Raw genomic sequence first — 114006 nt, 5'->3', positions numbered from 1 at the left:
TGCCCCAACTCGCGGCTGATGGTCTGCCGAGCCTGCGCATCCAGGGCACGCTGCCCGGGTGTCAGCGATCGTGCCGCGGGCCCGCCAGCGGCCGGTGCCTTCCAGCCAGTCAGCGCTTCACAACGCCAGCTGGTGCCCGTGCTCGAGCACGCGCCGCTGCTCGGCCCTGGTGATCGGAACGGTGCGCTCGCGCTCGGCCTTGGTTCAGCTGCCCTTGAGCGCAATATGGTCGCCCCCGTCCGCGTAGCCAGGCTGGCACTCGATGCCGAAGGTCCTTCCCTTCTTATCCACAGACGACGTGACTGCCCGCACTCCGGGCGGTCCGTCGCTGCCTGTCCGCACGAAAAATCCCCTTCCTGAACCCTGTTGATAAGTAAGCTATAACCCAGTCCATAACCCTGGTGAAAACCCAAGGGATAAATCCCCTGTGCATAACCCATCATTGCGTGCACAGCTTTCTGACGGCATACACAACGGCTACTGGCAGGAATGTAACAGGCTTATCATTCCCTACAACCACCGTCGTTGATGGTCTGGAATGACTTATCCACAGAAAAGGTCTTCCCTAAGGAATAAACATAAGAACAAGCTTTTTAAAAAATTCTTCTCTTTTGTTTTCTTTTACCCACAGGGACATTTCCACAGATGGATAACTTTCCTGGAAAAGCTCGAACCGGACACGTTGGCTATTTTTTGGCCAGACGGCTTCAAGCGAATGGGGAAATTCCCCTATACTGTGCGGCTTTCTCTATTTCCCAGCCTTGAACAGGCACGAGGTGCGCGGTGGATTTTCCTTCCCGTTTTGACGTGATCGTGATCGGTGGCGGCCATGCCGGCACTGAGGCCGCCTTGGCAGCCGCACGCATGGGCGTGAAGACCCTTCTGCTTACCCACAATGTCGAAACCCTCGGCCAGATGAGCTGCAACCCGGCCATTGGCGGTATCGGCAAGAGTCATCTGGTCAAGGAGATCGATGCCTTGGGCGGGGCCATGGCGACGGCCACCGATCTGGGCGGCATCCAGTTCCGAGTGCTGAACAGCCGCAAAGGCCCAGCGGTACGTGCTACCCGTGCCCAGGCGGATCGCGTCCTCTACAAGGCAGCCATTCGCGAAATCCTCGAGAATCAGCCGAACCTGTGGATATTCCAGCAGGCCTGCGATGACCTGATCGTCGAGAACGATCAGGTGAAAGGTGTAGTGACCCAGATGGGTCTGCGTTTCATGGCAGAGTCCGTGGTGTTGACCACCGGAACCTTCCTCGGTGGACTTATCCACATCGGTCTACAGAACTATTCCGGCGGCCGTGCCGGTGATCCGCCATCCATTGCCTTGGCCAAGCGCCTTCGCGAGCTGCCGTTGCGCGTCGGTCGCCTGAAGACCGGCACCCCGCCACGGATCGATGGCCGCTCTGTGGATTTCTCGGTGATGACCGAGCAACCAGGCGACACGCCGATCCCGGTGATGTCTTTCCTTGGCTCCAAGGAACAGCACCCACGCCAGGTGAGCTGCTGGATCACGCACACCAACGCGCGCACCCACGAGATCATCGCCAGCAATCTCGACCGTTCGCCGATGTACTCCGGGGTGATCGAGGGCATCGGCCCGCGCTACTGCCCGTCCATCGAAGACAAGATCCATCGCTTCGCCGACAAGGACAGCCACCAGGTATTCCTCGAACCGGAAGGGCTGACTACCCACGAGCTGTACCCCAACGGCATCTCCACGTCGTTGCCGTTCGATGTGCAACTGGAGATCGTGCGCTCCATCCGTGGCATGGAGAACGCCCATATCGTGCGCCCGGGTTATGCGATCGAATACGACTACTTCGATCCCCGCGACCTGAAGTACAGCCTGGAAACCAAGGTCATCGCTGGCCTGTTCTTCGCTGGCCAGATCAACGGCACCACCGGCTACGAAGAAGCCGGCGCCCAGGGCTTGCTCGCAGGCGCCAACGCCGCATTGCGTGCCCAGGGTAAGGACGCCTGGTGCCCGCGCCGTGACGAGGCCTACATCGGCGTGCTGGTGGACGACCTGATTACCCTGGGTACCCAGGAGCCTTACCGCATGTTCACGTCGCGCGCCGAGTACCGGCTGATCCTGCGTGAAGACAACGCGGACCTGCGCCTGACCGAAAAGGGCCGAGAGCTCGGACTGATCGACGACAAGCGCTGGGCGGCCTTTGAAGCCAAGCGCGAAGGCATCACCGTTGAAGAACAGCGTCTGAAGTCCACCTGGGTACGCCCCGGTACACCGGAAGGTGATGCCATCGCCCAGCGCTTCGGCACACCCCTGGCCCATGAATACAATCTGCTCAACCTGCTGAGCCGCCCGGAAATCGATTACGCCGGCCTGATCGAAGTCACCGGAGGTGGCGCCGAGGACCCGCAAGTGGCCGAGCAGGTCGAGATCAAGACCAAGTACGCCGGTTATATCGATCGCCAGCAGGACGAAATCGCCCGCTTGCGCGCAAGCGAAGACATCCGTCTGCCCGATGACCTGGACTACGCGAGCATTTCCGGTCTGTCCAAGGAGATCCAGCACAAGCTCGGTAACTCCCGGCCGGAAACCCTCGGCCAGGCAGGTCGCATACCCGGCGTCACCCCGGCAGCCATTTCCCTGTTGCTGATTCACCTCAAGAAACGCGGCGCTGGCCGTCAGTTGGAGCAAAGCGCCTGATGTCCCTGGTTACCCAACGCCATGCCGACGAACTGTCCCATGGCGCCGAGCAGCTTGCTGTCGAACTGTCCCCGGAGAAGCAGGAAAAGCTCCTTGCCTACCTGGCCTTGCTGATCAAGTGGAACAAGGCCTACAACCTGACCGCTGTGCGCGATCCTAATGAAATGGTCTCGCGTCACCTGCTCGACAGCCTCAGTGTGGTCTCCCATGTGGCCGCGCTTGGGGATAACTGGCTGGATGTCGGCAGTGGCGGTGGTATGCCCGGCATCCCGCTGGCCATCCTGTTCCCCGAACGGCGCTTCACGTTGCTCGATTCCAACGGCAAGAAGACCCGCTTCCTCACCCAGGTGAAGCTGGAGCTGAAACTCGCCAACCTCGAAGTTGTCCACAGCCGAGTCGAGGCCTTCACACCGGAGCAGCCGTTCGACGGTATCGTTTCTCGTGCCTTCAGCTCCCTGGAGGATTTCAGCAACTGGACCCGACACCTGGGCGACGGCGAAACCCGCTGGTTGGCCATGAAGGGATTGCACCCGGATGACGAGCTCCAGGCACTGCCGGCCGACTTCCACGTCGAGACCGCGCATCAGCTGGATGTTCCCGGTTGCCAAGGTCAGCGCCATCTGCTGATACTGCGCCGCACGCTATGAGGGGGAAGGTGGCCATGGCCAAGGTATTCGCAATCGCCAATCAGAAAGGCGGGGTCGGCAAGACCACCACCTGTGTCAACCTCGCAGCCTCGCTGGTCGCCACCAAGCGGCGCGTCCTGCTGATCGACCTCGATCCCCAGGGCAACGCCACCATGGGTAGCGGCATCGACAAGCTCGCCCTGGAGCATTCCGTCTATGACGTGCTGACAGGCGAGTGCGATCTGGCGACCGCCATGCAGTACTCCGAGCATGGTGGGTATCAGCTGCTGCCCGCCAACCGCGACCTGACCGCGGCGGAAGTGGCCCTGCTGGACATGCCGAGCAAGGAGCATCGCCTGCGCGAAGCCCTGGCGCCGATTCGCGAGAACTACGACTACATCCTCATCGACTGCCCACCTTCGCTGTCGATGCTGACGATCAACGCCCTTGTCGCCTCCGACGGTGTGATCATTCCCATGCAGTGCGAGTACTACGCACTCGAAGGCTTGTCGGACCTGGTGAACAGCATCCAGCGTATCGCCCAGTTGCTGAATCCGAATCTGAAGATCGAGGGGCTGCTGCGCACCATGTACGACCCGCGCATCAGCCTGACCAACGACGTCTCGGCACAACTCAAGGCGCATTTCGGCGACAAGCTCTACGATGCTGTCATCCCGCGCAACGTGCGTCTTGCTGAAGCGCCCAGTTTCGGCATGCCGGCCCTGGTCTACGACAAGCAATCCCGTGGCGCCATCGCCTATCTCGCGTTGGCTGGCGAACTGGTCCGCCGCCAGCGTGCCAAAGCCAAAACCGCTACCGCATAAGGAATCCGCATGGCCGCGAAAAAACGAGGTCTGGGCCGTGGCTTGGACGCCCTGCTAGGCGGCAGTACCGTCACCAAACTCGAAGAAGAAGCCGTCCAGGTCGATACCCGCGAGCTGCAGCACCTGCCCCTGGACCTGATCCAGCGTGGCAAGTACCAGCCTCGCCGTGACATGGACCCCACCGCGCTGGAAGAACTGGCCCAGTCGATCAGGGCTCAAGGCGTCATGCAGCCCATCGTGGTGCGCCCGATCGGTTCCGGTCGCTACGAGATCATTGCGGGTGAGCGCCGCTGGCGCGCCAGCCAGCAGGCCGGACTGGACAAGATTCCGGCCATGGTCCGCGAAGTTCCGGACGAAGCGGCCATCGCGATGGCGCTGATCGAGAACATCCAGCGCGAAGACCTCAATCCCATCGAGGAAGCCATTGCCCTTCAGCGCCTGCAGCAGGAGTTCCAGCTCACCCAGCAGCAGGTCGCCGAAGCCGTTGGCAAGTCCCGCGTGACCATCACCAACCTGCTGCGCCTGATTGGCCTGCCGGAAGAGATCAAGACCCTGCTTTCCCATGGCGATCTGGAAATGGGTCATGCCCGCGCATTGCTCGGCCTACCCCTGGAACGTCAGGTGGAAGGGGCGCGACATGTTGTCGCACGAGGCCTCACCGTGCGCCAAACCGAGGCACTGGTTCGGCAGTGGATGCACAGCAAGGAAAAAGCTGTCGAGGTGGTCAAGGCCGACCCGGACATCAGTCGGCTCGAACAGCGCCTGGCTGAGCGGTTGGGCGCTCCCGTGCAGATCAAGCACGGTCAGAAAGGCAAAGGCCAACTCGTCATCCGTTACAACTCCCTCGATGAACTGCAGGGTGTCCTCGCCCACATCCGCTGATACATATGGCGCTGTAGCGACGGTCGGATTTCACTACCCGGCAGTTGAACGGGGGGGGTTCCCCCCCTATACTCTGCGCGCAATTTTGTCGGCACAAAGTATGCCAAGTCGTTGATTCCAGCGGCCGACTCCAGAGGACTTGCTGCGATGGATACCCGCACGCCAAACCGCCTGCCCATCCATCGTCTACCGGTCTTTCCGGTGCTGTTGGTCCAACTGGTCGTCCTGCTGTTCGCTGCTGTCGTTCTCTGGCAGTGGCGCGGAACGGTAGCTGGATACTCTGGCTTGTGCGGCGGCTTGATCGCCTGGGTGCCGAACCTGTATTTCGCCCGCAAGGCGTTCCGTTACAGCGGAGCCCGTGCAGCCCAGGCGATAGTCCGCTCTTTCTATGCGGGCGAAATGGGCAAGCTGATTCTGACGGCAGTGCTGTTTGCATTGACGTTTGCAGGTGTGAAACCCCTGGATGCGCCGGCAGTTTTCGGCGTCTTCCTGCTGACCCAGTCGGTCAGCTGGTTCGCGCCCCTGCTGATGAGAACAAGACTTTCGAAACCTTAGGGCGTTTGAGGCAAACATGGCAGAGCAAACCGCTTCGGGCTATATCCAGCACCACCTGCAGAACCTGACCTTCGGTCGTCTGCCCAATGGCGATTGGGGCTTTGCCCACACCGCCGAGCAAGCCAAGGAAATGGGCTTCTGGGCTTTCCACGTGGACACCCTGGGCTGGTCCATCGGCCTCGGTCTGCTGTTCGTACTCCTCTTCCGCATGGCGGCCAAGAAAGCCACTTCCGGCATTCCCGGCGGCCTGCAGAACCTGGTCGAAGTGATGGTCGACTTCGTCGACAGCAACGTGAAAGACACCTTCCACGGCCGCAACCCGCTGATCGCTCCGCTGGCGCTGACCATCTTCGTCTGGATTTTCCTGATGAACGCCATCGACCTGATCCCGGTCGACTGGATCCCGATGGTGGCTGCCAAGATCACTGGCAATGAACACCTGTTCTTCCGCGCCGTTCCGACCACCGACCCGAATGCCACCCTCGGCATGGCCTTCTCGGTCTTCGGCCTGATCATCTTCTACAGCATCAAGGTCAAGGGCATCGGCGGCTTCCTCGGCGAACTGACCCTGCACCCCTTCAGCAGCAAGAACATCTTCGTTCAGATCCTGCTGATTCCGGTCAACTTCCTGCTCGAATTCGTCACCCTGATCGCCAAACCGATCTCTCTGGCTCTGCGTCTGTTCGGCAACATGTACGCCGGTGAGCTCGTGTTCATCCTGATCGCCGTAATGTTCGGCGCAGGCATCCTGCTGCTGAGCGGCCTGGGTGTTGCACTGCAGTGGGCGTGGGCTGTGTTCCACATCCTGATCATCACCCTGCAGGCCTTCATCTTCATGATGCTGACCATCGTCTATCTGTCGATGGCGCATGAGGACAACCATTAATAACGCGCAGCGCATCAACTGATGCCCGACGGGCCAGGGGATGCGCTGACTGTTTGCGATGGTTCCGGCTTCAGGCCGGAAAGCCCGCAAGGGCAGTGGGAAAAAACGATTTCGCTTTACCGCTTCACTTAAACCTTAACCAACACGACATAAAGTCGGGAGGAAAAATGGAAACTGTAGTAGGTCTGACCGCGATCGCCGTAGCTCTGCTGATTGGTCTGGGTGCCCTGGGTACCGCCATTGGCTTCGGTCTGCTGGGTGGCAAGTTCCTGGAAGGCGCTGCTCGCCAGCCGGAAATGGTTCCGATGCTGCAAGTTAAAATGTTCATCGTGGCCGGTCTGCTCGACGCCGTAACCATGATCGGCGTTGGTATCGCTCTGTTCTTCACCTTCGCTAACCCGTTCATTGCTCAGGTAGCCCAGTAATCCTCGATTTTCGAGGATTCGACTGACAACGAACGAGCGAGGTGTTGGCGTGAACATTAATGCAACCCTGATCGGCCAGTCCGTTGCGTTCTTCATCTTCGTACTGTTCTGCATGAAGTTCGTGTGGCCCCCGGTCATCACTGCTCTGCGTGAACGTCAGAAGAAGATCGCTGATGGCCTGGACGCTGCCAACCGTGCGGCTCGTGACCTGGAGCTGGCCCATGAAAAAGTGGGTCAGCAACTGCGCGAAGCCAAGGCTCAGGCAGCTGAAATCATCGAGCAAGCCAAAAAGCGCGCTACCCAGATCGTCGACGAATCTCGCGATCAGGCACGTGCTGAAGGCGAGCGCCTGAAGGCGCAAGCTCAGGCTGAGATCGAACAGGAACTGAACAGCGTCAAAGACGCCCTGCGTGCCCAACTGGGCAGCCTGGCCGTCAATGGTGCCGAGAAGATCCTGGGTGCCACTATCGATCAAAACGCGCACGCGGAGCTGGTTAACAAACTGGCTGCCGAAATCTAAGCGAGGGCGATCATGGCAGAACTGACCACGCTGGCCCGACCTTACGCCAAGGCTGCTTTCGAGTACGCCCAGGCCCATCAGCAGCTGGCCGCCTGGTCGGCCATGCTAGGCCTGGCCGCTGCGGTGTCGCAGGACGACACCATGCAGCGCGTGCTCAAAGCCCCGCGTCTGACGAGCGCAGAGAAAGCCAACACCTTCAATGAGGTGGTTGGCGACAAGTTCGATGCTTTGGCACAGAACTTCATCCACGTAGTTTCCGAGAACGGCCGCCTCGTGCTGCTGCCGGAAATCGCCGAACAGTTCGAGCTGTACAAGGCCGAGCAAGAAAAGTCGGTGGACGTAGAAGTTACCAGTGCCTTCGCATTGAACGATGAACAGCAAGACAAACTCGCCAAGGTTCTCAGCGCACGGCTCAGCCGAGAAGTGCGTCTGCACGCCGTGGAAGACTCCAGCCTCATTGGTGGTGTAGTCATCCGCGCCGGCGACCTGGTTATCGATGGCTCGGTTCGCGGCAAAATCGCGAAACTGGCCGAAGCGTTGAAATCTTGAGTTTGAAGGGGCAGCAGAGCAATGCAGCAACTCAATCCTTCCGAAATTAGTGAAATCATCAAGGGACGTATCGAGAAACTCGACGTCTCTTCCCAAGCCCGTAACGAGGGCACCATCGTTTCCGTTTCCGACGGCATCGTGCGCATCTACGGCCTGGCCGACGTGATGTACGGTGAAATGATCGAGTTCCCGGGCGGCGTCTACGGTATGGCGCTGAACCTGGAGCAAGACTCCGTTGGTGCCGTAATCCTGGGCAAATACGTCGGCCTGGCCGAAGGTATGAGCGCCAAGTGCACCGGCCGCATCCTGGAAGTCCCGGTTGGTCCGGAACTGCTGGGTCGCGTCGTTGACGCCCTGGGCAACCCGATCGATGGCAAAGGTCCGATCAACGCTGCTGCCACCGATGCGGTGGAAAAAGTAGCGCCGGGCGTGATCTGGCGTAAGTCGGTAGACCAGCCGGTACAGACTGGTTACAAGGCCGTTGACGCCATGATCCCGATCGGCCGTGGCCAGCGCGAGCTGATCATCGGTGACCGTCAGATTGGTAAGACTGCCCTGGCCGTCGACGCCATCATCAACCAGAAAGACAGCGGCATCCGCTGCGTCTACGTGGCCATCGGTCAGAAGCAATCGACCATCGCCAACGTAGTTCGCAAGCTGGAAGAAAACGGCGCCCTGGCCAACACCATCATCGTGGCCGCCAGTGCTTCCGAATCGCCTGCCCTGCAGTACATCGCTCCGTACTCCGGTTGCACCATGGGTGAGTACTTCCGCGACCGCGGCGAAGACGCCCTGATCATCTATGACGACCTGTCCAAGCAGGCCGTAGCCTACCGCCAGATCTCCCTGCTGCTGCGCCGCCCGCCGGGCCGCGAAGCCTACCCGGGCGACGTGTTCTATCTCCACAGCCGTCTGCTGGAGCGCGCTTCCCGCGTTTCCGAAGAGTACGTAGAGAAGTTCACCAACGGCGCTGTGAAAGGCAAGACCGGTTCCCTGACCGCCCTGCCAATCATCGAAACCCAGGCTGGTGACGTTTCTGCGTTCGTTCCGACCAACGTGATCTCCATCACCGACGGTCAGATCTTCCTGGAATCCGCTCTGTTCAACTCGGGTATCCGTCCGGCCGTTAACGCCGGTATCTCGGTATCCCGTGTGGGTGGCGCGGCCCAGACCAAGATCATCAAGAAGCTGTCCGGTGGTATTCGTACCGCCCTGGCCCAGTACCGTGAACTGGCTGCGTTCGCGCAGTTCGCTTCCGACCTGGACGAGGCTACCCGTAAGCAGCTGGAACACGGTCAGCGCGTTACCGAGCTGATGAAGCAGAAGCAGTACGCGCCCATGTCCATCGCCGACATGTCGCTGAGCCTGTACGCCGCTGAGCGTGGCTTCCTGCAGGACGTCGAGCTCACCAAGATCGGCGCCTTCGAACAAGCCTTGATCGCCTACTTCAACCGTGATCACGCCGCACTGCTGGCGAAGATCAACGAGAAGGGTGACTTCAACGACGAAATCGACGCCGGCATCAAGGCTGGTATCGAGAAGTTCAAGGCCACCCAAACCTGGTAAGCCGCAGCGGGGGGTCGTAAGGCCCCCCGCCTGCTAACCCGAAAGGTGTTACATGGCAGGCGCAAAAGAGATTCGCAGCAAGATTGCGAGCATCAAAAGCACGCAGAAGATCACCAGCGCCATGGAAAAGGTGGCGGTCAGCAAGATGCGCAGGGCTCAACTGCGTATGGCTGCCAGCCGCCCCTACGCGGAGCGCATCCGCCAGGTGATCGGTCATTTGGCCAACGCGAACCCGGAATACCGTCATCCCTTCATGATCGAGCGTGAAGTAAAGCGCGTCGGTTACGTCGTGGTGAGTACCGACCGTGGTCTGTGTGGCGGCTTGAACATCAACCTGTTCAAGGGCCTGGTCAAGGACATGGCGGGTTACCGTGAACAAGGCGTGGAGATCGACCTCTGCGTGATTGGTAGCAAGGGTGCGGCCTTCTTCCGCAACTACGGCGGCAACGTCGTGGCAGCTATCAGCCACATCGGCGAGGAGCCTTCGATCAACGACCTGATCGGCAGCGTCAAGGTCATGCTCGATGCATACCTGGATGGCCGTATCGATCGCCTGTTCGTGGTTTCCAACAAGTTCGTCAACACCATGACGCAGAAGCCGACCGTGGACCAACTGGTTCCGCTGGTGGCCGACGCCGATCAAGAGTTGAAGCACCACTGGGACTACCTCTACGAGCCCGACGCCAAGGAGATCCTCGAGGGTCTGCTGGTGCGCTACGTGGAATCCCAGGTGTATCAGTCCGTGGTTGAAAACAACGCCTGCGAGCAGGCGGCACGGATGATCGCGATGAAGAACGCCACCGACAACGCCGGTGACCTGATCAGCAGTCTTCAGCTGGTCTACAACAAGGCGCGTCAGGCAGCGATCACTCAAGAGATTTCGGAAATCGTCGGCGGCGCTGCCGCGGTTTAAGACCGGTTCATATATTTAGAGGAACCAGATATGAGTAGCGGACGTATCGTTCAAATCATCGGCGCCGTTATCGACGTGGAATTCCCGCGTGATCAGGTGCCGAACGTCTACGACGCGCTGAAAGTCAGCGGCGTCGAAACCACCCTGGAAGTTCAGCAGCAGCTGGGCGACGGCGTGGTTCGTTCCATCGCCATGGGTTCGACCGAAGGCCTCAAGCGTGGCCTGGACGTATCCAACACCGGCGCAGCCATCTCCGTCCCGGTTGGCACTGCCACCCTGGGCCGCATCATGGACGTGCTGGGCAACCCCATCGACGAAGCCGGTCCCATCGGCGAAGAAGAGCGCTGGGTTATCCACCGCGACGCTCCGTCCTACGCTGAACAAGCGGGTGGCAACGAGCTGCTGGAAACCGGCATCAAGGTAATCGACCTGGTCTGCCCCTTCGCCAAAGGCGGTAAGGTCGGCCTGTTCGGTGGCGCCGGTGTAGGCAAGACCGTAAACATGATGGAACTGATCCGTAACATCGCGATCGAGCACAGCGGTTACTCTGTGTTCGCCGGCGTGGGTGAGCGTACTCGTGAGGGTAACGACTTCTACCACGAGATGAAGGATTCCAACGTTCTGGACAAAGTGGCCCTGGTATACGGCCAGATGAACGAGCCGCCGGGCAACCGTCTGCGCGTTGCACTGACCGGCCTGACCATGGCCGAGAAGTTCCGTGACGAAGGCCGCGACGTTCTGCTGTTCGTCGACAACATCTACCGTTACACCCTGGCCGGTACCGAAGTATCCGCGCTGCTGGGTCGTATGCCGTCCGCTGTGGGTTACCAGCCGACCCTGGCCGAGGAAATGGGCGTTCTGCAAGAGCGCATCACCTCCACCAAGACCGGTTCCATTACCTCCATCCAGGCCGTATACGTTCCTGCGGACGACCTGACCGACCCGTCCCCGGCGACCACCTTCGCCCACCTGGACGCCACCGTCGTACTGTCCCGTGACATCGCGTCCCTGGGTATCTACCCGGCCGTTGACCCGCTGGACTCGACCTCTCGCCAGCTGGATCCGCTGGTGATCGGTCAGGACCACTACGACACCGCTCGCGGCGTCCAGTACGTTCTGCAGCGTTACAAGGAACTGAAGGACATCATCGCGATCCTCGGTATGGACGAACTGTCCGAAGCGGACAAGCAGCTCGTTAACCGTGCTCGTAAGATCCAGCGCTTCCTGTCCCAGCCGTTCTTCGTGGCCGAAGTCTTCACCGGTTCTCCGGGTAAGTACGTGTCGCTGAAGGACACCATCGCTGGCTTCAAAGGCATCCTCAACGGTGACTACGACCACCTGCCCGAGCAGGCGTTCTATATGGTCGGCGGCATCGAAGAAGCCATCGAGAAAGCGAAGAAACTGTAACCCCCTGAGCGCCCGGCGACGGGCGCTTACGTGAGGCAAGCGTATGGCTATTACTGTCCATTGCGATATCGTCAGCGCCGAAGCGGAGATCTTCTCCGGTCTGGTGGAGATGGTGATTGCGCACGGCCACCTGGGCGATCTGGGTATCGCGCCGGGCCACGCCCCGCTGATCACCGACCTCAAGCCGGGTCCGATCCGCCTGGTCAAACAGGGTGGTGAGGAGGAGGTGTACTACATCTCCGGTGGTTTCCTCGAGGTCCAGCCCAACATGGTGAAGGTCCTGGCCGACACCGTGCTGCGCGCCGGCGACCTGGACGAAGCTGCTGCTCAGGAGTCCCTCAAGGCTGCTGAGAAGGCCCTCCACGAGAAGGGCGCAGAGTTCGATTACTCTGCCGCCTCTGCTCGTCTGGCCGAGGCCGCGGCCCAGCTGCGTACCGTCCAGCAGATCCGCAAGAAGTTCGGCGGCTAAGAGCTCATTCACGATCTTGTGGATAAGCTCTTGGGCCCAAGGCTTCATTGCAGACAAGTTAAAGGGTAGCCTTGGCTACCCTTTTTCTTTTCCGGTATTCCGGTTTTCGCTTACCAGCCTGATTCGGTGAATCCCTCCATGTCCCTCGATATCGTCATCCTCGCCGCTGGCCAGGGCACGCGCATGCGTTCGGCCCTGCCCAAGGTCCTGCATCCGGTGGCCGGCAAGGCCATGCTCGGCCACGTCATCGACACTGCTCGTAAACTCGAGCCCAAGGGCATTCATGTGGTGATCGGCCATGGCGCCGAGACCGTACGCGAGCGCCTGGCTTCCGATGACCTGAATTTCGTGCTCCAGGCCGAACAGCTGGGTACCGGCCACGCCGTCGCCCAGGCCCTGCCGCAGCTGACCGCCGAGCGCGTGCTGATCCTTTACGGCGACGTGCCGCTGATCGAAGTGGAAACCCTCCAGCGCCTGCTGGAAAAGGTGAAGGATGACCAGCTCGCCCTGCTCACCGTGAAACTGGACGACCCCACCGGATACGGCCGCATCGTTCGCGATGCCGCAGGTGTGGTGAAGGCCATCGTCGAACACAAGGATGCGACGCCCGAGCAGCGCGCAATCCAGGAAGGCAACACCGGCATTCTCGCAGTGCCCGGGAAGCGTCTGGCTGACTGGCTGGGCCGACTGTCCAACAACAACGCCCAAGGTGAGTACTACCTCACCGATGTCATCGCCATGGCCGTGGCAGACGGCTTGGTAGTGGCCACCGAGCATCCCCATGATGCGATGGAAGTGCAGGGTGCCAACGATCGCATCCAGCTTTCCGAGCTCGAGCGTCACTTCCAGAAGCGCGCTGCCCGCCGCCTGATGACGCAAGGCGTGACCCTGCTGGACCCCGCCCGTTTCGACCTGCGTGGCGAAGTCAGCGTAGGCCGCGATGTGCTGATCGACGTGAACGTCATCCTCGAAGGACGTGTGGTGATCGAGGACGGCGTGCAGATTGGCCCTAACTGCGTCATCAAGGACAGTACCCTGCGCCGTGGAGCCGTGGTCAAGGCCAACAGCCACCTTGAAGGCGCTGAACTGGGCGAGGGCGCCGATTGTGGTCCGTTCGCTCGTTTGCGTCCCGGTGCCGTACTGGGCGCCAAGGCCCATGTGGGCAACTTCGTCGAACTGAAGAACGCCGTGTTGGGCGAGGGCGCCAAGGCGGGTCACCTGGCTTACCTGGGCGACGCCGAGATCGGCGCGCGCACCAACATCGGTGCGGGCACCATTACCTGCAACTACGACGGCGCCAACAAGTTCCGCACCGTTTTGGGCGAGGATGTGTTCATCGGCTCCAACAGCTCCCTGGTCGCTCCGCTCACCTTGGGTGACGGCGTCACCACCGGCGCGGGCTCGACCATCACCCAGGACGTTCCGGCAGCCGCGCTCGCAGTCGGCCGCGCCAAGCAGCGCAACATCGAAGGCTGGAAACGTCCGGTGAAGATCAAGACGTAAGCCTGTGGAAAAACTGGGTTGTGGATAACTCATGACCCAGACGAAAAAGGCGGCGCAGGCCGCCTTTTGTCGTTTTTGGGGTTGACGCAAAAGCTTCGTTAGGTTTTGATTCGCGCCATTATCTTTCGAAACGAAACTTTCGTTGATGACGAAACGCAATACTCCCCAACGCCGCCACGCGATCCTTGCGCTGCTCGACGAGCAGGGCGAAGTGAGTGTCGACGAGTTGGCCAAAGCTTTCGCAACGTCCGAAGTGACCATCCGCAAGGACCTCACCGCGCTCGAGAAGAACGGCCTGCTGCTGCGTCGTTACGGTGGCGCGGTGCCGATGCCGCAAGAGCTGATCGGCGAAGGCAACCAGCCGGTTTCCTCGTACAAGCTTGCCATCGCCCGTGCAGCCGTCAGCTGCATTCGGGAGCACGCACGGATCATCATCGACAGCGGCAGCACCACCGCCGCCATGATCCCGGAGCTTGGCCACAAGCCGGGCCTCGTGGTGATGACCAACTCGCTGAGTGTCGCCAATGCCCTGCGCGAGCTGGAACATGAACCCGTACTGCTGATGACCGGCGGCACCTGGGACCCACATTCCGAATCCTTCCAGGGCCAGGTAGCCGAACAGGTCCTGCGTTCCTACGATTTCGACCAGCTGTTCATTGGTGCCGACGGTATCGACCTGCAGCGCGGCACGTCCACCTTCAACGAACTGCTGGGGCTCTCGCGGGTCATGGCCGAAGTGGCGCGTGAGGTCATCGTCATGGCCGAGTCCGACAAGGTCGGCCGACGCATTCCCAACCTGGAGCTGCCCTGGAGCAGCATCCACACCTTGATAACCGACGAGCGCCTTTCTACCGAAGCGCGCGAACAGATAGCCGCGCGCGGGGTCAAGCTGATCTGCGCGCGCATAGATTGAGAGAGGAGAACCAGCCATGTGTGGCATCGTTGGCGCCATTGCCGAGCGTAATATCACCCCCATCCTGGTCGAGGGCCTGAAGCGCCTCGAATACCGTGGCTACGACAGCGCTGGTGTGGCCGTCTTCACCAACGAAGGCAAGCTGGACCGCAGCCGCCGCGTCGGTAAGGTGGCCGAGCTGGAACAGGCCCTTGCGGAGCAGCCCCTGGTCGGTCGCCTGGGCATCGCCCACACCCGCTGGGCCACCCACGGTGCACCCAGCGAGCACAACGCCCACCCGCACTTCTCTGGCGACCGCCTGGCCGTCGTCCACAACGGCATCATCGAGAACTACGAAGCCCTGCGCGAGCAACTCAAGACGCTGGGCTACGTATTCACCTCGGATACCGATACCGAAGTCATCGTCCACCTGCTGCACCACAAGCTGAAGACCATCCCGGATCTTGCCGATGCGCTCAAGGCCGCGGTACAGGAGCTGCATGGCGCCTACGGCCTGGCCGTCATTAGTGCCAGCCAGCCTGACCGCCTGCTCGCCGCCCGCAGTGGCAGCCCGCTGGTGATCGGCCTGGGCCTGGGCGAGAACTTCCTCGCGTCCGACCAACTGGCCCTGCGTCAGGTGACCGACCGTTTCATCTACCTGGAAGAAGGCGATATCGCCGAGATCCGCCGCGACAGCGTGCAGATCTGGGACGAGCAGGGTCGTGCCGTGCAGCGTGAGCCTGTGCAGTACCACGAAGGTGCCGAAGCTGCCGACAAGGGCGAATACCGCCACTTCATGCTGAAGGAAATCCACGAGCAGCCGAAGGTCGTGCAGCGCACCATGGAAGGCCGCCTCGGTGCGGACCATGTCCTGGTCAACGCCTTCGGCCCGCGTGCCGCCGAGCTGTTCGCCAAGGTGCGCAATGTGCAGATCGTCGCCTGCGGCACCAGCTACCACGCCGGCATGGTCGCCCGTTACTGGCTGGAAGACCTGGCCGGCATTCCCTGCCAGATCGAGGTGGCCAGCGAGTTCCGCTACCGGAAGGTAGTGGTCCAGCCGGACACCCTCTTCGTGACCATTTCCCAATCCGGCGAAACCGCCGACACCCTGGCTGCGCTGCGCAATGCCAAGGACCTGGGCTACCTGACCAGCCTGGCCATCTGCAACGTTGGCACCAGCTCCCTGGTGCGCGAATCCGACCTCACCCTGCTGACCCAGGCCGGTCCGGAAATCGGTGTCGCCTCCACCAAGGCCTTCACCACCCAACTGGTGGGCCTGCTGCTGCTGACCCTGTCCCTCGGTCAGGTGCGCGGTACTCTGGAAGCCGGCGTCGAAGCCCGTCTGGTGGACGAACTTCGCCGTCTGCCGACTCGCCTGGGTGAAGCCCTGGCCATGGACAAGACCATCGAGAAAGTGGCCGAGCTCTTCGCTGAGAAACACCACACGCTGTTCCTCGGCCGTGGCGCGCAGTATCCGGTGGCGATGGAGGGTTCGCTGAAGCTCAAGGAAATCTCCTACATCCACGCCGAAGCCTATCCGGCGGGTGAGCTCAAGCATGGCCCGCTGGCCCTGGTGGACAGCGACATGCCAGTGGTGACCGTTGCGCCGAACAACGAGCTGGTTGAGAAGCTCAAGTCCAACCTGCAGGAGGTTCGTGCCCGCGGTGGCCAGCTGATCGTCTTCGCCGATGGCGAAGCAGGCATCCACAACGGCGAGGGCACTCACGTGGTGGCCATGCCGCACATCGATGACGTGCTGGCACCGATCCTCTACACCATCCCACTGCAGCTGCTGTCCTACTACGTCGCCGTGCTCAAGGGCACTGACGTCGACCAACCGCGCAACCTGGCAAAATCCGTGACCGTGGAATAACGCGGTCTCCGGTAGCACGACACGGCGCCCTAGGGCGCCGTTTCTTTTTGACCCTTCCTGGTGGGCAAGACGCGCCACCCCGTGTCATCACCCTTGCAACGAAACCTGCTTGAATCGTTGCGCGGTGCTGGGGGTCATATCTCCTGAGTGGACAGAAATGCTGGATTGGGTGCTGGCGCCCGCCCTATCGAGGAAAACTATCAACTCGATAGCCTGACAACTTTGTAGGGTGGTCTACCTTTCCAGTGTCCTTGGTGAAGGAGGAGTTCCCATGCTTGCGCAACTTCCGCCGGTCATGCGCGATCTGAAATTGCCCCTGCGCGTACTGCTCTGGGACGGCAAGGAGATCGAACTGGGTCCCAACCCTACCGTGACCATGAGGGTGAAGGATCCCAGCGTGGTCTCCCTGCTGGCCCGACCCAGCCTCGGCACCCTGGGAACCGCCTATGTGGAAGGGCGCCTGGAACTGGATGGGCCGATCCTTGAAGTGATCCGGGTTGGGGATGCCCTGAGCGAGGCGCTGGTCGGCGACGAGGATGAGTCGGTGCCGGAGCGTCTGTCCCACGACAAGGCGACCGACGCCGCTGCGATTTCCTACCACTACGACCTCTCCAACGATTTCTATGCCCTTTGGCTCGATCGCGAGATGGTGTACTCCTGCGCCTACTTCCCCACTGGCACCGAAGACCTCGACAGCGCGCAGCAGGCCAAGCTGCACCATCTCTGCCGAAAACTCCGCCTCAAGGCGGGCGAGTACCTCCTGGATGTCGGCTGTGGCTGGGGCGGTCTGGCGCGCTTCGCCGCTCGTGAGTATGGCGTCCGTGTGTTTGGCGTCACCCTCAGCAGTGAGCAACTGGCCCTTGGGCGTGAACGGGTCAAGGCAGAAGGCCTGGACGACCAGGTACAGCTGGAACTGCTGGATTACCGTGACCTGCCGCAGGATGGCCGCTTCGACAAGGTGGTCAGCGTCGGCATGTTCGAACACGTAGGTCACGCTAACCTGCCGCTCTACTGCAAGCGCCTCTTCGGGGCGGTTCGTGACGGCGGACTGGTGATGAACCACGGGATCACCGCCCGGCATCCCGATGGCCGTCCCGTAGGCCGGGGCGCCGGTGAGTTCATCGCCCGCTATGTATTCCCCCATGGCGAGCTGCCGCACCTGGCCGCCATGGTCACGGAGCTGAGTCTGGCCGGCATGGAAGTGGTGGATGTTGAAAGCCTGCGACTGCACTACGCGCGCACCCTGGAGTTCTGGAGCACCAACCTGGAAGCCAACCTCGCCCAGGCCTCCAAGCTGGTGCCGGAGCAAGCGCTGCGCATCTGGCGGCTGTATCTGGCGGGCTGCTCCCATGCCTTCCAGAAGGGCTGGATCAACCTGCACCAGATCCTCGTGACCAAGCCTCATGCCGATGGCTCCCATGAACTGCCCTGGAGCCGGGCTGACCTCTACCCAGGGTAGCGCCAGGCATATTCGGCCACGGCGTCGTGCGCATGGAGGCTTTCCGCGTGCACGACCCGTAGCCGGAACCCCTCCAGCCCATCCTGCTGTCGCAAGGCGTTGCCCAGGCGTCTGGCGGCATCCTCACAGAACATCAGGTTGCGGCCATTGGCCAAAGCGAAGGCCTGTTCGTCTGCGCGCTTGACCGCGGTCTGCACTGCGGTGCCGAGCGTGGCTTCCGCCAGGTCCGCCAGGCGTTGGAGTGCCAGGGTTCCATCTGAGGCCAGGCGCAGCCAGATCGTTGCAGTGCTGCGTTGACTGTGAGGTGTTGCGACGATGCCTTCGCTGCTTCCCAGCCATTCCAGTACTCGCCCCTGGTCCAGGGGGTGACCTGAGAAATCCTCGGTGAAGCGCTGCTGGATCAACTGCCGAGCGAGGGCCGCAGAGCATGGGCAGGTCGAGGAATAGGCCACCTGCAATTGAAGTTCCACGTGAAACCCCCATGAATCCTGGCGTGCAGAGACTACGAAGGGATAGGCCTTCCAGCCAGCCAACGGGCTGGCGAGGGCGGGGCGCTGCAGCAACGCCTCCCCGTGCAGCGTCAGGCTGGCACTGGAAGACAATTCCTGATGGCTAGTCAGGAAGCGCTGCAGCACCCGATGAAGCAGCGACGCGGACAACTCCTCCCGCTCCAGCTCCTCCAGCGCCAGATACAGGCGGGACATATGGATGCCACGTGCATTGCTGTCATCCAGGCTGACGCCAGCGTCCACATAGGCGGCGATGCGCTGCCCCTCCAGCATGACGGGGTGGGCAATGCCGCACATGCCGACCCAGTCGAGGGGAAGATCGAGGTTGGAGACGTCCGAGGCGATATCCGGCAACGCGAGGGCATTCATCGGTAAGCTCTTGAAGTGAATGGTGAGTGTTATGTTATAACAAATTCAGCATTCAACGTTCACCTCGAAATCAAGCAACGCCCGTGACCCCCAAGCCAAGCCTGAAGGACACCCTCATGGACACACGCCTCCCCGTCACCCTCCTTTCCGGTTTCCTCGGCGCCGGCAAGAGCACCTTGCTCAATCATGTGCTGCGCAATCGAGAACGCTTGCGCGTGGCCGTGATCGTCAACGATATGAGCGAGATAAACATCGACGCCAGCGAGGTTCAGCGCGAGGTCAGCCTGAACCACGCGGAGGAGCGCCTGGTGGAAATGAGCAACGGCTGCATCTGCTGCACCCTGCGCGAAGACTTGCTGGAGGAGGTCAGCCGCCTGGCCCGCGAAGGACGCTTCGATTACCTGCTGATCGAAGCCACGGGAATCTCCGAACCGCTGCCCGTGGCCGAAACCTTCACCTTCCGCGACGAGCAGGGTTGCAGCCTCTCGGACCTGGCGCGCCTCGATACCCTGGTAACCGTCGTCGACGGGGTGAACTTCCTGCGCGATTACCAGGCTGCCGATGACATTGCCAGCCGTGGCGAATCCCTCGGGGTGGATGACGAGCGCTCCATCAGCGACCTGCTCATCGAACAGGTGGAGTTCGCCGATGTGCTGCTGATCAGCAAGGCCGATCTGATTTCCAGCACAGACCGAGACGAGTTGATCGCCATCCTGCGGCGCCTCAACCCTGGCGCCGAAGTCATGCCGATGGTGAAGGGCCAGGTGGACCTCTGGCGGATACTCGACACCGGCCGCTTTGACTTCGACCGTGCCGCCCAGGCGCCGGGGTGGCTGAAGGAACTGCGCGGTGAGCACACCCCTGAAACCGAGGAATACGGCATCGCGTCCACGGCCTACCGTGCGCGACGTCCCTTCCATCCGCAGCGTTTCTTCCGGTTCCTCAATCGCCCGTGGAGCAACGGTCGCCTGCTGCGCTCCAAGGGTTTCTTCTGGCTGGCCAGCCGCCACCGCGATGCGGGCAGCTGGTCCCAGGCAGGTGGATTGATGCGCTACGAGCTGGCGGGTTCCTGGTGGCGCTTCGTGCCGCGCGATCGCTGGCCCGAGGATCACGAAGGATTGCGCAGCGTCATGCAGCATTGGACGCCAGAGGTGGGCGATTGCCGTCAGGAACTGGTGTTTATCGGACAGGACATCGACTTCGCGCGCCTGCGCGCCGAACTGGACGCCTGTCTGCTGGATGTCGATGAAATGGCGGAAGGACCGCAAAGCTGGTCGTTGTTACCCGATCCCTTCGATCCGTGGCATGCCGGTGAACTCGCCTGATCGCGTCGGCAAACCGAAACTGCGGATAAGTGGCACTTCGCAGGGCGTCGTCAGTTTTTAGAAAGGGTGGGTCAGCGATCGCGCAATGAAGGGGCGAATTATCCACAAGGAGTAGCCTACAACCCCGGGCTACTCCCACTTCCCCTGGCTCTGGGTTTCGCAGAAGGGCTTCAGGTAGCGCGCGTCGCTGGCGACGCCGTAGTAGTGGATGTCCTGGCGGTACAGCTGGTTACTGACCTTGGCATTGCGACACACCCCGAAAGCACCGGTGGGGCAGTTATCCACAAAGCTCACCTCCACTTTCTGCCCTTTCATTTCCGGCTTGCAGAAGCCGTCACGAAAGAGCTGCTTCGGGATGCTACGGTTCTCCTGACAGAGCTTCACGTCCAGGCCACCGCCCTGGCTGTGGACAACACAGGCTTCGGCATGGGCTTCGACTGAGAGCAACAGCAGCAAAGGCAGCAACCAGGCGCGCATCGGAGGTCTTCCAGAACATGAAGGCAGCGACTCTAGCACGGCGCTTTCTAAGCGGGTTGTGAGCAAGCACCATATCCCGATGCTTACTCATATCCCTACCCATCTCATCGCCGGGCCTCTGGGCGCCGGCAAGACCAGCCTGATCCGCAACCTGCTGGCGCAGCGCCCTGCGTCCGAACGCTGGGCCGTGCTGATCAACGAATTCGGCCAGATCGGCCTGGACGCCGCGCTGCTGGCCAGCAGCGACGATGGCATCGCCATTGCCGAAGTGGCCGGCGGCTGTGTGTGCTGCGTCAACGGCGCGCCCTTCCAGGTTGGACTGGGCCGGCTACTGCGCAAGGCACGGCCAGACCGCCTACTGATTGAACCGTCCGGACTTGGACACCCGGTCGAGCTACTGCGACAGCTACGCGAACCCCCTTGGGCACGCGTTTTGGCGCTACAACCGAGCGTCGTGGTGCTCGACGCGGCGGCGCTGGCTACGGGCCAGCTACTGCCAGACAGCCAGCGAGAGGCATTTTTGGATGCTGGCCTGGTGCTACTAAACAAGGCCGAAGGCCTGGATTCGGCTACCTGTGAACAACTTTCCGCAGCATTGCCTTCAGTTCCGCTCTTGTGGACGACGCACGGGAAACTAGACATCAAGAAGCTTCCAGGCATTCATACACAGTGTGGGAAAGCTGTTGGTATCAATGACTTACCAACAGGTGTGGATAAACCTGCGGTTCTGTGGAGGAATCCCGCCGCGCCGATCTGCCAGGTACAGGCTGCAGATGACGGTTGGAGCATTGGCTGGCGCTGGCATCCGAGCCAGAAGTTCGATCAGATTCGCCTGCAGACGTGGCTGGCCAGCCTGCCCTGGCGACGCGCCAAGCTGGTGCTGCAGACGGGCGCTGGCTGGCTTTCCGGCAACGCGCTGGAGGGCGCGCCGATCCACTGGCAGGCCAGCGAATGGCGCAAGGACTCGCGATTGGAACTGATATTCGCCGGGCCCCAGGACGAGGCGGCGTTGAAGACGGGAATGGAGGCTTGCCGGCTTACATAGGTTGGGTCGGCCGCCTGCGAGGCCGACGATCCACGGTGATGGGTTTCGCCTTCCCTCGATACGATCCTACGGGCGGCGCAGGGCAAGGCGTGGCGTCGTCCAGGTAGGTTGGTCCGGCGAGGCCCAACGACTGCTATGGCTATCCGCTCTTCCTGTAGGGGCGAATTCATTGGCTGTGTCTGCAGTAAGTATTGCAAATAGCTGCATTGCCCGTAGGAGCTGGCTTGCCAGCGAATGGCTCCTTTTCGCTAGCAAGCTAGCTCCTACAAGGCGCCTGGACCGACTGTTGAATGCTGGCAACAGCTAACGCAGACATCGCCAAATCATTCGTCAAGAGCGGCGCAGCTGCCCCTCAACACCCAGAAACGAAAACGGGCCCCGAAGGGCCCGTGTGATGTCGATCCTTGTCGGGATCAGTCCATCCGCGAGTGGGTGCGGGTGTCCTTCATGAACACGTACACCAGCAGCGAGCAGGCGATGCAGGCGGTGACGTACCAGTAGAAGCCGCTTTCCATGCCGATGCTCTTGAACCACAGGGCAATGTACTCGGCGGTACCACCGAAGATGGACACGGTCAGTGCATAGGGCAGGCCTACGCCCAGGGCGCGGATTTCGGTAGGGAAGAGTTCGGCTTTCACCACCGCGTTGATCGAGGTGTATCCGCTGACGATGATCAGCGCCGCCATGATCAGGAAGAATGCGCCCCACCAGGTTTCGATGGTGTGCAGCGTGCTGAGGATCGGATAGGTGAACAGGGTGCCCAACACGCCGAAGGCGATCAGGATCGGACGACGGCCGATCTTGTCGGAGAGTCCGCCGACGATTGGCTGCAGCAGCATGAACAGGAACAGCGTGGCGGCGGAGATCATGGTCGAGTCGTCCTTGCTCATGCCCACGGTGTTCACCAGGTACTTCTGCATGTAGGTGGTGTAGGTGTAGAAGGCCAGTGTGCCGCCCATGGTCAGGCCGACCACGGTCAGCACTTCCTTCGGATGGCGCATCAAGGTCCGCAGGAGGCTTTCCTTCGGCTTATCCTTCTTCTTGGTGAAGGAGTCAGTCTCTTCCATGCCGCGACGCAGGAACATGGCCACCACCGCGCACAGGGCGCCGATGAAGAAGGGTACGCGCCAGCCCCAGCTTTCCAGCTGTTCGGTGGTCAGGGTCTGCTGGAGGATGATCAGCACCGCCAAGGCGATGAGCTGGCCGGAAATCAGCGTCACGTACTGGAAGCTGGAGAAGAAGCCGCGTTGCTCCTTGGTCGCCATCTCTGACAGGTAGGTGGCCGAGGTGCCGTATTCACCGCCCACCGAGAGGCCCTGCAACAGGCGCGCGACCACCAGCAGGATCGGGGCGGCGACGCCAATGGTCTCGTAACTGGGGGTCAGCGCGATGATCAGCGAGCCGAAGCACATCAGCAGCACCGACGCCAACAGGGCGGCCTTGCGGCCCTTGCGGTCGGCGTAGATGCCCATCAGCCAGCCACCGATGGGGCGCATCAGGAAGCCCACGGCGAAGATCGCTGCGGTGTTGAGCAACTGGGCGGTCATGTCGCCCTGGGGGAAGAAGGCCTTGGCGAAGTACAGCGAGAAGGCCGCGTAGACGTACCAGTCGTACCACTCGACCAGGTTGCCGACCGAGCCACTGAAAATCGATTTGATGCGTTGCGATGTCGTGCGGGGTTCTGCAGAGGCAGCCAGGGTGCTGGAGTTATCCATCATCTTTCCTCGACGCGTAGTTGTTGTTGTGGAGGCGCTGCTCTGTGGCGGCGCGCTTCGGGCACGGGGTACATAGCAGGAGCTGTGCCAGGGGAGGAAAGTCCCGGAATAGAGGGGTTTCAGCGCTGTGAGATGAGGATCATGCGCGGAATCCTGCCGATACCAGGATGGTCATGAGCAAGATTCCGCCGATGGCGGGGGTTTTACTTGTGGGGGCTATGTCTGCGTTAGCTGTTGCCGTCCAGGCACCTTGTAGGAGCTAGCTTGCTAGCGAAAAGGAGCCATTCGCTGGCAAGCCAGCTCCTACGGGCAATGCAGCTACTTGCAACACTTACCGCAGACACAACCAATGAATTCGCCCCTACAGAAAAGCGCGAGTCAGTCGTCTTCGCCGCGCAGGAACTCGCTGCGGGCCAGGCCGTGGCGGACCATCTTTTCGTTGAGGGTGCGACGTGGCAGTTGCAGGAGGGTCATCACCGCCTTGATATCGCCCTGGCTGCGCGCCAAAGCCTGGCGCAGGCATTGCGCTTCGTAGGCTTCCATCAACTCGGCAAGGGAAGGCTCGCCTTCGGCTCGATCCGCCTGGCCTGTGGATAAGCCCAGCACATGGCGCTCGGCGGCGTTGGCCAGCTCACGCACGTTGCCCGGCCAGTCGTGGGCCAGCAGTTGGGCCAGCTCGGCAGGGGTCAGCGTCGGTTGCGGCCGGCCCAGGCGTTCGCTGGCCTGGCGGGCGAAATGCTCGAACAGCAGGGGAATGTCCTCGCGGCGCTCGCGCAGCGCCGGCAATTGCAGTTCGGCTACGTTCAGGCGGTAGAGCAGGTCTTCGCGGAAGCGTCCGGCGCGGACTTCGTCGCGCAGGTCCGGCTTGGTGGCGGCCACCACGCGGATATCCACAGCGATGCTCTGGTTCGAGCCCAGGCGTTCCAGACGTTGCTCCTGCAGCACCCGCAGCAGCTTCACCTGCTGCGCCAGGGGCATGCTCTCGATCTCGTCGAGGAACAGGGTGCCGCCGTGGGCATGTTCGATCTTGCCGATGCGCTTGCCCTGCGCGCCGGTGAAGGCGCCGCTCTCGTGGCCGAACAGCTCGCTCTCGAACAGGTTTTCCGGGATGGCCGCGCAGTTCAGTGCCACGAAGGGCTTGCCGGCGCGCGGGCCGAAATCGTGCAGGCAGCGCGCGACCATTTCCTTGCCGGCGCCGGTATCGCCCCGCAGCAGGATATTCACCGGGGTGGCGGCCAGATCCGGCACCTGGCGACGCAACTTCACCATGGCGGGCGAGACGCCGAGCAGGCGCCCGTCGAGTTCGTCCTTGAGCTCGGCCTGAACCCGCAGGCGGCGGTTCTCCTGCACCAGCCGGCGCTTTTCCAGGGCTCGGCGCAGGCTCTCCAGCAGGCGCTCGGCGGTGAACGGCTTCTCGATGAAGTCATAGGCGCCCAGGCGCATGGCTTCCACTGCCTGGGGAACGTCACCGTGCCCGGTGACCATCAGGAACGGCAGTTCGCGGTCCAGCGCCTGCACCGCCTGGAGCAACGCCATGCCATCCATGCCGGGCATGCGCAGGTCGCTGATGACCACACCGGGGAAATCCCCGTCCAGGCGTTTGAGGCAGTCCTCGGCACTGGACTCCACCCGCACTTCGAATCCGGAGAGCTCCAGCCACTCGCGCACGGCGTCACGGATGGCCGCTTCGTCGTCGACGAAGATCACCTGGGCAGTCATGGCAACTCCTCTCTGGCTTTATCCACAGGCAGGCGCAAGCTGAACAGCGCGCCCTCGCCCTGGTTGGCGGCGGTCAGCGTGCCGCCCAGTTCGTGGACGATGGCGTAGGACACCGCCAGTCCGATTCCCAGTCCGGCACCCGCCGGCTTGGTGGTGAAGAAGGGGTCGAACACCCTGGGCAGGTCGTCCTCGCGAATACCGCCGCCGTTGTCGGCCACTTCGAGTAGCCAGTGGCCGTCGTCCCGCCGCAGGGTTATCCACAATTTTGGCTCTGGCTTTCCCGCCACGGCGTCGAGGGCATTGCGCAACAGGTTGACCAGCACTTGCTCAAGGCGAATGGCATCGCCCGAAACCCAGGCCGGCACATTCAATTCCTGGTTGATCTGAACCTGGGCATCACGCAGGTTGGGGGCCAGCAATTGCAGGGACTTATCCACAACGCTGCCCAGCTCCAGGCATTCGCGCAGACCGCCGGGTGTCTTGCGTGCGTAGGTCTTGAGGTGCCCGGTGAGGGCGGCCATGCGTTGCAGCAGCTCGTCATGCCGTCCCAGGGCCTTGCGCGCCTGCTCCAGCTGGCCGTTGTCGAGCATCAGACGCAGGCTCGCCAGGTGCATCTGCAAGGCCGTGAGCGGCTGGTTGATCTCGTGGGCCAGGGCTGTGGACATCTGCCCCAGCGCTGCCAGCTTGGCGGCCTGGATCAGACCATCCTGGGCAGTCCGCAGGGCTGCCGTGCGTTGTTCAACCAACTGCTCCAGCTCTTCGCGGCTGCGCTGGCGGATGCGTGCCAGGCGCCAGCGCTGGTGCAGGAAGAGGCCCAGGAAGAACACCGCCAGCCAAGCCCCGCCGGCAGCAAGGCTGGCCGCGCGGGCGCTGCTGGCGGCTTCCTGGGGCGCACGCAGCAGGTGTAGGGTCCAGCCCTCGCTGGCCAGCGGCAGGCTTTCCCACAGGTAGTCAGCGGCGCCGCCGGGGCCTTCGACCCGGGCCAGCCGGCTACCGTTGCCGAAATTCACCCGCGTGTTGTGGATAAGTGGCGCCAAGGGTTGTTTGTCGTACTGGCGGGTGGCAGTCATCTCGGCGCGGCCCTCGGCCGAAATAGGCTGCAGCTCGCGATAGCGCCAACCTGCCTGGTTGGCGATGAACACCACGCCACGAGCGTCGCTGACCAGGATGATGTCCGAGCGCTGTCCCCATTCCTGTTCCAGTTCGGGAAACTCCAGCTTCACCACGATGGCGCCGATGAAGCTGTCCTCGGGGCCGCGCACGGCACTGGCCAGGAAGTAACCGGGAATCCCACTGGTCACGCCCACCGCATAGAAGCGGCCGCTGCCCAGGCGCCGTGCCTCGGCGAAGTAGGGACGGAAGCCGTAGTTGTGGCCGACGAAGCTGGTGGGCAGACGCCAGTTGCTGGCGGCCACCGCGAGGCCGTCGCGATCCAGCAGTTCCAACGTGGTGGAACCGGCGGCGCGATTCATCTGCTCCAGCTTGAGGTTGAGCATGTGCTGCGCGGCGTTATCCACAGGCCCGCTCAAAGTCGTGCGCAACTCCGGGTCCAGCGCCAGCACTGCGGGCAGGGCGCGGAAACGGTCGATCAAGGTGCGCAGGCTGCCGGCATACAACGTCAGTTGCTCGCGGGCCTGCTCGCCTTCGTCGCGCAGGGCCTGACGCTCGGCCTGGCGGCCAGCCAGGTGCATCGCGAGGAACAGACCGGCGAGCAGCAGCAGGATCAGCAGGGCAATGCGCAGTTGGCGGGAAATCAAGGCGTGGCGTCCCCAGGTCAGAGGCGGCGACGATAGCACGGCAGGCCCTGGCCCCTGCTCCTGGCGGACGTCTGCGGATACACTTCGCGCAGACAACTTCAAGGCACGTTCGATGCAATTGCTCCCCTGGTCCCACTCCACTTCCGCCGGATTCACCCTGCGCGGCTGGCAAACACCCGCTTCTGGCAAACCGCTCCTGCATTTCCTCCACGGCAACGGTTTCTGCGGCCGCACCTACACACCGTTGCTGCAATGGCTGGCGGAGGATTTCGACCTCTGGCTGTGTGATATCCAGGGCCATGGCGACAGCGACCACGGTGGCCGATTCCTTGGCTGGAACCGCAATGCCGAACTGGCGGTGGAAGCCTTCGAGGCCGGCCGCGGGGAGTACGGCGACGTGAAACGGGTGGCGCTGGGACACAGCTTCGGCGGGGTGTTGAGCAGCCTGATCCTCGCCCGCCATCCCGAACTGTTCAGCCGTGCTGTCCTGCTCGATCCGGTGATCTTCACCCCGACCATGGTAGGGGCCATGGCCTTCTCCGAAGTGCTCGGCCTGCACCGCCGCACCACCATGGCCAGCCGCGCGCGTGCCCGGCGCAACCACTGGGCCGACCGCGAGGCAGCGTGGAACGGCCTGCATGGCCGCGGCATCTTCAAGGGCTGGACTGAAGAGGCGCTGCGGGGCTACGTGGATCACGCCATCAAGGCTGTGGATAACGGCGTCGAGCTGAAGTGCCGGCCGAGTCGCGAAGCGGAAATCTTCAGTTCCTTCCCCAAGCGCCTGTGGCCGTCGCTGGGACGCATCGTGACGCCGACCCTGATCCTCCACGGCCAGCACAGCTATCCCTTCGTGGCCAAGTCGGTGGCGCGCCTCACCGCCGTCAATGGCCACGTCAGCGCTCAGGTGGTGGAGGGCGGTCACTGCTTCATGCAGGAGCATCCCCAGGCCAGCGCCCAGCGCACGGCCGAGTTCCTGTTGCGCATACCGTGACGGAACTCCGCGGGTGCCGCAGGCTGTTATCCACAGATTCATCCGTACCATGAAAAACGGGCCCGAAGGCCCGTTGGATTGAGTGGCAGTCAGTCCACGCGGCGCTTCTCGTCCGGCTTCGGATGATTGCGCCGCCACTCGTTCATGTGGATAACCTTGTCGTCCTGCGCGATCTCGAGGTCGGAGCGGAACGGGTGGGCCTCCACATCGATGCGGCCGAGGTGATTGCCGAACATCTGAATGCTGCCGGTCAGGCGTTGCTCACCGGTAACGGTGAATTCGAAATCATAGATGCGCGCCAGGCGCCGGTTGCCCTTGCCATCGCGCACCAATGCCAGGCGGCGGAAGGCGACATTGCCGTCCAGCAGCTCAACGTCGAGTCGCGCGCAGTGCTGTTTTGCCAGCACCAGCGCCCGCTCGCGCACACCATGACCGCGCCACAGCCAGGCTGCACCGGCGGTGAACAGTATCAGTAGGAAAACGTCAGCCAGGCTCAGCATGTGAACTCCAGAAACATAGGCCCAAGCTTAAACCATCCACAGTGGTTTCAGAGGGCCACTTCGATACGGTTTCTTCCCTGTTGCTTGGCGCGGTAGAGCGCCGCATCGGCTTCGCCCTGCAGGCGGTGCAGGTTGTCGTTGGCGCCGACGCTCGCCAGGCTCATGCCCAGGCTGAAGTGTATCGGCACCGTCTGATTCATCTGCCTCGCTGCCGAACGGCGTGAATTCCGGAATGTCCGGCCTGCGGCCATCTGTCCCAGCGACTAGGCTTCATCCCAAGCAGGCGCTTGGCTAGCATATGCGCCCCCCGTTCGACCGGCATGGAACCGTCCCTGTGACCTACGGCAGAGCACGACATCGCGGCGCCTGGCTTGGCCTTCTGGCCATGCTGCTGGTGCTCGTCGGGCCGTTGGTGTCCCAGGCACGGGACATGGGGCAGGGCGGGGTGCCGATGTGGATGGACGAGCTGGCCTGCGCCACCGACCACAGCGCGCCCGGTCATGAACCGTCGACGCCCAGCCACGAGATGTCCTGGGCCAAGTGCGGTTACTGCACCCTGCTGTTCAACTCTCCCGCCCTGACCCCGGCCAGCCTCCACGGGCTGGACCTTGCCGGGCTCGCCAGTCCGCATCCGGCCCTGGCGACCTTGAGTGGCCACGGCGGCCGGGCGATCTTCCCCGGCGCGCTGACCCGCGCTCCCCCCGCGCTTTCCTGATCCAGGCAAACCTTCTTCTGCTGTGCATGGCCCGGCCCATACCGGCACCTGTGCGCGCAGGCCACTGGTTCATCAGGGAGCACGACAATGTCGAAAAGCACTGTCTCCTTTTACAACCTGGCGTGGCGCTGGCATTTCTATGCCGGGCTGTTCGTCATCCCCTTCATGATCATGCTGGCGGTCACTGGCAGCATCTACCTGTTCAAACCGCAGCTGGACAACCTGCTCTACAGCGACCTGATGCTGGTTCGCCCCAGCGGCCAGGCACTCACCGCCGACCAGCAGCTGGACAAGGTGCGCCAGGCTTATCCACAGGCCGCCGTCAGCCAGTACCTGCCGCCGGTGGATGCCGAGCACAGGGCGCAGTTCGTGGTCAGCCTCGAAGGGCGCAAGACCAACCTCTTCCTCAACCCTTACAGCGGCCAGGTGCTGGGCACCCAGGATGCGCAGAACAACCTCCAGGCCGTCGCCCGCTCACTGCACGGGACCCTGCTGGTCGGTACTGTCGGCGACCGGCTGATCGAGCTGGCCGCCGGCTGGGCGATCGTACTGGTGGTCTCCGGCCTCTACCTCTGGTGGCCACGGGGCCAGGGCATGCGCGGTGTGTTCTGGCCGCGGCTGGCCAATCGCGGGCGCCTGTTCTGGCGAGACCTGCATGCGGTGACCGGTTTCTGGGGGTCGCTGCTGCTGCTGTTCATGCTGCTTACCGGCATGACCTGGACGGGCTTCTGGGGCGAGAAATTCGCCGACGTCTGGAACACCTTCCCGGCGGCCATGTGGAACGAGGTGCCCAAGTCTGACCAGCAGGCCCGCAGCCTGAATACTGCCGAGGACCAGACCGTGGCCTGGGCGGTTGAGAACACGCCACTGCCGGCGTCCGATCCGCACGCCGCGCACAAGGGGCATGACATGGCCAGCATGGCCGCCAGTGCCAATCAGGTCGGCCTGCAACAGGTGGTGGATACCGCCCGCGAACGCGGTGTGGTGCCGGGTTACAGCATCACGTTGCCGGCCGACGCCACCGGGGTGTACAGCGTCGCGGTGTTCGCCGACGACCCGCGCAACGACGCTACCCTGCACCTGGACCAGTACAGCGGTAAGGTGCTGGCCGACATCCGTTGGCAGGACTACGGCGTTGTCGCCAAGAGCGTCGAAATGGGCGTGGTGCTGCATGAAGGCAAGTTCTTCGGCCTCGCCAACCAACTGATGATGTTCGGCGTCTGCCTGTTGATCCTGCTGAGTGCCGTGAGCGGCCTGGTGATGTGGTGGAAGCGCCGGCCGCAGGGCTCGCTCGGCGTACCGCCGCTGCGCCATGACCTGCCATTGTGGAAAACCGCGGTGGTGATCATGATCGGCCTCGGCATCGCGTTCCCGCTTGTGGGCATGTCCCTCCTGGCGATCTGGGCGCTGGACCGGCTAGTGCTGTCGCGCATCGGTGGCAGCAAGGTGGTGGCCGGCTAGCCGGCGATGCAGGCGCGGCGCTGTCGCCGCGTCCGCAATGGAGAGCAATCGGCGTCCGCCGGGGGTGGGCGCCAGTCAATCGAAATGAACGGAGTTTCAACATGCGCAAGACCTTGCTGGCCCTGGGGGCCCTGCTGAGTTTCTCTGGTTCCCTGGCCGCCGCCCATGATTACAACCTGGGCTCGCTGCATATCGAACATCCCTGGGCGCTGGCCGTGCCCGCGGTATCGCCGAATGGCGCCGCCTACCTGGTTATCCACAACAAGGGCGCAGAGGTCGACAAATTGCTCGGCGCCGACACCGCCCGCGCCGGCAAGACCGAAATCCACGAACACCTGCACAAGGACGGCCTGATGAAGATGCAGCAGGTGCCGAACGGTCTCGATATCCCTGCCGGGGGTGAAGTGCGCCTCGAACAGGGCGGCTACCACCTGATGATGTTCGGCCTGAAGCAACCACTGAACGATGGCGACAAGTTCCCCATGACCCTGCACTTCCAGAAGGCGGGCGACCTGGAAGTGGAAGTTCATGTGCAGAAGGAAGCGCCGGCCGGAAACGGCGAGCACCAGCACTGATGCCTTGCCGCGGGGCCGTCCGGCCCCGCGAACTTTCCTGCCAGGTTATCCACAGCTGCCGTTCGGCACCGTGGTTTGCCGGGCGGCGATGGCTCTTCTAGCCTGAATCCATCGCAAGGAGCACCCGCCGGCAGGACGCCAGCCCCCGCGCAATGCGCGGCCTCGCATGAATCATCTGCCCCCCGCTGTTTCCTGGCGATGCACTGCATCGGGCCCAGGCGCTGTGCATCGCGCCGCGTCAGGCTGGCCCGTGCCTGATGAGCCAAGACAAGGAGATGGAAAGATGAATACAGCAAGGACATTCCGTGTTGCCTGGTTCCTGTCGCTCGTCCTGTTCTGCGCAGGCCCGCTGCTGGTCGCCGGTTCGGCGCAGGCGGCGACTCCCGCGTGCAGCGCCAGCCAGGACTGGATCACCAACCCCAATCCGCCCAGCGAGATACCGGAAGGCAGCAATGCCGACTTCTGCGACTTCTACCAGTTCGCCTGGCAATGGTTCTTCCAGCTGGTCAGCCCGTCCCAGAGCGATCCGAACCTGCGCAATTTTCAGGTCAACGCCAACTACCCGATCCTCCAGGCGACCGGCACCAATTCCTGTGATCCGGCCAAGCAGGCCGAAGTGATGTTCGTGCGCCGCGACAAGCCCATCGCCGCCGGTACGCCCTTCCAGATTCCTGAACGCACTGGCCAGGCGGGTGGCGGAGATACCATCTTCGACCAGAACGGCAATGTGGTTTTCTACGAGATCCGCTTCAGCCAGAGCCTGTGCAATGTGGCGCAGATTCAGAGCGCGCCGAACTATCCGGCCGGTACCACCGAGTTGAAGAGCGCCTGGCGGATCATCACCGACGCCGACAAAGCGAATTACTTCTGGATTGAGGCGAACGTTGACGGAGTGCCCGGGAACGAGCTGCTGGGGTTGGCGGGCTTCCACATGGCCATCGCCACCGCGCTGCACCCGGAGTTCATCTGGGCCACCTTCGAACACCGCAGCAATGTGCCCGAATGCAGCAATCCAGGCACCGCTCCGGCTGCCGGGTGGTCGTTCACCAGTCCGACCTGCGCTGTGGATAACCCACCGTCGACCTGCAACATGAACCTGGCCGCGCCCAGCAGCAGCCTGACCGGCACACCCTCGGAAATCTGCCGGGTCTACCATGACGGCACCAATACCGCCGACCACGAAGCCGCCACCAACATCGCCGATATCGACAGCCTGAATACGCAGATCCAGGGCTTTCTCTCGGCACTGGGCAGTAACAATCCCATGAGCGTGTGGCAGAACTACATGAATGTTGGCGCCCTCTGGGAAAACGACGTTACTCAGCCGTCTTCCAACTTCTCCAACCAGCGTGGCTCCATGCGCCTGGCCAATTCGGTGATGGAAACCACCTTCCAGAACGTAGACCCGACGCAACCCTTCATCTCCAACTGCTTCGGTTGCCACAACTTCAACGGCAGCGGCAGCAACACCATTCCGTGGGCCAGTTTGAGCCACATCTTCGACGACGTGATGCTGGGCCAGTGTGCCACCCCGCAGGACGTGCAGGCCGGGCCGATCTGGAACAACAGCCAGGCCGCGCAGACCTGCCCACAGGTGTGCAACAGCAAGGGTGGCTGGAACGGCAATTGGAAGACCACCGAACCCGGGAGCATGTCGGTCTGCGGCTGCTGTGGGGGATAAGTCCTCTGCCAAACGTTTGATCGTTTATTGATCAGTTTCGCGCAGGCCGCGCCAATCGTGGGATGCGGCATGGGCCGCACAGCTTATCCACAGGAGGCTGCACAGATATTGTGTGCAGCCGATTGTGTAAGTCATTGAAATTGCGCGAAAAACGCTCAGTTTGCGGAAAGCTGCGCCACGCCTGGCTTACAGCCATCCATGGACACCTTATGCACAGGACCATCCACGCGATCTGGGTACAAACGTGGAAAACCACTCGCGGGGTTGTGGGTTACTTGCTCGCGGTATCGATGGGCAAGCCGTGGCGTTGCCCCGAAGGCGGCGCTGATCAGGAATTGATCAGATGGCTGGAGGGCCTGGCGTGCCTGGCTTGCAGCGATGCCTGAACAGCTTATCCACAAATGCTCGCACAGATAATGTGCGCAATACCTTGCGTAACCAATTGAAATAGAACGAAAAATGCTCAGATGCGCGGGAGCCGCGGTATTCCTGCTTCCTGGAGGGCGAACTACAGCTTATCCACAGATGAGTCCACGGGATTTGGGTAGAAGTGTCGCTTGCCTGTGAACAGATCCTTTGGGGTTCAGGCATCGGGGATGATTTTCCGGCTAAACCGGGCAATGTTTTCGCGAATGAATTCGCTCCTACAGGGAGCGAAGCGATGCCTTATGCACAACCTCGCCTAGCTGGCTCTGGGCTGGACAGAAATTGATCATGCTGCTTGAGGCCGCGCTGGCCTTGGCTCGTCGCGTTGTCCGCACAAGATATCCACAGATGGCTACACAGATAATGTGCGCAATGGTGGAGTTATCCCTATGATTTTGCTCGAAAAATACTCAGGCAGTGGAAAGCCGCGCGGGGCTTGGCCCCTGTGCGTTCATCGACATCTTATTCACAGGGGCATCCACCGGAATTGGGGGGAAAGGCTCTGAAATGGGCCTTCCACTACAGAAGGCGCGCAGACGCAGTGGCTGCTTCACCGAGGCACGAAAGCCTGGTCAGAAGATGATCAAATGCGGGAAAGGCACGGCTGGCGAGGGATTGCGCGTTGTCCAAACAGCTTATCCACAAGCTGCTACACAGTATCTGTGCGCAGTATCCAGGCAAGTAATTGAAAACGCTCAGAAAATAACCTGATCGCGGTGAAGCACGCGTGGTGCGGGGCCTGGAGGTTGGTCTACACCTTATCCACAGGCCCTTCCACTGATTTTGGGGAACAGAGGGGAAAAGTCAGTCCTCGCGCATTTCCCGGTAGCGGGCTTCCAGTTCCTGGCGAATCTGGCGGCGCTGCTTGGCCTGGGCGTAACGGCGTTTCTCGTCGTCAGTTTCCGGCTGCAATGGCGGGACCTGGGCCGGACGGCGTTCATCGTCCAGGGCCACCATGGTGAAGAAGCAGCTGTTGGTGTGGCGTACCGAGCGCTCGCGAATGTTCTCGGTGACCACCTTGATGCCGACTTCCATGGAGGTATTGCCGGTGAAGTTCACCGAAGCGAGGAAGGTCACCAGTTCGCCCACGTGGATAGGCTCGCGGAAGATCACCTGGTCCACCGACAGGGTCACCACATAACGACCGGCATAGCGGCTGGCGCACGCATAGGCGACCTCATCGAGGTACTTGAGCAGAGTGCCGCCGTGTACGTTGCCGGAGAAGTTGGCCATATCCGGGGTCATGAGGACGGTCATCGACAGTTGTGCGGTTCCGGGTTCCATGCTGGCCTCATCGGTATTGGGGGGCTGTCAGGGATAGACGCGGGCGGGCGCCGGGGCGCCACAGTCGGCGGTCGGCCAATTCCAGGTCAGCCTGTGGATAACCGGCCTTAGGGGGCTTCGCTGGTCTGCTGGCAGGCGGGTCGCTCTTCCACCAGATCACTGGGGCCGCAGGCCAGGCCATGCTGTCGGCGGAGCTGCGCCAGCTCCTCGCTCTGCTCGACCAGGAAGCGGTCGAAGGCTTCCAGAAGTTCCGGGTACTTGAGGCTGCTGGCGTGGAAGGCCGTCCGCTCCAGCGGCAATTGCGGGTCCAGCAGCAGCCGGTCGCTGCCAAGGTTGGTACTGGTTTCCAGGTAGTGGTGCAGCACTTCCGGATTGGCGTAGATGGCATCGATGCGCAAGCGCAGCAGCATGCGCACCAGGCCGCCGATGTCGCCGGCTTCCACTAGCTGTACCTGACCCTCATGCAAGCGCTCTTGCCAGGCCTCCGGGGTGAAGCCGCGCACCGTCCCGAGGCGGCGTACCGAATCGACGCCCCGCCCCAGGTGCTCGCGCAGTACCAGGGTGCCGTCGACGATGCGGATCACCGGGCGGCTGTAGTGCAGGCGCGCATCGCCCTTGAGCTGGCGCGACCACTCGGGGTTGTCGGGGAATACCAGCATCAGCCGGTCGGTGGTTTGCAGGTTGCGGTGCAGGCGGTTGATCGGCAGGGGTTCCAGCTCCAGGGCCAGGCCCTGGCTGATGGCGAAGCGCTGGAGGACGGCGATGGCGTAGCCTTCAGCGGGTTGGCCCGGAATCGCACGGTAATAGGGAAGGTAGTCCTGGCTTTCCAGGCCGATGCGCAATGACTCGGCCTGGCAGATGCCGATAGCCAGGAACAGCAGCGTGAGGATCGCAGCCTTCATCGGGCGGGCCAGAAAAGGTGTAGATGCTGTGAGCCTAGCAGCCGCAGGGGGCGAGCGTCGGCGCCCGGCCGGTTTGCCAGGCGCCGGCCAAGCGCCCTTCGCCATCAGGCGTGGGTCAGGTACCAGCGCCAATCCTGCTCGCCGACTTCGCTGACGAACTGGCGGAACTCTTCCCACTTGATGGCGAGGAAGATCTTCAGGAAGTCCTCGCCCAGGGCTTCCTTGGCCCAGGCCGATTGCTCCAGGTTGCGCAGGGCGGTCAGCCAGTCGGTCGGCAGGGTTTCGCGGGCCTGCTCGTAGCCATTGCCCTCGATGGGTTCGCCCGGATCGATCTGCTCGCGAATGCCCTTGTGGATACCGGCGAGGATCGCCGCAGCCGCCAGGTAGGGGTTGGCATCGGCACCACAGATGCGGTGCTCGACGTGGCGGCTCTTGGCCGGCCCGCCGGGCACGCGGAAAGACACGGTACGGTTGTTCACGCCCCAGCTCTTCGCCAGCGGCGCATAGCTGTTGGCCTGGAAGCGGCGGTAGGAGTTGGCGTTGGGGCAGAAGATCGCCAGCGTATCGTTCAGGGTCGCCATCATGCCGCCGATGGCATGGCGCAGCAGCGGGGTGCCGTGCGGATCGTCGCTGGCCATCAGGTTGTTGCCCTGCTCGTCGGCCAGGCTCACGTGCATGTGCAGGCCGCTGCCGGCGAGGTCGCCGAACGGCTTGGCCATGAAGCAGGCGACCAGCCCGTGCTTGTTGGCCACGCCTTTGACCAGGCGCTTGTAGCGAATGCCTTCGTCGACCGCGCGCAGGGCGTCGAAACGGTGCTCCAGCGTCAGCTCCAGCTGGCCGGGTGCGTATTCGGAGATCGCGGTACGGACGGGCAGACCCTGGGCTTCGCAGGCGGCGTAAAGGTCATCGAGGAACGGCTGCAACTGTTCCAGTTCATAGACACCGTAGACCTGCGGCGCTTGCGGGCGCACGCCGTTTGCCTGCAGCGCCGGCTGCGGACGACCGTTGGCATCACGCTGCTTGTCCAGCAGGTAGAACTCCAACTCGACGGCCATCACCGGGTGATAGCCGTCGGCCTTTAGGCGCTCGATGGAACGCGCCAGCACATGGCGCGGATCACCAGGCGTGGCGGGCATCCCTTGGGTCGGATGCATGCTCACCTGCACCTGGGCGGTAGGCGTGGTGCGCCAGGGCTGCAGCGCCAGCGAGCCGGGGATCGGGTAGGTCCAGCAGTCGGCGTCGGCGACTTCCCAGACCAGGCCGCTGGCCTCGACGTCTTCACCCTGGATGGTCAGGGAGAGAATGGAGCTGGGCAACGGGCGGCCGTTCTCGAAGATCGCCAGCAACTCGTCACGGTGCAGCAGCTTGCCGCGCGGGATGCCATTGGCGTCGATCAGCATCAGTTCGATGCTGCGTACTTCCGGATGTTGTTCAAGGAAGTCGCGGGCTTCCTGGGGATCGGCGAATTGCATGGTCAGGGCTCGGTGGTTGGCCTGTCTTTGATGGGGCAATGCCCCATCGTCGGGCTTGATGGGTATCGCTTCGCTCAACCCATCCTACGAATCAGTTCGGTGCCGGGATCAGAGCCGGGCGCCGGGGATCGCCAGCAGCTCGCCGATGGCTTCGTCCAGGGTCGCGATGAGCCTGTCCACGTCGGCAGCGGTGGTGGCCGGGCAGCACAGGGTCATGTTGTGGAACGGCGTGATCAGGATGCCGCGGTTGATCAGGTAAAGGTGCAGGGCCATCTGCAGCTCATCGTGGAAGGCGGCTTCGGCTTCGGCGCCGGTGCGCGGCGATACCGGGCAGAACTGGAATTCGCTGCGTGCGCCCAGCTCGGTCACCGACCACTTCAGTTCGTACTTGGCAATCAGACTGCGGAAACCATCGGCCAGGCGCTTGGCCAGCGGCAGCATGTGGTCGTAGGCGGCCTGGGTCATCACCTGTTCGAGGTTGGCGCGCATGCAATGCATGGCCAGGGCGTTGGCGGAAAGGGTAGTGCCCATGCCGCTGTGGCCGTGGCCATGGCTGTCTTCCTGGGCTTTCTTGCGCGAGGCGAGCATCCGCTCCGCCATGTCCGCGCTGCAACCGAAGATGCCGCAGGGCACGCCGCCGGCGATCGGCTTGCCGACCACGAAGAAGTCCGGATCGAGGCTCCACAGCTGGGCGCAGCCGCCAATGTTGGTGGAGATGGTGTGGGTCTCGTCGATGATCAGCAGGCTGCCGTACTTGCGGGTCAGCTCGCGGCACTTCTGCATGAAGCCCGGATCGGGCAGGACCATGCCGATGTTGGTCATCGCCGGCTCGCAGAGCAGGGCACAGACGTCACCCTTGGCCAGTGCGGCCTCCAGCGCCTCGACGTCGTTGAAGGGGATGGAGCGGCTGTACTGGGTCAGGTCGTAGGCCTGGCCGACCAGGCCGGAGCGGGGCACGGTCTCACCATCGCGGTAGCGCACCATCACGTCGTCCACGGTGCCGTGGTAGCAGCCGTCGAACACCAGCAGGGTCTTGCGCTCGGTGATGGCGCGGGCCCAGCGCAGTACGTAGCGGTTGGAGTCGGTGGCAGTGGCGGTCACTTGCCAGAAGGGCAGTCCGAAGCGCTGGGCCAGCAGTTCACCGCAGACCACGGCGTCCTCGCCGGGCAGCATGGTGGTCAGACCGTTGTTGGCCTGTTCGGCGATGGCCTTGGCGATCGGGTCCGGCGAGTGGCCGAACATGGTGCCGGTGTCGCCCAGGCAGAAGTCGACGTACTCGTGGCCGTCGACGTCATAGAAGCGGGCGCCCTTCGCGCGCTCGACGAACAACGGGCAGGGCGTGGACCAGTCGGCCATCCAGTGCATCGGCACGCCGGCATAGAGAGACTTGTGCGCGCGTTCGGCGAGGGCGACGGATTTCGGGTTGCGCTCAAGGAAACGGGCGCGCTCGCGGGCGGCGAAAGTTTCCACAGCGGCTTGGCTGATTCCACTGGCAGTCATGTTGAACACCTCGTTCGAATTTCTGCACATCGTGTTTTGTGATCACAATTCTGTCAAGGCTTGCTAAAAGAGGCCCTGAAATTTAACGTTTAACCATATTTGTGATCACAGGAATGAACGAAAGACTAGATGGAAACTGTCCATCCGGCCTGGCGACCCATCCTGATCAAACCCACCGACCCCAGAACAGAAGGTGACCCAAACCATGCGTAACTGCAGCCTGACCCTGAACCAACTGCCGGCGCCGCCGGCCCGCGCATGGTGACAAGCCCATGGCCGAGAACCTGCAGGAATTGCTTTACCAACGACTACGCGAGGGCCTGCTGGCAGGCCAGTTCAAACCTGGCGAGCGTCTGAAGATCCGCGATCTCGCCGCCGCCTGGGGCACGAGTCCGATGCCCGTACGCGCCGCCTTGCAGCGGCTGGTGGCAGAAGGCGCCCTCGAGGGCGAGCCACAGCGCTCGGTGCGCGTGCCGCCCATGACCCGCGAACGCTTCAAGCAGATCTTCCAGGTGCGCATGGCACTGGAAGGCATGGCCGTGGAAGCTGCCGCCCCACGATTGACCGCCGATGAGCTGGAAATCCTGCGGGTCTGCATGGAGCGCATGGACATCGCCATCGAGCAGCGCGATGTGCAGGGCTACCTGAACGACAACAGCCAGTTCCATCGGGTCCTGTACGGCGCCTGCGGCAATCCGGTCCTGCTGCGGACCATCGAAAACCTCTGGCTGCAGGTCGGCCCGTTCTTCAATCGCCTGTTCACCGAAGCGGACCTTTCCTTGCGGCTGAACGACTTCCACGAGGACGCCTTCAAGGCACTGCTGGAAGGCGACGGCAAGGCCGCACGCTTCGCCATCGAGCAGGATCTTTCCTACTTCGGCCAGTTCCTCCTCAACCTGCTGGAACTGGACTTCGCCCAGGCCCGCATCGGCTGATCCGCTCTCCTGCGAGGGCAGGTCGGTCCTGCTCTCGTAGGCCGCTTCGGGCAAGTGTTACGGCATATTGCTCCGCTCTGGCGAGACATATCGCAGTGATAATCTGCGTCCGTTCCTTGCACCAACTTCCCTAATTCCTACATAGCTCCGTTGGAGCCGAGCGAGTTGCCCGCGCGCGGGACCGCTGTGCCGCGCATTGCAGAAAAGGAGTCGTCCGCCATGCATGCCATTGCTTTCATCCAGGATCTTGCCGTGATCATGCTGGTCGCGGGCATGGTGACCATCCTTTTCCACCGGTTCAAACAACCGGTGGTGCTGGGCTACATCGTTGCCGGCTTCATCATCGGGCCGCACACGCCACCCTTCGAGCTGATCCACGACGAGGACACCATCAAGACCCTCGCCGAGCTCGGGGTGATCTTCCTGATGTTCTGCCTGGGGCTCGAGTTCAGCCTGGGCAAGCTGTTCAAGGTTGGTGCCACGGCCTTCATCGCCGCCTTCCTGGAAATCGTGCTGATGATCTGGATCGGCTACGAGATCGGCAGCTACTTCGGCTGGAGCACCATGGATTCGCTGTTCCTCGGCGCGATCCTGGCCATCTCGTCCACCACCATCATCGTCAAGGCGCTCAGCGACCTGAAGCTGAAGAACGAGCGCTTCGCCCAGCTCATCTTCGGCGTGCTGATCGTCGAAGACATCCTCGGTATCGGCATCATCGCGCTGCTCTCGGGCATCGCGGTGAGCGGCTCGGTGGAAACCGGCGAGGTGTTCGCCACTGTCGGCAAGCTCAGCCTGTTCATGATCGTCGCGCTGGTTGTCGGCATCCTGCTGGTGCCGCGCCTCCTCTCTTACGTGGCGAAGTTCGAGAGCAACGAAATGCTGCTGGTGACCGTGCTGGGCCTGTGCTTCGGCTTCTGCCTGCTGGTGGTGAAGCTGGAATACAGCATGGTGCTGGGCGCCTTCCTGATCGGCGCGATCATGGCCGAATCGCGCCAGCTGGTGCAGATCGAGCGGCTGATCGAGCCGGTACGCGACATGTTCAGCGCGATCTTCTTCGTCGCCATCGGCCTGCTGATCGACCCCAAGGTGCTGGTCGAGTACGCCTGGCCCATCGTCGTCATCACGCTGGCGGTGGTACTGGGCAAGATGATCTCCTGCGGCCTCGGCGCCTTCATCGCCGGCAATGACGGCCGCACCTCGCTGCGGGTCGGCATGGGCCTGTCGCAGATCGGCGAGTTCTCCTTCATCATCGCCGCGCTCGGCATCACCCTGCAGGTCACCAGCGACTTCCTGTACCCCGTGGCGGTAGCCGTGTCGGCCATCACCACGCTGCTGACGCCCTACCTCATCCGCGCCGCCGACCCGCTCTCGATCAAGCTGGCCAAGGTCATGCCGGAGCCCCTGGTGCGGGTCTTCGGTTTTTATGGCGAATGGCTGCGCAGCATCCAGCCGCAGGGCCAGAGTGCGGTGCTGGCGGGGATGATCCGCAAGATCCTGCTGCAGGTGATGGTCAACCTGGCCCTCGTGGTGGCCATCTTCCTCGGCATCGCCTACTTCGCCGGCACCCTGGCCGAGTACCTGAGCGCCTGGCTGACTTCTCCCAACCCGCAGAAGGCGCTGATCTGGGGCGGTGCGCTGTTGCTCTCGCTGCCTTTCCTGATCGCTGCCTACCGCAAGCTCAAGGCGCTTTCCATGCTCCTGGCGGAGATGGGCGTGAGCCCGGACAAGGCCGGGCGCCACACCGAACGGGTGCGCAAGGTCATCGCCGAAGTGATCCCGTTGCTTTCGCTGCTGGGCATCATGCTGCTGCTGATGGCGCTGTCGGCGAGCATCCTGCCGACGCTGGAACTGCTGGTGCTGGTCGGCCTGCTGGCAGCGGGCGTCAGCGCGCTGCTCTGGCGCTGGCTGATCCGCGTGCATTCACGGATGCAGATCGCACTGATGGAGACCCTGGAGCAGAACCAGGACAACCATCATTGAGACGTAAGAGTCTCGCGAGCTAGAGCGAGACAAGGAAGAAGCAGCCGAGAGAAGCGGAGTTTACGACTGTAAATGAGCATCTCGAGGCTGTTCCTGACGCGGTATCGCCGACGCGCAGCAGACTCTGGCGGAATCAGTTGGCTAGCCAGACGTCTCTCGCCCAGTGCCACACCGAGTCCCAGCTTTCGTCGGTGAGCTCGCCCTCGTCGCCGTCCCACAGGACGACTTCGCCTTCGCCGTCGACCAGGTAGTAGTCGCGGCCATCCTGGCAGAGGGGCACCAGGTCGCGCGGTACGCCCAGGTCCCAGGCGACGGCGGCAACTTCCGGCAGGTAGGTGTGGGATTGCGGGTCGGTGGCGGTCACCGGCTCCAGGCGGCCATAGACCACGTCGCTGACCTTGAGCAGGAATTCGCGCAACTCGAACGGCAGGTTGATCAGCAACTGCTCCTCGATCTCCACCAGCAGTTCCTCGTCAGGAAGCTCCAGGGGAACCGGCACCGGCTCGTTGAGTTCGCGCAGCTGTTCGATGACTTCTTCCATGGCGGCAGGCCCTCATGCATTGGGATGCGCTTTATACAGTAGCCGCATGGGCGGGAAAATCGCAGGTTCGATAAACGAAGCTTTCCACCAGACAGTTCGACCCGCCCGCCTTATCCTCGATTCTTTGCCAAGGAGCCCGTCATGGCGATCACCTGGACCTGCAAGCACCACAGCGAACTCGACGCCCACGAGGTCTACGCCTTCCTGGCGCTGCGTTGCCAGGTATTCGTCGTGGAGCAGAAATGCCCCTACCTGGATGTCGATGGCCAGGACCTCGAAGCCGATACCTGCCATGTGATGGCCTGGGAAGACGGTCAGTTGCTGGCGTACCTGCGCCTGCTGGACCCGTCGACCCAGGATGGCGACGTGGTGATCGGGCGCGTGGTCAGCGCCGCCGAAGCGCGCGGTCGCGGCCTTGGCCACGGGCTGATGGAGCGGGCCGTGAACGAGGCCGGAAAGCGCTGGCCGGGGATGCCTGTATATCTCTCGGCTCAAGCTCATCTGCAGGCCTATTACGGCCGCTACGGGTTCGCCCCAGTAACCGAGGTGTATCTGGACGATGGCATTCCCCATATTGGAATGCGCCGCGCTTAGTCCCAACGCTGCTTTGCAAGATCAGGCTCAGCACCAACCGCTTTATTCCCACCGGGATGAGCTGGCTAAACTGTGTGCACCATCCGGCTGCCTCGGCAACCGGCAAAGCCCTGGCTATCCACAGGAGGTGCATCATGCGAATGGCCGCAACCCTGCAGCGCAGCCTGGAAAGTACCCGTACCCAGTTCGACCTGGTGCCGCACCCTCATTCGGCCACGAGCCTGGAGTCGGCGCGGGTCGCCAATATTCCTGCCGAACGCCTGGCCAAGCCGGTGATCCTGGACGACCGCCAGGGCCACTTCCTCATGGCGGTGGTTCCCTCCAGCCGACACCTGGACGTGGGCAAGGTGCGCAAGGACTCAAGGATCTGGCAGCTCACCCACGAAGCCGACCTGGCCCGTCTATTCACGGATTGCGAACTGGGCGCTGTACCGGCACTCGGCGAACCCTACGGCATGAACATGCTGGTGGACCCGCAATTGACGCGGCAGAAAGACATCTACCTGGAGGCCGGCGATCACGAAAACCTGGTGCACATGCGCATGGATGACTACCTGAAACTGGTGCCTCATGCCGAAGTCTGCGAGCTCTGCCACTAAGGGCGATGATTTGCTGCGCGTCGGGCTCGCTAAATCATGAAGAAGCTCAAAGGCGTTCGTCCGCGTGTTCCGCCGCCCTTCTGGTTCCGTCGTTCCCTTGCTCGCCGTCGCTGGCGTCGGGGTGGCGGTCGCCATCAGTGAAAAGAAAAACCCGGGACAAGCCCGGGTTTTTTCATTGCAGAAGCGATCAGTTCTGACGGATGCCCGCCACCAGCCAGGGCTGGTTGTCGCCGTTGACGCGCTCCATGCGCCAGCTTTCGCTGAACACTTCGCCCTGGTCGAAACGCGAGGACTTGGAAACGCCGTTGAAGGTCAGGGTGGCGACGGTCTTGTCGGCCAGTTCATCGATACCGTCCAGTTGGACCTGGAGGTTGTCGATGTAGGTGGACTGGTAGGCATCGCCCAGGCTGGCGCGCTCTTCCTTCAGGAAGCTCAGCATCTGCGGGGTGACGAACTCGGCGATCTTGTCCATCTCGGCCGCATCCCAGTGCTGTTGCAGGGCCATGAAGTGCTCGCGGCCGGCTTCGATGAAGCGCTGCTCGTTGAACCAGCTCGGCGCGTTGAAGGCCGGTTGGGTAACCGGTGCGGCGCTGCCGAAGATCGACGGCTGCTGCTGCGGCATCTGCGGCATTTCGCGCTGGAACGGCGCATGGCCGCCGGCCATGGCAGGACGGCCCTGCTGCTGGGCGCGTTTGCGCGATGCGAGGAAGCGGAAGATCAGGAAGGCGATCAGGCCAATGATCAGGAAGTCGAAGATTTGCATGCCGTCGAAGCCGTCGCCCATGAACATCGAGGCGAGCAGGCCACCGGCGGCGATGCCGGCCAGCGGGCCGAGCCAGCGGGAAGCACCGCTCGCAGCGGCAGCGGGTTTGCCGGCAGCTGCAGGGGCAGCGGCGTTAGGCGCTTGCTGGGCAGGGGCTGCCTGGCGGGCCTGGTGGGTCGGCGCGGAGCCGAAGGACTTGCCGCCACCCATACGCTTGGCGGCGTTGACATCCAGGCTCAGCGTCAGGCCGACGCAGAGGGCCAGGGCAATACTGAGAAATCGGCGCATCAGAGGCTTCTCTTGGTTATGAATCTACGCGCGCCATGCTGCACAGTCAGTCGCGCGATAGCTAGGGGCAGAGTGTTTCGGGATTTTGTCATACAGCTCTGTCGGCCTTTTCCGGGCATGCCGTTCATCTGCGCAGTAGGAATACCAGCGGGCCGCAGCGCAGTTGACGGCGCAACAGGGCGCGCAGCTCCGCTTCGTCTTCAAGCGGATGGCGCAGCCAGTGGAGGAAGGTGCGCAGGTAGGCCCCGGTTAGCAGGCTTTCCTCGGCGATGCGACACAGGTGCAGGGTTTCCCGCTGCGCCGCCTCGCGCCACCACTGCACCGTCCGGCTGACGCGCAGCAGGCCCAGCACCTGAAGGTGGATATGACCGGGCTCCAGCTTGTAGAGCAGCATCTGCCCGGTCACCGAACGGTGTGGGGCCAGTGCGCCAAGCCACGACATGAGCAGTTCCTCCAGGCGCCGCTCCGCGCTCAGGCCCGCCAGGTCGCCGCCCTTGCTGCGCTCCAGCAAGGCTTGGTCGGCGCGGTCGAACCAGGCCTCTACAAGGTCATCCTTCTGTTGATAGTGCTTGGCGATGGCATCGAGGCTGACGCCGAGTTCGTTGGCCACCTCGAACAGGTGCAGCCGTTCCCAGCCACTGGTATCGGCCAGGTTCAGGGCGCAATCGAGTATCTGCTGGGCGCTGGGTGAGCGGGGCATGGACTTACCTCCGCCAGTGAGTATGGCCAAGCGAACGGCAGCGGCGGGGCCATCGGACGGGCGGAGGGTGATACCGAAGGGGGGCGGCGGCTGCTTTTGTGGGGGCGAATTCATTCGCTAAGGGCAGCGAAGCCGCCCCTTGATCACTGCGGCCTGCTCAGCGAATGAATTCGCCCCCACAGATAAATCAGAGCGGCTGCAGCTTGGCGTAGGCCAGCATCAGCCACTTGCTGCCTTCGCTCTCGAACTTCACCTGCACCCGGGCCTGGGCGCCGGCGCCTTCGAAGTTGAGGATGGTGCCCTCGCCGAACAGCGCATGCTGCACCCGCTGGCCCAGGGAGAAGGGCGTTTCCGGGACGGCAGCGCCATCGAAGATGGAGCCGTGGCGGCTGCCGCTCCCCATGGGGCGGCTGATGCTGTTGTTCAGGCGCACTTCGCGGATCAGCTGCGGGGGCACTTCGCGGACGAAGCGCGAGACCTTGTTGTAGGTCTCGCTGCCGTAGAGCCTGCGGGTTTCGGCGTAGGTCAGGACCAGCCGCTGCATGGCACGGGTGACGCCGACATAGGCCAGGCGGCGCTCCTCCTCCAGGCGGGTCGGGTCTTCCATGCTCATCTTGTGCGGGAACAGGCCTTCTTCCATGCCCACCAGGAACACCAGCGGGAACTCCAGGCCCTTGGCGCTGTGCAAGGTCATCAGCTGCACGCTGTCCTCGAAGGCGTCGGCCTGGGTTTCCCCGGCCTCAAGCGAGGCGTGGCTGAGGAAAGCCTGCAGCGGTGTCAGGTCGTCCTCGGGCTCTTCGTTCTCGAAGGCGCGGGCGGCGCTGACCAGTTCTTCCAGGTTTTCCACCCGGGCCTGGCCTTTCTCGCCCTTCTCGTCCTTGTGATACGCCACCAGGCCGCTCTGCTCGATGACCGTCTGGGTCATCAGGTGCAGAGGCATGTCCAGGCACTTCGCCGTCAGGTTCTCGATCAGCTCCATGAAGACCGCCAGGGCGCTGGAGGCGCGACCGGCCAGGGCCTTGTTGGCGATCATCAGGCGCATCGCTTCCCACATGGACACTTCGTTGACGCGGGAGAACTCGCGGATGCTTTCCACGGTTTTCTCGCCGATGCCGCGCGGCGGTACGTTGATCACCCGCTCCAGCGCCGCGTCGTTGCCTCGGCCGTCGAGCAGACGCAGGTAGGCCATGGCGTTCTTGATCTCGGCGCGCTCGAAGAAGCGCTGGCCGCCATAGATGCGGTAGGGAATCTTCTCCCGCAGGAGGGCTTCTTCCAGCACCCGCGACTGGGCGTTGGAGCGATAGAGGATGGCGATTTCGCTGCGGGCCATGCCGTCTTTCAGGGCGCTCTCGATGCTCTCCACCACGTAGCGGGCTTCGTCGTGCTCGTTGAACGCGGCATACAGGCCGATGGGCTCGCCGTCTTCGCCCTCGGTCCAGAGTTCCTTGCCCAGGCGACCCTGGTTATTGGCGATGAGGGCGTTGGCGGCCTTGAGGATGCCGGCGGTGGAGCGGTAGTTCTGCTCCAGGCGAATCACCTCGGTATCCGGGAAATCGCTGGAGAATTGCTGGATGTTCTCGATCCGCGCACCGCGCCAGCCGTAGATCGACTGGTCGTCATCGCCCACCACCATCAGGCTTTGGCCGCCCTTGGCGAGCAGGCGCAGCCAAGCGTACTGCACGGCGTTGGTGTCCTGGAATTCGTCCACCAGCACGTGGCGGAAGCGCCGCTGGTAATGCTCCAGCAGGCTCGGGCGGTCACGCCAGAGGTCGAGGGCGCGCAGCAGCAGCTCGGAGAAGTCGATCACCCCGGTGCGCGCGCAAGCCGCTTCGTAGGCTTCGTAGATCTTCAGCATGGTGCCGAGGAACAGGTCGCCGCCGGCCTGGATGTGCTGCGGACGGATGCCCTCGTCCTTCTGCCCGTTGATGAACCATTGGGCCTGACGTGCCGGCCAGCGCTGCTCGTCGAGGCCGAGGTCGCGGATCACCCGCTTGACCAGGCGCTGCTGGTCGTCACTGTCGAGGATCTGGAAGTTCTCGGCGAGGCCCGCTTCCTGCCAGTGGGCACGCAACAGGCGGTGCGCCAGGCCGTGGAAGGTGCCGACCCACATGCCGGCCGGGTTGATCCCCAGCAGTTGCTCGATGCGTTGGCGCATTTCGGCTGCGGCCTTGTTGGTGAAGGTCACCGACAGGATCGAATGCGGCGAGGCCTGCTCCACCTGGATCAGCCAGGCGATGCGGTGCACCAGCACACGGGTTTTGCCGGAACCGGCGCCGGCAAGCACCAGTTGACGCCCCAGCGAGGCCGCTACGGCCTGGCGTTGAGCGTCGTTGAGGGAATTCAGGAGGAGGGAGAGGTCATCATGCATCGCGGCATTCTAGGGGCGCGGCTGGGGGAGGGCAAACCGATGACCGGATGGTCAGCCGGATGGTCGCTGATCCCCACGGCGGAGACCCTCCGAAAGTTGGGCGACGCTCATCCGGAACCTCGCACATAAAGCTATTGCAGCGATTCACCGCTCGGGTAAGCTCCGGGCTCGCTTAGGCAGACCACTACAAAAAAGCGCCTATGACCGCCAATTCAATGCCCGCCGACCAGGCGTCATTCCTGGTTGACAGCCGCGAGATCCGCCAGCAGTTCGCGACCGACATTGCGGCCGAACGAACGCGCCTCCTTTACCAGGGCTCCCAGGTCCCGACCCTGTTCATGCTGCTCAACGGCCTGGCCTGCGCCTACCTGCTCTGGGGGACGGGCAACAGCCTGTTGCTCGGCGTGTGGCTGGTCTGGCTGGTGCTGCTGGCCGTCCTGCGCCTGACCCAGGTGGCTGCCTTCAACAAGGCGCTGCCGACGAAACAGGCCTGCCCGCGCTGGCGCCGCGCTTTCCTGCTGGGGGCCGGTGCTTCCGGCCTGACCCTGGCGTTCGCCGCCGTGGCGCTGGTGCCGCCGGATGCCTTCCTGACCCAGGCACTGGTCTACGGATTGATTGCCGCGGCCATCCTCTCCGCCAGCGTTGCCTATGCCGTCAGTCTTTCCGCCTTCCTTACCTTCGCCTTGCCTTGCCTGTTGCCGTCCATTACCTGGCTGCTGCTGGGAGATACCTCCCTGCTGCGCGGCTGGGGCGTGCTGGGCGTGATACTGGCCGCGTCGCTCATGGTGGTGGCCTGGCAGATCAACCGGCTGGTACAGCGCAGCCTCCTGCAGCGCTTCCAGAACCAGGCGCTGATCAGCCACCTGGAAGAAGCCAAGGGCCGTGCCGAAGGCCTCAACGGGGAACTGGCCCGTGAAGTGGAACAGCGCCGCCGGGCCGAGCGGGAACTGCGCCGTGCCCATGGCGAGCTGGAAATGCGCGTGGCCCAGCGCACCCTGGAGCTTGCCGATGCCAGCCATGCCCTGGTCAAGAGCGAGGCGCGCCTGGCCTTGGCGCTGGAAGCCAGCGAACTGGGCCTGTGGGACTGGAACCTGGAAACCGACGAAGTCCATCACACGCAGCTCAAGGCGATCTTCGGCATAGACGCCGACGACGTGACTCGCGTCCTCAGCGACCTGAAGCCGCGCCTGCACCCGGACGACCTGCCGCTGCTGCGTCGCGCCCTGGTGGAACATATGAAGGGCCGCACGGACGGCTACGCCATCGACTACCGGGTGCGCCACACCGATGGCCACTGGGTCTGGGTGGAAGACCGCGGCCGCGTGGTGGAACGCGACGAAGACGGCACGGTGCTGCGCATGCTGGGCACCCGTCGCGACGTCACGGCGCGCAAGCACCAGGACGAGGAACAGCGCCTGGCGGCCACGGTATTCGAGGCGGCCAGCGAGGGCATCGTCATCCTCGACCCGGATTACCGGGTGATCCAGGCCAACGAGGCCTTCAGCCAGGTCACCGGCTATCGCCAGGACGAAGTGATCGGGCGCAGCGTCGCCACCCTGATCGGTAACCGCGAAGCCCGTCGCCGCTACTACCTGATCCGCGAAGAGCTGGAACAGAGCGGCAGCTGGCAGGGCGAACTGATGGACACCCGCAAGAGCGGCGAGCTCTACCCGCAATGGCTGCAACTCAACGTGGTGCGCGACTCGCGGGGCAACGTCAGCCACATCGTGGGTTTCTTCGCCGACCTCACCTCCCGCCGGGAGGCCGAGGAGCGCCTGCGTTACCTGTCCAACTACGACGAGCTCACCGGACTGGCCAACCGCACCCTGTTCAAGGACCGTCTGCACGAGGCCAGCCAGCGCGCCCGGCAGAGTGGCCGCAGCCTGGCCCTGCTGCACATCGACCTGGATCGCTTCAAGGTGCTCAACGACAGCCTCGGCCATGAAGTGGCCGACCAGTTGCTGCGCCAGGTCAGCCGCCGCCTGACCCAGGCGGTGCCGGAAGCCGACACCATCGCGCGCCTGTCCGGTGACGAGTTCGCGGTGATCCTCGACGCCTACGGCAGCCTTTCCAGCCTGGCGCGCCAGGCCAGCCGCCTGCTCGGCAAGCTGCGCATGCCGATCACCGTAGGGGGCCATGAGCTGGTCATCAGCGGCTCACTGGGCATCAGCCTGCTCCCGGACAACGCCCGCGACATTTCCGCCCTGATCAGCCAGGCCAACATGGCCATGCAACACGCCAAGCACCTGGGCGGCAACACCTTCCAGTTTTTCACCGACAACCTCCAGGCCTGCACCCTGGAGCGCCTGCAGCTGGAAAACCAGTTGCGCAAGGCCATCGAGGAAGGTCAGCTGGAAGTCTTCTACCAGCCCAAGCTGGGCCTGGCCGACAACAGCCTGAATGCTGCCGAGGCGCTGGTGCGCTGGCGTCATCCGCAGCAGGGGCTGATCCCGCCGGGGGACTTCATTGGCCTTGCCGAGGAAACCGGGCTGATCGCCCCCATCGGCGAATTCGTGCTGCGCCAGGCCTGCCAGCAGGCCCGCGAATGGCAGCGCCAGGGCCTGGCGGATATCCGCGTTTCGGTGAACCTGTCGATGCACCAGTTGCGCCAGGGCAACCTGGTGAGCCTGGTGCGCCAGGTGCTGGAAGAAACCGGCTTGCAGGCGCGCCTGCTGGAGCTGGAACTGACCGAAAGCCACCTGCTGGAAAACGTCGAGAACGTCATCGCCACCTTCCACCAGCTGCGCCAGTTGGGCGTGAAGCTGGCTATCGATGACTTCGGCACCGGCTATTCGTCCCTGAGCTACCTCAAGCGCTTCCCAGTGGACTACGTGAAGATCGACCAGACCTTCATCCGCGACCTCTCCGCCGGCAGCGAGGACGCCGCCATCACCCGCGCGATCATCGCCATGGCCCACAGCCTGGAACTGATGGTGGTGGCCGAGGGCGTGGAGAACCAGGAGCAGCTGAACTTCCTGCGCAGCCAGCGTTGCGATGAAATCCAGGGCTACCTGATCAGCCCGCCGGTGGAAGCGCCGCAGTTCGTGCGGCTGCTCAGGGAACAGGCGACGGCGCTCTGGCACTGAGGCACTGGGGCACTGGGGCATTGTAGGAGCGAGCTCTGCTCGCGAAGCTTTGTGGCACCGCGGTTCGCGAGCAAGCTCGCTCCTACAGGTTCGAATGGAGCATTTCCACCTGGCATCAAGCGCTTGCGGCAATGCGGCTATTGCCGGTACTGAACCAGCGCAGCAACAGCGCGTTTTCCAGGGGCAGGTCTGTCGGCAGTGGCAGGTACAGGGTATGGCCGTCACCCGGCGCCACCGCCTTGCGCTCGCCGAAGCGGTTTTCCATGGCGTCCAGCCTGAAATCCACATTGCCTTGCGGCGTCATGAGTTGCAGGCGGTCGCCGACCGCGAAATGGTTTTTCACGCGCACTTCCGCGAGGCCCTGACGCATCACTCCCGTCAGCTCGCCGACGAACTGCTGGCGTTCGGCGAGGGAGTAGCCGTGTTCGTAGTTCTGGTACTCGTCATGCACGTGGCGGCGCAGGAAGCCTTCGGTGTAGCCGCGGTTGGCCAGGGATTCGAGGTCATCCATCAGCGCGCGGTCGAAGGGCCTTCCCGCGCAGGCGTCGTCGATGGCCTTGCGATAGGCCTGGGCGGTGCGCGCCACATAGAAGTGCGACTTGGTGCGGCCCTCGATCTTCAGTGAGTGCACGCCCATCTGCAGCAAGCGCTCCACGTGGTGCACGGCGCGCAGGTCCTTGGAGTTCATGATGTAGGTGCCGTGTTCGTCTTCCCAGGCGGACATCAGTTCGCCCGGGCGATTGGCCTCTTCCAGCAGGAACACCTGGTCGCTCGGTTGGCCGCAGCCGAGGGTGGGGACCACCTGGCCCAGTTCATCCTCCAGCGCGGGCTTTGCGTCGTACTGCCAGCGACAGGCATTGGTGCAGGTGCCCTGGTTGGGGTCGCGGCGGTTGAGATAACCGGAGAGCAGGCAGCGGCCGGAATAGGCCATGCACAGGGCGCCGTGGACGAAGACCTCCAGTTCCATGCCCGGCACTTGCTGGCGGATTTCGCCGATCTCTTCCAGCGAGAGTTCGCGGGACAGGATCACCCGGCTGAGGCCCTGCTGCTGCCAGAACTTCACACTGGCCCAGTTCACCGCGTTGGCCTGCACCGAGAGGTGGATGGGCATCTGCGGGAAATGCTCGCGAACCAGCATGATCAGGCCGGGATCGGACATGATCAGCGCATCCGGCCCCATGGCGATGACCGGCTCCAGGTCCTTGAGGAAAGTGCGCAGCTTGGCGTTGTGCGGGGCGATGTTCACCACCACGTAGAAACGCTTGCCGGCGGCGTGGGCTTCCTCGATGCCGAGGGCCAGATTGGTATGGTCGAACTCGTTGTTGCGCACCCGCAGGCTGTAGCGTGGCTGGCCGGCGTAGACGGCGTCGGCGCCATAGGCGAAGGCATAGCGCATGGCCTTGAGGGTACCGGCGGGGGAGAGCAGTTCGGGGCTGTGCATGGCGCGGCTCGCGGAGGCAGGGGCGAAGGACGCGCGATTTTAGGGAGGGCGGTGGCAGCGGTTATTGCTCTGGAGCAATGGCGTTGCAGTCGGTCGCTTATCGTAGGTTGGTGCAGAGCGTAGCGAAGCCCAACAGAAGGGGTTGGACCGGGCAACGTTGGGCCTCGCTTCGCTCGGACCAACCTACAGGAAACGGGTGTCTGTCAGTCGTGCCAGGCGCGCTCGTGCAGTTCCAGCAGGCTGTGGGCCTGTTCCGGCCCCGTGGAGCCTGCCGGGTACGGGCGGGGGCTCTGGTAGTACTCGTGCCAGCCTTCGAGGATCGGGCTGATCCAGCGCCAGGCGGCTTCCACTTCGTCGCGGCGCATGAACAGCGTCGAGTCCCCCTCGATCACGTCCAGCAGCAGGCGTTCGTAAGCGTCCCAGCGGCGCTGGTGGCTGAAGGCCTTGGCCAGGTTCAGGTCCAGCTCCACCGGCTCCAGGTTCATGCCTTTGCCCGGGGTCTTGGCCATCAATTGCAGGCTGATGCGCTCTTCCGGTTGCAGGCGGATCAGCAGGCGATTGGCCTCGCCGTCCGCGAACAGGCGGTGGGGTACCGGCTTGAACTGGATGACGATCTCCGAGTACTTGCGCGCCAGGCGCTTGCCGGTGCGCAGGTAAAAGGGCACGCCGGCCCAGCGCCAGTTGTCGATCTCCGCCTGCAGGGCGACGAAGGTTTCGGTATCGCTGTCGTTGTCGACGTTCTTCTCGAAGTAATAGGCCGGCACTTCCTGGCCGCCGATCTTGCCGGCGCTGTACTGGCCGCGCACGGTTTTGTCGCGCACGTCCTGGCCGGAAATCGGCTTGAGCGCCTCGAGTACCTTCACCTTCTCGTTGCGCACCGCCTCGGCATCGAAGCGTACCGGCGCCTCCATGGCCACCAGGCAGAGCAACTGCAGAAGGTGGTTCTGCACCATGTCGCGCATGGCCCCGGAGCGGTCGTAGTAGGCGCCACGGTTCTCCACGCCGAGTGTCTCGCAGACGCTGATCTGCACATGGTCGATGTGCCCGGCGCGCCAGATCGGCTCGAACAGGCCATTGGCGAAGCGCAGCGCCATGAGGTTCTGCACGGTTTCCTTGCCCAGGTAATGATCGATGCGGAACACCTGGGATTCGTCGAACACCTTGCCAATGGCGGCGTTGATCGCCTGGGCCGACTCCAGCGAGTGGCCGATGGGCTTTTCCAGCACGATGCGTGACTGCGGCGTGGCCATCCGGGCGATCGACAGGTGCGCGGCGATGTCCTCGAACAGGTCGGGAGCGGTGGCCAGGTAGTAGACCCGCCCGCAGCCTGGGTCGGGTCCGAGGTGGCGGGCCAGGCGGACGAAGTCGGCGCTCTGGGAAACGTCCATGGCGAAGTAATCGAGGCGCTCTGAGAAGCCGCGCCAGGCTTCTGCGGTGAAGTCCGAACGCGCTACCTGGGCGCGGCAACGACGCTCCGCGAGGGCACGATAGCCGTCACGATCGAGGGTGTTGCGGGCCAGGGCGAGGATGCGCATCTGCGGATGCAGCCGCCCTTCGCGATGCAGGTGATAGAGGGCCGGAAGCAGCTTGTGCAGCGCGAGATCGCCGGTGCCGCCGAAGACGAGCATGTCGCAGGAGCTGGTCAAGGATGCGCTCTCCCTTCCTTGCACGCTGAGAAAAGGTGGTTCAAGTGGGCGGAAAAGCGGTTCATGTAGTATAACTACAAGGCCACTACAGCCTGATCCGCCGATCATAACCGAGTCGCGCCTCGTTGCATGACTGAAGAAACCGGCAAAACCCCCATTCCAGACAGAGCCTGCCCTGTGAACCTGCTGCAACATATCGCCCAGTCGCGTCATCTGCTACGCAAGTCGGAACTGAAAGTCGCCGACCACGTCCTGCTCGATCCCGCTGCGGTCATGCACAGCTCCATGGCCGACTTGGCCCAGGGTGTCGGGGTCAGCGAGCCCACCATTGTGCGCTTCTGCCGCGCCATCGGGTGCGGCGGCTTCCAGGACCTCAAGCTGAAACTGGCGCAGAGCCTGGCCGCCGGTGCCAGCTTCGGCCAGTTCGCGATCCACGAGGACGACTCGGTCGCGGACTTCAGCCTGAAGATCTTCGACACCACCCTGCACACCCTGATGGAAGTCCGCGAAAGGCTCGACCCGGAGGCGCTGCAGCGTGCTATCGGCGCCTGCGCCCAGGCCCAGCGTGTGGAGTTCTACGGCTTCGGCGCATCCGGTGCGGTGGCGGCCGATGCCCAGCACAAGTTCTTCCGTCTGCTGCTGACCGCGGCGGCCTATTCCGACCCGCACATGCAGGCGATGTCGGCGGTCACCCTGAAGCCTTCGGACGTGGCCATCTGCATTTCCCAGTCGGGCCGCTCCAAGGACCTGCTGATCACCGCCAACCTGGTGCGTGAGGCCGGCGCCACCCTCATCACCCTGTGCCCCAGCCAGACCCCGCTGGCGGACTTGGCTACGGTGAACCTCGCCATCGACGTGCAGGAAGACACCGAAATCTACACCCCGCTGACCTCGCGGATCGCCCATCTGGTGGTGATCGACGTGCTGGCCATGGGCGTCGCCATGGCCCGTGGCCCGACCCTGGTGAACCACCTCAAGAGCGTGAAGCGAAGCCTGCGCAGCCTCCGGCTGTCGCCCAAGTCGGTGAAGAGCGCGGAGGACTGAGCCGCGCAGAGCCTGCTTCGCTCAGACCAGTCCTTGTCGTACCAGGAGCCGCTCTATCGCCTCGATGAACGGCCCGCTGCCCGGCCAGCTGGTGATCCGTCCCAGGGGGCGGCCGCGATAGAGGGCTATGAAGGTCGGCACGCCGTGCAGCCCGAAGCGCAGTGCCAGCGCCGGGTCTTCGTCCACTTCGTCATGCAGCCAGCGCACCTGGGGCCACTGACAGCGTTCCTGGGTGCGCAGCAGGTCGTGCTTGGCCACGTCGCAGAGCGGGCAGTCGTCCTGCCAGAGGTAGAGCAGCACCAGCCGTTGGCGTTCGCTGGCCAGTACATCATCGAGGATGGTGGAGCGCACCCGTTGGATCGGAAAGCGTTGGAAGAATTCGACGGCATTGCTCATGGCGTCCTCCAGCGACGTTGCCCGTAATTGCTGAGCAAAGTCGCGCCGCGCCGGTCTGTCCAGCTATTGCGCCGATAGCCTGAAACCTTCGCTTCACCACAGATTCACCGAGCCTTCGCGAAAGCGTCACAGGCGCGGGCGATGCTGCGCCTACCGAACCCCGCCCAGGGAGAAATGCCATGCAACGCTTTCACGATGAATCCGCCCATCTGGACAGCAAGACCCGGCGCAAACTGGAGGATCAGCGGCGCATGCAGTATCGCCGCGCCATTGAAGACCGCGTCGACCAGCGTCGCCTGCAGATGGAGTGTTCGGACTACCCTTATCCCGAATTGATCGCCGCTAACTACCTGTTGTCGTCAAAGGCAGCGCGCCGGAAAATCGGTGCGAAAGTGCACTGATCTGTGCCCGTTCTTCGCGGATAAAGGCCAGAAACGCCTGGGCGACCGGCGATAGCCGCTTGCCCTTGGCGTGCACGGCGCACCAGCTCCGATACAGCGGCAATTCTTCCACTGGCAACTCCCGCAGCAGCCCGGTCGCCAGTTCCAGGCTCACCGCGTGGCGTGGAATCAGGGCGATGCCGAGATCGGCCACGACGCATTCCTTCTGCGCATCCAGCGAGGCCACTTCCATGGTCTGGGCGAAGTGCGCGCGCTTCTGCTGGAAGTACTCCTCGCATGCCTTGCGGGTGCCCGAACCGGCCTCGCGCACCAGCAGCGTGTAGGACTCCAGATCCTTCAGGGTCAGCTTCGCGGCGTTGCACAGCGGGTGGCTGGGCGGCGCCACCGCAACGATCGGGTTGTTCAGGAAGGGCAGGAATTCCAGGGCCATGTCCTGGGGCACCAGGGACATGATCACCAGGTCGTCACGGTTGTCGGAGAGGCGCTTGATCACCTGCGCGCGGTTGGTCACCACCAGGTGCAGGCTGACGTCCGGGTGCTGTTCGCGGAAGGCGGCGAACAGGTGCGGGACGAAGTACTTGGCACTCGATTCCACCGCCAGGTTGAGCTGCCCCTGCAGCGAGCCCTGCAGGTCAGAGAGCTGCATGTCGAGGCTGGCCAGGCGCTGGAAGATGTCGCTGCTGGCACGCATCAGCGCCTCGGCGGCGTCGGTCACGTAGAGCTTCTTGCCGACGTACTCGAACAGCGGTTGGCCCACCAGCTCCTCGAGCTGGCGAATCTGCAGGCTGACGGCCGGCTGGGTCAGTGCCATCTCCTCGGCCGCCCGGCTGTAGGAGCGGCTTTCGAACACCGCACGGAATACCTGGAGCTGGCGCAGCGTCATACGCAGCAGGGTCTTGCGCATCGATTTTGGCCTCGTGGGGTGGGCAAGGTTGCTGACTATAAGCTCATCCTAATGGATACCCCAATAATTATTGATTGGGGTTATTCCCGCTCGCGGCGTAGGGTAATGACGCGACCGCTACACGACCTGCGGTCACCCAACGACCGGCCCAGCCGTTCGCCTGTTCACTTGGTCGAGGGACAACTCGTGATCAAGAAAATCCTGATCGCCAACCGTGGTGAGATTGCCGTCCGCATCGTGCGTGCTTGCGCCGAGATGGGCATTCGCTCGGTGGCCATCTACTCCGATGCCGACCGGCACGCCCTGCACGTCAAACGTGCCGACGAGGCCCACAGCATCGGCGAAGACCCGCTGGCCGGTTACCTGAACCCGCGCAAGCTGGTGAACCTGGCGGTCGAGACCGGCTGCGATGCCCTGCATCCGGGCTACGGTTTCCTCTCCGAGAACGCCGAGCTGGCAGATATCTGCGCTGAACGCGGGATCAGGTTCATCGGCCCCTCCGCCGAAGTGATCCGCCGCATGGGCGACAAGACGGAAGCCCGCCGCAGCATGATCAAGGCCGGCGTACCGGTTACCCCCGGCACCGAAGGCAACGTCGCTGACCTCGCAGAAGCGCTGCGCGAAGCCGAGCGCATCGGCTACCCGGTGATGCTCAAGGCCACCTCGGGTGGTGGCGGCCGCGGTATCCGTCGCTGCAACAGCCGCGAGGAGCTGGAACAGGCTTACCCGCGTGTGATCTCCGAAGCCACCAAGGCCTTCGGTTCGGCAGAAGTCTTCCTCGAGAAGTGCATCGTCAATCCGAAGCACATCGAAGCGCAGATCCTCGCCGACTCCTTCGGCAACACCGTGCACCTGTTCGAGCGCGACTGCTCGATCCAGCGCCGCAACCAGAAGCTCATCGAGATTGCCCCGAGCCCGCAGCTCACCCCCGAGCAGCGCGCCTACATCGGCGACCTCTCCGTGCGTGCGGCCAAGGCCGTGGGCTACGAGAACGCCGGTACCGTGGAGTTCCTGCTCGCCGAGGGCGAGGTGTACTTCATGGAGATGAACACCCGCGTGCAGGTGGAACACACCATCACCGAGGAAATCACCGGCATCGACATCGTCCGTGAGCAGATCCGCATCGCCTCCGGACTGGAGCTGTCGATCAAGCAGGACGACATCATCCATCGTGGCTTCGCCCTGCAGTTCCGGATCAACGCCGAGGATCCGAAGAACAACTTCCTGCCGTCCTTCGGCAAGATCACCCGTTACTACGCCCCCGGCGGCCCCGGTGTGCGCACCGATACCGCGATCTACACCGGCTACACCATTCCGCCGTACTACGACTCCATGTGCCTGAAGCTGATCGTCTGGGCACTGACCTGGGAAGAAGCCCTGGACCGTGGCCTGCGCGCCCTCGACGACATGCGCGTGCAGGGTGTGCGGACCACCGCGCCCTATTACCAGGAAATCCTGCGTAATCCCGAGTTCCGCAGCGCCGAGTTCAACACCAGCTTCGTCGAGAGCCATCCGGAGCTGACCCAGTACTCGATCAAGCGCAACCCGTCGCACCTGGCCATCGCCATCGCCACCGCCATCGCCGCCCACGCCGGCCTGTAGGGGAAGGATTCAGAACATGAGCAAGAAGATTTCGATCACCGATACCATCCTGCGCGATGCGCACCAGTCCCTGCTGGCCACCCGCATGCGCACCGAAGACATGCTTCCGATCTGCGACAAGCTCGACAAGGTCGGCTACTGGTCGCTGGAAGTCTGGGGCGGCGCCACCTTCGACGCCTGCGTGCGCTTCCTCAAGGAAGATCCATGGGAGCGCCTGCGCAAGCTCAAGGCCGCGCTGCCCAACACCCGACTGCAGATGCTCCTGCGCGGTCAGAACCTGCTGGGCTACCGCCATTACAGCGACGACGTGGTACGCGCCTTCGTCGCCAAGGCTGCGGTCAATGGCATCGACGTATTCCGCATCTTCGACGCGATGAACGACGTGCGTAACCTGCGCACCTCCATCGAAGCCGTGAAGGCTGCCGGCAAGCACGCCCAGGGCACCATCGCCTACACCACCAGCCCCGTGCACACCATCGACGCCTTCGTTGCCCAGGGCAGGGCGATGGCCGACATGGGGGTGGACTCCATCGCCATCAAGGACATGGCGGGCCTGCTGACCCCGTACGCCACCGGCGAACTGGTGAAGGCGCTGAAAGAGGCGCTGCCGCTGGATGTGGTCGTGCACTCCCACGACACCGCCGGCGTAGCCAGCATGTGCCAGCTCAAGGCCGTGGAAAACGGTGCCGACCGCATCGACACCGCCATCTCCAGCATGGCTTGGGGCACCAGCCACCCGGGCACCGAGTCGATGGTCGCCGCCCTGCGCGACACACCCTACGACACCGGCCTGGACCTGGAACTGATCCAGGAAATCGGCATGTACTTCCACGCCGTGCGCAAGAAGTACCACCAGTTCGAAAGCGAATTCACTGGCGTGGACACCCGCGTGCAAGTGAACCAGGTGCCGGGCGGGATGATTTCCAACCTGGCCAACCAGCTCAAGGAACAGGGCGCCCTGAACCGCATGCCGGAAGTGCTGGCGGAAATCCCGCGTGTTCGCGAGGACCTCGGCTTCCCGCCCCTGGTCACCCCGACCTCGCAGATCGTCGGCACCCAGGCCTTCTTCAACGTGCTGGCCGGTGAGCGTTACAAGACCATCACCAACGAGGTGAAGCTCTACCTGCAAGGTCGCTACGGCAAGGCGCCGGGTCAGATCAACGAGCAACTGCGTCGCCAGGCCATCGGCAACGAGGAAGTCATCGACGTTCGTCCGGCCGACCTGCTCAAGCCGGAGCTGAACAAGCTGCGCGAAGACATCGGCAGCCTCGCCAAGTGCGAAGAGGACGTGCTGACCTTCGCCATGTTCCCGGACATCGGCCGCAAGTTCCTCGAAGAGCGTGCCGCCGGCACCCTGAAGCCGGAAGAACTGCTGCCCATGCCCAACGGCAAGGGCGCGGCCCCGGTCGGCGGCGAAGGCACTCCGACCGAGTTCGTGGTGGACGTGCACGGCGAGAGCTACCGCATCGACATCACCGGTGTCGGCGTGAAGACCGACGGCAAGCGCCACTTCTACCTGTCCATCGACGGTATGCCGGAAGAGGTGGTGTTCGAGCCGCTCAACGAGTTCGTCGCAGGTGCCGGCAGCAAGCGTAAGAGCGCCAGTGCGCCGGGCGATGTCAGCACCACCATGCCGGGCAACATCGTCGATGTGCTGGTGAAGGAAGGCGACCAGGTGAAAGCCGGTCAGGCCGTGCTGATCACCGAAGCCATGAAGATGGAAACCGAAGTCCAGGCGCCCATCGACGGCACCGTCAAGTCCGTCCACGTTGCCAAGGGCGACCGTGTGAACCCGGGCGAAGTCCTGATCGAAATCGCCTGATTGCTCCGGCGATAGTCCCCATAGGGAGCCGCAAGGCTCCCTTTTTTTATGGGCGTGGAAATTCTGTGGGAGCGATTTCAATCGCGATTGCAGCCCCTGTGAAGTCACCGACTTACAGGGCGGCTACGTCGCCCTTTCGCGAATGAATTCGCTCCTACAGGGGCCAGCGCCCATCAATGAATTTATTAATAGCCACCATGCAAATCCCTTCTTGGCGCGGCGGGCAGGACCGCGCGCATTCTGGCCTTCCAGCCAACGCTACCGGAGGGATTACAGATGAAGACCGTCGCACAGATGCTCCGCGCCAAGCCGCGGCAGAAGGTTCACACCATTGACGTCGAAGCGCCGATGCTCGAAGCGCTGCGGGTGATGGACGAACAGAATATCGGCGCCTTGCCGGTAACCGAGGGCGGGCGGCTGGTTGGCATCGTCAGTGAGCGCGACTACGCGCGCAAAGGCGTGCTGCAAGGGCGTTCATCCGTGGCGACGCTAGTTCGCGAGTTCATGACCGTGCCGGTGCTGACCGTGACGTCGAAGCAGAGCATCCGTGAATGCATGTCGCTGATGACCGAGCAGCACATGCGCCACCTGCCGGTGGTGGAAGACGACGAACTGGTCGGCCTGCTGTCCATCGGCGACCTGGTGAAAGAAGCCATGGCCGAGCAGGATGACCTGATCCTTCATCTGGAGCAGTACATTCGCGGCGAAGTGGCCTGAGTCCGCGGCAAAAGCCGGTCCCTCGGGGCCGGTAGCCGCTATCCATCAGGGCCGAAATGAAGATTTCTGATTTTCATCAATAGGAATCGGGCGCCTAGCCTGCCGGCTCTTTCGAGCTGCGGGTATCCGCCCCATGTCCCTTCGCACCATTCGCCAAAGCCTGCCCGTTCGCCAGGGTCGAACCCTGTATCCAGCCCGCCCCTTGACTGGGGCCCGAATGGGCGAAGTCAGGCTGCAACCGATCAAGGACCGGCAGGATCGGGTCGTTGGTTTCGAAAGTCTCTCCCGGTTCGTCTTCGACTCCTTCGTCGAAAGCACCGAAGACGCCATCACCCGGCTGCAGCAGGACGACCTCCAGCGGCTCACGCGCGAGCTGCTCCAGGGACTGCGCATCCGCTGCATGCTCGACCGCAGCTACGCTCGATATCTGCACGACGCCCAGACCGGCAGTCTGCCGGTGAGGCACTTCGTCAATGTCGAGAAGCGGAGCCTGGCGGAAGCGGAACTGATCGATGAACTCATCGAAGGTGCCGCCGACTTGCGCTGTTGCGGTGCCCAGCTGGTGGTCGAAGTCACGGAACGCCCGGTGCCCTGCGTCGACGGCTTCAGGTCTTACATGAAGGGGCTGATGCGCCTGAAGCAGGAAAACGTGCTGGTGGCGCTCGACGACTACGACCTCGACAGCCCGGTCCACTGGGAACTCGACCTGGGCCTGTGCGATGTCGTGAAGTTCGACCTCACGGGATTGGGCGTGCCACCGCACGAGAATGGGGACTTCCTGTCCAGGCGCTACGCCGTGTTGGGCGAAAGGCTGTACGACTTCATTCATCGCTACCAGGTGGACCTGGTGGCCGAGAAGATCGAGACCGGCTGGCAGCATGAAGTCGCCAAGGGGCTCCCGTTCAAGCTGTTCCAGGGCTATCGCCTCGGCCATCCGGCGCGGATTTAGGCCGTCCTGGCGCCCGTTCCATGCGTACCCGATCCGAGCTGTGCGCTATCGCTTCGCTGCTGGTCGCGCTTTCCTTGCTGGCAGGCTGTGCCACGGCGCCGCCGCGAGCGCCGGACAACCTGTGCGCGATCTTTCGCGAATACCCGGATTGGTACGAAGACGCCCTGGAGATGGAGGTCCGCTGGGGCACGCCCATCCCGGTGGCGATGGCGATCGTCGACCAGGAAAGCAGCTACCGACACGATGCGCGCCCACCACGGGATTACCTCCTCGGCTTCATTCCCTGGGGGCGGGTCACCTCCGCCTATGGCTACGCCCAGGCGCTGGATGCCACCTGGGCGGACTATCAGCAGGCAACCGGCTCCGGCGGCTCACGCACGTCCTTCAGCGACGCGATGGACTTCATCGGCTGGTACACCGATGCCACCCAGCGACAACTGGGTATCTCGAAATGGGACGCGCACAACCAGTACCTGGCCTACCACGAAGGGAGAGGTGGGTACCGTCGTGGTAGCTACTGGCAGAAACCCTGGCTGACGCAAGTTGCCCGCAAGGTCGACCAGCAGTCCAGGGCCTACGGCAGCCAGTTGGCAAGCTGCCGCGCCGAACTGGAAGACGACCGCGGCTGGTGGCCGTTCTGACTCCAGGACACGAATCACCGCTTTCGTAGGATGCGGTTGAGCGAAGCGAAACCCATCAAGCGGAGCCATTGGCTGCGTTTCTGTAGGAGCGAGCTTGCTCGCGAAGGATTGTGCTCGGCCTTTTCGCTGTAGGGGCGAATTCATTCGCCAAGGGCAGCTCCGCTGCCCCCACGATTCACTCCACCATTTCCCCGCACAGATCCACGGCGAACCACTGCTCCGCCTCTTCCTGCCGCAAGCCGGCGCCGAGCAGCGCGAACAGCTTGCCCAGGGCCGCCTCGCGGGTCATGCCACCGGCCGGTATCAGGCCGGTGGCCAACAATTGGCTGCCGGCAGCGTAGACGCCTGCTTGCACATGCCCGGCCGGGCACTGGCTGGTGGCGACGAGCACCACGCCGCGTTCGTGGGCGGCGCGCAGGACGTCGAGCAGCGCCTTGTCATCCGACGGACCGGTGCCGCTGCCGTAGCACTCCAGCACCAACCCCTGCACGCCGCTGGAAAGCAGCGCTTCCACGTGGCTGGCGGCAAGGCCCGGGAACAGCGGCAACACCGCGAGGTTCACCGGCTGGCGCGGGGTACGGTAACTCAGGCCGGCGGGAATCCGGCCGGCGCGCTCACCTTCCCGTGGTCGCGAAAGCACGGTGAACGCGTCGAAGGCTTCCGAGCGCAACTTGCTGGCGCGGGCGCCATGCAGCAGGTCGCCATTGAAGAAAAGATGCACGCCGGGTGCGATGCCAGCTCGCAGTTCGCGAATGGCCCCCAGCAGATTGGGCCAGGCATCGCTGCCCTCGCTGCCCGCCGGCAGCATGGCGCCGGTCAGCACCACGGGTACCGGCAGGCCCAGCATCAGGAAACCGAGGGCCGCCGCGCTGTAAGCCAGGGTGTCGGTGCCGTGCAGCAGCAGCACGCCGTCGTGGCCACGTTCCACCGCGTCGACGATGGCATCACGCATGGCCAGCCAGTTGGCCTGGCGCATGTTGGCGCTATCGATCAGCGGCAGCAGTTCCTGGAAGCTCCAGTCCAGTGTCAGTCCCTGGTCGTCCAGCAGCTCGCGCATGCGCGCCTCGAAGCCGCTGGCCGGAGCGAGGCCTTCGGGCGTCTGCAGCATGCCGATGGTGCCGCCGGTATAGAGCACGAAAAGGTTCTTCACAGCATTCATGGGTGTGGATAACTCGGAACGACGAAGGTGCAGAAACGACAGTGCCGCTCCCCGCGTCAGCGGAGGAGCGGCACCAGGTATTACCGGACGGCGCGATCAGCGGTGGCTTTGCGCCAGGCCGTGAGCGACGTTGACGTTGGAGGCGTCGGCGACCGGGTTGGTCGGCCAGGCATCGCGGTCCAGGTCCAGATCGGCGAACTTGGCAGAGTCGAACACCGGCTGGTCGATGCCTGCCTTGCGCTGGTCGTCGTAGTCGCGCATCACCCGCAGGCCGACCTTGATCAGCATGGCCAGGGCCACCAGGTTGACGAAGGCCAGGCAGGTCATGGTGATGTCGGCGAAGGCGAACACGGTGCCCAGGTTCTGCATCGAGCCCCAGCAGATCAGCGCCAGCACCAGGCCGCGGTAGGTCAGCAGGGCGGCGCGGCTGCGACCGACCAGGAACTGCAGGGCGTTCTCGCCGAGGTAGTAGTTGTAGAGGATGCAGGTGAAGACGAAGAGGCTCAGCGCCACGCTGATGAACACGCGGCCCCACTCACCGACCACAGCGGCCAGGGAGTTCTGGGTCAGCACGATGCCGTCGCCTTCGAAGCCCGGGGTGTAGAAGCCGGACAGCAGGATCAGCAGCGCGGTGCAGGTGCAGATCACGAAGGTGTCGAGGAAGACGCTGAACGCCTGTACCACGCCCTGGGCGGCCGGGTGCTTCACGGCGGCCACGGCGGCGACGTTGGGCGCGCTGCCCAGGCCGGCTTCGTTGGCGAACACGCCGCGCTTCACACCCATCACGATGGCGCTGCCGAGCAGGCCGGCGAAGGCCGGCTCCAGGCCGAAGGCGCTCTTCACGATGGTCACCAGCATGTCTGGCACCAGCTCGATCTGGGAGATGATCACGTAGCAGGTCACGGCGATGTAGGCGAGGGTCTTGACCGGTACCAGCAGGTCGGACACCGAGGCGATGCGCTTGATGCCGCCGATGAACACCAGGCCCAGGAGCACGGCCAGGCCGATACCGGTGTACTGCACCGGCAGACCGAAGGCGTTTTCCAGGGAGTGGGTCACGGTGAAGGCCTGCAGGCCGTTGAAGGCGAAGCCGTAGGTCACCAGCAGCAGCACGGCGAAGGTCAGCGCCATCCAGCGCAGCTTCAGGCCGTGCTGGATGTAGTAGGACGGGCCGCCACGGTACAGGCCATCGCCATCGGCGCGCTTGTAGACCTGGGCCAGGGTGCACTCGAAGAAGCTGCTGGACATGCCGACCAGGGCGGTGACCCACATCCAGAACACGGCGCCAGGGCCACCGAGGGTAACGGCCAGGCCAACACCGGCGATGTTACCGGCGCCGACGCGGCCGGCGAGGCTCAGCATCAGGGCCTGGAAGGAGCTCAGCTGACCGGCCTGGCCACGGATGGAATCCTTGAACACGCTGAACATGTGGCCGAAATGGCGGAACTGGACGAAGCGGGAGCGGAGGGTGAAATAGGTGCCGAGTCCTACGATAAGGACGATGAGCACTTTCCCCGAGAGGAAATCGTTGATCACTTCAAGCATGAGTGAGACCTCGATTCTTATTGTTCGCGTGATGGGAACGGCTTCGAGCGGGCAGGGCTCGTCCGTGGGGCGCAGGGTGGGGGAATGCGGCATATCCGACAATTTCGCGGCTGTATTCGACATGGCGCGACTTGATGCTAGAATCGCGCCACTCGCATCATGCAGGCCGGCGGCATGGCGGAATATCTCGGCAACAATCTGAAACTTCTCTGCGGGCATTACCGCTCTATTGCGGAGGTTTGCCGCAAGCTGGGCATCAATCGCGCGCAGTTCAACAAGTACCTCAGTGGCCAGAGCCGACCGACGCCCTACAACCTCAAGCGCATCTGCGATTTCTTCGGTGTCGAGGACTACGAGCTCGGCCTGCCGCCCGAGCCGTTCGCTCGCCTCCTGGGCACTCGCCCCGCCGGCCAGGCTGGCGACACCCGCAGCGACCCGCTGCTGGAACTGCTGGCACCCTTGCGAGATCAGTCGGGCAACCTGTCGCGCTACTGCGGCTATTACTTCGAATACTCCAATTGCATGTCGGTGCCGGGCACCATCCTCCTGTCGCTGGTGCACTTGTGGGAGGAGGACGGAAATTTCCTCTTCGAGCGCCAGGAACGCCAGGAGCGCTCCACCAACACCGTCGTACAAGCCGAAGACTGGGTGCGCTGCCGCTATCTGGGCGCGGCTTTCCAGTTGCAGGACCGGCTGTTCCTGATGGACTACGAATCGCTCACCTTGAACGAGATGAGCCAGACCATCCTCATCCCCAGCTACAAGAGCCGCATCACCCGTCTCAACGGCCTGAAGACCGGCGTCTCCAGCGGCGACCGGCGCAACCCCGCCTGCACCCGCGTGGTCTGGGAATTCCTCGGCCCGGAGATCAACCGCGTCGCCGCTTACCGTCAGGTGAAGCTCTACCGCCCCGACGACCCGCGCATCGACGATGACGTGCGCCAGCGCCTGGATGTGGCGCCGCTCAAGAACGGGTTGTTCGAGATCGAGTGAAGGGTTGGGCAGGCCTGCGGCCTGCATCGCGAATAAATTCGCCCCCACAGAAAAGGCAGCTCCTACACTGTGGGGGCGACTTCAGTCGCGAAAGGGCCGCGCAGCGGCCCACGGCTCAACGCCTGAGCCCTTCCAGCGATTGGCGCTGCAGCCCCTCCCCATCGAAGTTATCCACAGACAGCCAGCGCTCGAAGGCCTCGCGGCATTTGGGCCACTCGCCGTCGATGATGGAAAACCATGCGGTGTCCCGGTTCTGGCCCTTGACGATCATGTGCTGGCGGAACAGCCCTTCATAGCTGAAGCCCAGGCGTTCGGCGGCGCGCATGGAGCGGGCGTTGTTGGCGTTGCACTTCCATTCCAGGCGGCGGTAGCCGAGGTCGTCGAAGGCGTGGCGGGCGAGCAGCCAGACCGCTTCGGTCGAGCCCGGTGTGCGCTGCATGGCCTTGCCGAAGGCGATATGGCCGATCTCGATCACGCCGTCCTTCGGCGTGATACGCAGGTAGCTGAGCACGCCTACGGCACGCCCGCTGGCCAGATCGACCACCGTGTAGAAGAGCGGATCGCGGCTGGCGGCATTGCCGGCAAGCCAGGTATCGAAGGGCTCGCGGCCGGCGAAGGGGCCATAAGGCAAGTAATCCCAGAGCGCCGGGTCGGGGCCTTGCAGGCCTGCCCAGAGATCATCGCCATGGCGAGCGGTATCCAGTGCTTCCAGGCGGACGAAGCGGCCGGTCAGCGGGGAGTGGTCGGGAGCGGGGCAGGGTTGCCAGTGGCTCAGGTCCTGATTGCTCATGGTGCTCTCCGGTCAGAGGATCTTGCGGTACTGGACGAAGCCGGAACGGTCGGCGATGCGGTCATAGAGCTGCATGGCGTCGGTGTTGGTTTCGTGGGTCAACCAGTGCACTCGCGAGATACCGGCGGTGCGTGCCTGTGTATAAACATGCTCGATCAGCTGGCGGCCGATGCCGCCGCCGCGCAGGCCTTCGGCCACATAGAGGTCCTGCAGGTAGCAGTAGTCACCGGTGGTCCAGCAACTGCGGTGGTAGATGAAATGCACCATGCCCACCGCCTTGCCGTCCTGCCAGGCCAGGGCCGCATGCATGGGTTCGGCCGGATCGAGGAAGCGCTGCCAGGTGACGGCAGTGGTCTCGGCGGGGATTTCTGTCTTGTAGAAGCGCTGGTAGCTCTGCCAGAGCGGCAGCCAGGCAGCGTGGTCGGCGGCACTGAGCGGGCGGATTTCAAGCGACATTGGGTTCCTTCCTGTGGTGGGTCAGTCGATCAGGGCCATGCGCGCGGCCAGTTCAGGGTCACGCGGGTTGGATGAGGCATTCAGGCCGTCGCGAACGCCGGCCTGGTCAGCCGCGGAGCGGTTCTGGCCGAGCTTCCACTTGCCTTCCAGGCGGCGGATGGGCAGGGCGAAGCCGACGATGGCGCGGAGCATGCTGTCGAGGTAGTCGCGCGGCGCGTCGCTCACCGCCCAGGGTTGCGGGCGGGCGGATTCATGACGTTCGCTGAGGCGGCTGACCAGTTGCAGCAGGCGCTCGGGATCGTCGAAGACTTCCGCCTGGCCCCAGGCATGCACGGCGATGTAGTTCCAGGTGGGCACGACCTTGCCGTGCTCCGCCTTGGCCGGGTACCAGGTGGGCGTGACGTAGGCGTCCGGGCCGGAAAACACCACCAGCGCCTCGGCGCCCTCGGCGAGCTCACGCCAGTGCGGATTGGCGCGGGCGAAGTGGCCGTAGAGCGTGCCGAACTCGCCTTCGCCGGTTTCCAGTAGCAGTGGCAGGTGGCTGGCCATCAGGCCCTTGTTCCCGGCACTGGTGAGCACGGCGAGACCGGTGGCCCGCATCTGTGCATGGAGCTCGGCGAGGTCATCCTGGCGGAAGCTGGAGGGGACGTACATGAGGGCTTCTCCTGGCGGAATGTCTTCATGCTAGGCAGGATATTGGTCTGTTGTAAGAGCCATTAACCGCCAATTCGATAGAGCCAATCGAGGCCCAACATGCCTGATATGCCACCGTTGCCCGTCGACCTTTCCGGCATCCGCCTGGACCCGTCCCAGGGGCTTTCGCGCCAGCTCTACCAAGCCCTGCGCGAGCGCATCCTCGATGGCCGCCTGGGCAGCCGCACGCGCTTGCCGGCGACGCGCGACCTGGCGGCGTTGCTCGGTGTCTCGCGCAATACCGTGACGCGTGCCTTCGACCAGCTCTACGCCGAGGGATACGTGGAAGGGCGCGTAGGCGATGGCACCTATGTGGCAGAGTTATCCACAGCGCGGCCGGTGCCTCCACCTGTGCCCGTCGGCCCAGCACCGGGTCCGGCGCTGGAGCGGCTGACCAGCCATCACTTGCCGCTCCCGGTGACGGGCGCACCACGGGCGTTCCGCATTGGCGTGCCGGCCTTCGACCTGTTTCCCTTCGAGACCTGGGCACGGCTGCAGGCGCGTTTCTGGCGCAAGCCTTCGCCGGCGCGCCTGGGCTATGGCGACCCGGCGGGGGACTGGGGCCTGCGCGAGCTGATTGCCGCGTACCTGCGCAGCAGCCGTGGGCTGTCCTGCGATCCGGCACAAGTGGTGATCACCTGTGGCGCCCAGCAGGCCATCAGCCTCTGCGCCCAGTTACTGGTGGAGCCCGGCGACCGGGTGGCCATCGAGAACCCAGGCTATCGTGCGGCTGGCCATGCGTTTGCCGTGGCGGGCGCCGAGCTGTGCGGCGTGCCTGTGGATAACGACGGTCTGGACTGTGCCGCGCTGGCAGCGGTGGATAACTGCCGGCTGGTCTATGTCACCCCGTCGCACCAGTACCCAACGGGCGTGACCTTGTCCCTGGCGCGGCGCCTGGAGCTGCTGGACTGGGCCGAGCGCCGTGATGGCTGGATAGTCGAGGACGACTACGACGGCGAATACCGCTACAGCGGAATTCCCCTGGCGCCCCTCGCCGCGCTGGATCGCCAGGGACGGGTGATCTACGTCGGCACCTTCTGCAAGATCACCTTCCCCGCACTGCGCCTGGGCTACATGGTGCTGCCTCCCGCGCTGGCCGAATCCTTCGCCCGGCGCCGCGCGCTGGACATGCGCCATTCGGAAATCGGCACCCAGGCGGTGATGGCTGAGTTCATTGCCGCCGGCCACTTCCAGCGGCATGTGCGCCGCATGCGCCTGGCGGCCCGCGCGCGCCGTGATGCGTTGCTGCGCGATTGGCCCGAATCCATTCCCGGCTGCGCGCCCATGCCGCCGGTGGATGCCGGCCTGCACCTGTGCGTGCGGGTGGACAGCCTGGCCCGCGAGCGGGAGCTGGTGAATAGCGCACGAGCGGCTGGGGTGGAGCTGAATGGCCTGAGCGAATACTGGTTGGAGAACAGCGTGGAGCCTGTGGATAACCGCGCCGGGCTGGTGCTGGGCTTTGCCGCCGTGCCGGAAGCGCAGATCGCCGAGGCGATCAGTACGCTCAGGAAAGCCTGGAATTTGTAGGAGCGAGCTTGCTCGCGAAGCTTTCTGCCAGGCCCATTCGCGAGCAGAGCTCGCTCCTACAGGGCTACGCGCCGATCTTGCGCACATCTTGTGGGGGCGAATTCATTCGCCAAGGGCGGTCCCAGAGGTAGAGGGGTGACTCTCGGACAGCTCGCGCGCTCCGTTTCAACTCTGCTGGTGGATATGTAGGAGCGAGCTTGCTCGCGAAGCTTTGTCGGGACACATGGGTAACGGTTTTGTCCGTCATTCGCGAGCAGAGCTCGCTCCTACGAGAGCGCAGGCCTGACGCCGCCAGCGGAGCACTTTTCCACAGGCAAAAAAAAGGATGGCTGGCGCCATCCTCGAAGGATGAAGGGGCGAGGCCCCTCCTGGTGAGTTCGTTTGCCTGATCAGGCCTTCAGCGGCACGAGGCGCGGGGCGATCATGTTTTCCGGGCGGAGGATGTCGGCCAGCATGGACTCGTCCAGCAGCTTCTCCTCACGCACCAGTTCCAGCACGCCGCGGCCACTTTCCAGGGCTTCCTTGGCGATGCGGGTGGCGTTCTCGTAACCGATGTACGGGTTCAGCGCGGTGATCAGGCCGATGGAGTTCTCCATCAGGCGGCGGCAATGCTCGACGTTGGCGGTGATGCCGACGATGCAGTGCTCGCGCAGCATGTCCATGGCGCGCTGCAGCAGGCGGATCGAGTCGAAGATCTTGTAGGCGATCAGCGGCTCCATCACGTTCAGCTGCAGCTGGCCGCCTTCGGCTGCCAGGGTCAGGGCCAGGTCGTTGCCGATGACTTCGAAGGCCACCTGGTTGACCGCTTCCGGGATAACCGGGTTGACCTTGCCCGGCATGATCGAGCTGCCCGGCTGGCGCGCCGGCAGGTTGATCTCGTTGATGCCGGTACGCGGGCCGCTGGAGAGCAGGCGCAGGTCATTGCAGATCTTCGACAGCTTGACCGCGGTGCGCTTGAGCATGCCGGAGAACAGCACGAAGGCGCCCATGTCGGAGGTGGCTTCGATCAGGTCGGCGGCCGGTTTCAGCGGCTGGCCGCTGATGGCGGCGAGGCGCTCGACGGCGAGGTGCTGGTAGCCGGGGTCGGCGTTGATGCCGGTGCCGATGGCGGTACCGCCCAGGTTCACTTCAGTGAGCAGTTCCGGCGCCAGGCGACGCAGGCGGTCGAGGTCTTCGCCCAGGGTGGTGGCGAAGGCATGGAATTCCTGGCCGAGGGTCATCGGTACCGCGTCCTGCAGCTGGGTACGGCCCATCTTCAGTACGTCGGCGAACTCGGCACCCTTGGCGGCGAAAGCCTGGATCAGGCTGTCGAGGCTGGCCAGCAGGGCGTCGTGGCCCAGCAGCAGGCCGAGGCGGATGGCGGTGGGGTAGGCGTCGTTGGTCGACTGCGCCATGTTCACGTCGTTGTTCGGGTGCAGGTACTTGTACTCACCCTTCTGCTTGCCCATGGCCTCGAGGGCGATGTTGGCGATCACCTCGTTGGCGTTCATGTTGGTGGAAGTACCGGCACCACCCTGGATCATGTCCACCACGAACTGGTCGTGGAAGTCACCGCGGATCAGGCGAGCACAGGCTTCGCTGATGGCAGCGTGCTTGTCGGCGCTGAGGTGGCCGAGTTCCTTGTTCGCATCGGCGGCAGCCTGCTTGACCATGGCCAGGGCTACGACCAGCTTCGGGTAGTGCGACAGCGGTACACCGGACAGGCGGAAGTTGTGAACCGCGCGCAGGGTCTGGATGCCGTAGTAGGCCTCGGAGGAAACTTCGAGGGTGCCGAGCAGGTCTTTTTCGATGCGGAAGGATGCAGCGGAGGACATGATGCAATTCATCTCTGGGGGAACACGGCCAGTGCCGCGATGCCCAATAAGCTAGGCCTCAGGCCATTTGTCGGCCAATGCTGTTATTCGCTGGGTCATGCACAATCGGCATAATGTCCGCGTGACGCGGGTTCGGCCACGAACGTGTGCACCAAAATCGAGCATCTCGGAATCTGACGATGAACCTGGAAACCAAATGGCTGGAAGACTTCGTCGCCCTGGCCAACACCCGCAGTTTTTCCCAGGCCGCCGAGCGGCGCTTCGTCACCCAGCCGGCTTTCAGCCGGCGTATCCGCAGCCTGGAGGCGGCGCTGGGGCTGACGCTGGTCAACCGCTCGCGCACCCCCATCGAACTGACCGAATCCGGGCAGCTGTTCCTGGTCACCGCGCGCAGCATGGTGGACCAACTGGGTGAGGTAGTGCGTCACCTGCATCACCTGGAAGGCCAGCAGGGCGAGGTGCTGCAGTTCGCCGCCGCGCACTCCCTGGCGCTGGGCTTTTTCCCGCAGTGGATCGCCCGGCTGCGGGCGGACGGGCTGAACATCGCCAGCCGCCTGATCGCCACCAACGTCGGTGAGGCCGTGCATTCGCTGCGTGAAGGCGGCTGCGACTTGATCCTGGCCTTCTACGACCCGGACGCGGCGCTGCAGATGGACCCGGAAATCTTCCCCTCGATGAACCTGGGACGAACCGAAATGCTGCCGGTCTGCGCGGTGGACGCGAGCGGCAAGCCGCTCTTCGAGTTGGACAGCGGCCAGAGCGTGCCGCTGCTGGCCTATAGCGCCGGTGCCTTCCTCGGCCGCTCGGTGAACATCCTTCTGCGCCAGCGCGCATTGCGTTCGACCACGGTGTATGAAACCGCCATGGCCGACAGCCTGAAGAGCATGGCGCTGCAAGGGTTGGGGGTGGCCTGGGTGCCGCGTTTCAGCGCCCAGGCCGAGCTGGCCCGTGGTGACCTGGTGATCTGCGGCGGCAGCCAGTGGCACGTGCCGCTGGAAATCCGCCTGTACCGCTGTGCCCTGGTGCGCAAGGCGGCGATCCGCCTGCTGTGGCGCAAGTTGGAAGGTGGGGTGGGCGGGGAGGCATGATGGCCGCCCGGCACGATCAGTTGTACTCGATGACGTAGGTGAGTGAGGCGTCCGCGGGGCCCGAGGTAACCGGTGTGCCGTCGCTGACGTACCTGGCCACGATGGGCAGGCTGTGGATCACTCCTCGTTCATGGAGTCGGTCCTTGGGGACGGTCAGGGCCCTGCTCTGGTCGAACGGCAGTTTCCTGTTGTTGGTGTCCTCCAAGGAAATCTGGACGCCAGTTGCCGCCACTTGCGATGTAGCTATTTTCAGCAAGCCATCGCCGTTGTTGTCGCCCTGGAAGTAGACCTTGACGGACAGGGTCGGCGCCTCTTCGGGTTTGGCGGTCTCGCACAAGATGTCCAGGTTGAAGTTGTAGGGGGTAGTGGTGTCGTTACGGATATCGGCGGGCTCGGTTTCACCCAGGGGAACATCGATGACGGGAATGATTGGCGTGCAACTGGAATAGTAGGGGACGTTGTTGATGGTTAGCTGTGTCGTGCCAGAGATTTTCTGGGCCGGCCATCTGTCGAGGACTAGTTCTATGTCCAGATCGAGGGTTGCCGTGAGCGAATTACCTCCCACGATGTGCCCCGTACGGATCACTTCGACCGTGAGCGCTCTGTAGTTGAGTAAATATGTGAAACCGCCGCCCTTATTGTTGATGTAAGGGAATTCGTAGCGATTAGGGTGTATGAAAAATCTCAGGCCAAGGCCGTCTATTCCGCTTTTGTAGATCTTGTTTCCAATTTGTTCCAACTGCTTTCCAGGGGCAAAATCGATACTCCAACCCTCATCAAGTTTGCTATCGGCGCAAAAAACGTGGCTGTTTGGGACTTTTGAAAATTCGATTGTGGCCTGACCAATGACAGCACCGATATGCCCTTCCGAAAGTGTGACGTCGAGATTCTTGGTGGCGATGCTGTTGTATTTTGTTTTCCGGCCAATGTCATTCCAAATGCAGACAGCAGCTTCTACTTTCTGGATTGAAGATACAGACAGCAATAATAGGGCCGCCGACATCACCTTCAGGTGCTTGTCCCGAATATTCTGGCGGTAGCTTGAGGTTTCAGACGTATTGAAAGTTTTGCTGCTCTCAAGCTTTCTTGCTAGCGCGGGAAAAATTGAATGCAGGGATTTAATCATCAACCCCATGCAGATTGATTGCGGGCTTGAATGACGCTCTCTCATTTTGAGGCCTCGAAAATATTTCCAGAATTACTTCTGCACGGGTTGATCAGTGCATGGGCAATGACGGAGAAATATTTTACTGGAAGCGAAGTGCAGACTTTGGTAGTTCAAAAAGTGGGGTAATGCTGAGAGCTACGTAGGAAATATCGTTGCTATAAACGATCAAGCGCGAATCGAAACGGTGTCAGGAAGAGGGCGGCAATGCCGCCCGTTCCCGCTTGATAGGTAATGGGGCTAGACCTCGACGACGATCCGCCCTTCGATCTTTCCAGCGCGCATCTGTTCGAAGATGCCGTTGATGTTGTCCAGCTTGTCGCGGTGGATGGTGGCTTTCACCAGGCCTTCACCCGCGAAGTCCAGGGCTTCCTGCAGGTCGGCGCGGGTGCCGACGATGGAGCCGGTGATGCTGATGGCCTTCAGCACCACGTCGAAGATCGGCGTCGGGAAGTCGCCTGGTGGCAGGCCCACCAGGGCTACGGTGCCGCCGCGTCGGGCCATGCCGATGCCCTGGCCGAAGGCACTGTTGGAGACGGCGGTGACCAGCACGCCGTGGGCGCCGCCGATGTCCCGCTGGATCACCTCGGCAGGGTTCTCGTCGAGTGCATTGATGGTCAGGCTGGCGCCGAGCTTGCGCGCCAGTTCGAGCTTGGTGTCATCCACATCCACGGCAGCGACGTGCAGCCCCATGGCGCGGGCGTACTGGACCGCCACATGGCCGAGCCCGCCAATACCGGAAATCGCCACCCATTGGCCGGGCCGCGCACCCGTGACCTTCAGGCCCTTGTAGACGGTGACGCCGGCGCAAAGAATGGGCGCGATTTCGGCGAATTCGACGTTTTTTGGCAGGATTCCGACGAAATTAGGATCGGCCAGCACATATTCGGCGTAGCCACCGTTCACCGAGTAGCCGGTGTTCTGCTGGCTTTCACAGAGGGTTTCCCAGCCGGTCAGGCAGTGCTCGCAGCAGCCACAGGCGGTGTAGAGCCAGGGCACGCCGACGCGGTCGCCCTCTTTGACGCGGATGACCCCTGTGCCCACCGCTGCGACATAGCCCACGCCTTCGTGGCCGGGGATGAAAGGCAGACTCGGTTTCACCGGCCAGTCGCCTTCGGCGGCGTGCAGGTCGGTGTGACATACGCCCGAGGCTTCGATCTTCACCAGGATTTGCCCGGGGCCGGGCAGGGGAACCTTCACTTCCTCGATCCGTAGCGGTTCGCCAAAGGCGTGGACAACCGCAGCTTTCATGGTCTGGTTCATGGCATGCACCTCCTTGGAAGAGACCTCCGATTCTGCGCCGCTACCTCTTGCGAGCATTGCGCTGGAGCAAGGTTTAGCCGCGTTCGGGCTCTCCGGCTTCGGCTCTGGACGAGTGGTAAGGGCAAATGCACGCCAGACGTGGCTTTGCGTTATACTGCGCGGCCTTCGGCCGGCAGCGCGTCCCGCTGTCCGGCCCCACATTGCAGACAAGCCACGCCATTGCGTGGCTTGTTGTTTTTTGGTCGCGCCAACTGGCGCACTTTGATGAGGCACGACGATGAGCGCACTGGTAGGCGTGATCATGGGCTCCAAGTCCGATTGGAGCACCCTCAGCCACACCACCGACATGCTGGAAAAGCTGGGCATTCCCTATGAAGTGAAGGTGGTTTCCGCCCACCGCACTCCGGACCTGCTGTTCCAGTACGCCGAAGAAGCCGAAGGCCGTGGCATCGAGGTGATCATCGCCGGTGCCGGCGGTGCCGCCCACCTGCCGGGCATGTGCGCGGCCAAGACCCACCTGCCGGTGCTTGGCGTGCCGGTGCAGTCGTCCATGCTCTCGGGCGTCGACTCCCTGCTGTCCATCGTGCAGATGCCCGCCGGCATCCCGGTCGCCACCCTGGCCATCGGCAAGGCCGGTGCGATCAACGCGGCCCTGCTGGCTGCGAGCATCCTCGGTGGCAAGTACCCGAAATACCACGTGGCGCTGAAGGACTTCCGCCGCGAGCAGACCGACATGGTCCTGGACAACCCGGACCCGCGTGAGGCCTGAGTCATGAAGATCGGCGTAATCGGTGGCGGCCAGCTGGGTCGCATGATGGCCCTGGCGGGCACCCCGCTGGGCATGAACTTCGCCTTCCTCGACCCCGCACCGGATGCCTGCGCCCAGGCTCTCGGCGAGCACATCCGCGCCGACTACGGCGACCAGGACCACCTGCGCCAGCTGGCCGATGAAGTGGATCTGGTGACCTTCGAGTTCGAGAGCGTGCCGGCTGAGACCGTGGCCTTCCTCTCGCAGTTCGTGCCGGTCTACCCGAGCGCCGAAGCCCTGCGCATCGCCCGCGATCGCTGGTTCGAGAAATCGATGTTCAAGGACCTCGGCATCCCGACTCCCGAGTTCGCCGATATCCAGTCCCAGGCCGATCTCGACGCCGCAGCCGCCAGCATCGGCCTGCCTGCCGTACTCAAGACCCGCACCCTGGGATACGACGGCAAGGGCCAGAAGGTCCTGCGCAAGCCGGAAGACGTGACTGGCGCCTTCGCTGAACTGGGCAGCGTGCCCTGCATCCTCGAAGGTTTCGTGCCCTTCACCGGCGAAGTGTCGCTGGTGGCGGTGCGCGCTCGCGATGGCGAAACCCGCTTCTACCCGCTGGTGCACAACACCCACGAGAACGGCATCCTGCGCCTGTCCATCGCCAGTACCGACCACCCGCTGCAAGCCCTGGCCGAAGACTACGTCGGTCGCGTGCTGACCAAGCTGGACTATGTCGGCGTGCTGGCCTTCGAGTTCTTCGAGGTGGACGGCGGCCTGAAGGCCAACGAGATCGCCCCGCGCGTGCACAACTCCGGCCACTGGACCATCGAAGGCGCCGAGTGCAGCCAGTTCGAGAACCACCTGCGAGCTGTCGCCGGCCTGCCGCTGGGCTCGACCGCCAAGCTGGGCGAAAGCGCGATGCTCAACTTCATCGGCGAAGTGCCGGCTGTGGATAAGGCTGTTTCTATCGCCGACTGCCACCTGCATCACTACGGCAAGGCCTTCAAGGCCGGCCGCAAGGTGGGCCACGCCACCCTGCGCTGCGCGGACCGCGCCACCCTCGATCGCCAGATCGCGGCGGTGGAAGCGCTGATCGTCAAGTCCTGACGTCCATCCGGCCGCCCCGTTGGGGCGGTCGATGGCAAGCATTCTCAGGTGCATCTAGGCTCAGGCATGCCTCAACTACCTTCGGAGGGCATGACATGGGCATCATCGGGACCATCATCATCGGGCTGATCGTTGGCCTGATTGCACGCTTCATCAAACCTGGCGACGACGCCATGGGGTGGATTATGACCATCCTGCTTGGTATCGGCGGTTCGCTGCTGGCGACCTACGGTGGCCAGGCTGTTGGCATCTACCAGGCCGGGCAAGTAGCGGGCTTCATCGGCGCGGTGATTGGCGCGGTGGTGCTGCTGGTGATTTACGGTCTGGTGCGTAAGAGCTAGTCCTGCATTCGATGGGGCTGGGAACCGCTTTCCCGCGCAGTTAGTCTTAGCGCCTGATGTTCCCGCCCCATGCGTTGAAGAGTCCCCCCATGCGCCGTCTCGCCTGCCTATTGCTGCTGTTCTGCTGCACCCTCGCCCATGCCGAACTTCCCGAAACCGACTGGCTCGAATTGATGCCGCCTGAGGACCGCAAGGCGCTGGAAGAGATGCCGGATATCAGCCACGACAGCCCCGAGGCCGATGGCAACTTCGACCAGAAGGGCGGTCTCAAGCAGCAGAAGGATCTGCCGGCTGTGATGTACTCCGCCAAGACGGTGGCCGCGCTGAATGGCAAGACGATCCATATCGGCGGCTATCCCGTGCCCCTGGAAAGCGATGCCAAGGGCCGCAGCACGCTGTTCTTCCTGGTGCCTTACCCCGGCGCCTGCATCCACGTCCCACCGCCGCCGCCCAACCAGATCGTGCTGGTGCGCTACCCCAAGGGCATCCAGCTCGACGACATCTACGCGCCCATCTGGGTCGACGGCACGCTGAAGGTCGAGAAGGTCAGCAACGACCTGGCTGACGCCGCCTATGCCATGGACGCCGGTAGCGTGCGATTGGTGGAAGAGAGCGATCTGTAGGTCGACGAGGCTGCATTCGCAGGCCCTCATAAGGTGTTGCAAGTAGCTGCATTAACCGTAGGAGCTGGCTTGCCAGCGAATGGTCCTTTTTCGCTAGCAAGCTAGCTCCTACAAAGCTCCTGGACCGCAGACATCGCCAATGAATTCGCCCCCACAGGGTCACAGCGGCAGGCTGGCGATGTCTCATCAGGTGGTGCAAGTAGCTGCATTGCCCGTAGGAGCTGGCTTGCCAGCGAATGGCCCTTTTTCGCTAGCAAGCTAGCTCCTACAAGGCTCCTGGACCGCAGACATCGCCAATGAATTCGCCCCCACAGGGTTACAGCGGCAGGCTGGCGATGTCTCATTAGGTGTTGCAAGTAGCTGCATTGCCTGTAGGAGCTGGCTTGCCAGCGAATGGCCCTTTTTCGCTAGCAAGCTAGCTCCTACAAGGGCTCCTGGACCGCAGACATCGCCAATGAATTCGCCCCCACAGGGTTACAGCGGCAGGCTGGCGATGTCTCATCGGGTGGTGCAAGTAGCTGCATTGCCCGTAGGAGCTGGCTTGCCAGCGAATGGTCCTTTTTCGCTAGCAAGCTAGCTCCTACAAGGCTCCTGGACCGCAGACATCGCCAATGAATTCGCCCCACAGGGGTTACAGCGGCAGGCTGGCGATGCGGACCGTCATCTTCTGCTCTTCGCCGGGCTTGAGCACCACGCAGTCGTTCATCACCCGCGCGGTCTCGATGCAGAGCATTCCTGGCCAGGCGTCGTCAGCGAATTGCGAGAGGCGCCGGGCCTTGTCGGTCCAGGGATTCCACACCACGGCGGAGGCCGAGTTCTCCACGTCCAGCTGGATGCGGCGTTTCCAGGCGCGGTCGAGAATGGCCATGCGGCTCGGCGTTTCCAGGTAGATGCGGTCGGTTTCGCCGGTGAAGGCGATGTTTCCGTCCTGCTGGCGCAATTGCCAGTTCTCCAGCGTCTCGATGTAGCGGCAACCGCCCAGGCCTTCGACTTCCACCTCGCGGACGTCGCTGACGGCGAAATAGCTGTGCAGCGCCTGGCTCAAGGCCAGCGGAGCGTCATCCGTATTGCGGCTGGAAAGCGTCAGCTGCAGCTGCTCATCGAGCACGATGGAAAGCTTGAGTTCTGCGGCGTGGGGCCAGCCAGGCAGGGGCTCGGCGCGGGTATCCAGGGCGAACTCCAGGCGCACAGCAGGACCGTCGCTGTCGATGCCCAGCAGTTGCCAGTCGCGTTCGCGCACCAGGCCGTGGGCCGGGCAGATCGGGCCGCCCTCGTGCATGCCCTGGACCTCGGCCGGGTTGCGGCGCAGGTCACCAAACCAGGGCCAGCACACCGGTACGCCACCACGCACGGCCTGACCTTTACTGTAAGCCGCCTCGCCGCTCAACCAGATCACGGGCTCCTCGCCATGGGGCTGGTAGCTCAGTACCTGGGCGCCTTGCTGGGCCACCAGGAGTTCGGCATGACGGGTATGTACCCGCCAGCAGACCAGTTCATCCACCTCCAGCTGTTCCACGGTGGGCAGGGTTTCGTCGTACATCGCAATCTCCGCTTGCTGTGCTGTCGGGGGCCGGGCGCCACCTGCTATTCCGAATAGCTTGGCAGAGGCGGCAAGGGCTTTCCCGTCATTCGACCAGAAGTAGCCTGTTCAGGTTGCGAATGACCTTATTTTGACGAGTCATGATTTTGCGCTAGCAAGTAATGGGTCCATTTGTCGGCATTTTGACATGGGTGGTCAGAGACCCCGGACGGCAAGGGCTGAGGCATTGCGTCGCTAAGGTCTTCATTTATGAGCGGTCCTCCCCCAGAAGCGGGGAAAGCCGGCACGTTGGTGCTGAAAAGGGCCGTCGGAGCCGCACCTAGACTCTGCTTACCCGCTCGCAAGTGGAGCCGATGCCATGCGCAAGCTACTGATAATTATTCCCATTTTTTCTTCTCTGGCGATGCTGCTGGGCTTTTGGGCGCGACCCGAACCCGTGCCGGTGCAACTGGTGGAAGTGACCAAGGGCGAAGTGGAGACCCTGGTGGCCAATACCCGGGCGGGGACGGTGAAGGCGTGCCGGCGTGCGCATCTGTCGTTCAAGACCGGTGGGCAGGTCAGCGAGTTGCTGATCCATGCCGGGCAGCGCGTGCAGGCCGGCGACGTGCTGATGCGCCTGCGCCAGGATGACTTGCTGGCACGGGTGGACGAGGCCCGTGCGCGGCTCGATGCCCAGCGCAACCTGCGTGAGCAGAGCTGCCGCCAGGCCAGCCAGGACCAGCGTGACCAGCATCGGCTCGAACGCCTGGCCGAGCGCAAGCTGGCCTCCGAGGACCTGCTGGACCAGAGCGTCACTCGCGCCCGGCTTTCCCAACTGCTGTGCAGTGGCGGCGAGGCGAAAATCCGCGAAGCCGCGGCCAGTCTCGACCTGCAGCTGGCGCAGCTCGACCAGGCCACCCTGCGCGCGCCGTTCGCCGGCATCGTCGCGGAGATCAACGGCGAACTGGGCGAGGTGGTGACGCCCTCGCCGCCGGGCATCCCGACCCCACCGGCGGTGGACCTGATCGATGACCAGTGCCTCTACGTCGAAGCGCCCATCGACGAAGTGGACGCTGCCCTGGTGCGGCCGGGCATGCCGGTGCGCATCACCCTGGATGCCTTCCGTGGGCAGAGTTTCGAGGGTCGGGTGACGCGGATCGCACCGTTCGTCCGTGAGCTGGAAAAGCAGGCGCGCACAGTGGATGTGGAAGTCGCCTTCGCGCGGGTGCCGGCGGACCTGTTGTTGCTCAGCGGTTACAGCGCCGATGTGGAAATCCTCCTGGCGCAGCGTGAGCAGACCCTGCGGGTGCCAACGGAAAGCCTGCTAGAGGGCGGCAAGGTGCTGCGCTACGACCCCAGCAACGGACACTTGCGCGAGCAGAAGGTGGAGATCGGCCTCGCCAACTGGCGCTGGAGTGAAGTGAAAAACGGCCTGGCACCCGGCGACCGCATCCTGCCCAGTCTGCAGCAGGAAGGCCTGGCCGATGGCAGCGTGGTCAGCCCGAGCGGCGATGTCGGGGAGGCCGCGCAGTGATCCTCATGCATGAGGTCAGCCGCTGCTTTCAGTTGGGCGAACAACGCGTGCGCGGCCTTGACCAGCTGAACCTGGAAGTGGCCGACGGCGAGTACCTGGCGATTACCGGCGCTTCCGGATCGGGCAAATCGACCCTGCTGAATATCCTCGGACTGCTGGACGCACCGGACAGCGGTGAATTCTGGTTGGACGAGGAAGCCACCGCCTGCCTGCGCGAGGATCGTCGAGCGGCGCTGCGCAGCCGGCTGATCGGCTTCGTCTTCCAGTCCTTCCACCTGATCCCGCGCCTGACGGCCCTGGAGAACATCGAGTTGCCGATGCTCCTGGCCGGAATCGAGCCTTGTGAGCGTCGTCGCCGCAGTCTCCAACTGGCCGAGCGCCTGGGCCTGTCCGAGCGCTTGCGCCATCACCCGGCCGAACTGTCGGGCGGCCAGCGCCAGCGGGTGGCGATTGCCCGTGCCATGGTGATGCGCCCACGCCTCTTGCTCGCCGATGAGCCCACCGGGAATCTCGACAGCCAGTCCGGCGCCGAAGTGGTGGCCCTGCTGGAGGAGCTGAATGCCGACGGCCTGACCCTGATCCTGGTGACCCACGACGCCCAGCACGCCGCCCGCGCCCATCGCCAGATCCAGATGCGTGACGGCTGCATCCTCAGCGACCGGCACCAGGGAGCGCCCGCCTGATGGACCCGCTGGACGCCTGCCGATTCTGGCTGGGCGCCATGCGCGGCCACGGCTCGCGCAGTGTCATGTTGTTGCTGGCAATGGCGGTGGGCGTCTTCTTCGTGACCTTGCTGGGTGGGCTGGGCGAGGGCGCGCGGACTTACGTGCTGGGCGAGTTCTCGCTGCTCGGGCGGGACATCCTCATCGTCCTGCCGGGGCGCAATGAAACCACCGGCGGCATGCCACCCATCACCGGCATGGCACCGCGTCCGCTGACCCAGGCGGATGCTGCCGCCCTGCAGCGCTTGCCGTCGATACGCCAGGTGGCGCCGCTGCATGCCGGGCAACTGGAAGTCAGCCGCGACAACCGCAACCGCGAAGCCCTCACCTTAGGGACCACCCGCGCGTTCTTCGCCATTCGCCAGTTGCGCCTTGCCCAGGGCGTGGCGCTGCCCGAACTGGAGCCGGGGCAAGCTGAGGAGGTCTGTGTGATCGGCAGCCGCCTGCGGACCGCGCTGTTCGGCACTGCGCCGGCGCTGGGTCAGTGGCTGCGGGCGGGCGACCGGCGCTTCCGGGTGATCGGGGTATTGGACGAGCGCGGCGAATCCCTCGGGATGGACTTTTCCGAGGCGCTGATCGTGCCGGTGTCCAGCGCCGAGGCGCTGTTCGACCGGGAAGGATTGTTCCGCGTCTTCGTCGAGGCGCGCGGCCCCAGCTACCTCGAGAGCGCGCGACGCCAGGTGCTGGCGATCCTCACCGAACGTCACCAGGGCGAGGAAGACGTCACCCTGCTCAGCCAGGACTCCATGCTCGCTGCCTTCGACAGCATCCTCAACGGCCTGACCCTGGCACTGGCGGGCATCGCCGCCATCAGCCTGCTGGTCGCCGGCATCCTGATTATGAATGTCACCTGGATTGCGGTCCTGCAGCGAACCGCTGAGATCGGCCTGCTCAAGGCGGTGGGCGCCAGTTCCGACCAGGTGCGTCTGCTGTTCCTCGGCGAAGCGGCCCTGCTCGCGCTGCTGGGCGCCGCAGTGGGGTTGGGGCTTGGCGAGTTGCTGTTGTGGATCGGTCGCCTGGCCACTGACCTGCCGCTGTATGCGCCCTGGTGGGCGCGGCTGGGGGCGCCGTCCCTGGCGCTGGTGGCTGCCCTGCTGTTCGCCTGGCTGCCGGCCAGCCATGCGGCGGCGCAGGTGCCGGTGCAGGCGTTGCGCCCGCAAGGCAGCCACTGATGCGCTGGCGCGATGGACTCGGCCTGTGCAGCTCGTCCCTGTCCTGCCAGCCCCTGCGCAGTCTGCTGACCCTTCTCGGCGTGGCCATCGGCATCGCCGCCGTGGCGCTGCTCACCGCCATGGGGGAGGGCTTGCGCACTCGCGTGCTGGACAGCTTTGCGCAGTTCGGCACGCGGGTCGTCACGGTACGTCCCGGCACCTTGCCCACCGGCGGTATCGGCGGGATTCTCGCCAGCGCCCGGCCCCTCACCATCGCCGACGCGGATGCGCTGGGGCGATTGCCCCATGCCGAAGCCGTGGTGCCGATCATCCAGGGCAACGGCGATATCCAGGCGGCCGGCCGGCAGCGGCGTGTGGATATTCTCGGCACGGGGTCGCAGTTGGCTGATGCCTGGCGGGTGCAGATGGCAGCGGGAAAATTCCTGCCGCCCTCGCGAGATGGCCGCACGCCGCCTTATCTGGTGCTGGGGGCGAAACTGGCGACAGAGCTGTTCGGCAGCGCCGCGCCAGTGGGCCAGCGGGTGAGGGTGGGCGGCATGAGTTTCCGGGTTGTCGGGGTCATGGGGAGCAAGGGCAACCTGCTGGGCTTCGACCTCGATGACATCGCCTACATCCCGGTGGACTGGGCGGAATTCCTGTTCAACCGCGAAGGGCTGGTGAAGATTCACGTGCTGTTCGAGGACAGCACCCCCGCTGAGGCCTTTGCCGAGGATGTGCGCCGCCTGCTGGTGGAGCGCCACGGCCGCGAGGACTTCCGCATGACGTCCCAGGGCGACTTGCTGGGCAGCCTGAATCGCATCCTTGCCACCCTGACCCTGGGCATCGCGGCCCTGGGTGGCGTATCCCTCCTGGTGGGCGCGGTGGGCATCCTCACCATCATGACCACCACAGTCGAGGAGCGAACGGCCGAAATCGGCCTGTTGCGGGCCGTCGGCGCGGCGCCGCGCCAGGTGCTGGCGCTATTCCTCACGGAAGCGACCCTGCTTTCGCTGCTGGGTGGCCTGCTGGGACTGGTGATGGTCTTTCTATTGGTGGGCATGCTGCACTGGGCCGTGCCGGGGCTGCCGTTGAGACTGGACCTGTCGCTGGTGCTGCTGGCGTTGCTGCTGTCGGTGCTGGTAGGGATGGGCGCGGGCCTGGCGCCGGCCCGGCGCGCGGCGCGGCTGCATCCGGTGGACGCGTTGCGGCTGGAATGACGGGAACGTTCCTAATGGAAATCGTCGCCCTCGCGGGGATGTGGCTTTCGTAGGATGGACCACGCTTCACCGGTCCACCATCGGGGTTCGGGTTGACATCGCTGGTGGATGAAAGAGCGCCATCCACCCTACGGTCGAGGTGCAAGGTGGGCTGGGGCTCACCCCGCAGCATTTGTAGGGTGGACCACGCTTCACCGGTCCACCATTCGAGGCCCGGCGTAGCACCGCTGGTGGATGAAAAAAGCGCCATCCACCCTACAACCGTTTCATGAAAAAGGGCCGCGATTGCGGCCCTTTCTGTGTTGGCGGTCAGCCCCGACGCGGCGGGACCGGGCGGGTGCGGCCGCTGCCGTCGATGGCGACGAAGACGAACACCGCTTCGGTGACCTTGCGCCATTCGCTGGAAAGCGGATCGTCGCTCCAGACTTCTACCAGCATCTGAATCGAGCTGCGGCCGATTTCCAGGGTCTGGGTATAGAAGGAGAGCTGGGCGCCCACGGCTACCGGAACCAGGAAGGCCATGCGGTCGATGGCCACGGTGGCCACGCGGCCTGCGGCCACCTTGCTGGCCATGGCCGTGCCGGCCAGGTCCATCTGGGAAACCAGCCAGCCACCGTAGATGTCGCCGAAGCCGTTGGTTTCACGCGGGAGCGCGGTGATCTGCAGGGCGAGGTCGCCTTGCGGGGTCAGGTTCTCTTCTTCTTCTTCGATGTCGATCATGCCGGAATAGCCTGTTTCGTGTGTGTGGCGCCAATGCCTGGAAGGGACTTGCCCTTTCCTTCCCTGTGCGCCGCCGACCCACTGCATGCCGACATGCGCTGAACTGCGCGCAGTATATAGCCATGCCATGGCGCCAGACGACCGCTGTAGTGGGTCAGCGGCGGTTTTTTGGCTGAGACTGTGTGCATTTGACGCTTTTTGATATGTTGCGAGGCGATTTTCCGCCCAAGTAGCGGAGAGCGTCCCGCACCCCCAGACGAGAATTCCACCCCATGTCTTCCGTGCTCGCCCCCGAGGCGCCCGCCTCGCGCCCGCTGACCCGCAGCGATTACAAGACCCTGTCGCTTTCGGCCCTCGGCGGCGCCCTCGAGTTCTACGACTTCATCATCTTCGTGTTCTTCGCCGCGGTGGTGGGCAAGTTGTTCTTCCCCGCCGAGATGCCGGAGTGGCTGCGCCAGATGCAGACGTTCGGCATCTTCGCCGCCGGTTACCTGGCGCGGCCGCTGGGCGGCATCGTGATGGCGCACTTCGGTGACCTCCTGGGCCGTAAGCGCATGTTCACCCTGAGCATCTTCCTGATGGCGATCCCGACCCTGGTGATGGGTCTGTTGCCCACCTACGAGCAGATCGGCATCTGGGCGCCCCTGGCGCTGCTATTGATGCGTGTGGTGCAGGGCGCGGCCATTGGTGGCGAAGTTCCGGGCGCCTGGGTGTTCGTTGCCGAGCACGTCCCTGCGCGCCACGTGGGTTACGCCTGCGGCACCCTGACTTCGGGTCTGACCGCCGGCATCCTGCTGGGTTCGCTGATGGCCACCCTGATCAACAGCATCTACACCCCGGCCGAGGTCCTGGATTGGGCCTGGCGCCTGCCGTTCCTCGTGGGCGGGGTGTTCGGCCTGTTCGCCATGTACCTGCGCCGCTGGCTGCACGAGACCCCGGTCTTCGCCGAGATGCAGCAACGCAAGGCGCTGGCGGCGGAGGTACCGCTGAAGACCGTGCTGCGCGAGCACCGCAGTGCCGTGGTGCTGTCCATGCTGCTGACGTGGGTGCTGTCCGCCGGCATCGTGGTCGTGATCCTGATGACCCCGACCCTGCTGCAGACCGTGTACGGCTTCGAGGCCGCCACTGCGCTGAAGGCCAACAGCCTGGCCATCGTGCTGCTGTCTATCGGCTGCGTGCTGTCGGGCGCGATCGCCGACCGCATTGGCGCCGGCCGCACGTTCCTGGTGGGTGGCCTGCTGCTGGCCATCAGTTCCTGGACCTTCTACACCAGCCTCAAGGCTCATCCGGACTGGTTGTTCCCGCTCTACGCCATCACCGGCCTGTTCGTCGGCACCATCGGCGCCGTGCCCTACGTGATGGTCAAGGCATTCCCGCCGGTGGTGCGCTTCTCCGGGCTGTCTTTTTCCTACAACCTGGCCTACGCCATCTTCGGCGGGCTGACGCCCATGGTGGTGTCGATGCTGCTGAAGTGGGACAGCCTTGGCCCCGCCTATTACGTGGCGGCGCTGTGTGGTGTGGCGGTGTTGATCGGGTTGTTCCTGATCGCGAAGAAGCGCTGAGCTTCCTGCTCAGTCTGTAATTCGTAGGATGGGTAGAGCCCGCGAAACCCATCGTTCCGCGGTGATGGGTTTCGCTCCGCTCTACGCCATCCTACAAGAGCTTCACTTCTTCGCCGCACTCACCCGTCAGTCCGTAGGATGGGTAGCGCCCGCGAAACCCATCGTTCCGTGGTGATGGGTTTCGCTCCGCTCTTCGCCATCCTACGAGAGCGTCACTTCTTCGCCGCACTCACCCGCCAGACCTTGTTGCCCACATCGTCGGTCACCAGCAGGGCGCCCTTGCTGTCGAGCTTGACGTCCACCGGGCGGCCCTGGGCGTTGCCTTGCTCGTCGAGGAAACCGGTCAGCACGTCCACCGGCTGGCCGTTGGGCTTGCCGCCCTTGAAGGGCACGTAGATCACCTTGTAGCCACTGCGGGGGTTGCGGTTCCAGGAGCCGTGCTGGCCGACGAACAACCCGTTCTGGAAGGCCGGCAGCTTGCTGCCCTTGGCGAAGGTGATGCCCAGCGAGGCGGTGTGCGGGCCCAGGGCGTAGTCGGGAACCAGGGCCTTGGCCACCAGTTCGGGACGCTGGGGCTGGATGCGCTCGTCCACGTGCTGACCGTAGTAGCTGTAGGGCCAGCCGTAGAAGCCGCCGTCCTTGACCGAGGTGATGTAGTCCGGCACCAGGTCGCTGCCCAGTTCGTCACGTTCGTTCACGGCGGTCCACAGCTTGCCGGTCTGCGGTTCCCAGGCCATGCCGTTGGGATTGCGCAGGCCGGTGGCGAAGAGGCGCTTGTTGCCGCTGGCGCGGTCCAGTTCCCAGATGGCGGCGCGGCCTTCCTCGGATTCCATGCCGTTCTCGCCGATATTGCTGTTGGAGCCCACGGTTATGTAGAGCTTGCGGCCATCACGGCTGGCGATGACGTTCTTCGTCCAGTGGTGATTCAGTCCGGCGGGCAGGTCAGTGACCTTGGTACCCGGATCAGTGATCTCGGTGGCGCCCTTTTCATAGGGGAAGCGCATCAGCGCATCGGCGTTGGCGACATACAGGTCCTTGCCCACCAGCACCATGCCGAAGGGCGAGTAGAGGCCGCTGAGGAAGGTGCTGCGCAGGTCGGCGACGCCATCGCCGTTGATGTCCCGCAGCAGCGAGATGCGATTGGCACTGGGCACCTGGGAACCGGCTTTCTTCATGAACATGCTCGCCACCCGGCTCTTCAGGCTCGGCGGTTTGTCCGTTCCGGGCGCCGCGCTTTCGGCCACCAGCACATCGCCGTTGGGCAGCACGTAGAGCCAGCGCGGGTGCTGCAGACCTTCGGCGAAGGCATTGACCTTCGTGCCCTGGGTGGCCTCTGGCATGGCGCCGTCGGGCCAGCCGGTGGCCGTTGCCACGTGAACGGTGGGGATGAGCGTCTTGTTCGGCGGCGGCAGCTGCGGGTTCGGGCCAGTGCCGTCTTCTACCTGCAAGGTTGCCGTTTCGCCGCATGCGGTGCAGAGGGCCAGAAGGGCGATGGGCAGCAGTGGGTGGGGCTTCATGGATGGGGTCTCCGGACGATTCACGGGTCGTGATTCTTCGTTGGACAGCGGGTGATGGCCTTTCATCCAATTGTCACAATCAATTCATAGAGTGGTCATACGGCCTCTCGATACTGGCCCCCGTTGAATTCACCCCCTCGTCCTGCTTAGGAGCAAGGCATGAAACTGAAGCGTTTGATGGCGGCCCTCACCTTCGTCGCCGCCGGCGTTGCTACCGCCAGCGCGGTTGCTGCCGTTGACCCGTCCATTCCGGCCTACCAGAAGACCACTGGTGTTTCCGGCAACCTTTCCAGCGTTGGCTCCGACACCCTGGCCAACCTGATGACCCTGTGGGCCGAGGCTTACAAGCGCGAATACCCGAACGTGAACATCCAGATCCAGGCCGCCGGTTCCTCGACCGCGCCGCCGGCTCTGACCGAAGGCACCGCCAACCTGGGCCCGATGAGCCGCAAGATGAAAGACGTCGAGCTGCAGGCCTTCGAGCAGAAGTACGGCTACAAGCCGACCGCTGTTCCGGTTGCCGTGGATGCCCTGGCGATCTTCGTGCACAAGGACAACCCGATCAAAGGCCTGACCATGCAGCAGGTCGACGCGATCTTCTCCGCCAACCGCCTGTGCGGTGGCACCGCCAACATCAAGACCTGGGGTGACCTGGGTGTGACTGGCGACCTGGCTTCCAAGCCGATCCAGCTGTTCGGTCGTAACTCGGTATCCGGCACCTACGGCTACTTCAAGGAAGAAGCCCTGTGCAAAGGCGACTTCAAGCCGAACGTGAACGAGCAACCGGGCTCCGCTTCCGTCGTCCAGTCCATCAGCCAGTCCGTCAACGGCATCGGCTACTCGGGCATCGGCTACAAGACTTCCAGCGTGAAGACTGTCGCCCTGGCCAAGAAAGAAGGTGGCGAGTTCGTTGAAGACAACGAGCAGAACGCCCTGAACGGCAGCTACCCGCTGTCCCGCTTCCTCTACGTCTACGTGAACAAGGCGCCGAACAAGCCGCTGGCTCCCCTGGAAGCCGAGTTCGTGAAGATGGTCCTGTCCAAGCAGGGTCAGGAAGTCGTGGTCAAGGACGGTTACATCCCGGTCCCGGCCAAGGTTGCCGAGAAAGCGCTGAAAGATCTGGGCCTGTAATCCAGGCCGGATAAGGGAGCGGCCGCCTCATGCGTGCCGCTCCGCAAGGACGCAAAGGGCGACGGGAGACCCCCGTCGCAGAAGCCCGCCCGAGGACTCCTCCGGGTGGGCTTCGCCACGTCAACTCGCTGTAATCTTTCTGTCACACGAAGCCCGTAGTCTGTGCCCCCATCGTAAAAGCCTGTGCGCGCTGACTGTGGCAAGAGCCCGAATCCATGACTGACCTGGCCAACTCCCTGAATACTCCGAAGAACCCGCCCGCCCGCATCGACTTCAATACGCCTGCGCTGGTGCGCAAGCGCAAGATGCGCGCGCTGAAGGATCGCCTGACCCGCTGGTACGTGCTGGTGGGCGGTCTCGCCGTTCTGGGCGCCATTACTCTGATCTTCTTCTACCTGGCCTATGTGGTGCTGCCGCTGTTCAAGGGCGCGGAACTGACCGCGCGCAAGGAGCAGAGCCCCGCCTGGCTCCAGCAGGATGCCGGCAAGCCCCTGTTGCTGGCCCTGGAAGAGCAGAACATGGTCGGCATGCGCGTTTCCGACAAGGGTGAGGTGCAGTTCTTCTCGAGCAAGGACGGCAGCGCGCTCAAGCGCCAGCAACTGCCACTGCCGGCGGGCGCCAGCGTGGTCTCCATCGGCCAGGACCAGCCGGGCAGCCCGCTGGTGGTCCTGGGCCTGTCCAATGGCCAGGCGCTGATCTTCAAGCACAGCTACAAGATCACCTACCCGGACAACCACAAGACCATCGAGCCGCAGGTCAGCTTCCCCTACGGCGAAACCCCCATGGCGCTGGATGCCGAGGGTCGCGCGCTCGAACACGTCGCCCTCAGCATCAATGACGAGACCCTGGTACTGGCCGGCTCCACCGGCAACCAGCTGCACGTACAGCAAGTGGTCAGCGAAGAGAACATGCTGACCGGCGAGACCACCCAGGAGCAGAGCAACGTCGAGCTGCCGCAGATGGTCGAGCCGATCAAGGCGATCTACATCGACCCGCGCCACCAGTGGCTCTATGTGCTAAACGGTCGTGCCCAGGCCGACGTCTTCAGCCTGCGCGAGCACGCCCTGAACGGCCGCTACAAGCTGCTGGAAGACGGCGAACGCGAGGTTACCGCCAGCAACATGCTGCTGGGCGGCATTTCCCTGATGGTGGGAGATTCCAAGGGCGGCATCGCCCAGTGGTTCATGGCCCGTGACCCGGACGGCTCGTCGCGCCTGAAGCACATCCGTGACTTCCAGTTGGGCACCAGCCCGGTGGTGCAGATCAGTGCCGAAGAACGCCGCAAGGGCTTCGTCGCCCTCGACGCCAGCGGCCACCTCGGCGTGTTCCACAGCACCGCTCACCGCACCCTGCTGGTGGAACCGGTTGCCGACAGCTCCGGCATGCTCGCCCTGTCGCCGCGCGCCAACCGCATCGTGGTCGAAGAAGGCGGCAAGCTGCTGCCGTTCCGTCTCAGCAACCCGCACCCGGAAGTCTCCTGGAGCGCGTTGTGGAGCAAGGTCTGGTACGAGAGCTACGACGAACCTAAGTACGTCTGGCAGTCGACCGCGGCCAACACCGACTTCGAACCCAAGCTGAGCCTGGCGCCGCTGACCTGGGGCACCCTCAAGGCCGCCTTCTACGCCATGCTGCTGGCCGCCCCGCTGGCCATCGCCGCTGCGATCTACACCGCCTACTTCATGGCGCCGTCCATGCGCCGCAAGGTCAAGCCGGTGATCGAGCTGATGGAAGCGCTGCCGACGGTGATCCTCGGCTTCTTCGCCGGCCTGTTCCTGGCGCCCTACGTGGAAGGCCACCTGCCGGGCATCTTCAGCCTGCTGCTGCTGACGCCGATCGGCATCCTGCTGGCCGGCTTCATCTGGAGCCGCTTGCCGGAGTCCATCCGCCTGCGCGTGCCGGATGGCTGGGAAGCGGCCATCCTGATCCCGGTCGTAGGCCTCACCGCCTGGTTCGCCCTGGGCATGAGCCCGCTGCTGGAAAACTGGTTCTTCGGCGGTGACATGCGCCTGTGGATCAGCAATGACCTGGGCATCACCTACGACCAGCGCAACGCCCTGATCGTCGGCCTGGCCATGGGCTTCGCGGTGATCCCGAACATCTTCTCCATCGCCGAAGACGCCGTGTTCAGCGTGCCCCGCAGCCTGACCTACGGCTCCCTGGCCCTGGGCGCCACGCCTTGGCAGACCATGACCCGCGTCGTGCTGCTGACCGCCAGCCCCGGCATCTTCTCCGCCCTGATGATCGGCCTCGGCCGCGCCGTGGGCGAGACCATGATCGTGCTGATGGCCACCGGCAACACCCCGGTGATGGAAGTGAACATCTTCGAAGGCATGCGCACCCTGGCCGCCAACGTGGCCGTGGAAATGCCGGAGTCGGAAGTCGGCGGCAGCCACTACCGCGTGCTGTTCCTTTCGGCGCTGGTGCTGCTGACCTTCACCTTCGTCATGAACACCCTGGCCGAGCTGATCCGTCAGCGCCTGCGCAAGAAATACGCCTCTCTGTAAGAGCGCGGCCCCTCTCTCCGGAGAGGGGCGACAAACACGAAACCTCCGGCCCCTGGGCGGGAGGAACTGAAAGACTCAAGCGGTGGAGAAATCCGTGAAAAAGGTTTCCCTTAGAGACTGGTTCAAAAGTGGCGCACCGGGCGTCTGGATAAGCGGTGGCGCGGTTTCCATCGCGGTCATCATGACCATTGGCCTGCTCTCGGTGATCGCCGTGCGTGGCCTCGCCCACTTCTGGCCGGCCGATCTGGTGGAGGCGCAGTACTCCGTACCGGGCCAGGCAGCCAAGCCGGTGATCGGCGAAGCGGTGCAGATCGAGGAAGTTTCCCGAGCGCGCCTGCAAGGTGCTGGCCTGCCGGTGCCGGAGAGCGGCCCGGAGTTCATGACCCGCGAACTGCTCAAGGTGGGCAACCGTGACGTCTACGGCAGCGACTTCACCTGGGTCGTCGGTGACTGGCTGCTGGACCAGAAGTACCCGACTGAGCTGGTGGCGCTGGAGCGCCGCGAGTGGGGCAACTTCTACGGCCGTGTCGTATCGGTGAAGGAAAACGGCAAGGTGGTGGCCGAAGGCGAGGCCGCGATGGCCGAGCTGGTGAAGCGCCTGGAACGCGTGAATGCCCTCTACGACAAGCTCTACCAGCTTGAGAAAAAGGACATCGGCGGCATCAACCACGGCCTGGAGCGCCTGCGCCTGCAGACCCGCAAGCTGGAGCTGAACGATGCCCTGACCGCCGAGGCGCAGGCCGACATCGCCGCCCAGCGCGCAGAGCTTGAGCAGCGTTACAAAGGCCTGGAAGAGCAGCTGATGGGCCTGCACCAGGAGTTCAACCGCGACAGCGTCGTGGTTCGTGAAGCCGGTGGCCAGGAACAGGAAATCAGCCTCGGCAACGTGGTCCATGCCTACCAGCCCAACGCCATGGGCGTGGGCGCCAAACTCGGCTTCTATTTCGCCAAGCTCTGGGAATTCCTCGCCGACGACCCGCGTGAAGCCAACACCGAAGGCGGTATCTTCCCGGCCATCTTCGGCACCGTGATGATGACCCTGATCATGGCCGTGATCGTCACCCCCTTCGGTGTGATCGCCGCCATCTACCTGCGCGAGTATGCCAAGCAGGGCCCGCTGACCCGTGTCATCCGCATCGCGGTGAACAACCTGGCGGGCGTTCCGGCGATCGTCTACGGCGTGTTCGGCCTGGGCTTCTTCGTCTATGTACTGGGTGGCTCCCTGGACCGCCTGTTCTTCCCCGAATCCGCTCCGGCGCCGACCTTCGGCACCCCGGGCCTGCTCTGGGCGTCTCTGACCCTGGCGATCCTGGCCGTGCCGGTGGTGATCGTTGCCACCGAGGAAGGCCTGGCGCGTATCCCGCGTGCGGTGCGTGAGGGCTCCCTGGCCCTGGGTGCGACCAAGGCCGAAACCCTGTGGAAGGTGGTCCTGCCCATGGCCAGCCCAGCCATGATGACCGGCCTGATCCTCGCCGTGGCCCGTGCCGCGGGTGAAGTGGCGCCGCTGATGCTGGTGGGTGTGGTGAAACTGGCGCCGAGCCTGCCGGTGGACGGCAACTACCCGTACCTGCACCTGGACCAGAAGATCATGCACCTGGGCTTCCATATCTATGACGTCGGCTTCCAGAGCCCGAACGTCGAGGCCGCGCGGCCGCTGGTGTACGCCACTGCGCTGCTGCTGGTACTGGTGATCGCCCTGCTGAACTTCTCGGCCGTCGCCATCCGTAACCACCTGCGCGAGAAATACAAGGCGCTGGACAGCTGATCGTCCGCCGCGAACCGCATTGCCTGAGGCTTACAGCTTGTAGCTCGAAGCTACGAACGGAGTGAACACATGCAACACGAAACCCACAGCCACGGCGTCAACATTTCCGCCCTTGGCCGCGACAAGCAGAACCTGCGCCTGGACAAGGAGACCGTCGCCCTCGAAGTGCCCGGCCTCTCCCTGTTCTACGGCGAGAAGCAGGCGCTGCACGACGTCAGCATGAACATCCCGAAGCAGCGCGTGACCGCTTTCATCGGCCCGTCCGGTTGCGGCAAGTCGACCCTGCTGCGCTGCTTCAACCGCATGAACGACCTGGTGGACGGTTGCCGCGTCGCAGGTGAGATCCGTCTCGACGGCACCAACATCTACCGCAAGGGCGAAGATGTCGCCGAGCTGCGTCGCCGCGTGGGCATGGTGTTCCAGAAGCCGAACCCGTTCCCCAAGAGCATCTACGAGAACGTGGTGTACGGTCTGCGCATCCAGGGCATCAACAAGAAGCGCGTGCTGGACGAAGCCGTGGAATGGGCGCTGAAGGGCGCCGCGCTGTGGGACGAGGTGAAAGACCGCCTGCACGAATCCGCACTCGGCCTGTCCGGTGGTCAGCAGCAGCGTCTGGTGATCGCCCGTACCATCGCCGTGGAACCCGAGGTACTGCTGCTCGACGAACCCTGCTCGGCCCTGGACCCGATCTCCACCCTGAAAGTGGAAGAGCTGATCTATGAGCTCAAGAGCAAGTACACCATCGTCATCGTGACCCACAACATGCAGCAGGCGGCGCGCGTTTCCGACTACACCGCGTTCATGTACATGGGCAAGCTGATCGAGTTCGGCGATACCGATACCCTGTTCACCAACCCGGAAAAGAAGCAGACCGAGGACTACATCACCGGTCGCTATGGCTAGTGGCCACCCCCAATCGCACTGGACTGCGTCGGCGAAGCTTGCCGTACTACTCGTACTGTCTTCGCTTCGCCTCCTTGCCCAGCACGATTGGTTGAAGGCCACTACTACCAGGAAAAGAATTCTGCTCAACAAGGGTTAGAAAATGATCGACAAAGACAGCCTCACCCATCACATCTCCCAGCAGTTCAACGCCGAACTGGAGGAAGTGCGCAGCCACCTCCTGGCGATGGGTGGCCTGGTCGAAAAGCAGGTCAATGACGCGGTCACTGCGCTGATCGACGCCGACTCCGGCCTTGCCCAGCAAGTGCGCGAGATCGATGACCAGATCAACCAGATGGAACGCAACATCGACGAAGAGTGCGTGCGCATCCTCGCCCGTCGCCAGCCGGCGGCCTCCGACCTGCGCCTGATCATCAGCATCTCCAAGTCGGTGATCGACCTCGAGCGCATCGGCGACGAAGCGTCGAAGATCGCTCGTCGCGCCATCCAGCTGTGCGAAGAGGGTGTGGCCCCGCGCGGCTACGTCGAGGTGCGTCACATCGGCGACCAGGTGCGCAAGATGGTCCAGGAAGCCTTGGATGCCTTCGCCCGTTTCGACGCCGATCTGGCTCTGTCGGTGGCCCAGTACGACAAGAACATCGACCGCGAATACAAGACCGCCCTGCGTGAGCTGGTCACCTACATGATGGAAGACCCGCGCGCCATCAGCCGCGTGCTCAACGTCATCTGGGCCCTGCGTTCCCTGGAGCGTATCGGTGACCACGCGCGCAACATTTCCGAACTGGTAATCTACCTGGTGCGCGGCACCGACGTACGTCACCTGGGCCTGGCGCGCATGGCCGAGGAAGTGAAGGGCAATGGCGCCGGTACTGGCGAGGCCGCTCCGAAGAACTGATCCTGTCGCCTGTGCCAGGAACGCCCGGCTTCGTGCCGGGCGTTTTGCTTTCCCGCCGTGCAAGTGACCCGTCGGTCGCTGGCAGGCGGCGGGTCGCAAACAGGCTTGGCAATTGGCTATCAGCCAAGGCTATTCTTAGCCCCGATTCCAAGGAGTAGTCGATGGGCAAGGTCAATGTGCTGGTGGTGGACGATGCGTCCTTTATTCGCGACCTGGTGAAGAAAGGACTGCGCGACAACTTTCCCGGCACCCAGATCGAAGAAGCGATCAATGGGCGCAAGGCCCAGCAGATGCTCGCCCGCACGACAATCGACCTGATCCTCTGCGACTGGGAAATGCCCGAGATGTCGGGCCTTGAACTGCTCACCTGGTGCCGCGAGCAGGACCACCTGAAGGCCACGCCTTTCATCATGGTCACCAGCCGCGGCGACAAGGAAAACGTCATCCAGGCCATCCAGGCCGGCGTTACCGACTACATCGGCAAGCCCTTCTCCAATGATCAGCTGGTCACCAAGGTGAAGCGGGCCCTGAGCCGCAGCGGCAAGCTCGAGGCGCTGATGTCCAGCGCGCCGGTCAAGCTGCCCAACGCCGGCGGTTTCGCCAACGATTCCCTGGCCGCCCTCACCGGCGGCAAGGCCGAGGTGGTCCGCCCGGCTGCCGCGCCGGCAGCGGCTGCGCCCGTGGCCAAGCCCGCCGTGCCGGCACCGTCGGCCAAGTCCGCTGCCCAGGCGCCTGGCGGGCGCGGACAGGCCCAGCTGCGCCTGCCGGCTGGTGTGCTGGCCTGCGTGATCAAGGCCCTCAGCCTGAAGGACGCGCAACTCGTCGTGCGCGCCGGCGATCCGCTGCCGCAGGTTCTGGAAAGCGCAGTGCTCGACCTGGAGCAGGGCGAGGGCGGCGAAGTGGCGCGACTCAATGGCTACCTGCACTCGGTCGCAGCGCTGGAGCCCAAGCCCGATAGCGAATGGCTGCTGCTGACTTTCCGCTTCGTCGACCGCGATCCGCAGAAACTCGATTACCTGTCCCGCCTGATCGCTCGCGGCACCGCCCAAAAGCATTTCGTCCCTGGTGCCTGACCGTCCAGCCAACCCCGTCACAGCCCGACGGGCAACGTCTCGCCCGGCGAGATTCGCGCTGCTAATCTTCGGCAACACGGAGCACAGAAGAACAAACGGGCGGACATGCTGGGGCGATTCCTTTCTCTAGTGCTGCTGCTGGGCGCAAGCCTGCCTGCGGCGGCATTGACCATCTACAAGTACACCGACGCCAACGGTGTGGTGACCTACACCGACAAGGCCGTGTCCGGTGCCCAGGTGTTCGTCTTCCGCGATCGCATGGTGGAGCGCCTCGACCTGTCGGTGAAGCTGGAAACCAAAAAACACGCAGCAGGCGAAACCCTGGTGCTGCGCAATGAGCTGTTCGCGCCGGTGGAAGTGGAGTTGCGCATCGACCAGGCCGACAACGTCTCCGGTGCCCCGGACCAGCCGATACGCTGGGTGCTGGCGCCGCGCAGCAGCATGCGCATGGCCACCCTGGCACCGGCTGATCCGAGCCGACCCATGCGCTACAAGCCCAAATTGCGTTACGCCATGGGCGACCCGCGCGTGCAGCCGGTGGTGTATCGCTACCCGCTGCCCTGGCAGGGCGGCCCCTTCCGCCTGACCCAGGGTGCCAATGGCCGCTACAGCCATTTCACCCCCAAGGGGCGCTATGCCCTGGATATCGCGATGCCCGAAGGCACGCCTATCGTCGCGGCGCGGCCGGGAATGGTGGTGAAGATCGAGAACGACCAGAGCGGCCGGGGCAACAACCCGTCCGGCAACTTCGTGCGCATCCTGCATGACGACGGCACCATGGGCGTCTACCTGCACCTGATGCGGGGTTCGGTGCAGGTGCGCGAAGGTCAGGCGGTGTCCATTGGCGAACGCATCGCCCGCTCCGGCAACACCGGCAACAGCACCGGCCCGCACCTGCACTTCGTCATCCAGCGCAATCTGGGCCTGGCGTTGGAGTCCATCCCATTCGATTTCGCCCAGCCGGTGGATACGCTGCCGAACTTCGCGGTGGGCGGGGAGTAAGGATTCGGATTGGCGTAGGTTGTGGCTGAGCTACGCGAAGCCCAACATCGCGCTCCACCGGATACACCGTCGTTGGGCTTCGCTGCGCTCTGCCCAACCTACAAGTACCTAGTCAGTTTCGCGCAGCCGGTGGTCACCGTAGGTTGTGGCTGAGCTACGCGAAGCCCAGCATCGCGCTCCACCGGATACACCGTCGTTGGGCTTCGCTGCGCTCTGCCCAACCTACAAGTACCTAGTCGGTTTCGCGCAGCCGGTGGTCACCGTAGGTTGTGGCTGAGCTACGCGAAGCCCAACATCGCGCTCCACCGGATACACCGTCGTTGGGCTTCGCTGCGCTCTGCCCAACCTACAAGTACCTAGTCGGTTTCGCGCAGCCGGTGGTCACCGTAGGTTGTGGCTGAGCTATGCGAAGCCCAACATCGCAGTCCACCGGACACACCGTTGTTGTACGAGTGTGCTCAGTCGAGCTTGAGCACCTTGGCGAGGACGATCTTCGGGCCTTTCATCTTCTTCACGATGATGCGCAGGCCGTCGGTTTCCAGCACTTCTTCCTCTTCCGGCACGCGGTTCAGGCTTTCGTAGATCAGGCCGGCGAGGGTGTCGGCTTCCACGTGATCGAGATCGATGCCGAGCAGGCGTTCCACCTTGAACAGCGGAGTGTCGCCGCGCACCAGCAGCTTGCCCGGCTGGTAGGCCAGCACGCCGCGTTCGGTCTTGCGGTGTTCGTCCTGGATATCGCCGACCAGCACTTCCAGCACGTCTTCCATGGTCAGGAAGCCCACCACCTTGCCGTCGGCCTCCTCGACCACGGCGAAGTGCGCGCCGCCCTGGCGGAACTGCTCCAGCAGGCGCGACAGCGGCATGTGCTTGGTGACGCGTTCCAGCGGATGGGTGAGTTCGGCGAGGTCGAAGCTTTCCGGCAGGCTGTCCAGCGCTGACAACGCCAACAGCAGGTCCTTGATGTGCAGGACGCCGATGAACTCGCCTTTCTGGTCGTCGTGCACCGGGTAGCGGCTGTACTTGTGGCGGCGGATCACGCTGAGGATGTCCGCCAGCGGTGCGTCGTGCTCAAGGAATATCAGGTCTTCGCGGGAGTTGGCCCAGTCCACCACTTCCAGTTCACCCAGCTCCACGGCCGAGGCCAGTACGCGCATGTCCTGGTCGCTGGGGTCGCGGGCGCGGCTGGAGTGCAGGATCAGTTTCAGCTCGTCGCGGCTGTAGTGATGCTCGTGGTGCGGGCCGGGCTCGCCTTGCCCTGCGATGCGCAGGATGGTGTTGGCGCTGGCATTGAGTAGCCAGATGGCCGGGTACATCAGCCAGTAGAAGAGGTAGAGCGGTACGGCGGTCCACAGCGACAGCAGCTCCGGCTTGCGGATGGCCCAGGATTTGGGCGCGAGCTCGCCGACCACAATGTGCAGGTACGAAATGATGAAGAAGGCGGTGAAGAAGGCGATGCCGTGGAGCAGCTTCGGCGAATCGATGCCGGCGTACTCCAGCACCGGACCGAGCAGGTGGGCGAAGGCCGGTTCACCGACCCAGCCGAGGCCCAGCGAAGCCAGGGTGATGCCCAACTGACAGGCCGACAGGTAGGCGTCCAGCTGGTTGTGTACGGTGCGCAGGATGCGACCCCGCCAGCCGTGCTTGTCGGCGATGGATTCGACGCGGGTGGAGCGCAGCTTGACCATGGCGAATTCGGCGGCAACGAAGAAGCCGTTGAGCACCACGAGGAAAAGCGCAAAGAGAATCAGGCCGAAATCGGCGAAGTAACTGAGGAAGTTACTACTAGGGGAAGGGTCCATGGAGGGCTTTTGCTGACGAAGGAACGGCTAAGGTTGAATGCTGCACCCCGAGTTTGCAAGTCGGGGTGCCTGGGCATTCAGCTGCGCCGGACCACCTGGCTGCTGGGGAAATGGCAGGTGAAGGTACTGCCGTGGTTGAGCACCGAGCTGATGTCGAGGCGGCCGCGATGGCGGATCAGCACATGCTTGACGATAGCCAGGCCCAGGCCGGTGCCCCCGGTGCTGCTGTTGCGGCTGGAGTCGACGCGGTAGAAGCGTTCGGTCAGGCGCGGCAGGTGCTTGGTCTCGATGCCGATGCCGCTGTCCTGCACGGAAAGGTGCGCGGCGGCTTCGTCGCCCCACCAGCGGATGCGGATCTCACCTTCGTCGGGTGTGTACTTCACCGCGTTGAACACCAGGTTGGAGAAGGCGCTGCGCAGTTCCGCCTCGCTGCCGCGGAGCTTGTAGTTGTGGTCGGCTTCCAGGCTGATGCGGTGGTGGCGGTTGCCGGACAGGGCAATGGCGTCGGCCTTGATCTGCAGCAGCATCAGGTCCACCGCCACCGGCTGGTTGTCCGAGGGGTAGTCGGTGGCTTCCAGCTTGGCCAGCAGCAGCAGGTCGTTGAGCAGGTTCTGCATGCGCTTGCCCTGCTGGCTCATCTGCTGCAGCGCGCGGGTCCAGCGCGGGTTCACGTCTTCGACGTTGTCCAGCAGGGTTTCCAGGTAGCCGGCGATCACCGTCAGCGGTGTACGCAGCTCGTGGGAGACGTTGGCGACGAAGTCCTTGCGCATCTGCTCCAGCTGGTGGAGACGGGTGACGTCGCGCACCAGCATCAGGTGCTCGCTGTTGCCGTACTTGGTGATGTGGAACTGCAGGCGCAGGCGGTCATTGACCGGAGAGGGCAGGTCCAGGGGTTCGTTGTACTTGCCCTGCTCGAAATATTCCTTGAAGCGCGGATGGCGGATCAGGTTGGTCGCCGGCTGGCCGCTGTCCTGGGGCGTCTTCAGGCCCAGCAGGGTTTCCGCGGCGCGGTTCCACCAGTCGAGGTTGCCGTCGCTGTCGAGCATCACCACGGCGTCTTTCAGGGCGGCGGTGGACTCCTGCACGCGGTCGATCACCGCCTGCAGACGGCCACGCACGCGCTGGTCACGGCGCTGGAGGTGGTAGATGCTGTCGAACACCTCGCCCCACAAGCCGTAGCCGTCCGGCGGCGGTTCATCGGGCCTGTGTTCCTTGAGCCATTTGTACAGGCGCAGCAGTTGCGCCAGGGTCCAGCCGAGGTAGGCGCCAAGGCCGACTACCAGGGCCCAGGCATAGTGGCCGGTGACCAGCCCCACCAGCAGGCAGGCACCGATCAGCAGAAGCAGGCGGCGGATAACGACGCCGCGCCAGTCTTGATTCACCTATCGCGTCCTTGTGGGGAGGGCGGGTTCAGCTTTTCGTGGAGAAACGATAGCCGGTGCCGCGAACGGTCTGAACCAGATTTTCGTATACCTCGCCGAGGGCCTTGCGCAGGCGCCGGATGTGCACGTCGACGGTGCGCTCCTCGACGTAGACGTTGCCGCCCCATACCTGGTCCAGCAGCTGGCCACGGGTATAGGCGCGCTCCTGGTGGGTCATGAAGAACTGCAGCAGACGGTATTCGGTGGGGCCCATCTCGGCAGGTTTGCCGTCGATGGTCACGCGGTGGCTGATCGGGTCCAGCAGAAGGCCGCCGATGGCGATCGGCGCTTCGCTGTCGCTGGGGCCGGCACGGCGCAGCACGGCCTTCAGGCGGGCCACCAGCTCACGCGGGGAGAAGGGCTTGGTGATGTAGTCGTCAGCGCCGACTTCCAGGCCCTGGATCTTGTTGTCCTCTTCGCCCTTGGCCGTGAGCATGATGATCGGGATATCGCTGGTCAGGTCGTCGCGCTTGAGGCGGCGAGCCAGCTCGATGCCGGACGTGCCGGGCAGCATCCAGTCGAGGAGGATCAGATCGGGTTTGCGATCGACGATGACGGCGTGCGCCTGCTGGGTGTTTTCGGCTTCCAGGCAGTCGTAGCCGGCCATCTCCAGGGCGACGGCGATCATCTCGCGGATCGGCGCTTCGTCGTCGACTATCAGGATGTTCTTGCCAACCATGTTCAAGCCTCAAGAAAGGTCGCGTGTTTGACTGATTGCGCCGCATTAGATAACGGAATTATTGCAGGGATGTGACACGTGAATGTTAGGACCTTGCAGACCCCTTGCCGATCCACCAATTGCATGGAACTCGGTCGAATCGGCCTCGTCTATTCTGATTGAGGCCGCCCCAAACCTGGGACGGCCTGGAGCCTGGCACAGGACCCCATCGCCCTGATGGGTGTTCGTGGCTCCTTCTGTCCTGTGCTGCTGTGACCTCAAGCCGTGATCCAGCCGCCGCCAGGCTTTCGCTGTTCATTCCGAGGAGAGGCTAGAAAAATGAGAAGAATGTTCCCCCGAGTCGTTCCGCTGCTTGCTGGCGCACTGCTGAGCTGGCCCCTGTTGGGCCTGGCGGCCGAGCCGGCGATGGAGAAGGACGGCATGCTGGTGGATGCCAAGGGCATGACGCTTTACACCTACGACAAGGACTCAGACGGCAAGTCCGCCTGCAACGGCCAGTGCGCAGACAACTGGCCGCCGTTGATGGCCGATGCCAGCGCCAAGGCCGATGGCGAGTGGAGCGTGGTCAAGCGCGACGACGGCTCCATGCAGTGGGCGTACGACGGCAAGCCGCTGTACACCTTTGTCATGGACAAGAAAGCCGGAGATGTCACCGGCGACGGCAAGATGGGGGTCTGGCACGTCGCCAAGCCCGAAGCTTACTAGTCGGCTGGAAAACTACCTGCGTTCTGCAGCCGGTCAGTTGAACAGGTGACCTGCGCGCTGCGCCTCAGCGCAGCGCGTAGTCGGCGACGATGCCGGCAAAGATGGCCAGGCCCGCCCAGTGGTTGTGCAGGAAGGCCTTGAAGCAGGCCTGTGGATCACGGGTGCGGGTGCTGTAGAACTCCCAGGCGAAGCACGCGGCCGCCACCATCAGCCCCACGTAGAAACTTGCCCCCAGTTCGAAGCGGTTCCCCGCAAGTACCAGGCAGAACAGTGCCAGGCCCTGCAGCGTGGCGATGATCAGGCGATCGGCGTCGCCGAAGAGGATCGCGGTGGATTTGACCCCGATCTTCAGGTCGTCCTCGCGATCGGTCATGGCGTAATAGGTGTCGTAGGCCACGGTCCACAGCAGGTTGGCGATGTACAGCAGCCAGGCTGCCGCCGGCAGCTCGCCGGTCTCGGCGGTGAAGGCCATCGGCATGCCCCAGGAGAAGGCCGCGCCCAGCACCACCTGTGGGTAGAAGGTGTAGCGCTTCATGAAGGGGTAGCAGGCGGCCAGTGCCAGGCCGCCGAATGATAGCCAGATGGTCGTGGCATTGGTGAACAGCACCAATACGAAGCTGATGGCCACCAGAACGGCGAAGAACACCAGCGCTTCCCGTGGCGTGATCCGGCCGCTGGCCATGGGGCGCGCCCGGGTGCGGGTGACGTGGCCGTCGAAGTTGCGGTCCGCGTAGTCGTTGATCACGCAGCCGGCGGCGCGCATCAGGTTCACGCCGAGGACGAAGATCACCAGGTTGGCCACGCTGGGGCTGCCCTCACCGGCAATCCACAGGGCCCAGAGCGTGGGCCAGAGCAGCAGGTAGATTCCGATGGGCTTGTCCAGCCGGGTCAGCTGGATGAAATCCATGGCGCGGGGGTGCAGGCGGTTCAGCGATTGCAGCAGGGTCAGGTACACAGGTGGCTCTCCGGCTCTCCCGTCGAAGCGCCGGATTATAAGGCCTCGATGCCTGCCTGGCGCCACAGGGCAGGGAGGAAGATCTCCGCCACCAGCACCCCCAGTGCGCCCCGCGAAAAACAGGATCGGCGGCCCCACAGGCGTTCGGCGCGCACGGCCACCGGCAGCAGGGCGGCGGGATACCGGGTGACTTCGATGGCGCCGCGGTCGAAGGCGCGGTCGCTGAACAGCAGCTCGCCGAGAGAGCGGCTGCCGAGCTGATGCAGGTCCAGTCCGGAGCCTTCCAGGGCAGCGCGGGCCGCCACGCTGCGGGCGAACACCCAGATCTCGCCGTGGCCGCGCAGGTACACTTCGCGCACCCAGCCCTGGCTGCCGGCGGGAATGCCCAGGGCAGCGCATTCGTCGGTGCGAAGGGTCTGCCAGCCTTCTTCCAGCGGCGTGACGCTGAAGGCGTTATCGGAAAGTGCGGTCAGACGGCGGGTCAGTGAGCCCTGGTCGAACAGCCAGTCGCGGACGCTGGCGGCCGGAGCGGGATGGAGCTGGGCGGCGGTGAGCCAGCGGGGCGGATGGACGAGGGCTGCGTGTGGCACGGAAGGGGCTTGGGCGATGGAAGACGGCGCAGATTAGCACGGTCGGTGCCTGTCGGCTGCCTCTTGCCCGGGGGGGGAATAAACCAGTAAAAAGCGCCCCTGAAGTGACCGAAATGCCCGCCAGAGGCTACGGTCCGCGAACGCCTGATTGTGGAGAGCTGAGTGATGAAGAAGTGGCAATGCGTGGTATGTGGCCTGGTCTACGACGAATCCCAGGGCTGGCCGGATGACGGCATCGCCGCCGGCACCCGCTGGGAGGACGTTCCGCAGGACTGGATTTGCCCCGACTGCGGCGTGGGCAAGCTGGATTTCGAGATGATCGAAATCAACTGATCCCGTTTCCGCCTGGAAAAGCCGGCCCCGTGCCGGCTTTTTTGTGTCTGCAGGTTCAGCCTATCCTCTGTCTGGACTGGTCCGGTGACGCTTGGCGGTCGCCGGTCGATTGGAGTAGGTTCAGTACGGCTTTCCGCGCCGGCGGAGGTGGTCATGCGTAAGTGGCAATGCGTTGTCTGCGGTTTCATCTACGACGAAGCCGAGGGGCTGCCTGAAGAGGGCATCGCACCAGGCACACGCTGGGAAGACATTCCGCCGGACTGGGTCTGCCCCGATTGCGGCGTCGGAAAAATCGATTTCGAGATGATCGAGATCGCCTGATCCCGCCATTCAACCCCCATTCAAGCGACGGCCTCGGGGCCGTCGCGTCGTTTCGCGAGCAGGAGTGAGCAATGAGTGCACCCGTGGTGATAGTCGGCACCGGCCTGGCCGGTTACAACCTGGCCAAGGAGTTTCGCAAGCTGGACAGCGAAACCCCGCTGCTCCTGATCAGTGCCGACGATGGCCGCTCCTACTCCAAGCCGATGCTGTCCACGGGCTTCGGCAAGAACAAGGACGCCGACGGCCTGGCCATGGCCGAGGCCGGCGCCATGGCTGAGCAGCTCAAGGCGGAAATCCGCACCCACACGCGCATCACCGGCATCGACCCGGGTCACCAGCGCCTGTGGATAGGCGAGGAAGCCGTGCCCTATCGCGACCTTGTCCTTGCCTGGGGTGCGGACACCATTCGCGTGCCGGTCGAGGGCGATGCCCAGGATGCGATCTTCCCGATCAACGACCTCGAAGACTACGCGCGCTTCCGCACCGCTGCGGCCGGCAAGCGCCGGGTGCTGATCCTCGGCGCCGGGCTGATCGGTTGCGAGTTCGCCAATGACCTCAGCCTGGGCGGCCTGGAAGTGGAACTGGTCGCGCCCTGCGAGCAGGTGATGCCGGGTCTGCTGCATTCGGCTGCCGCGTCTGCGGTGCAGGCCGGGCTGGAAAGCCTCGGCGCGCGCTTCCACCTCGGTCCGGTGCTGGCCCGTCTGGATCGCGGCGAGAACGGCCTGGAGGCGCTGCTCTCCGATGGCACCCGGATCACCTGTGACCTGGTGGTGTCCGCCGTTGGCTTGCGTCCGCGCACCGAGCTGGCCGCCGCCGCCGGGCTCGCGGTAAACCGGGGCGTGGCGGTGGACCGCCAGCTGCGCACGTCCCACGCGAACATCTACGCCCTTGGCGACTGCGCCGAGGTCGACGGCCTCAACCTGCTTTACGTGATGCCGTTGATGGCCTGCGCCCGCGCGCTGGCACAGACCCTGGCAGGTACGCCTACTGCGGTGGCGTACGGCGCGATGCCGGTCACGGTGAAGACCCCGGTCTGCCCGCTGGTGGTGTCGCCGCCACCCCGTGGCACGGATGGCAGCTGGACGGTTGAAGGCTCCGGGGCGGACATCAAGGCGCTTTACCGCGATGCGGCTGGAAGCCTGCTCGGCTATGCCCTTACCGGGGCCGCGGTGCAGGAGAAACTGGCCCTGAACCGGGAGCTGCCGCCGCTTCTGGCATAAATGTCAGCCCTTCTGTCGGATTAATCCTTCTGTTCTTTCGGAATTCCCGCTGAGGACACTGGCGGAGTGCCAATCGGCGTGCCATCCTCCCCGTGGTCTGCCGCAGCGCAGAGCCGTTGCGGCGCCTTGGGCGCTGTTCTGGACGAACAGCACGGACACAAAAACAACAAACCGTCAATGAGGCATCTATGCGTAAACCGGAACTCGCCGCCGCTATCGCGGAAAAGGCCGATCTCACCAAGGATCAGGCCAATCGCGTACTCAATGCGGTGCTGGAAGAAATCACCAACGCGCTGAACCGCAAGGACAGCGTAACGCTGGTGGGCTTCGGCACCTTCCTGCAACGTCATCGTGGTGCCCGCACTGGCAAGAACCCGCAGACGGGTCAGCCGGTCAAGATCAAGGCCAGCAATACTGTCGCCTTCAAACCGGGCAAGTCGCTGAAAGAAGCCGTGAACTAAGCTTCTTCTGCCCGGAACCGGGGAGGTTCCGGGCAGTTCACTCGCGCCCTCGCAATACCCTCCTTTAGCTGGCTGTAGTCCTGCCGGCAAACCGCTACAATGCGCCGCTTTCTCCATCCTTCGAGGCCGTGCGCGCATGAAATTCCGCTTTCTTCTCTGGATGCTGGGCCGCCTGATGGCCAAGGCCAGCCGTGATAATGCCGAGTTCCAGCAGCAGCTGGCGGGCAAGGACCTGGTGTTCCAGCTGCATACCCTGGACGGCAAGATCGCCCGTCATTTCATCGTTCGCGAACAGCGCGTCATCAGTAAGCGCGGCCCCGCCAACTCGCCGGCCTTCGCCATCGGCTTCAAGGACGGTGCCTACGGCTTCGCCACCATGAGCGCGAAGAACAAGCAGCTGGCCTTCATGCAGGGCATCCAGAACAAGGACATCCAGATCCAGGGCAACCCGGCGCTGGTGATCTGGTTCCAGGGGCTGACCAAGCACCTGGTGCCGAAGAAGAAGGCCGTCGAGAAGAAAGCCGCCTGACCTCGTTTCCCCAGTAGGAGCGAATTCATTCGCGATTGAAATCGCTCTTACGGCGTGCGGAAAGGGAATGAAAAAAGGGGCGCCACTGGCGCCCCTTTTTCATGCCCGCAGGATTAGTGCGGACCGTTGAACTGGGAAGCCAGTTCGCGCAGCGCGGCTTCCGCCTGCAGCACCTTGTTCACCGCGTCATCCGCCTTCTCGCGACTGATACCCAAGGCGTCGAACAGGTCGTCCGGAATCTCGACTTCCGGGCCGGAACCGATGCCGCGGTTACGCAGCAGGCTGACCGCCAGGCATACCAGGTTGGGGTAGGCAGCGTTGTCGTTCTGGTAGTCGGGGTCGTGCTGGAAACGCAGGGCGGTGTAGAGCTCTTCCGGCATGTCCCAGAAGCGCATCAGCCAGCTGCCGATCTGCTCGCGGGTGATACCCAGCAGGTGCTGTTCGATGTAGCTGTGGGAGAGGTGCGGGTTGACCTCCAGGTGCCGGCAGATCAGCGAGAAATGCGGCGGGAAGACGTGGGCCAGCACCAGGTAGCCGAAGTTGTGCAGCAGGCCGGCGAGATAGGTCAGGCCGGTCTCGGGACGCTGGGCACGCGGCATGGCACGGGTCAGGCCCTCGATGACCGCGGCGGTATAGATCGCCTGCTGCCAGTAGGGTGTGGCTTGCTGCGGCTGGTCCTTGGGCAGGCTCAGGGACTTGCCCAGGGCTAGGCCGAGGGCAAGGTTGATCACCAGGTCGAAGCCCAGCACGCGCACGATGGCGTCTTCCACCGAGCGGATCTTGCCGGGGGCGGCGTAGTAGGGCGAGGCCGCCCAGCTCACCACCTGTGCGGCCAGGGCCGGGTCGGTTTCCACGACGCCGGTGATGTCTTCCACGGTGGCATTGGGATCGACCCGCAGCTTGATGATTTTCTGCGCGGACTCCGCCAGTGGCGGGATCTCGATGGTTTCTTCGAGGCGCTGCTGGATGCGGCGCGCGGTGAAGGCCTGCACAGCCTGGGTGATCTCTGCGCGGTCGTCGGCCGGGCGGTCGAGGTTCGGGCGGATGCTCGCCAGGGGCTCGCCGAAGCGCGCGGCGCTGGCCTTGCTCAGCAGACCACGGTAGTCCTCGCTGGCCAGCTCCAGCAGCACGCCGGGTTGTCCGGATTCCACCAGCACGCGTGGCTCCTGCAGCAGGCGCTCGTCATACAGGCAAGGCGAGCTGGTCAGCGGCGGCAGGCCGGGCAGGGCGCCCAGTTGATGTTTGCCGAGCATGCGATCGAGGCGCTCGGGCTTGACCGCCACCAGCTTGCGGCCAGTGAGTTCGGCGAGGCGATTGAGGTCGAGCAACTGGCTGCGCGGGAAAAGCACCAAGAGGGCGCCGACGGCGTCTTCCAGCAATACCGACTGGACCCGCTGCGCAGCGGACAGCCCCGGATGCTCCAGGCGAACCTGAAACGCCAGCCCGAGTTTTTCGAGCAGCTGCACTATCACTTCGGGCGGTTGTGGCGAGGAATCCGGGACGAGGGCGACTTCAGTCATGGCAGCATCCAGCTTTGATTTTTCTGCCCGGAGTATAACGAGCAGGTCGGGAAGGGTCGGGGCGAGGCGACGATTGAGCTGTGAACTGCATCACACTTGGCCGTACTGTTGGCCGTGACGCAACCAGCGCTCCAAGAGTGGACTGACGTGCTGAGGCCAATGGGCCAGTAGCGCTTGTGCCGCGTCGCGTACGGCGGGCAAGAGGTCGGCGTCGCGCATGAGGTCGGCCACCTTGAACTGCAACAGGCCGGTCTGGCGGGTGCCGAGCATTTCGCCGGGACCACGCAACTCCAGGTCCTTCTCGGCGATGACGAAGCCGTCGCAGGTTTCACGCATGATCGCCAGGCGTTCGCGGCCGAGCTGTGACAGTGGCGCGTGGTAGAGCAGCACGCAGTGGCTGGCGGCACTGCCCCGGCCAACGCGACCGCGCAGCTGGTGCAACTGGGCAAGGCCGAGCCGCTCGGGGTTCTCGATGATCATCAGGCTGGCGTTGGGCACGTCCACGCCCACCTCGATCACGGTGGTGGCCACCAGCAGTTGCAGGGCGCCGGCCTTGAACTCGGCCATCACCGCAGCCTTCTCGGCAGGCTTCATGCGCCCGTGGATCAGGCCCACGCGCAGTTCGCCGAGGGCCGAGGAAAGCTCTTCGAACGTCGTCTCCGCTGCCTGGCAGGTCAGCTCTTCGGACTCTTCGATCAGGGTGCAGACCCAATAGGCCTGGCGCCCTTCATGGCACGCCGCACGGACGCGCTCGATCACTTCGATGCGGCGGCTATCGGCGACCAGCACGGTGTTCACTGGCGTCCGGCCGGGCGGCAGCTCGTCGAGGATGGAGGTGTCCAGGTCGGCGTAGGCACTCATCGCCAGCGTTCGCGGGATCGGCGTGGCGGTCATGATCAACTGGTGCGGGCAGAGGCGTCCGTCCACGCCTTTCTGGCGCAGGGCCAGGCGTTGCTGGACGCCGAAGCGGTGCTGCTCGTCGATGATCACCAGGGCCAGGCGCTTGAACTTCACCTCGTCCTGGAACAGCGCATGGGTGCCGACGATCATCGGCGTGCCACCGGCGATCTGTTCCAGGGCGGCGGCGCGCGCCTTGCCCTTGAGCTTGCCGGCAAGCCAGGCGACTTCGAGGCCGAGCGGTTGCAGCCACTTGGTGAAATTGACGTAGTGCTGCTCGGCGAGGATTTCCGTGGGGGCCATCAAGGCCACCTGGTAGCCGGCCTCCAGGGCCTGCAGCGCGGCCAGCGCGGCGACCACCGTCTTACCGGCACCGACGTCGCCCTGCACCAGACGCAGCATGGGTTCCTGTTGGGCCAGGTCGTAGGCGATCTCGGCACCGACCCGCTGTTGGGCGCCGGTGGGCTGGAAGCCGAGGTTGGCCAGGTACTGCTTGGGCAGTTTGCGCGCCGGCGGCAGTTGCGGCGCGTGCTGGGCCCGCAGGCTCTCGCGCAGACGCTGTAGCGACAGCTGGTGGGTCAGCAACTCTTCGAAGGCGAGGCGTTGCTGCGCCCAGTGCTGGCCTTCGGCGAGTTCTTCGAGGTCGGCATCCGGCGGTGGCCGGTGGAGATAGCGGATGGCTTCGTCGAGCGAGCCCAGGTGGTAATCGCGCGCCAACTCCTTGGGCAGCCAGTCCGGCAGGCTGTGTGGGCCGAGGCGGGCCAGGGCGAGCTGGCTGAGGCTGCGCAGGCGCTGTTGGGTCAGGCCTTCGGTCGTCGGGTAGATCGGGGTCAGGGTCTGCTCGACCGGCGGCGCTTCATCGCCGCTGAGGGAGCGGTACTCCGGGTGGTAGATCTCGAGGCCGGTGGCGCCAGGGCGGACTTCGCCATAGCAACGCAACTGGGTGCCACGCTTGAGGCCTTCCTTCTGCGCCTGGCTGAAGTGGAAGAAGCGCAAGGAGAGGGTTCCGCTACCGTCCTGCAGGCGTACCAGCAGGCTGCGACGCCGGCCCATGACGACGTCGGCGCCGCCGACGATGCCTTCCACCACCGCATCCTGCCCCGGGCGCAATTCGCCGATGGGGGTGATGCGGGTGCGGTCCTGATAGCGGGTAGGCAGGTGGAACAGGATGTCCTGCAGATTCTCCAGGCCAACCTTGGCGAGCTTTTCCGCCAGGGCGGCACCGACGCCCTTGAGCGCGGTGACCGAGACTTGCGCCAGCTCGGTCATGCCGGCTGCGGTTCGCCCTGGGTTTTCGGGTGGGCCACGGAGCAGAGGCGGATGGAGTCCGCCAGCACTTCAATGGCGCGCGGGCGCGGGAAGCTGGCGCGCCAGGCGATGGCCACGGTGCGGAAGGGAACGGGTGGCGTCAGCGGGCGGATCTCGATGATGCCGGGGGCGTAGTGATGGCTGTCCACGGCCGAGAACGGCAGGATCGACACGCCGAGGCCGGAGGCAACCATGTGGCGGATGGTTTCCAGGGAACTGGATTCTACGGTGGTGTGCTTGGCGCTGTCCTCACCACCCTTGCGCAGGCTCGGGCAGGCTTCCAGCACCTGGTCGCGGAAGCAGTGGCCTTCGCCCAGCAACAGCAGGCTCTTGTCATTGAGCATCTCGCTGTCGATGGATTCGCGCTCGCTCCAGGGATGCCCGAACGGCAGCAGCACGTAGAAGGGTTCGTCGTAGAGTGGCTTGGTCAGCACATCGGCTTCGGCGAACGGCAGGGCGATGATGATCGCGTCGAGTTCGCCGGTGCGCAGCTTGTCACGCAGGATGTGGGTGAAGTTCTCTTCGATGTACAGCGGCATCTGCGGCGCGACCCGGTGCAGCTGCGGAATCAGGTGCGGGAAGAGGTAGGGACCAACGGTGTAGATGGCGCCCACCTTGAGCGGTGCGGCGAGCTGGTTCTTGCCGGCCTGGGCCATCTCGCGGATGCCCTGCGCCTGCTCCAGCACTTTCTGCGCCTGGGTAACGATGCCCTCACCGACCGGGGTCAGGCGCACGGCGCTCTTGCTGCGCTCGAAGATGAGCACGCCGAGCTCGTCTTCCAGCTTCTTCACCCCCACCGACAGCGTCGGCTGGCTCACGTGGCAGCGTTCGGCGGCACGGCCGAAATGCTGTTCCTGGGCGAGGGTGACGATATAGCGCAGTTCGGTGAGGGTCATAGCATTTATCCATTGAGGTCCGGCAAGCATAGCGGCTGGAGTCAATGGAACCAAGCGCCTGCGCGAGGTGCGCAGGCGCTTGGGAGTCAGCGCCGGTCCAGCGAGTAGACGAAGGGCGCAACCACTTCCAGGGAGCCGTTGTTGAGCAGCTCCGGCGGGGGCGGCGGCAGCGGCTGAGCGCGCCGGATCATCTCCAAAGTGGCGCGGTCCAGCGAGGCGCTGCCGGACTTGCCCACCAGGGTGTAGGAGATCACCTTGCCTTCGCCATCGACCACGAAGCGCAGGCGGTTGACCCCTTCGAAGCCGCGGCGGCGGGCGTCGTCCGGGTAACGCTTGTAGCGTGCCAGGTGCGCGAGCAGCTTGCTCTGCCAGGTCGGCTTGGCGTCCGAAGGTGCGCTGGAAGCGGCCTGCTGCTGGGCAGCGGGCTTGGTGTCGCTCGGGGCCTTGGTGGGCGCGGCGACGCTTTCCTTCACGCTCTCGGTTTCCTGCGGCTTCTCAGGCTTGGGCTCCGGCGGTTTCGGCTTCGGCGGCTTGGGCTTGGGTTTCGGCTTGGGCGCGATGGCGATCTTCGGCTTCGGCACTTCCACCAGCTTGGGCAGCGGTTCGGGTTCGGGCTCGACCTGGGGTGGCGGTGGTGGCGCCGGGACGGGTGCGGGGGCCGGCAACGGCTCCAGCTCCACCATCATGGCCGCGGGCGGCAGCTCGATCGGCTCGGCGTGCGGGCGCCAGTAGAGCGCCCAGAGGCCGAGGCCGATGTGCAGGCCGAGCACGACGACCAGGCTGACGCCCCATTGCGACAGCTTGCGTTTGCCTTGGCTCATTTAGTCCCGACCGTCTCGAGTCCAACCAGGCCGATCTTCAGGTAGCCGGCACTGCGCAGCGCATCCATGACTTCCATCAGGCGACCGTATTCGACGACCTTGTCGCCGCGCACGAAGATGGTCTTTTCCTTGTCGGACTTGGTCAGCTTGTCCAGCACGCCGGCCAGTTGCTCTTCGGTGACCTGCTCGTTCTCCAGGTACAGGCTCTTGTCTTCCTTGATGCTCAGGTAGATCGGCTTGTCCGGCCTGGGAGCGGGCTTGGCGGTGGAGGCGGGCAGGTCGACCTTGATGTCGACCGTCGCCAGGGGTGCCGCCACCATGAAGATGATGAGCAGCACCAGCATGACGTCGATGAAGGGGGTGACGTTGATCTCGTGGGTTTCCTGGAGATCATCGCCACCATCGTTCAGATGGATTCCCATGGATCAGCCCACTTTTGCCATTTGCGGAGACTGGCCACGGTCGGCCGGCTGGTGGTCGAGGTCGCGGCTGACCAGCAGCAGGACCTGGGCCGAAGCATCGGACACCTGCGCCTTATAGCCGGCGATGGAGCGGGCGAAGACGTTGTAGATGACCACGGCCGGGATCGCGGCGACCAGGCCCAGGGCTGTGGCCAGCAGGGCTTCGGCGATACCGGGGGCGACCACCGCGAGGTTGGTGGTCTGGGATTTTGCGATGCCGATGAAGCTGTTCATGATGCCCCAGACCGTGCCGAACAGGCCGACGAAGGGCGCGGTGGAACCGATGGTGGCGAGCACGCCGGTGCCCTGGCTCATCTGGCGACCGCTGGCGGCGACCAGGCGCTCGAGGCGGAAGCTGACGCGTTCCTTGATGCCTTCTTTCTCGCGGGTGTTGGCGGAGAGCTTCACCTCTTCCTGGGCGTCCTGCACCAGCTGGTGGGAGACGCAGCTGCCGTTGCTGACCTTCTCGCCAGCCTCGATCAGGGTGCGCGCGGATTTCAGGGTGCCCAATTCGCGGCGCAGGCGGCGCTTGGCGGCGACCAGCTCGAAGCCCTTGGCGATCCATACGGTCCAGGTCAGGACGGAGGCCAGGGCCAGGCCGATCATCACGGCCTTCACCACGATATCGGCGTTCTGGTACATGCCCCAGGGGGACAGGTCGTGAGCCAGCATCAGCTCGCCTTCAGCCTCGGCGGCCAGCGGGTCGGTCGGAATGGCATTCGGGTCCAGCGAGGCAGCACCGGCCGGCACTACGCTGCCGTCGGCAGCCGGGATGGCGGCATTAGCCGGAGCATTCGCGGGCGCGGCGGGCTGGCTGGCGGCGGCCGGAACGCTCTGCGCGGTCGGCTCCTCGGCGAAGGAGGCGCCGGGCACCAGCATCATGCTGATCAGCAGGGCCGCCAGCAGGCGTGGCGGGCGGGAGGCAATGTTGGGCTGTACGTTGCGAGCGTTGGGTTTCATGCTGGCCGGACCTGAAGGAATGAAAGCGGTTTCGTCCATCGGCATTGGGGTATCAGCCTGGACCGAAGGGTTTGCATTATTGCAAGTAATTCTTGTTTGTAAAAGTGACTATGTATCGATCCCACTGCCGTTTGGCGATTCGATGGCTCGGCGCGAGCGATTGGCGATTGCCTGCCGTGGCCCTATCCTGATGACTTTTTCGGAGTTCTCCCGATGTCCGCTTCCCTCCTGATTGCCGGCTGCGGCGATGTTGGCAGCCGCCTGGCCACCGAAATGGTGCAGGCTGGCTGGACGGTCCATGGGCTTCGGCGCCAGGTGTCGGCCCTGCCAACGGGCGTTTTGCCGGTAGCCGGCGACCTGGAGCGTGCCGACTGCCCGCGAGACTGGCCCCAGGGGTCGCTGGACTACCTGGTCTACAGCGCGGCGGCCAACCAGCACGATGAGGCGGGCTACCGCTCGGCCTACGTCGAAGGCCTGCGCCATGTGCTTGCCTGGCTGGCCCAGCATGGGCAGGTGCCGCGGCGCGTCCTGTTCGTCTCCAGCAGCGGCGTCTATGGCCAGCGGGACGGCGAGTGGATCGACGAGGCATCCCCTGCCGAGGCCGAAGGATTTTCCGGCCAGGTGATGCTGGAAGCCGAGCGCCTGGTCCTGCAGAGCGGTCTTCCCGCTACCTGCGTGCGCCTGAGCGGCATCTACGGGCCTGGCCGCGAATGGTTGCTCAAGCAGGTGCGCATGGGCTATCGCGTGGTCAGCGAGCCGCCCCTCTATGCCAATCGTATCCATGTCGACGACTGCGCAGGCTTGCTGGCGCATCTGCTCAAGGCTGATGCCGACGGCGTGGCGCTGGACGATTGCTACATCGGTGTCGACGATGCGCCGGCACCGCTCCACGAGGTGGTCGGCTGGTTGCGCCAGCGGATGGGCGTCACCGAGTGGGCCGACGAATCGACTGTGCGCCGCTCCGGAAGCAAGCGCTGCAGCAACGCCCGTGCCCGAGCCCTGGGCTGGGCTCCGCGTTACCCGAGCTACCGCGAAGGCTACGCGGCGATCCTTGGCGACGTCTGAACGTGGACGCCAATCGCATGCTGGCGCGCCCCTGGCTACCGGGGGTGGAACTGTTTCATGCGGACTTTTCCGGGCAGCCCTTTGGTCGCCACAGCCATGACGCCTTCGCCATCGGCGCCATCCTGCATGGCGTGGGCGGTTATCAGTGTCGGGGCGAGCGTCATGCGCTGCCGGCGGGCACGCTGTCGCTGATGAACCCCGAGGAGCCCCATACCGGACATGCCGAGTCCGAGCGGCTGATCTATCGCATGCTCTATGTCGAAGAATCGCGCCTGCCCGCTCTGCTTGGGCGCAAGCGCTTGCCAGAAGGGTTCCGCGAGCTGAATCCGGCCGATGACGGGCAGGTAGCGGCCGGGCTGGCTCGCCTGGCGGCGGAATTCGAACGCGGCGATGCCCTGGCGCTGGAGAGCGAACTGCTGGATGTGCTGGAGCGGGTTTTTGTCCGTCACGGCGGCCTGCGTGCAGCGGCACCCGCATCCCGGGATGGCGGCGTGACGAGTTTCCTGCGCGACTACCTGGAGGCTCACTACGCCGATGCTGTAAGCCTCGAACAATTGGCCGGATTGGTGCAGCGTCATCCGCGTCATCTGATCGACGCCTTCCGCCGCGCCTACGGCGTGCCGCCGCACACCTACCTGCTGCAGCGGCGGGTACGCGAGGCCAAGCGCCT

The 114006-nt window shown here is 63.9% G+C and carries 104 protein-coding genes and 1 pseudogene (2 of these 105 only partly in view); 63 read left to right on the top strand and 42 right to left on the bottom strand.

The genetic code is table 11. From position 1 onward, the window contains the following. Positions 1–276: pseudogene (locus DM872_RS30560) on the bottom strand (integrase) (its annotated part extends 40 nt beyond the left edge of the window); the annotation flags it as partial. Positions 277–783: 507 nt separating this feature from the next. On the opposite strand from DM872_RS30560, the gene mnmG reads away from it, so the two are divergent. The 17 genes from mnmG to cfaB all read left to right on the top strand — a co-directional run bounded on the left by mnmG (position 784) and on the right by cfaB (position 18025). Then, the gene (gene mnmG, locus DM872_RS22020; protein WP_179061420.1) at positions 784–2676 is read left to right on the top strand and encodes a tRNA uridine-5-carboxymethylaminomethyl(34) synthesis enzyme MnmG; all 1893 of its coding nucleotides are present in this window, start codon (positions 784–786) and stop codon (positions 2674–2676) included. Beyond that, positions 2676–3323 carry a 16S rRNA (guanine(527)-N(7))-methyltransferase RsmG gene (gene rsmG / locus DM872_RS22015; RefSeq protein WP_179061419.1) on the top strand — a complete coding sequence of 216 codons (648 nt, stop codon included), beginning with the start codon at positions 2676–2678 and terminating at the stop codon, positions 3321–3323. The genes mnmG and rsmG overlap by 1 nt, the downstream gene beginning before the upstream one ends. A 14-nt stretch (positions 3324–3337) precedes the next feature. Beyond that, entirely contained in the window at positions 3338–4126 is a 789-nt protein-coding gene (locus tag DM872_RS22010; protein WP_077527497.1) for a ParA family protein, read from the top strand. Between the two features lie 9 nt (positions 4127–4135). Continuing rightward, entirely contained in the window at positions 4136–5008 is an 873-nt protein-coding gene (locus tag DM872_RS22005) for a ParB/RepB/Spo0J family partition protein (protein ID WP_179061418.1), read from the top strand. A 147-nt stretch (positions 5009–5155) separates the two neighbouring features. Next, complete coding sequence (locus DM872_RS22000) at positions 5156–5563, top strand: F0F1 ATP synthase subunit I (protein ID WP_179061417.1); 408 nt, start codon at positions 5156–5158, stop codon at positions 5561–5563. Between the two features lie 16 nt (positions 5564–5579). Then, positions 5580–6449: a F0F1 ATP synthase subunit A gene (atpB, locus tag DM872_RS21995; RefSeq protein WP_179061416.1), complete on the top strand. Its 870-nt coding sequence runs from the start codon at positions 5580–5582 to the stop codon at positions 6447–6449. Between the two features lie 167 nt (positions 6450–6616). After that, positions 6617–6874 carry a F0F1 ATP synthase subunit C gene (gene atpE, locus DM872_RS21990; RefSeq protein ID WP_003457994.1) on the top strand — a complete coding sequence of 86 codons (258 nt, stop codon included), beginning with the start codon at positions 6617–6619 and terminating at the stop codon, positions 6872–6874. Positions 6875–6923: 49 nt separating this feature from the next. Then, the gene (locus DM872_RS21985) at positions 6924–7394 is read left to right on the top strand and encodes a F0F1 ATP synthase subunit B (protein ID WP_077527493.1); all 471 of its coding nucleotides are present in this window, start codon (positions 6924–6926) and stop codon (positions 7392–7394) included. A 12-nt stretch (positions 7395–7406) separates the two neighbouring features. Continuing rightward, positions 7407–7943 carry a F0F1 ATP synthase subunit delta gene (locus DM872_RS21980; RefSeq protein ID WP_179061415.1) on the top strand — a complete coding sequence of 179 codons (537 nt, stop codon included), beginning with the start codon at positions 7407–7409 and terminating at the stop codon, positions 7941–7943. Positions 7944–7964: 21 nt separating this feature from the next. Further along, a complete protein-coding gene (atpA, locus tag DM872_RS21975; protein WP_077527491.1) occupies positions 7965–9509 on the top strand; it encodes a F0F1 ATP synthase subunit alpha in 1545 nt (514 codons plus the stop codon). A 52-nt stretch (positions 9510–9561) separates the two neighbouring features. Beyond that, positions 9562–10422 (top strand): F0F1 ATP synthase subunit gamma, encoded by an 861-nt coding sequence (gene atpG, locus DM872_RS21970; protein WP_077527490.1) that lies wholly within the window; start codon positions 9562–9564, stop codon positions 10420–10422. 30 nt (positions 10423–10452) lie between these two features. Next, positions 10453–11829: a F0F1 ATP synthase subunit beta gene (gene atpD / locus DM872_RS21965; RefSeq protein ID WP_077527489.1), complete on the top strand. Its 1377-nt coding sequence runs from the start codon at positions 10453–10455 to the stop codon at positions 11827–11829. A gap of 43 nt (positions 11830–11872) precedes the next feature. Beyond that, the gene (locus tag DM872_RS21960; RefSeq protein WP_120653847.1) at positions 11873–12298 is read left to right on the top strand and encodes a F0F1 ATP synthase subunit epsilon; all 426 of its coding nucleotides are present in this window, start codon (positions 11873–11875) and stop codon (positions 12296–12298) included. A 138-nt stretch (positions 12299–12436) separates the two neighbouring features. Further along, positions 12437–13801, top strand: a complete 1365-nt coding sequence (gene glmU, locus DM872_RS21955; protein ID WP_179061414.1) for a bifunctional UDP-N-acetylglucosamine diphosphorylase/glucosamine-1-phosphate N-acetyltransferase GlmU — start codon at positions 12437–12439, stop codon at positions 13799–13801. A gap of 142 nt (positions 13802–13943) precedes the next feature. Next, a complete protein-coding gene (locus DM872_RS21950; protein ID WP_179061413.1) occupies positions 13944–14714 on the top strand; it encodes a DeoR/GlpR family DNA-binding transcription regulator in 771 nt (256 codons plus the stop codon). A 16-nt stretch (positions 14715–14730) separates the two neighbouring features. After that, positions 14731–16566, top strand: a complete 1836-nt coding sequence (gene glmS / locus DM872_RS21945; RefSeq protein WP_179061412.1) for a glutamine--fructose-6-phosphate transaminase (isomerizing) — start codon at positions 14731–14733, stop codon at positions 16564–16566. Positions 16567–16837: 271 nt separating this feature from the next. Further along, positions 16838–18025 carry a C17 cyclopropane fatty acid synthase CfaB gene (gene cfaB / locus DM872_RS21940; RefSeq protein ID WP_179061411.1) on the top strand — a complete coding sequence of 396 codons (1188 nt, stop codon included), beginning with the start codon at positions 16838–16840 and terminating at the stop codon, positions 18023–18025. Here cfaB and folE2 read toward each other — a convergent pair. Beyond that, positions 18013–18903, bottom strand: coding sequence for a GTP cyclohydrolase FolE2 (folE2, locus tag DM872_RS21935; RefSeq protein WP_179061410.1), 891 nt, complete (start codon positions 18901–18903; stop codon positions 18013–18015). The genes cfaB and folE2 overlap by 13 nt on opposite strands. A 116-nt stretch (positions 18904–19019) precedes the next feature. Here folE2 and zigA point away from each other — a divergent pair, with 116 nt between their 5' ends. Beyond that, on the top strand, positions 19020–20228 hold the full coding sequence (gene zigA, locus DM872_RS21930) for a zinc metallochaperone GTPase ZigA (protein ID WP_179061409.1): 1209 nt from the start codon (positions 19020–19022) through the stop codon (positions 20226–20228). A 129-nt stretch (positions 20229–20357) separates the two neighbouring features. Here zigA and DM872_RS21925 read toward each other — a convergent pair whose 3' ends face one another. Continuing rightward, the gene (locus DM872_RS21925) at positions 20358–20705 is read right to left on the bottom strand and encodes an NADH:ubiquinone oxidoreductase (RefSeq protein WP_179061408.1); all 348 of its coding nucleotides are present in this window, start codon (positions 20703–20705) and stop codon (positions 20358–20360) included. A 79-nt stretch (positions 20706–20784) separates the two neighbouring features. On the opposite strand from DM872_RS21925, the gene DM872_RS21920 reads away from it, so the two are divergent. Then, positions 20785–21750, top strand: coding sequence for a CobW family GTP-binding protein (locus DM872_RS21920; RefSeq protein WP_179061407.1), 966 nt, complete (start codon positions 20785–20787; stop codon positions 21748–21750). A 413-nt stretch (positions 21751–22163) separates the two neighbouring features. Here DM872_RS21920 and DM872_RS21915 read toward each other — a convergent pair whose 3' ends face one another. The 3 genes from DM872_RS21915 to DM872_RS21905 all read right to left on the bottom strand — a co-directional run bounded on the left by DM872_RS21915 (position 22164) and on the right by DM872_RS21905 (position 26941). Beyond that, complete coding sequence (locus DM872_RS21915) at positions 22164–23465, bottom strand: MFS transporter (protein WP_077527478.1); 1302 nt, start codon at positions 23463–23465, stop codon at positions 22164–22166. A 378-nt stretch (positions 23466–23843) separates the two neighbouring features. Then, positions 23844–25184, bottom strand: a complete 1341-nt coding sequence (locus tag DM872_RS21910) for a sigma-54-dependent transcriptional regulator (protein WP_179061406.1) — start codon at positions 25182–25184, stop codon at positions 23844–23846. Then, a complete protein-coding gene (locus DM872_RS21905; protein WP_256873451.1) occupies positions 25181–26941 on the bottom strand; it encodes an ATP-binding protein in 1761 nt (586 codons plus the stop codon). The genes DM872_RS21910 and DM872_RS21905 overlap by 4 nt, the downstream gene beginning before the upstream one ends. 112 nt (positions 26942–27053) lie before the next feature. Between DM872_RS21905 and DM872_RS21900 the strand changes: the two genes are divergently transcribed. After that, the gene (locus DM872_RS21900) at positions 27054–27932 is read left to right on the top strand and encodes an alpha/beta fold hydrolase (RefSeq protein ID WP_179061405.1); all 879 of its coding nucleotides are present in this window, start codon (positions 27054–27056) and stop codon (positions 27930–27932) included. An 89-nt stretch (positions 27933–28021) separates the two neighbouring features. Here DM872_RS21900 and DM872_RS21895 read toward each other — a convergent pair whose 3' ends face one another. Both DM872_RS21895 and DM872_RS21890 read right to left on the bottom strand, forming a co-directional pair. Then, on the bottom strand, positions 28022–28432 hold the full coding sequence (locus DM872_RS21895) for a DUF3301 domain-containing protein (RefSeq protein ID WP_179061404.1): 411 nt from the start codon (positions 28430–28432) through the stop codon (positions 28022–28024). Positions 28433–28479: 47 nt separating this feature from the next. Next, positions 28480–28632 carry a diguanylate cyclase domain-containing protein gene (locus DM872_RS21890; protein ID WP_256873450.1) on the bottom strand — a complete coding sequence of 51 codons (153 nt, stop codon included), beginning with the start codon at positions 28630–28632 and terminating at the stop codon, positions 28480–28482. Between the two features lie 134 nt (positions 28633–28766). Here DM872_RS21890 and DM872_RS21885 point away from each other — a divergent pair, with 134 nt between their 5' ends. From DM872_RS21885 to DM872_RS30345, 4 genes are all read left to right on the top strand, one after another. Then, a complete protein-coding gene (locus tag DM872_RS21885; protein WP_179061402.1) occupies positions 28767–29147 on the top strand; it encodes a DUF2946 domain-containing protein in 381 nt (126 codons plus the stop codon). A gap of 87 nt (positions 29148–29234) precedes the next feature. Next, complete coding sequence (locus tag DM872_RS21880; protein WP_179061401.1) at positions 29235–30608, top strand: PepSY-associated TM helix domain-containing protein; 1374 nt, start codon at positions 29235–29237, stop codon at positions 30606–30608. 101 nt (positions 30609–30709) lie between these two features. Next, complete coding sequence (locus tag DM872_RS21875) at positions 30710–31183, top strand: copper chaperone PCu(A)C (RefSeq protein ID WP_179061400.1); 474 nt, start codon at positions 30710–30712, stop codon at positions 31181–31183. A 283-nt stretch (positions 31184–31466) separates the two neighbouring features. Then, on the top strand, positions 31467–32864 hold the full coding sequence (locus DM872_RS30345; RefSeq protein ID WP_218649492.1) for a mannan-binding lectin: 1398 nt from the start codon (positions 31467–31469) through the stop codon (positions 32862–32864). A gap of 1230 nt (positions 32865–34094) precedes the next feature. On the opposite strand, the gene DM872_RS21865 is transcribed toward DM872_RS30345, so the two are convergent. From DM872_RS21865 to DM872_RS21850, 4 genes are all read right to left on the bottom strand, one after another. After that, entirely contained in the window at positions 34095–34574 is a 480-nt protein-coding gene (locus DM872_RS21865; RefSeq protein WP_179061399.1) for an acyl-CoA thioesterase, read from the bottom strand. A gap of 107 nt (positions 34575–34681) precedes the next feature. Then, a complete protein-coding gene (locus tag DM872_RS21860) occupies positions 34682–35476 on the bottom strand; it encodes a substrate-binding periplasmic protein (RefSeq protein ID WP_179061398.1) in 795 nt (264 codons plus the stop codon). Between the two features lie 104 nt (positions 35477–35580). After that, on the bottom strand, positions 35581–36948 hold the full coding sequence (locus tag DM872_RS21855) for a glutamine synthetase family protein (RefSeq protein WP_179061397.1): 1368 nt from the start codon (positions 36946–36948) through the stop codon (positions 35581–35583). A gap of 108 nt (positions 36949–37056) precedes the next feature. Further along, positions 37057–38448, bottom strand: coding sequence for an aspartate aminotransferase family protein (locus tag DM872_RS21850; protein ID WP_179061396.1), 1392 nt, complete (start codon positions 38446–38448; stop codon positions 37057–37059). A gap of 272 nt (positions 38449–38720) precedes the next feature. Between DM872_RS21850 and DM872_RS21845 the strand changes: the two genes are divergently transcribed. Further along, a complete protein-coding gene (locus tag DM872_RS21845) occupies positions 38721–39383 on the top strand; it encodes a GntR family transcriptional regulator (protein ID WP_179061395.1) in 663 nt (220 codons plus the stop codon). 219 nt (positions 39384–39602) lie between these two features. Next, positions 39603–41363 (top strand): cation:proton antiporter, encoded by a 1761-nt coding sequence (locus tag DM872_RS21840; protein WP_179061394.1) that lies wholly within the window; start codon positions 39603–39605, stop codon positions 41361–41363. 133 nt (positions 41364–41496) lie between these two features. Here DM872_RS21840 and DM872_RS21835 read toward each other — a convergent pair whose 3' ends face one another. Then, the gene (locus DM872_RS21835; protein WP_077527465.1) at positions 41497–41904 is read right to left on the bottom strand and encodes an SMI1/KNR4 family protein; all 408 of its coding nucleotides are present in this window, start codon (positions 41902–41904) and stop codon (positions 41497–41499) included. 141 nt (positions 41905–42045) lie between these two features. Here DM872_RS21835 and DM872_RS21830 point away from each other — a divergent pair, with 141 nt between their 5' ends. Together DM872_RS21830 and DM872_RS21825 are read left to right on the top strand one after the other, a co-directional pair. Beyond that, entirely contained in the window at positions 42046–42498 is a 453-nt protein-coding gene (locus tag DM872_RS21830) for a GNAT family N-acetyltransferase (RefSeq protein ID WP_179061393.1), read from the top strand. Positions 42499–42632: 134 nt separating this feature from the next. Beyond that, on the top strand, positions 42633–43097 hold the full coding sequence (locus DM872_RS21825) for an aminoacyl-tRNA deacylase (protein ID WP_179061392.1): 465 nt from the start codon (positions 42633–42635) through the stop codon (positions 43095–43097). 187 nt (positions 43098–43284) lie between these two features. Here the strand turns inward: DM872_RS21825 and DM872_RS21820 are convergent, their stop codons facing one another. The 3 genes from DM872_RS21820 to uvrD all read right to left on the bottom strand — a co-directional run bounded on the left by DM872_RS21820 (position 43285) and on the right by uvrD (position 47216). After that, positions 43285–44148: a Tim44 domain-containing protein gene (locus tag DM872_RS21820; RefSeq protein WP_179061391.1), complete on the bottom strand. Its 864-nt coding sequence runs from the start codon at positions 44146–44148 to the stop codon at positions 43285–43287. Positions 44149–44272: 124 nt separating this feature from the next. Next, a complete protein-coding gene (locus DM872_RS21815) occupies positions 44273–44848 on the bottom strand; it encodes a TetR/AcrR family transcriptional regulator (protein ID WP_179061390.1) in 576 nt (191 codons plus the stop codon). Between the two features lie 187 nt (positions 44849–45035). Next, positions 45036–47216: a DNA helicase II gene (gene uvrD, locus DM872_RS21810; RefSeq protein ID WP_179061389.1), complete on the bottom strand. Its 2181-nt coding sequence runs from the start codon at positions 47214–47216 to the stop codon at positions 45036–45038. Between the two features lie 215 nt (positions 47217–47431). Between uvrD and DM872_RS21805 the strand changes: the two genes are divergently transcribed. After that, a complete protein-coding gene (locus tag DM872_RS21805) occupies positions 47432–50302 on the top strand; it encodes a putative bifunctional diguanylate cyclase/phosphodiesterase (RefSeq protein ID WP_179061580.1) in 2871 nt (956 codons plus the stop codon). Positions 50303–50417: 115 nt separating this feature from the next. On the opposite strand, the gene trhP is transcribed toward DM872_RS21805, so the two are convergent. Further along, entirely contained in the window at positions 50418–51743 is a 1326-nt protein-coding gene (gene trhP, locus DM872_RS21800; RefSeq protein WP_179061388.1) for a prephenate-dependent tRNA uridine(34) hydroxylase TrhP, read from the bottom strand. A 203-nt stretch (positions 51744–51946) separates the two neighbouring features. Then, positions 51947–53371 (bottom strand): glucose-6-phosphate dehydrogenase, encoded by a 1425-nt coding sequence (gene zwf / locus DM872_RS21795; protein WP_218649522.1) that lies wholly within the window; start codon positions 53369–53371, stop codon positions 51947–51949. 195 nt (positions 53372–53566) lie between these two features. On the opposite strand from zwf, the gene hexR reads away from it, so the two are divergent. Further along, on the top strand, positions 53567–54433 hold the full coding sequence (hexR, locus tag DM872_RS21790; RefSeq protein ID WP_077527452.1) for a transcriptional regulator HexR: 867 nt from the start codon (positions 53567–53569) through the stop codon (positions 54431–54433). A gap of 21 nt (positions 54434–54454) precedes the next feature. Here the strand turns inward: hexR and DM872_RS21785 are convergent, their stop codons facing one another. Then, entirely contained in the window at positions 54455–54829 is a 375-nt protein-coding gene (locus DM872_RS21785) for a thioredoxin family protein (protein ID WP_077527453.1), read from the bottom strand. 179 nt (positions 54830–55008) lie between these two features. On the opposite strand from DM872_RS21785, the gene DM872_RS21780 reads away from it, so the two are divergent. Next, positions 55009–55230 carry a PA3496 family putative envelope integrity protein gene (locus DM872_RS21780; protein ID WP_077527454.1) on the top strand — a complete coding sequence of 74 codons (222 nt, stop codon included), beginning with the start codon at positions 55009–55011 and terminating at the stop codon, positions 55228–55230. On the opposite strand, the gene DM872_RS21775 is transcribed toward DM872_RS21780, so the two are convergent. Next, entirely contained in the window at positions 55172–56119 is a 948-nt protein-coding gene (locus DM872_RS21775; RefSeq protein WP_179061579.1) for a LysR family transcriptional regulator, read from the bottom strand. The two genes, DM872_RS21780 and DM872_RS21775, sit on opposite strands and share 59 nt — an antisense overlap. Positions 56120–56320: 201 nt before the next feature. Between DM872_RS21775 and DM872_RS21770 the strand changes: the two genes are divergently transcribed. From DM872_RS21770 to DM872_RS21750, 5 genes are all read left to right on the top strand, one after another. Next, complete coding sequence (locus tag DM872_RS21770) at positions 56321–57736, top strand: acetyl-CoA carboxylase biotin carboxylase subunit (protein WP_179061386.1); 1416 nt, start codon at positions 56321–56323, stop codon at positions 57734–57736. Between the two features lie 16 nt (positions 57737–57752). Continuing rightward, positions 57753–59558: a sodium-extruding oxaloacetate decarboxylase subunit alpha gene (gene oadA, locus DM872_RS21765; RefSeq protein WP_179061385.1), complete on the top strand. Its 1806-nt coding sequence runs from the start codon at positions 57753–57755 to the stop codon at positions 59556–59558. A 276-nt stretch (positions 59559–59834) separates the two neighbouring features. Then, positions 59835–60275, top strand: coding sequence for a CBS domain-containing protein (locus tag DM872_RS21760; RefSeq protein ID WP_179061384.1), 441 nt, complete (start codon positions 59835–59837; stop codon positions 60273–60275). Between the two features lie 217 nt (positions 60276–60492). After that, positions 60493–61224 carry an EAL domain-containing protein gene (locus tag DM872_RS21755; protein ID WP_179061383.1) on the top strand — a complete coding sequence of 244 codons (732 nt, stop codon included), beginning with the start codon at positions 60493–60495 and terminating at the stop codon, positions 61222–61224. A gap of 20 nt (positions 61225–61244) precedes the next feature. Then, a complete protein-coding gene (locus DM872_RS21750; protein ID WP_179061382.1) occupies positions 61245–61865 on the top strand; it encodes a transglycosylase SLT domain-containing protein in 621 nt (206 codons plus the stop codon). 175 nt (positions 61866–62040) lie between these two features. On the opposite strand, the gene DM872_RS21745 is transcribed toward DM872_RS21750, so the two are convergent. Beyond that, complete coding sequence (locus DM872_RS21745) at positions 62041–63024, bottom strand: asparaginase (RefSeq protein ID WP_179061381.1); 984 nt, start codon at positions 63022–63024, stop codon at positions 62041–62043. Between the two features lie 96 nt (positions 63025–63120). Beyond that, entirely contained in the window at positions 63121–64569 is a 1449-nt protein-coding gene (locus DM872_RS21740) for an alanine/glycine:cation symporter family protein (protein ID WP_179061380.1), read from the bottom strand. Between the two features lie 174 nt (positions 64570–64743). Here DM872_RS21740 and DM872_RS21735 point away from each other — a divergent pair, with 174 nt between their 5' ends. Further along, positions 64744–65562: a helix-turn-helix domain-containing protein gene (locus DM872_RS21735; protein ID WP_179061379.1), complete on the top strand. Its 819-nt coding sequence runs from the start codon at positions 64744–64746 to the stop codon at positions 65560–65562. 115 nt (positions 65563–65677) lie between these two features. Here the strand turns inward: DM872_RS21735 and DM872_RS21730 are convergent, their stop codons facing one another. From DM872_RS21730 to DM872_RS21720, 3 genes are read right to left on the bottom strand one after another with little or no spacing between them, the layout of a single operon-like run. Further along, positions 65678–66352: a GNAT family N-acetyltransferase gene (locus DM872_RS21730; protein ID WP_179061378.1), complete on the bottom strand. Its 675-nt coding sequence runs from the start codon at positions 66350–66352 to the stop codon at positions 65678–65680. Positions 66353–66364: 12 nt separating this feature from the next. After that, positions 66365–66808: a GNAT family N-acetyltransferase gene (locus DM872_RS21725; protein WP_179061377.1), complete on the bottom strand. Its 444-nt coding sequence runs from the start codon at positions 66806–66808 to the stop codon at positions 66365–66367. A gap of 21 nt (positions 66809–66829) precedes the next feature. After that, the gene (locus tag DM872_RS21720; RefSeq protein WP_179061376.1) at positions 66830–67462 is read right to left on the bottom strand and encodes an FMN-binding negative transcriptional regulator; all 633 of its coding nucleotides are present in this window, start codon (positions 67460–67462) and stop codon (positions 66830–66832) included. Between the two features lie 99 nt (positions 67463–67561). On the opposite strand from DM872_RS21720, the gene pdxR reads away from it, so the two are divergent. After that, complete coding sequence (gene pdxR / locus DM872_RS21715; protein WP_179061375.1) at positions 67562–69028, top strand: MocR-like pyridoxine biosynthesis transcription factor PdxR; 1467 nt, start codon at positions 67562–67564, stop codon at positions 69026–69028. A gap of 389 nt (positions 69029–69417) precedes the next feature. Here the strand turns inward: pdxR and DM872_RS21710 are convergent, their stop codons facing one another. Then, entirely contained in the window at positions 69418–70842 is a 1425-nt protein-coding gene (locus DM872_RS21710; protein WP_179061374.1) for an aspartate ammonia-lyase, read from the bottom strand. Positions 70843–71021: 179 nt separating this feature from the next. On the opposite strand from DM872_RS21710, the gene DM872_RS21705 reads away from it, so the two are divergent. Beyond that, the gene (locus DM872_RS21705; protein WP_077524407.1) at positions 71022–71930 is read left to right on the top strand and encodes a LysR substrate-binding domain-containing protein; all 909 of its coding nucleotides are present in this window, start codon (positions 71022–71024) and stop codon (positions 71928–71930) included. A gap of 16 nt (positions 71931–71946) precedes the next feature. On the opposite strand, the gene DM872_RS21700 is transcribed toward DM872_RS21705, so the two are convergent. After that, positions 71947–73056 (bottom strand): fimbrial protein, encoded by a 1110-nt coding sequence (locus DM872_RS21700; RefSeq protein WP_179061373.1) that lies wholly within the window; start codon positions 73054–73056, stop codon positions 71947–71949. A gap of 279 nt (positions 73057–73335) precedes the next feature. Continuing rightward, complete coding sequence (adhP, locus tag DM872_RS21695) at positions 73336–74358, bottom strand: alcohol dehydrogenase AdhP (protein WP_179061372.1); 1023 nt, start codon at positions 74356–74358, stop codon at positions 73336–73338. 277 nt (positions 74359–74635) lie between these two features. Here adhP and purE point away from each other — a divergent pair, with 277 nt between their 5' ends. From purE to DM872_RS21675, 4 genes are all read left to right on the top strand, one after another. Further along, the gene (gene purE, locus DM872_RS21690; RefSeq protein WP_077524410.1) at positions 74636–75127 is read left to right on the top strand and encodes a 5-(carboxyamino)imidazole ribonucleotide mutase; all 492 of its coding nucleotides are present in this window, start codon (positions 74636–74638) and stop codon (positions 75125–75127) included. Positions 75128–75130: 3 nt separating this feature from the next. Continuing rightward, on the top strand, positions 75131–76216 hold the full coding sequence (locus DM872_RS21685; RefSeq protein ID WP_179061371.1) for a 5-(carboxyamino)imidazole ribonucleotide synthase: 1086 nt from the start codon (positions 75131–75133) through the stop codon (positions 76214–76216). Between the two features lie 95 nt (positions 76217–76311). Continuing rightward, the gene (locus DM872_RS21680) at positions 76312–76557 is read left to right on the top strand and encodes a GlsB/YeaQ/YmgE family stress response membrane protein (RefSeq protein ID WP_179061370.1); all 246 of its coding nucleotides are present in this window, start codon (positions 76312–76314) and stop codon (positions 76555–76557) included. An 89-nt stretch (positions 76558–76646) separates the two neighbouring features. Then, the gene (locus tag DM872_RS21675; RefSeq protein ID WP_179061369.1) at positions 76647–77180 is read left to right on the top strand and encodes a DUF3299 domain-containing protein; all 534 of its coding nucleotides are present in this window, start codon (positions 76647–76649) and stop codon (positions 77178–77180) included. 631 nt (positions 77181–77811) lie between these two features. Here DM872_RS21675 and DM872_RS21670 read toward each other — a convergent pair. After that, positions 77812–78720, bottom strand: a complete 909-nt coding sequence (locus DM872_RS21670; protein WP_179061368.1) for a D-hexose-6-phosphate mutarotase — start codon at positions 78718–78720, stop codon at positions 77812–77814. Between the two features lie 358 nt (positions 78721–79078). Between DM872_RS21670 and DM872_RS21665 the strand changes: the two genes are divergently transcribed. Genes DM872_RS21665 through DM872_RS21650 form a run of 4 tightly spaced genes read left to right on the top strand, consistent with a single transcriptional unit; the run spans position 79079 to position 83323 of the window. Continuing rightward, positions 79079–80233: an efflux RND transporter periplasmic adaptor subunit gene (locus DM872_RS21665; protein WP_179061367.1), complete on the top strand. Its 1155-nt coding sequence runs from the start codon at positions 79079–79081 to the stop codon at positions 80231–80233. Further along, complete coding sequence (locus tag DM872_RS21660) at positions 80230–80916, top strand: ABC transporter ATP-binding protein (protein WP_373273730.1); 687 nt, start codon at positions 80230–80232, stop codon at positions 80914–80916. Before DM872_RS21665 ends, DM872_RS21660 begins: the two co-directional genes overlap by 4 nt. Continuing rightward, entirely contained in the window at positions 80916–82127 is a 1212-nt protein-coding gene (locus DM872_RS21655; protein ID WP_179061366.1) for an ABC transporter permease, read from the top strand. The genes DM872_RS21660 and DM872_RS21655 overlap by 1 nt, the downstream gene beginning before the upstream one ends. Next, positions 82127–83323 (top strand): ABC transporter permease, encoded by a 1197-nt coding sequence (locus tag DM872_RS21650; protein ID WP_179061365.1) that lies wholly within the window; start codon positions 82127–82129, stop codon positions 83321–83323. Before DM872_RS21655 ends, DM872_RS21650 begins: the two co-directional genes overlap by 1 nt. Before the next feature lie 309 nt (positions 83324–83632). Here the strand turns inward: DM872_RS21650 and DM872_RS21645 are convergent, their stop codons facing one another. After that, entirely contained in the window at positions 83633–84043 is a 411-nt protein-coding gene (locus DM872_RS21645) for an acyl-CoA thioesterase (RefSeq protein WP_179061364.1), read from the bottom strand. Between the two features lie 272 nt (positions 84044–84315). On the opposite strand from DM872_RS21645, the gene DM872_RS21640 reads away from it, so the two are divergent. After that, positions 84316–85605, top strand: coding sequence for an MFS transporter (locus DM872_RS21640; protein WP_179061363.1), 1290 nt, complete (start codon positions 84316–84318; stop codon positions 85603–85605). Positions 85606–85817: 212 nt separating this feature from the next. Here the strand turns inward: DM872_RS21640 and DM872_RS21635 are convergent, their stop codons facing one another. Beyond that, the gene (locus tag DM872_RS21635; protein ID WP_179061362.1) at positions 85818–87122 is read right to left on the bottom strand and encodes a PQQ-dependent sugar dehydrogenase; all 1305 of its coding nucleotides are present in this window, start codon (positions 87120–87122) and stop codon (positions 85818–85820) included. Between the two features lie 159 nt (positions 87123–87281). On the opposite strand from DM872_RS21635, the gene DM872_RS21630 reads away from it, so the two are divergent. The 7 genes from DM872_RS21630 (at position 87282) to DM872_RS21600 (ending at position 96395) form a co-directional block, all read left to right on the top strand. Continuing rightward, on the top strand, positions 87282–88253 hold the full coding sequence (locus tag DM872_RS21630) for a phosphate ABC transporter substrate-binding protein PstS family protein (protein ID WP_179061361.1): 972 nt from the start codon (positions 87282–87284) through the stop codon (positions 88251–88253). Positions 88254–88771: 518 nt separating this feature from the next. Further along, on the top strand, positions 88772–90757 hold the full coding sequence (locus DM872_RS21625) for an ABC transporter permease subunit (protein ID WP_179061577.1): 1986 nt from the start codon (positions 88772–88774) through the stop codon (positions 90755–90757). Between the two features lie 94 nt (positions 90758–90851). Next, complete coding sequence (gene pstA, locus DM872_RS21620; RefSeq protein ID WP_179061360.1) at positions 90852–92522, top strand: phosphate ABC transporter permease PstA; 1671 nt, start codon at positions 90852–90854, stop codon at positions 92520–92522. A 69-nt stretch (positions 92523–92591) separates the two neighbouring features. Beyond that, positions 92592–93425, top strand: a complete 834-nt coding sequence (pstB, locus tag DM872_RS21615) for a phosphate ABC transporter ATP-binding protein PstB (protein WP_179061359.1) — start codon at positions 92592–92594, stop codon at positions 93423–93425. A gap of 142 nt (positions 93426–93567) precedes the next feature. Continuing rightward, positions 93568–94320 (top strand): phosphate signaling complex protein PhoU, encoded by a 753-nt coding sequence (phoU, locus tag DM872_RS21610; RefSeq protein WP_179061358.1) that lies wholly within the window; start codon positions 93568–93570, stop codon positions 94318–94320. A gap of 161 nt (positions 94321–94481) precedes the next feature. Beyond that, positions 94482–95393 carry a response regulator gene (locus DM872_RS21605; RefSeq protein WP_179061357.1) on the top strand — a complete coding sequence of 304 codons (912 nt, stop codon included), beginning with the start codon at positions 94482–94484 and terminating at the stop codon, positions 95391–95393. Between the two features lie 105 nt (positions 95394–95498). Next, positions 95499–96395: a peptidoglycan DD-metalloendopeptidase family protein gene (locus DM872_RS21600; protein ID WP_077527879.1), complete on the top strand. Its 897-nt coding sequence runs from the start codon at positions 95499–95501 to the stop codon at positions 96393–96395. A gap of 458 nt (positions 96396–96853) precedes the next feature. On the opposite strand, the gene DM872_RS21595 is transcribed toward DM872_RS21600, so the two are convergent. The 3 genes from DM872_RS21595 to phoB all read right to left on the bottom strand — a co-directional run bounded on the left by DM872_RS21595 (position 96854) and on the right by phoB (position 100294). After that, positions 96854–98194, bottom strand: a complete 1341-nt coding sequence (locus tag DM872_RS21595) for a hemolysin family protein (RefSeq protein WP_179061356.1) — start codon at positions 98192–98194, stop codon at positions 96854–96856. 77 nt (positions 98195–98271) lie between these two features. Then, complete coding sequence (gene phoR, locus DM872_RS21590) at positions 98272–99576, bottom strand: phosphate regulon sensor histidine kinase PhoR (protein WP_179061355.1); 1305 nt, start codon at positions 99574–99576, stop codon at positions 98272–98274. Between the two features lie 28 nt (positions 99577–99604). Next, complete coding sequence (gene phoB, locus DM872_RS21585) at positions 99605–100294, bottom strand: phosphate regulon transcriptional regulator PhoB (protein ID WP_077524848.1); 690 nt, start codon at positions 100292–100294, stop codon at positions 99605–99607. 318 nt (positions 100295–100612) lie between these two features. On the opposite strand from phoB, the gene DM872_RS21580 reads away from it, so the two are divergent. Beyond that, positions 100613–100999 (top strand): COG4315 family predicted lipoprotein, encoded by a 387-nt coding sequence (locus tag DM872_RS21580; protein WP_179061354.1) that lies wholly within the window; start codon positions 100613–100615, stop codon positions 100997–100999. A gap of 64 nt (positions 101000–101063) precedes the next feature. On the opposite strand, the gene ubiA is transcribed toward DM872_RS21580, so the two are convergent. Together ubiA and DM872_RS21570 are read right to left on the bottom strand one after the other, a co-directional pair. After that, the gene (ubiA, locus tag DM872_RS21575; RefSeq protein WP_218649514.1) at positions 101064–101906 is read right to left on the bottom strand and encodes a 4-hydroxybenzoate octaprenyltransferase; all 843 of its coding nucleotides are present in this window, start codon (positions 101904–101906) and stop codon (positions 101064–101066) included. Positions 101907–101989: 83 nt separating this feature from the next. Further along, positions 101990–102544 carry a chorismate lyase gene (locus DM872_RS21570; protein ID WP_179061352.1) on the bottom strand — a complete coding sequence of 185 codons (555 nt, stop codon included), beginning with the start codon at positions 102542–102544 and terminating at the stop codon, positions 101990–101992. Positions 102545–102709: 165 nt separating this feature from the next. Between DM872_RS21570 and DM872_RS21565 the strand changes: the two genes are divergently transcribed. The 5 genes from DM872_RS21565 to DM872_RS21545 all read left to right on the top strand — a co-directional run bounded on the left by DM872_RS21565 (position 102710) and on the right by DM872_RS21545 (position 105408). Further along, positions 102710–102877 (top strand): rubredoxin, encoded by a 168-nt coding sequence (locus DM872_RS21565; protein ID WP_077524852.1) that lies wholly within the window; start codon positions 102710–102712, stop codon positions 102875–102877. Between the two features lie 153 nt (positions 102878–103030). Then, positions 103031–103198, top strand: a complete 168-nt coding sequence (locus DM872_RS21560; RefSeq protein ID WP_077524853.1) for a rubredoxin — start codon at positions 103031–103033, stop codon at positions 103196–103198. A 71-nt stretch (positions 103199–103269) separates the two neighbouring features. Then, positions 103270–104418, top strand: coding sequence for an NAD(P)/FAD-dependent oxidoreductase (locus DM872_RS21555; RefSeq protein ID WP_179061351.1), 1149 nt, complete (start codon positions 103270–103272; stop codon positions 104416–104418). Positions 104419–104606: 188 nt separating this feature from the next. Continuing rightward, entirely contained in the window at positions 104607–104879 is a 273-nt protein-coding gene (locus DM872_RS21550) for an HU family DNA-binding protein (protein WP_016495401.1), read from the top strand. Between the two features lie 136 nt (positions 104880–105015). Further along, on the top strand, positions 105016–105408 hold the full coding sequence (locus DM872_RS21545) for a helicase (RefSeq protein WP_179061350.1): 393 nt from the start codon (positions 105016–105018) through the stop codon (positions 105406–105408). A gap of 113 nt (positions 105409–105521) precedes the next feature. Here the strand turns inward: DM872_RS21545 and DM872_RS21540 are convergent, their stop codons facing one another. The 6 genes from DM872_RS21540 to exbB form a co-directional block, all read right to left on the bottom strand. Further along, positions 105522–106928 carry an HDOD domain-containing protein gene (locus tag DM872_RS21540; RefSeq protein ID WP_179061349.1) on the bottom strand — a complete coding sequence of 469 codons (1407 nt, stop codon included), beginning with the start codon at positions 106926–106928 and terminating at the stop codon, positions 105522–105524. A gap of 90 nt (positions 106929–107018) precedes the next feature. After that, positions 107019–109094 carry an ATP-dependent DNA helicase RecG gene (gene recG / locus DM872_RS21535; protein ID WP_179061348.1) on the bottom strand — a complete coding sequence of 692 codons (2076 nt, stop codon included), beginning with the start codon at positions 109092–109094 and terminating at the stop codon, positions 107019–107021. Next, positions 109091–110029, bottom strand: a complete 939-nt coding sequence (locus DM872_RS21530) for a hydrogen peroxide-inducible genes activator (protein ID WP_077524911.1) — start codon at positions 110027–110029, stop codon at positions 109091–109093. The genes recG and DM872_RS21530 overlap by 4 nt, the downstream gene beginning before the upstream one ends. An 86-nt stretch (positions 110030–110115) precedes the next feature. Next, positions 110116–110850: an energy transducer TonB gene (locus tag DM872_RS21525; protein WP_179061347.1), complete on the bottom strand. Its 735-nt coding sequence runs from the start codon at positions 110848–110850 to the stop codon at positions 110116–110118. Then, the gene (gene exbD / locus DM872_RS21520) at positions 110847–111272 is read right to left on the bottom strand and encodes a TonB system transport protein ExbD (RefSeq protein ID WP_179061346.1); all 426 of its coding nucleotides are present in this window, start codon (positions 111270–111272) and stop codon (positions 110847–110849) included. Before exbD ends, DM872_RS21525 begins: the two co-directional genes overlap by 4 nt. A 3-nt stretch (positions 111273–111275) precedes the next feature. Further along, entirely contained in the window at positions 111276–112271 is a 996-nt protein-coding gene (gene exbB / locus DM872_RS21515; protein WP_179061345.1) for a tonB-system energizer ExbB, read from the bottom strand. A gap of 213 nt (positions 112272–112484) precedes the next feature. Here exbB and DM872_RS21510 point away from each other — a divergent pair, with 213 nt between their 5' ends. Then, positions 112485–113336, top strand: a complete 852-nt coding sequence (locus DM872_RS21510; RefSeq protein WP_179061344.1) for an SDR family oxidoreductase — start codon at positions 112485–112487, stop codon at positions 113334–113336. A 2-nt stretch (positions 113337–113338) separates the two neighbouring features. Further along, positions 113339–114006 carry the 5' portion of an AraC family transcriptional regulator gene (locus DM872_RS21505; RefSeq protein ID WP_179061343.1) on the top strand. It continues 133 nt past the right edge of the window, so 668 of the gene's 801 nt are visible here — the first part of the coding sequence; its start codon is at positions 113339–113341; its stop codon lies beyond the right edge, outside the window.

Origin of the sequence: Pseudomonas taiwanensis (assembly GCF_013393345.1) — a bacterium.
Taxonomy (GTDB): Bacteria; Pseudomonadota; Gammaproteobacteria; order Pseudomonadales; family Pseudomonadaceae; genus Metapseudomonas; species Metapseudomonas resinovorans_C.
The sequence above is the reverse complement of the archived record's forward strand: the minus strand, read 5'-3'. Positions and strand labels throughout refer to the sequence as shown.

Coding starts and splice junctions, on each gene's coding strand:
- trhP (WP_179061388.1), bottom strand. CDS start 51,743: ATGCACAGCCCCGAACTGCTCTCCCCCGCCGGTACCCTCAAGGCCATG.
- DM872_RS21670 (WP_179061368.1), bottom strand. CDS start 78,720: ATGTACGACGAAACCCTGCCCACCGTGGAACAGCTGGAGGTGGATGAA.
- rsmG (WP_179061419.1), top strand. CDS start 2,676: ATGTCCCTGGTTACCCAACGCCATGCCGACGAACTGTCCCATGGCGCC.
- DM872_RS21750 (WP_179061382.1), top strand. CDS start 61,245: ATGCGTACCCGATCCGAGCTGTGCGCTATCGCTTCGCTGCTGGTCGCG.
- DM872_RS21725 (WP_179061377.1), bottom strand. CDS start 66,808: ATGTCGCTTGAAATCCGCCCGCTCAGTGCCGCCGACCACGCTGCCTGG.
- DM872_RS21960 (WP_120653847.1), top strand. CDS start 11,873: ATGGCTATTACTGTCCATTGCGATATCGTCAGCGCCGAAGCGGAGATC.
- oadA (WP_179061385.1), top strand. CDS start 57,753: ATGAGCAAGAAGATTTCGATCACCGATACCATCCTGCGCGATGCGCAC.
- DM872_RS21650 (WP_179061365.1), top strand. CDS start 82,127: ATGCGCTGGCGCGATGGACTCGGCCTGTGCAGCTCGTCCCTGTCCTGC.
- DM872_RS21545 (WP_179061350.1), top strand. CDS start 105,016: ATGAAATTCCGCTTTCTTCTCTGGATGCTGGGCCGCCTGATGGCCAAG.
- DM872_RS21655 (WP_179061366.1), top strand. CDS start 80,916: ATGGACCCGCTGGACGCCTGCCGATTCTGGCTGGGCGCCATGCGCGGC.
- zwf (WP_218649522.1), bottom strand. CDS start 53,371: ATGCTCGTCTTCGGCGGCACCGGCGATCTCGCGCTGCACAAGCTGCTT.
- pstB (WP_179061359.1), top strand. CDS start 92,592: ATGCAACACGAAACCCACAGCCACGGCGTCAACATTTCCGCCCTTGGC.
- DM872_RS21625 (WP_179061577.1), top strand. CDS start 88,772: ATGGTCGGCATGCGCGTTTCCGACAAGGGTGAGGTGCAGTTCTTCTCG.
- phoB (WP_077524848.1), bottom strand. CDS start 100,294: ATGGTTGGCAAGAACATCCTGATAGTCGACGACGAAGCGCCGATCCGC.
- DM872_RS21890 (WP_256873450.1), bottom strand. CDS start 28,632: ATGAATCAGACGGTGCCGATACACTTCAGCCTGGGCATGAGCCTGGCG.
- DM872_RS21630 (WP_179061361.1), top strand. CDS start 87,282: ATGAAACTGAAGCGTTTGATGGCGGCCCTCACCTTCGTCGCCGCCGGC.
- DM872_RS21805 (WP_179061580.1), top strand. CDS start 47,432: ATGCCCGCCGACCAGGCGTCATTCCTGGTTGACAGCCGCGAGATCCGC.
- DM872_RS21680 (WP_179061370.1), top strand. CDS start 76,312: ATGGGCATCATCGGGACCATCATCATCGGGCTGATCGTTGGCCTGATT.
- DM872_RS21980 (WP_179061415.1), top strand. CDS start 7,407: ATGGCAGAACTGACCACGCTGGCCCGACCTTACGCCAAGGCTGCTTTC.
- DM872_RS21820 (WP_179061391.1), bottom strand. CDS start 44,148: ATGCGCCGATTTCTCAGTATTGCCCTGGCCCTCTGCGTCGGCCTGACG.
- DM872_RS21560 (WP_077524853.1), top strand. CDS start 103,031: ATGCGTAAGTGGCAATGCGTTGTCTGCGGTTTCATCTACGACGAAGCC.
- DM872_RS21730 (WP_179061378.1), bottom strand. CDS start 66,352: ATGAGCAATCAGGACCTGAGCCACTGGCAACCCTGCCCCGCTCCCGAC.
- DM872_RS21900 (WP_179061405.1), top strand. CDS start 27,054: ATGCAATTGCTCCCCTGGTCCCACTCCACTTCCGCCGGATTCACCCTG.
- DM872_RS21785 (WP_077527453.1), bottom strand. CDS start 54,829: ATGAGCAATGCCGTCGAATTCTTCCAACGCTTTCCGATCCAACGGGTG.
- DM872_RS21685 (WP_179061371.1), top strand. CDS start 75,131: ATGAAGATCGGCGTAATCGGTGGCGGCCAGCTGGGTCGCATGATGGCC.
- DM872_RS21920 (WP_179061407.1), top strand. CDS start 20,785: ATGCTTACTCATATCCCTACCCATCTCATCGCCGGGCCTCTGGGCGCC.
- glmS (WP_179061412.1), top strand. CDS start 14,731: ATGTGTGGCATCGTTGGCGCCATTGCCGAGCGTAATATCACCCCCATC.
- DM872_RS21910 (WP_179061406.1), bottom strand. CDS start 25,184: ATGACTGCCCAGGTGATCTTCGTCGACGACGAAGCGGCCATCCGTGAC.
- DM872_RS21745 (WP_179061381.1), bottom strand. CDS start 63,024: ATGAATGCTGTGAAGAACCTTTTCGTGCTCTATACCGGCGGCACCATC.
- exbD (WP_179061346.1), bottom strand. CDS start 111,272: ATGGGAATCCATCTGAACGATGGTGGCGATGATCTCCAGGAAACCCAC.
- DM872_RS21815 (WP_179061390.1), bottom strand. CDS start 44,848: ATGCCCCGCTCACCCAGCGCCCAGCAGATACTCGATTGCGCCCTGAAC.
- DM872_RS22010 (WP_077527497.1), top strand. CDS start 3,338: ATGGCCAAGGTATTCGCAATCGCCAATCAGAAAGGCGGGGTCGGCAAG.
- recG (WP_179061348.1), bottom strand. CDS start 109,094: ATGACCGAGCTGGCGCAAGTCTCGGTCACCGCGCTCAAGGGCGTCGGT.
- pdxR (WP_179061375.1), top strand. CDS start 67,562: ATGCCTGATATGCCACCGTTGCCCGTCGACCTTTCCGGCATCCGCCTG.
- DM872_RS21710 (WP_179061374.1), bottom strand. CDS start 70,842: ATGTCCTCCGCTGCATCCTTCCGCATCGAAAAAGACCTGCTCGGCACC.
- DM872_RS21580 (WP_179061354.1), top strand. CDS start 100,613: ATGAGAAGAATGTTCCCCCGAGTCGTTCCGCTGCTTGCTGGCGCACTG.
- DM872_RS21640 (WP_179061363.1), top strand. CDS start 84,316: ATGTCTTCCGTGCTCGCCCCCGAGGCGCCCGCCTCGCGCCCGCTGACC.
- DM872_RS21665 (WP_179061367.1), top strand. CDS start 79,079: ATGCGCAAGCTACTGATAATTATTCCCATTTTTTCTTCTCTGGCGATG.
- DM872_RS21510 (WP_179061344.1), top strand. CDS start 112,485: ATGTCCGCTTCCCTCCTGATTGCCGGCTGCGGCGATGTTGGCAGCCGC.
- adhP (WP_179061372.1), bottom strand. CDS start 74,358: ATGAACCAGACCATGAAAGCTGCGGTTGTCCACGCCTTTGGCGAACCG.
- DM872_RS30345 (WP_218649492.1), top strand. CDS start 31,467: ATGAATACAGCAAGGACATTCCGTGTTGCCTGGTTCCTGTCGCTCGTC.
- atpG (WP_077527490.1), top strand. CDS start 9,562: ATGGCAGGCGCAAAAGAGATTCGCAGCAAGATTGCGAGCATCAAAAGC.
- DM872_RS21835 (WP_077527465.1), bottom strand. CDS start 41,904: ATGGAAGAAGTCATCGAACAGCTGCGCGAACTCAACGAGCCGGTGCCG.
- DM872_RS21740 (WP_179061380.1), bottom strand. CDS start 64,569: ATGCTTGAAGTGATCAACGATTTCCTCTCGGGGAAAGTGCTCATCGTC.
- DM872_RS21760 (WP_179061384.1), top strand. CDS start 59,835: ATGAAGACCGTCGCACAGATGCTCCGCGCCAAGCCGCGGCAGAAGGTT.
- DM872_RS21880 (WP_179061401.1), top strand. CDS start 29,235: ATGTCGAAAAGCACTGTCTCCTTTTACAACCTGGCGTGGCGCTGGCAT.
- phoU (WP_179061358.1), top strand. CDS start 93,568: ATGATCGACAAAGACAGCCTCACCCATCACATCTCCCAGCAGTTCAAC.
- DM872_RS21565 (WP_077524852.1), top strand. CDS start 102,710: ATGAAGAAGTGGCAATGCGTGGTATGTGGCCTGGTCTACGACGAATCC.
- DM872_RS21865 (WP_179061399.1), bottom strand. CDS start 34,574: ATGGAACCCGGAACCGCACAACTGTCGATGACCGTCCTCATGACCCCG.
- DM872_RS22000 (WP_179061417.1), top strand. CDS start 5,156: ATGGATACCCGCACGCCAAACCGCCTGCCCATCCATCGTCTACCGGTC.
- DM872_RS21605 (WP_179061357.1), top strand. CDS start 94,482: ATGGGCAAGGTCAATGTGCTGGTGGTGGACGATGCGTCCTTTATTCGC.
- purE (WP_077524410.1), top strand. CDS start 74,636: ATGAGCGCACTGGTAGGCGTGATCATGGGCTCCAAGTCCGATTGGAGC.
- DM872_RS22005 (WP_179061418.1), top strand. CDS start 4,136: ATGGCCGCGAAAAAACGAGGTCTGGGCCGTGGCTTGGACGCCCTGCTA.
- DM872_RS21705 (WP_077524407.1), top strand. CDS start 71,022: ATGAACCTGGAAACCAAATGGCTGGAAGACTTCGTCGCCCTGGCCAAC.
- DM872_RS21895 (WP_179061404.1), bottom strand. CDS start 28,432: ATGCTGAGCCTGGCTGACGTTTTCCTACTGATACTGTTCACCGCCGGT.
- DM872_RS21855 (WP_179061397.1), bottom strand. CDS start 36,948: ATGCAATTCGCCGATCCCCAGGAAGCCCGCGACTTCCTTGAACAACAT.
- cfaB (WP_179061411.1), top strand. CDS start 16,838: ATGCTTGCGCAACTTCCGCCGGTCATGCGCGATCTGAAATTGCCCCTG.
- DM872_RS21860 (WP_179061398.1), bottom strand. CDS start 35,476: ATGAAGGCTGCGATCCTCACGCTGCTGTTCCTGGCTATCGGCATCTGC.
- DM872_RS21645 (WP_179061364.1), bottom strand. CDS start 84,043: ATGATCGACATCGAAGAAGAAGAAGAGAACCTGACCCCGCAAGGCGAC.
- DM872_RS21925 (WP_179061408.1), bottom strand. CDS start 20,705: ATGCGCGCCTGGTTGCTGCCTTTGCTGCTGTTGCTCTCAGTCGAAGCC.
- DM872_RS21530 (WP_077524911.1), bottom strand. CDS start 110,029: ATGACCCTCACCGAACTGCGCTATATCGTCACCCTCGCCCAGGAACAG.
- DM872_RS21850 (WP_179061396.1), bottom strand. CDS start 38,448: ATGACTGCCAGTGGAATCAGCCAAGCCGCTGTGGAAACTTTCGCCGCC.
- DM872_RS21720 (WP_179061376.1), bottom strand. CDS start 67,462: ATGTACGTCCCCTCCAGCTTCCGCCAGGATGACCTCGCCGAGCTCCAT.
- DM872_RS21825 (WP_179061392.1), top strand. CDS start 42,633: ATGCGAATGGCCGCAACCCTGCAGCGCAGCCTGGAAAGTACCCGTACC.
- DM872_RS21555 (WP_179061351.1), top strand. CDS start 103,270: ATGAGTGCACCCGTGGTGATAGTCGGCACCGGCCTGGCCGGTTACAAC.
- DM872_RS21675 (WP_179061369.1), top strand. CDS start 76,647: ATGCGCCGTCTCGCCTGCCTATTGCTGCTGTTCTGCTGCACCCTCGCC.
- DM872_RS21830 (WP_179061393.1), top strand. CDS start 42,046: ATGGCGATCACCTGGACCTGCAAGCACCACAGCGAACTCGACGCCCAC.
- atpE (WP_003457994.1), top strand. CDS start 6,617: ATGGAAACTGTAGTAGGTCTGACCGCGATCGCCGTAGCTCTGCTGATT.
- DM872_RS21735 (WP_179061379.1), top strand. CDS start 64,744: ATGGCGGAATATCTCGGCAACAATCTGAAACTTCTCTGCGGGCATTAC.
- exbB (WP_179061345.1), bottom strand. CDS start 112,271: ATGAAACCCAACGCTCGCAACGTACAGCCCAACATTGCCTCCCGCCCG.
- DM872_RS21915 (WP_077527478.1), bottom strand. CDS start 23,465: ATGGATAACTCCAGCACCCTGGCTGCCTCTGCAGAACCCCGCACGACA.
- DM872_RS21840 (WP_179061394.1), top strand. CDS start 39,603: ATGCATGCCATTGCTTTCATCCAGGATCTTGCCGTGATCATGCTGGTC.
- DM872_RS21635 (WP_179061362.1), bottom strand. CDS start 87,122: ATGAAGCCCCACCCACTGCTGCCCATCGCCCTTCTGGCCCTCTGCACC.
- zigA (WP_179061409.1), top strand. CDS start 19,020: ATGGACACACGCCTCCCCGTCACCCTCCTTTCCGGTTTCCTCGGCGCC.
- atpA (WP_077527491.1), top strand. CDS start 7,965: ATGCAGCAACTCAATCCTTCCGAAATTAGTGAAATCATCAAGGGACGT.
- glmU (WP_179061414.1), top strand. CDS start 12,437: ATGTCCCTCGATATCGTCATCCTCGCCGCTGGCCAGGGCACGCGCATG.
- DM872_RS21525 (WP_179061347.1), bottom strand. CDS start 110,850: ATGAGCCAAGGCAAACGCAAGCTGTCGCAATGGGGCGTCAGCCTGGTC.
- uvrD (WP_179061389.1), bottom strand. CDS start 47,216: ATGCATGATGACCTCTCCCTCCTCCTGAATTCCCTCAACGACGCTCAA.
- DM872_RS21595 (WP_179061356.1), bottom strand. CDS start 98,194: ATGGACCCTTCCCCTAGTAGTAACTTCCTCAGTTACTTCGCCGATTTC.
- atpB (WP_179061416.1), top strand. CDS start 5,580: ATGGCAGAGCAAACCGCTTCGGGCTATATCCAGCACCACCTGCAGAAC.
- DM872_RS21700 (WP_179061373.1), bottom strand. CDS start 73,056: ATGATTAAATCCCTGCATTCAATTTTTCCCGCGCTAGCAAGAAAGCTT.
- DM872_RS21540 (WP_179061349.1), bottom strand. CDS start 106,928: ATGACTGAAGTCGCCCTCGTCCCGGATTCCTCGCCACAACCGCCCGAA.
- atpD (WP_077527489.1), top strand. CDS start 10,453: ATGAGTAGCGGACGTATCGTTCAAATCATCGGCGCCGTTATCGACGTG.
- DM872_RS21600 (WP_077527879.1), top strand. CDS start 95,499: ATGCTGGGGCGATTCCTTTCTCTAGTGCTGCTGCTGGGCGCAAGCCTG.
- DM872_RS21875 (WP_179061400.1), top strand. CDS start 30,710: ATGCGCAAGACCTTGCTGGCCCTGGGGGCCCTGCTGAGTTTCTCTGGT.
- DM872_RS21845 (WP_179061395.1), top strand. CDS start 38,721: ATGGCCGAGAACCTGCAGGAATTGCTTTACCAACGACTACGCGAGGGC.
- DM872_RS21755 (WP_179061383.1), top strand. CDS start 60,493: ATGGGCGAAGTCAGGCTGCAACCGATCAAGGACCGGCAGGATCGGGTC.
- folE2 (WP_179061410.1), bottom strand. CDS start 18,903: ATGAATGCCCTCGCGTTGCCGGATATCGCCTCGGACGTCTCCAACCTC.
- DM872_RS21780 (WP_077527454.1), top strand. CDS start 55,009: ATGCAACGCTTTCACGATGAATCCGCCCATCTGGACAGCAAGACCCGG.
- DM872_RS21550 (WP_016495401.1), top strand. CDS start 104,607: ATGCGTAAACCGGAACTCGCCGCCGCTATCGCGGAAAAGGCCGATCTC.
- ubiA (WP_218649514.1), bottom strand. CDS start 101,906: ATGGATTTCATCCAGCTGACCCGGCTGGACAAGCCCATCGGAATCTAC.